The 115,343-nt window shown below is 60.4% G+C and carries 95 protein-coding genes, 3 tRNA genes and 1 other RNA gene (2 of these 99 running past the window's edge); 43 read left to right on the top strand and 56 right to left on the bottom strand.

Annotation, left to right across the window (positions count from 1 at the left end):
• The 5 genes from gatA to LOY67_RS04120 form a co-directional block, all read left to right on the top strand.
• A protein-coding gene (gene gatA, locus LOY67_RS04140; protein WP_265066065.1) for an Asp-tRNA(Asn)/Glu-tRNA(Gln) amidotransferase subunit GatA crosses the window boundary here: on the top strand, positions 1–42 show its 3' portion. It extends 1,410 nt beyond the left edge of the window; the window shows 42 of its 1,452 coding nt (coding positions 1,411–1,452); the start codon falls outside the window, past its left edge; it ends in the stop codon at positions 40–42.
• A 10-nt stretch (positions 43–52) separates the two neighbouring features.
• Positions 53–1,498, top strand: coding sequence for an Asp-tRNA(Asn)/Glu-tRNA(Gln) amidotransferase subunit GatB (gene gatB / locus LOY67_RS04135; RefSeq protein WP_265066064.1), 1,446 nt, complete (start codon positions 53–55; stop codon positions 1,496–1,498).
• A gap of 133 nt (positions 1,499–1,631) precedes the next feature.
• The gene (locus tag LOY67_RS04130; protein WP_265066063.1) at positions 1,632–2,009 is read left to right on the top strand and encodes a septal ring lytic transglycosylase RlpA family protein; all 378 of its coding nucleotides are present in this window, start codon (positions 1,632–1,634) and stop codon (positions 2,007–2,009) included.
• A 49-nt stretch (positions 2,010–2,058) separates the two neighbouring features.
• A complete protein-coding gene (locus LOY67_RS04125; RefSeq protein ID WP_265067697.1) occupies positions 2,059–3,120 on the top strand; it encodes a calcium/sodium antiporter in 1,062 nt (353 codons plus the stop codon).
• Positions 3,117–3,497, top strand: coding sequence for a carboxymuconolactone decarboxylase family protein (locus LOY67_RS04120; RefSeq protein WP_003177973.1), 381 nt, complete (start codon positions 3,117–3,119; stop codon positions 3,495–3,497). Before LOY67_RS04125 ends, LOY67_RS04120 begins: the two co-directional genes overlap by 4 nt.
• 125 nt (positions 3,498–3,622) lie before the next feature.
• Here the strand turns inward: LOY67_RS04120 and LOY67_RS04115 are convergent, their stop codons facing one another.
• From LOY67_RS04115 to kdgD, 5 genes are all read right to left on the bottom strand, one after another.
• A complete protein-coding gene (locus LOY67_RS04115) occupies positions 3,623–4,564 on the bottom strand; it encodes an AEC family transporter (RefSeq protein WP_265066062.1) in 942 nt (313 codons plus the stop codon).
• A 180-nt stretch (positions 4,565–4,744) separates the two neighbouring features.
• A complete protein-coding gene (gene garD, locus LOY67_RS04110) occupies positions 4,745–6,298 on the bottom strand; it encodes a galactarate dehydratase (protein WP_265066061.1) in 1,554 nt (517 codons plus the stop codon).
• Positions 6,299–6,311: 13 nt separating this feature from the next.
• Positions 6,312–7,673: an MFS transporter gene (locus LOY67_RS04105; protein WP_265066060.1), complete on the bottom strand. Its 1,362-nt coding sequence runs from the start codon at positions 7,671–7,673 to the stop codon at positions 6,312–6,314.
• A gap of 173 nt (positions 7,674–7,846) precedes the next feature.
• Positions 7,847–9,292: an aldehyde dehydrogenase family protein gene (locus LOY67_RS04100; RefSeq protein WP_265066059.1), complete on the bottom strand. Its 1,446-nt coding sequence runs from the start codon at positions 9,290–9,292 to the stop codon at positions 7,847–7,849.
• A gap of 175 nt (positions 9,293–9,467) precedes the next feature.
• Positions 9,468–10,379: a 5-dehydro-4-deoxyglucarate dehydratase gene (gene kdgD / locus LOY67_RS04095; RefSeq protein WP_265066058.1), complete on the bottom strand. Its 912-nt coding sequence runs from the start codon at positions 10,377–10,379 to the stop codon at positions 9,468–9,470.
• 230 nt (positions 10,380–10,609) lie between these two features.
• Here kdgD and LOY67_RS04090 point away from each other — a divergent pair, with 230 nt between their 5' ends.
• Positions 10,610–10,987, top strand: a complete 378-nt coding sequence (locus LOY67_RS04090; protein ID WP_265066057.1) for a hypothetical protein — start codon at positions 10,610–10,612, stop codon at positions 10,985–10,987.
• A gap of 198 nt (positions 10,988–11,185) precedes the next feature.
• Here the strand turns inward: LOY67_RS04090 and LOY67_RS04085 are convergent, their stop codons facing one another.
• From LOY67_RS04085 to LOY67_RS04070, 4 genes are all read right to left on the bottom strand, one after another.
• Positions 11,186–11,932: a FadR/GntR family transcriptional regulator gene (locus LOY67_RS04085; protein WP_041020795.1), complete on the bottom strand. Its 747-nt coding sequence runs from the start codon at positions 11,930–11,932 to the stop codon at positions 11,186–11,188.
• 247 nt (positions 11,933–12,179) lie between these two features.
• Positions 12,180–13,907 carry an ABC transporter ATP-binding protein/permease gene (locus LOY67_RS04080; RefSeq protein WP_265066056.1) on the bottom strand — a complete coding sequence of 576 codons (1,728 nt, stop codon included), beginning with the start codon at positions 13,905–13,907 and terminating at the stop codon, positions 12,180–12,182.
• A 94-nt stretch (positions 13,908–14,001) separates the two neighbouring features.
• Positions 14,002–14,562, bottom strand: a complete 561-nt coding sequence (locus LOY67_RS04075) for a response regulator transcription factor (RefSeq protein ID WP_003177957.1) — start codon at positions 14,560–14,562, stop codon at positions 14,002–14,004.
• On the bottom strand, positions 14,555–15,817 hold the full coding sequence (locus LOY67_RS04070; protein WP_265066055.1) for an ATP-binding protein: 1,263 nt from the start codon (positions 15,815–15,817) through the stop codon (positions 14,555–14,557). Before LOY67_RS04070 ends, LOY67_RS04075 begins: the two co-directional genes overlap by 8 nt.
• A gap of 360 nt (positions 15,818–16,177) precedes the next feature.
• On the opposite strand from LOY67_RS04070, the gene LOY67_RS04065 reads away from it, so the two are divergent.
• Entirely contained in the window at positions 16,178–16,894 is a 717-nt protein-coding gene (locus tag LOY67_RS04065; protein ID WP_265066054.1) for an SIMPL domain-containing protein, read from the top strand.
• A 225-nt stretch (positions 16,895–17,119) separates the two neighbouring features.
• Here LOY67_RS04065 and LOY67_RS04060 read toward each other — a convergent pair whose 3' ends face one another.
• Positions 17,120–17,506 (bottom strand): DUF6124 family protein, encoded by a 387-nt coding sequence (locus LOY67_RS04060; protein WP_265066053.1) that lies wholly within the window; start codon positions 17,504–17,506, stop codon positions 17,120–17,122.
• A gap of 515 nt (positions 17,507–18,021) precedes the next feature.
• Here LOY67_RS04060 and LOY67_RS04055 point away from each other — a divergent pair.
• The 12 genes from LOY67_RS04055 (at position 18,022) to LOY67_RS04000 (ending at position 33,069) form a co-directional block, all read left to right on the top strand.
• Positions 18,022–18,774 carry a MarR family transcriptional regulator gene (locus tag LOY67_RS04055; RefSeq protein WP_265066052.1) on the top strand — a complete coding sequence of 251 codons (753 nt, stop codon included), beginning with the start codon at positions 18,022–18,024 and terminating at the stop codon, positions 18,772–18,774.
• The gene (locus tag LOY67_RS04050; RefSeq protein ID WP_265066051.1) at positions 18,771–19,475 is read left to right on the top strand and encodes a hypothetical protein; all 705 of its coding nucleotides are present in this window, start codon (positions 18,771–18,773) and stop codon (positions 19,473–19,475) included. Before LOY67_RS04055 ends, LOY67_RS04050 begins: the two co-directional genes overlap by 4 nt.
• On the top strand, positions 19,472–20,152 hold the full coding sequence (locus LOY67_RS04045) for a serine/threonine protein phosphatase (RefSeq protein WP_265066050.1): 681 nt from the start codon (positions 19,472–19,474) through the stop codon (positions 20,150–20,152). Before LOY67_RS04050 ends, LOY67_RS04045 begins: the two co-directional genes overlap by 4 nt.
• Before the next feature lie 201 nt (positions 20,153–20,353).
• Entirely contained in the window at positions 20,354–21,955 is a 1,602-nt protein-coding gene (locus LOY67_RS04040; RefSeq protein ID WP_265066049.1) for an ABC transporter substrate-binding protein, read from the top strand.
• A gap of 255 nt (positions 21,956–22,210) precedes the next feature.
• A complete protein-coding gene (locus LOY67_RS04035; RefSeq protein WP_265066048.1) occupies positions 22,211–23,836 on the top strand; it encodes an ABC transporter substrate-binding protein in 1,626 nt (541 codons plus the stop codon).
• A gap of 446 nt (positions 23,837–24,282) precedes the next feature.
• Positions 24,283–25,887, top strand: coding sequence for an ABC transporter substrate-binding protein (locus LOY67_RS04030; protein WP_265066047.1), 1,605 nt, complete (start codon positions 24,283–24,285; stop codon positions 25,885–25,887).
• 170 nt (positions 25,888–26,057) lie between these two features.
• Complete coding sequence (locus tag LOY67_RS04025) at positions 26,058–27,431, top strand: OprD family porin (RefSeq protein ID WP_265066046.1); 1,374 nt, start codon at positions 26,058–26,060, stop codon at positions 27,429–27,431.
• A 75-nt stretch (positions 27,432–27,506) separates the two neighbouring features.
• Positions 27,507–29,102, top strand: a complete 1,596-nt coding sequence (locus LOY67_RS04020) for an ABC transporter substrate-binding protein (RefSeq protein ID WP_265066045.1) — start codon at positions 27,507–27,509, stop codon at positions 29,100–29,102.
• 75 nt (positions 29,103–29,177) lie between these two features.
• Positions 29,178–30,188: an ABC transporter permease subunit gene (locus LOY67_RS04015; RefSeq protein WP_265066044.1), complete on the top strand. Its 1,011-nt coding sequence runs from the start codon at positions 29,178–29,180 to the stop codon at positions 30,186–30,188.
• A 10-nt stretch (positions 30,189–30,198) separates the two neighbouring features.
• Complete coding sequence (locus tag LOY67_RS04010) at positions 30,199–31,110, top strand: ABC transporter permease subunit (protein WP_265066043.1); 912 nt, start codon at positions 30,199–30,201, stop codon at positions 31,108–31,110.
• A gap of 10 nt (positions 31,111–31,120) precedes the next feature.
• Positions 31,121–32,089, top strand: a complete 969-nt coding sequence (locus tag LOY67_RS04005) for an ABC transporter ATP-binding protein (RefSeq protein ID WP_265066042.1) — start codon at positions 31,121–31,123, stop codon at positions 32,087–32,089.
• On the top strand, positions 32,089–33,069 hold the full coding sequence (locus LOY67_RS04000) for a peptide ABC transporter ATP-binding protein (protein ID WP_041020612.1): 981 nt from the start codon (positions 32,089–32,091) through the stop codon (positions 33,067–33,069). Before LOY67_RS04005 ends, LOY67_RS04000 begins: the two co-directional genes overlap by 1 nt.
• A gap of 126 nt (positions 33,070–33,195) precedes the next feature.
• Here the strand turns inward: LOY67_RS04000 and LOY67_RS03995 are convergent, their stop codons facing one another.
• Together LOY67_RS03995 and LOY67_RS03990 are read right to left on the bottom strand one after the other, a co-directional pair.
• On the bottom strand, positions 33,196–33,438 hold the full coding sequence (locus LOY67_RS03995; RefSeq protein ID WP_265066041.1) for a hypothetical protein: 243 nt from the start codon (positions 33,436–33,438) through the stop codon (positions 33,196–33,198).
• Between the two features lie 327 nt (positions 33,439–33,765).
• On the bottom strand, positions 33,766–35,349 hold the full coding sequence (locus LOY67_RS03990) for a peptide chain release factor 3 (protein ID WP_265066040.1): 1,584 nt from the start codon (positions 35,347–35,349) through the stop codon (positions 33,766–33,768).
• Positions 35,350–35,678: 329 nt separating this feature from the next.
• Between LOY67_RS03990 and LOY67_RS03985 the strand changes: the two genes are divergently transcribed.
• From LOY67_RS03985 to LOY67_RS03965, 5 genes are all read left to right on the top strand, one after another.
• Positions 35,679–36,395, top strand: coding sequence for an ABC transporter permease (locus LOY67_RS03985; RefSeq protein ID WP_265066039.1), 717 nt, complete (start codon positions 35,679–35,681; stop codon positions 36,393–36,395).
• A gap of 24 nt (positions 36,396–36,419) precedes the next feature.
• Positions 36,420–37,313 (top strand): glycine betaine ABC transporter substrate-binding protein, encoded by an 894-nt coding sequence (locus LOY67_RS03980; RefSeq protein ID WP_265066038.1) that lies wholly within the window; start codon positions 36,420–36,422, stop codon positions 37,311–37,313.
• A 10-nt stretch (positions 37,314–37,323) separates the two neighbouring features.
• Positions 37,324–37,977, top strand: coding sequence for an ABC transporter permease (locus tag LOY67_RS03975; RefSeq protein WP_265066037.1), 654 nt, complete (start codon positions 37,324–37,326; stop codon positions 37,975–37,977).
• Positions 37,974–39,131 (top strand): betaine/proline/choline family ABC transporter ATP-binding protein, encoded by a 1,158-nt coding sequence (locus LOY67_RS03970; RefSeq protein WP_265066036.1) that lies wholly within the window; start codon positions 37,974–37,976, stop codon positions 39,129–39,131. The genes LOY67_RS03975 and LOY67_RS03970 overlap by 4 nt, the downstream gene beginning before the upstream one ends.
• A 480-nt stretch (positions 39,132–39,611) precedes the next feature.
• Entirely contained in the window at positions 39,612–40,775 is a 1,164-nt protein-coding gene (locus LOY67_RS03965; protein ID WP_144922662.1) for a type III PLP-dependent enzyme, read from the top strand.
• 50 nt (positions 40,776–40,825) lie between these two features.
• Here the strand turns inward: LOY67_RS03965 and LOY67_RS03960 are convergent, their stop codons facing one another.
• From LOY67_RS03960 to LOY67_RS03945, 4 genes are all read right to left on the bottom strand, one after another.
• Positions 40,826–41,734 (bottom strand): hypothetical protein, encoded by a 909-nt coding sequence (locus tag LOY67_RS03960; RefSeq protein WP_265066035.1) that lies wholly within the window; start codon positions 41,732–41,734, stop codon positions 40,826–40,828.
• A 117-nt stretch (positions 41,735–41,851) separates the two neighbouring features.
• Complete coding sequence (locus LOY67_RS03955; protein ID WP_265066034.1) at positions 41,852–44,131, bottom strand: alpha-xenorhabdolysin family binary toxin subunit A; 2,280 nt, start codon at positions 44,129–44,131, stop codon at positions 41,852–41,854.
• A 251-nt stretch (positions 44,132–44,382) separates the two neighbouring features.
• Positions 44,383–45,150, bottom strand: a complete 768-nt coding sequence (locus LOY67_RS03950) for a tetratricopeptide repeat protein (RefSeq protein ID WP_265066033.1) — start codon at positions 45,148–45,150, stop codon at positions 44,383–44,385.
• A complete protein-coding gene (locus tag LOY67_RS03945; RefSeq protein ID WP_265066032.1) occupies positions 45,151–45,831 on the bottom strand; it encodes a Fe2+-dependent dioxygenase in 681 nt (226 codons plus the stop codon).
• A 206-nt stretch (positions 45,832–46,037) separates the two neighbouring features.
• Here LOY67_RS03945 and LOY67_RS03940 point away from each other — a divergent pair, with 206 nt between their 5' ends.
• Positions 46,038–48,356: a TonB-dependent receptor gene (locus LOY67_RS03940; protein WP_265066031.1), complete on the top strand. Its 2,319-nt coding sequence runs from the start codon at positions 46,038–46,040 to the stop codon at positions 48,354–48,356.
• 302 nt (positions 48,357–48,658) lie between these two features.
• On the top strand, positions 48,659–51,184 hold the full coding sequence (locus LOY67_RS03935) for a sulfite reductase flavoprotein subunit alpha (protein ID WP_265067696.1): 2,526 nt from the start codon (positions 48,659–48,661) through the stop codon (positions 51,182–51,184).
• 131 nt (positions 51,185–51,315) lie between these two features.
• On the opposite strand, the gene LOY67_RS03930 is transcribed toward LOY67_RS03935, so the two are convergent.
• From LOY67_RS03930 to ptsP, 4 genes are all read right to left on the bottom strand, one after another.
• The gene (locus tag LOY67_RS03930) at positions 51,316–52,857 is read right to left on the bottom strand and encodes an alkaline phosphatase D family protein (protein ID WP_265066030.1); all 1,542 of its coding nucleotides are present in this window, start codon (positions 52,855–52,857) and stop codon (positions 51,316–51,318) included.
• A 188-nt stretch (positions 52,858–53,045) separates the two neighbouring features.
• Positions 53,046–54,788, bottom strand: a complete 1,743-nt coding sequence (locus tag LOY67_RS03925) for a PTS fructose-like transporter subunit IIB (protein WP_265066029.1) — start codon at positions 54,786–54,788, stop codon at positions 53,046–53,048.
• Between the two features lie 14 nt (positions 54,789–54,802).
• Complete coding sequence (pfkB, locus tag LOY67_RS03920) at positions 54,803–55,744, bottom strand: 1-phosphofructokinase (RefSeq protein ID WP_265066028.1); 942 nt, start codon at positions 55,742–55,744, stop codon at positions 54,803–54,805.
• The gene (gene ptsP, locus LOY67_RS03915; RefSeq protein ID WP_265066027.1) at positions 55,744–58,608 is read right to left on the bottom strand and encodes a phosphoenolpyruvate--protein phosphotransferase; all 2,865 of its coding nucleotides are present in this window, start codon (positions 58,606–58,608) and stop codon (positions 55,744–55,746) included. Before ptsP ends, pfkB begins: the two co-directional genes overlap by 1 nt.
• 288 nt (positions 58,609–58,896) lie before the next feature.
• Here ptsP and cra point away from each other — a divergent pair, with 288 nt between their 5' ends.
• On the top strand, positions 58,897–59,892 hold the full coding sequence (gene cra / locus LOY67_RS03910) for a catabolite repressor/activator (RefSeq protein ID WP_265066026.1): 996 nt from the start codon (positions 58,897–58,899) through the stop codon (positions 59,890–59,892).
• Positions 59,893–59,895: 3 nt separating this feature from the next.
• The gene (locus LOY67_RS03905; protein ID WP_265066025.1) at positions 59,896–60,672 is read left to right on the top strand and encodes a TatD family hydrolase; all 777 of its coding nucleotides are present in this window, start codon (positions 59,896–59,898) and stop codon (positions 60,670–60,672) included.
• Positions 60,673–61,199: 527 nt separating this feature from the next.
• On the opposite strand, the gene LOY67_RS28410 is transcribed toward LOY67_RS03905, so the two are convergent.
• From LOY67_RS28410 to LOY67_RS03885, 4 genes are all read right to left on the bottom strand, one after another.
• Positions 61,200–61,904, bottom strand: a complete 705-nt coding sequence (locus LOY67_RS28410) for a methyl-accepting chemotaxis protein (protein WP_413776196.1) — start codon at positions 61,902–61,904, stop codon at positions 61,200–61,202.
• Positions 61,905–63,522: 1,618 nt separating this feature from the next.
• Positions 63,523–64,359 (bottom strand): regulatory signaling modulator protein AmpE, encoded by an 837-nt coding sequence (ampE, locus tag LOY67_RS03895; protein WP_265066023.1) that lies wholly within the window; start codon positions 64,357–64,359, stop codon positions 63,523–63,525.
• Positions 64,356–64,916: a 1,6-anhydro-N-acetylmuramyl-L-alanine amidase AmpD gene (gene ampD, locus LOY67_RS03890; protein ID WP_265066022.1), complete on the bottom strand. Its 561-nt coding sequence runs from the start codon at positions 64,914–64,916 to the stop codon at positions 64,356–64,358. Before ampD ends, ampE begins: the two co-directional genes overlap by 4 nt.
• Positions 64,917–64,979: 63 nt before the next feature.
• The gene (locus LOY67_RS03885; protein ID WP_265066021.1) at positions 64,980–67,193 is read right to left on the bottom strand and encodes a DUF1631 domain-containing protein; all 2,214 of its coding nucleotides are present in this window, start codon (positions 67,191–67,193) and stop codon (positions 64,980–64,982) included.
• A 261-nt stretch (positions 67,194–67,454) separates the two neighbouring features.
• Between LOY67_RS03885 and nadC the strand changes: the two genes are divergently transcribed.
• The gene (gene nadC, locus LOY67_RS03880; protein WP_265066020.1) at positions 67,455–68,303 is read left to right on the top strand and encodes a carboxylating nicotinate-nucleotide diphosphorylase; all 849 of its coding nucleotides are present in this window, start codon (positions 67,455–67,457) and stop codon (positions 68,301–68,303) included.
• A gap of 38 nt (positions 68,304–68,341) precedes the next feature.
• Here the strand turns inward: nadC and LOY67_RS03875 are convergent, their stop codons facing one another.
• The gene (locus LOY67_RS03875) at positions 68,342–68,647 is read right to left on the bottom strand and encodes a DUF6388 family protein (RefSeq protein ID WP_265066019.1); all 306 of its coding nucleotides are present in this window, start codon (positions 68,645–68,647) and stop codon (positions 68,342–68,344) included.
• A 296-nt stretch (positions 68,648–68,943) separates the two neighbouring features.
• Here LOY67_RS03875 and LOY67_RS03870 point away from each other — a divergent pair, with 296 nt between their 5' ends.
• On the top strand, positions 68,944–69,489 hold the full coding sequence (locus LOY67_RS03870) for a hypothetical protein (RefSeq protein WP_265066018.1): 546 nt from the start codon (positions 68,944–68,946) through the stop codon (positions 69,487–69,489).
• 15 nt (positions 69,490–69,504) lie between these two features.
• Here the strand turns inward: LOY67_RS03870 and LOY67_RS03865 are convergent.
• The 16 genes from LOY67_RS03865 to rlmE form a co-directional block, all read right to left on the bottom strand.
• A tRNA-Thr gene (locus LOY67_RS03865) sits at positions 69,505–69,577 on the bottom strand.
• 124 nt (positions 69,578–69,701) lie between these two features.
• Positions 69,702–71,807, bottom strand: a complete 2,106-nt coding sequence (pnp, locus tag LOY67_RS03860) for a polyribonucleotide nucleotidyltransferase (protein WP_265066017.1) — start codon at positions 71,805–71,807, stop codon at positions 69,702–69,704.
• 175 nt (positions 71,808–71,982) lie between these two features.
• Positions 71,983–72,252, bottom strand: coding sequence for a 30S ribosomal protein S15 (rpsO, locus tag LOY67_RS03855; RefSeq protein ID WP_024684882.1), 270 nt, complete (start codon positions 72,250–72,252; stop codon positions 71,983–71,985).
• Between the two features lie 142 nt (positions 72,253–72,394).
• Entirely contained in the window at positions 72,395–73,312 is a 918-nt protein-coding gene (gene truB, locus LOY67_RS03850; RefSeq protein WP_024779941.1) for a tRNA pseudouridine(55) synthase TruB, read from the bottom strand.
• 3 nt (positions 73,313–73,315) lie between these two features.
• Complete coding sequence (rbfA, locus tag LOY67_RS03845; RefSeq protein WP_265066016.1) at positions 73,316–73,711, bottom strand: 30S ribosome-binding factor RbfA; 396 nt, start codon at positions 73,709–73,711, stop codon at positions 73,316–73,318.
• 159 nt (positions 73,712–73,870) lie between these two features.
• A complete protein-coding gene (infB, locus tag LOY67_RS03840; RefSeq protein WP_265066015.1) occupies positions 73,871–76,399 on the bottom strand; it encodes a translation initiation factor IF-2 in 2,529 nt (842 codons plus the stop codon).
• Positions 76,400–76,426: 27 nt separating this feature from the next.
• Complete coding sequence (gene nusA, locus LOY67_RS03835) at positions 76,427–77,908, bottom strand: transcription termination factor NusA (protein WP_024779944.1); 1,482 nt, start codon at positions 77,906–77,908, stop codon at positions 76,427–76,429.
• A gap of 59 nt (positions 77,909–77,967) precedes the next feature.
• On the bottom strand, positions 77,968–78,426 hold the full coding sequence (gene rimP / locus LOY67_RS03830) for a ribosome maturation factor RimP (RefSeq protein ID WP_024779945.1): 459 nt from the start codon (positions 78,424–78,426) through the stop codon (positions 77,968–77,970).
• Positions 78,427–78,565: 139 nt separating this feature from the next.
• Positions 78,566–78,642, bottom strand: a tRNA-Met gene (locus LOY67_RS03825).
• A 99-nt stretch (positions 78,643–78,741) separates the two neighbouring features.
• A tRNA-Leu gene (locus LOY67_RS03820) sits at positions 78,742–78,827 on the bottom strand.
• A gap of 22 nt (positions 78,828–78,849) precedes the next feature.
• Positions 78,850–79,233 carry a preprotein translocase subunit SecG gene (gene secG, locus LOY67_RS03815; protein ID WP_024779946.1) on the bottom strand — a complete coding sequence of 128 codons (384 nt, stop codon included), beginning with the start codon at positions 79,231–79,233 and terminating at the stop codon, positions 78,850–78,852.
• A 4-nt stretch (positions 79,234–79,237) separates the two neighbouring features.
• Complete coding sequence (tpiA, locus tag LOY67_RS03810; RefSeq protein ID WP_265066014.1) at positions 79,238–79,993, bottom strand: triose-phosphate isomerase; 756 nt, start codon at positions 79,991–79,993, stop codon at positions 79,238–79,240.
• Between the two features lie 66 nt (positions 79,994–80,059).
• Positions 80,060–81,397, bottom strand: a complete 1,338-nt coding sequence (glmM, locus tag LOY67_RS03805; protein ID WP_265066013.1) for a phosphoglucosamine mutase — start codon at positions 81,395–81,397, stop codon at positions 80,060–80,062.
• 16 nt (positions 81,398–81,413) lie between these two features.
• Positions 81,414–82,265 (bottom strand): dihydropteroate synthase, encoded by an 852-nt coding sequence (gene folP, locus LOY67_RS03800; protein ID WP_265066012.1) that lies wholly within the window; start codon positions 82,263–82,265, stop codon positions 81,414–81,416.
• Positions 82,266–82,273: 8 nt separating this feature from the next.
• Positions 82,274–84,184: an ATP-dependent zinc metalloprotease FtsH gene (ftsH, locus tag LOY67_RS03795; protein WP_265066011.1), complete on the bottom strand. Its 1,911-nt coding sequence runs from the start codon at positions 84,182–84,184 to the stop codon at positions 82,274–82,276.
• Positions 84,185–84,375: 191 nt separating this feature from the next.
• Positions 84,376–85,026: a 23S rRNA (uridine(2552)-2'-O)-methyltransferase RlmE gene (gene rlmE, locus LOY67_RS03790; protein WP_265066010.1), complete on the bottom strand. Its 651-nt coding sequence runs from the start codon at positions 85,024–85,026 to the stop codon at positions 84,376–84,378.
• Between the two features lie 105 nt (positions 85,027–85,131).
• Here rlmE and LOY67_RS03785 point away from each other — a divergent pair, with 105 nt between their 5' ends.
• A complete protein-coding gene (locus tag LOY67_RS03785) occupies positions 85,132–85,440 on the top strand; it encodes a YhbY family RNA-binding protein (RefSeq protein ID WP_265066009.1) in 309 nt (102 codons plus the stop codon).
• A gap of 10 nt (positions 85,441–85,450) precedes the next feature.
• Here the strand turns inward: LOY67_RS03785 and LOY67_RS03780 are convergent, their stop codons facing one another.
• The 8 genes from LOY67_RS03780 to grpE form a co-directional block, all read right to left on the bottom strand.
• Positions 85,451–85,855 (bottom strand): MFS transporter, encoded by a 405-nt coding sequence (locus LOY67_RS03780; RefSeq protein ID WP_265066008.1) that lies wholly within the window; start codon positions 85,853–85,855, stop codon positions 85,451–85,453.
• A 28-nt stretch (positions 85,856–85,883) separates the two neighbouring features.
• Entirely contained in the window at positions 85,884–86,360 is a 477-nt protein-coding gene (gene greA, locus LOY67_RS03775) for a transcription elongation factor GreA (RefSeq protein WP_024779954.1), read from the bottom strand.
• Positions 86,361–86,362: 2 nt separating this feature from the next.
• Positions 86,363–89,584: a carbamoyl-phosphate synthase large subunit gene (gene carB / locus LOY67_RS03770; RefSeq protein WP_265066007.1), complete on the bottom strand. Its 3,222-nt coding sequence runs from the start codon at positions 89,582–89,584 to the stop codon at positions 86,363–86,365.
• Positions 89,585–89,689: 105 nt separating this feature from the next.
• Complete coding sequence (gene carA / locus LOY67_RS03765; protein WP_265066006.1) at positions 89,690–90,826, bottom strand: glutamine-hydrolyzing carbamoyl-phosphate synthase small subunit; 1,137 nt, start codon at positions 90,824–90,826, stop codon at positions 89,690–89,692.
• A gap of 256 nt (positions 90,827–91,082) precedes the next feature.
• Positions 91,083–91,889: a 4-hydroxy-tetrahydrodipicolinate reductase gene (gene dapB, locus LOY67_RS03760; protein WP_265066005.1), complete on the bottom strand. Its 807-nt coding sequence runs from the start codon at positions 91,887–91,889 to the stop codon at positions 91,083–91,085.
• Between the two features lie 9 nt (positions 91,890–91,898).
• Positions 91,899–93,023, bottom strand: coding sequence for a molecular chaperone DnaJ (gene dnaJ, locus LOY67_RS03755; RefSeq protein ID WP_265066004.1), 1,125 nt, complete (start codon positions 93,021–93,023; stop codon positions 91,899–91,901).
• A gap of 287 nt (positions 93,024–93,310) precedes the next feature.
• Positions 93,311–95,263 (bottom strand): molecular chaperone DnaK, encoded by a 1,953-nt coding sequence (dnaK, locus tag LOY67_RS03750; RefSeq protein WP_265067695.1) that lies wholly within the window; start codon positions 95,261–95,263, stop codon positions 93,311–93,313.
• 65 nt (positions 95,264–95,328) lie between these two features.
• Positions 95,329–95,895, bottom strand: a complete 567-nt coding sequence (gene grpE / locus LOY67_RS03745) for a nucleotide exchange factor GrpE (protein ID WP_265066003.1) — start codon at positions 95,893–95,895, stop codon at positions 95,329–95,331.
• Between the two features lie 241 nt (positions 95,896–96,136).
• On the opposite strand from grpE, the gene recN reads away from it, so the two are divergent.
• The gene (gene recN, locus LOY67_RS03740; protein WP_265066002.1) at positions 96,137–97,810 is read left to right on the top strand and encodes a DNA repair protein RecN; all 1,674 of its coding nucleotides are present in this window, start codon (positions 96,137–96,139) and stop codon (positions 97,808–97,810) included.
• A 67-nt stretch (positions 97,811–97,877) separates the two neighbouring features.
• Here recN and fur read toward each other — a convergent pair whose 3' ends face one another.
• Positions 97,878–98,282 carry a ferric iron uptake transcriptional regulator gene (gene fur, locus LOY67_RS03735; RefSeq protein WP_265066001.1) on the bottom strand — a complete coding sequence of 135 codons (405 nt, stop codon included), beginning with the start codon at positions 98,280–98,282 and terminating at the stop codon, positions 97,878–97,880.
• A gap of 97 nt (positions 98,283–98,379) precedes the next feature.
• On the opposite strand from fur, the gene LOY67_RS03730 reads away from it, so the two are divergent.
• On the top strand, positions 98,380–98,904 hold the full coding sequence (locus LOY67_RS03730) for an outer membrane protein assembly factor BamE (protein ID WP_265066000.1): 525 nt from the start codon (positions 98,380–98,382) through the stop codon (positions 98,902–98,904).
• 60 nt (positions 98,905–98,964) lie between these two features.
• Here LOY67_RS03730 and LOY67_RS03725 read toward each other — a convergent pair whose 3' ends face one another.
• From LOY67_RS03725 to LOY67_RS03715, 3 genes are read right to left on the bottom strand one after another with little or no spacing between them, the layout of a single operon-like run.
• Positions 98,965–99,267: an RnfH family protein gene (locus tag LOY67_RS03725; protein WP_265065999.1), complete on the bottom strand. Its 303-nt coding sequence runs from the start codon at positions 99,265–99,267 to the stop codon at positions 98,965–98,967.
• Positions 99,264–99,707 (bottom strand): type II toxin-antitoxin system RatA family toxin, encoded by a 444-nt coding sequence (locus LOY67_RS03720; RefSeq protein ID WP_030139772.1) that lies wholly within the window; start codon positions 99,705–99,707, stop codon positions 99,264–99,266. The genes LOY67_RS03725 and LOY67_RS03720 overlap by 4 nt, the downstream gene beginning before the upstream one ends.
• A gap of 7 nt (positions 99,708–99,714) precedes the next feature.
• A complete protein-coding gene (locus tag LOY67_RS03715) occupies positions 99,715–101,118 on the bottom strand; it encodes a sodium-dependent transporter (RefSeq protein WP_265065998.1) in 1,404 nt (467 codons plus the stop codon).
• A gap of 118 nt (positions 101,119–101,236) precedes the next feature.
• Here LOY67_RS03715 and smpB point away from each other — a divergent pair, with 118 nt between their 5' ends.
• Positions 101,237–101,719 (top strand): SsrA-binding protein SmpB, encoded by a 483-nt coding sequence (gene smpB / locus LOY67_RS03710; RefSeq protein WP_024779966.1) that lies wholly within the window; start codon positions 101,237–101,239, stop codon positions 101,717–101,719.
• 128 nt (positions 101,720–101,847) lie between these two features.
• Here smpB and LOY67_RS03705 read toward each other — a convergent pair whose 3' ends face one another.
• Positions 101,848–102,615: an FCD domain-containing protein gene (locus LOY67_RS03705; protein ID WP_265065997.1), complete on the bottom strand. Its 768-nt coding sequence runs from the start codon at positions 102,613–102,615 to the stop codon at positions 101,848–101,850.
• A 255-nt stretch (positions 102,616–102,870) separates the two neighbouring features.
• Here LOY67_RS03705 and LOY67_RS03700 point away from each other — a divergent pair, with 255 nt between their 5' ends.
• The 8 genes from LOY67_RS03700 to LOY67_RS03665 all read left to right on the top strand — a co-directional run bounded on the left by LOY67_RS03700 (position 102,871) and on the right by LOY67_RS03665 (position 113,309).
• Complete coding sequence (locus tag LOY67_RS03700) at positions 102,871–104,565, top strand: lactate permease LctP family transporter (protein ID WP_265065996.1); 1,695 nt, start codon at positions 102,871–102,873, stop codon at positions 104,563–104,565.
• Positions 104,566–104,715: 150 nt separating this feature from the next.
• A complete protein-coding gene (locus LOY67_RS03695) occupies positions 104,716–105,540 on the top strand; it encodes a (Fe-S)-binding protein (RefSeq protein WP_265065995.1) in 825 nt (274 codons plus the stop codon).
• A complete protein-coding gene (locus tag LOY67_RS03690; RefSeq protein WP_265065994.1) occupies positions 105,537–106,994 on the top strand; it encodes a LutB/LldF family L-lactate oxidation iron-sulfur protein in 1,458 nt (485 codons plus the stop codon). Before LOY67_RS03695 ends, LOY67_RS03690 begins: the two co-directional genes overlap by 4 nt.
• Entirely contained in the window at positions 106,991–107,662 is a 672-nt protein-coding gene (locus LOY67_RS03685) for a LutC/YkgG family protein (protein WP_265065993.1), read from the top strand. The genes LOY67_RS03690 and LOY67_RS03685 overlap by 4 nt, the downstream gene beginning before the upstream one ends.
• Entirely contained in the window at positions 107,659–110,526 is a 2,868-nt protein-coding gene (locus tag LOY67_RS03680) for an FAD-binding and (Fe-S)-binding domain-containing protein (RefSeq protein WP_265065992.1), read from the top strand. Before LOY67_RS03685 ends, LOY67_RS03680 begins: the two co-directional genes overlap by 4 nt.
• A gap of 95 nt (positions 110,527–110,621) precedes the next feature.
• Positions 110,622–110,903, top strand: coding sequence for a hypothetical protein (locus LOY67_RS03675; protein ID WP_258630786.1), 282 nt, complete (start codon positions 110,622–110,624; stop codon positions 110,901–110,903).
• A gap of 84 nt (positions 110,904–110,987) precedes the next feature.
• Positions 110,988–111,381: a transfer-messenger RNA gene (ssrA, locus tag LOY67_RS03670) on the top strand.
• Positions 111,382–111,950: 569 nt separating this feature from the next.
• Positions 111,951–113,309: a DUF4041 domain-containing protein gene (locus LOY67_RS03665; protein WP_265065991.1), complete on the top strand. Its 1,359-nt coding sequence runs from the start codon at positions 111,951–111,953 to the stop codon at positions 113,307–113,309.
• A gap of 134 nt (positions 113,310–113,443) precedes the next feature.
• Here the strand turns inward: LOY67_RS03665 and LOY67_RS03660 are convergent, their stop codons facing one another.
• Positions 113,444–114,082, bottom strand: coding sequence for a hypothetical protein (locus LOY67_RS03660; RefSeq protein WP_265065990.1), 639 nt, complete (start codon positions 114,080–114,082; stop codon positions 113,444–113,446).
• 170 nt (positions 114,083–114,252) lie between these two features.
• Positions 114,253–115,164 carry a LysR substrate-binding domain-containing protein gene (locus LOY67_RS03655; RefSeq protein WP_265065989.1) on the bottom strand — a complete coding sequence of 304 codons (912 nt, stop codon included), beginning with the start codon at positions 115,162–115,164 and terminating at the stop codon, positions 114,253–114,255.
• 140 nt (positions 115,165–115,304) lie between these two features.
• Here LOY67_RS03655 and LOY67_RS03650 point away from each other — a divergent pair, with 140 nt between their 5' ends.
• Positions 115,305–115,343, top strand: the start of a protein-coding gene (locus tag LOY67_RS03650) for a tautomerase family protein (protein WP_265065988.1). The gene runs 375 nt beyond the window's last position; the window shows 39 of its 414 coding nt (coding positions 1–39); the start codon lies at positions 115,305–115,307; its stop codon lies off the right edge, out of view.

Here is a 115,343-nt window from a genome sequence, read left to right as displayed (position 1 = left end):
TTGAACACTGACTGGCACACCCGCACCCCAACCGGCTTCTGAGGAGAAACACATGCAATGGGAAGTCGTGATCGGGCTGGAGATTCATACCCAGCTCACCACCCGGTCGAAAATCTTTTCCGGCAGTTCCACCACGTTCGGCTCCGAGCCCAACACCCAGGCCAGCCTGGTTGACCTGGGCATGCCCGGGGTGTTGCCGGTGCTCAACGCCGAAGCGGTGCGCATGGCGGTGATGTTCGGCCTGGCGATTGACGCCGAGATCGGCCAGCACAACGTGTTCGCCCGCAAGAACTACTTCTACCCGGACCTGCCCAAGGGCTACCAGATCAGCCAGATGGAACTGCCGATTGTCGGCAAGGGCCACCTGGACATCGCCCTGGAAGACGGCACGGTCAAGCGCGTCGGCATCACCCGGGCGCACCTGGAAGAAGACGCCGGCAAGAGCCTGCACGAAGAATTCAACGGTGCCACCGGCATCGACCTGAACCGTGCCGGCACGCCGCTCCTGGAAATCGTCTCCGAACCGGACATGCGCAGCGCCAAGGAAGCCGTGGCCTACGTCAAGGCGATCCATGCACTGGTGCGCTACCTGGGCATCTGCGACGGCAACATGGCCGAAGGTTCGCTGCGCTGCGACTGCAACGTGTCGATCCGTCCCAAGGGCCAGGCCGAATTCGGCACCCGCTGCGAGATCAAGAACGTCAACTCGTTCCGCTTCATCGAGAAGGCGATCAACAGCGAGATCCAGCGCCAGATCGAACTGATCGAGGACGGCGGCAAGGTCATCCAGCAGACCCGCCTGTACGACCCGAACAAGGACGAAACCCGTCCGATGCGCAGCAAGGAAGAAGCCAACGACTACCGTTACTTCCCCGACCCGGACCTGCTGCCAGTCGTGATCGAAGACTCGTTCCTCGATGAAGTGCGCGCCACCCTGCCGGAACTGCCACCGCAGAAACGCGAGCGCTTCCAGGCGCAGTTCGGGCTGTCGAGCTACGACGCCAACGTCCTGGCCACCAGCCGCGAACAGGCCGATTACTTCGAAAAAGTCGTCGGTATCGGCGGCGACGCCAAGCTGGCGGCCAACTGGGTGATGGTCGAACTGGGCAGCCTGCTGAACAAGCAGGGGCTGGAAATCGACGAGTCGCCGGTGTCGGCCGAGCAACTGGGCGGCATGCTGTTGCGGATCAAGGACAACACCATCTCCGGCAAGATCGCCAAGATGGTCTTCGAAGCCATGGCCAATGGTGAAGGCAGCGCCGACGAGATCATCGAGAAGCGCGGCTTGAAGCAGGTCACCGACACCGGGGCGATCAGCGCCGTGCTCGATGAAATGCTCGCGGCCAACGCCGAACAGGTCGAGCAATACCGTGCGGCAGACGAAGCCAAGCGCGGCAAGATGTTCGGCTTCTTCGTCGGCCAGGCCATGAAAGCCTCCAAGGGCAAGGCCAACCCGCAACAGGTCAACGAACTGCTGAAAAGCAAGCTCGAGGGCTGACTTATAGACGGTGATCGTTCCCACGCTCTGCGTGGGAACGCCTCACTGGACGCTCCGCGTCCGCTTTTTGTGACGCAGAGCGTCACGGGCTGCATTCCCACGCAGAGCATGGGAACGATCATGGGGTCATAGAATGAAGCGTCTCCTCGGCGCCTGCGCCCTGCTGTCCCTGCTGGCCGGTTGCGCCAGCCAGAGCGGGACGGTCGATCCTCACGGCTACGACCAGACCGGCGTCGCCTCTTATTACGGTTCCAGGCACCACGGCAAGCGCACCGCCAGCGGCGAGCGTTTCGACCAGCACAGCCTGACCGCCGCCCATCGCCAGTTGCCATTCGGCACACGGGTGAAAATCACCAACCTGGGCAACAATGACAGTGTCGTGGTCCGTATCAACGACCGCGGCCCGTATACCCGAGGCCGTCTGATCGACGTGTCCCGCGAAGCCGCCGAGCAGTTGGGCATGTTGCGCAGCGGCACCGCCCGGGTGCGCGTGCAAGCCCTCGACGATTGACAGACGGAGCCCGGCCATTTCCCTACTCGCCGCTTTACCGCTTTTCAGCCTGATCGAATTGTTCGGCGGCCTGCTGTTGCTGATCGCCGGCGCCGAGTTGCTGGTGCGTGCGGCCGTCGGCCTGGCGGCGCGCTTGCAAGTGCGTCCACTGATCATCGGCCTGAGCATCGTCGCCTTCGGCAGCAGCGCGCCGCAGATGGCCGTCAGCCTGCAAGCGACCCTGGCGCAGAACGCCGACATCGCCGTCGGCAGCGTGATCGGCAGCGGCATCTTCAACATCCTCGTGACCCTCGGCCTGTCGGCGCTGATCATTCCGTTGCGGGTCTCGCGCCAACTGGTGCGCCTGGACATCCCGCTGATGATCGGCGCCAGCCTGCTGGTGTTCGTGCTGGCCTGGAACGAAGAGCTGACGCGGCTGGACGGCATGCTGCTGCTGATCGCCCTGGCGGTGTACCTGGGCCTGTTGCTGCGTCAGTCGCAACACTCCGGGCGCCCCCACGCCGTAGCGGTCGACGTGACGCCGACGTCCTGGCTCAAGAGCCTGTCGATGATCGCAGCCGGCCTGGCGATGCTGATTTTCGCCGGGCACCTGCTGCTGGGCGCGGCGGTGGAAGTGGCGACAGACCTGGGGCTGTCGGAGCGCATCATCGGCCTGACCATCGTCGCGGTCAGCACCTCGCTGCCGGAGCTCGCCACCTCACTGATCGCCGCGTTGCGGGGCCAGCGCGACATCGCGGTGGGCAACGTGATCGGCAGCAACCTGTTCAACCTGCTGGGCGTGCTGGGGGTGACCGCCCTCGCCGCCCCGACGCCGCTTTCGGTTTCGCCGAACGCCCTGGATTTCGACCTGCCGGTGATGCTCGGCGTCGCGGTGCTGTGCCTGCCGGTGTTCTATTCCGGTTATCGCGTCACCCGCGCCGAAGGCTTGCTGTTCCTCGGTTTGTACGTGGCCTACGGGTTGCACGTGGTGTCGTTCACCACCGGCATGCCCCTGGCCGGCCAACTGGAACGGCTGATGCTGTTCTACGTGCTGCCGGTCCTGCTCGCATTCTTGCTGTTCACCTCCGTGCGCGCCTGGCGCCGCCAACACCACAAGAGGGATTTGCCATGACCGACACTCCAAAGACCGGCCTGGACATGCGTCGCCAAGTGATGGGCGATGCGTTCGTCGACCGTGCGCTGGGCAACGCCACCGAATTCACCCAGCCCCTGCAGGACTTCGTCAACGAACATGCCTGGGGCAGCGTCTGGAGCCGTGAAGGCCTGCCGTTGAAAACCCGCAGCCTGATCACCCTCGCCGCCCTCACCGCCCTCAAATGCCCGCAGGAACTCAAAGGCCATGTGCGTGGCGCGCTGAACAATGGCTGTACGGTGGAAGAGATTCGCGAGGCGTTGCTGCATTGCGCGGTGTATGCCGGGGTGCCAGCAGCGATCGATGCGTTTCGGGCGGCGCAGGAAGTGATCGATAGCTACCAGAAGCCTGAGTGACAGGAAGATTGCTATCGCGAGCAGGCTCGCTCCCACAGTTGATGGGGTTTCTTCAGAAGGAACGCGGTCGAATGTGGGAGCGAGCCTGCTCGCGATTGGACCTCAAGAACACCAGAAACCCAAGCCTAGATCCACCCACCCCACTGCAACACAAAGATCCCCAGGTTTGTGGTGATCGCCGCCATCAAGGTGGTAATGACAATGATCGCCGCCGCCAGCTCATGGTTGCCATCGGCCGCGCGGGCCATGACGAAGCTGGCGGCGGCGGTGGGACTGCCGAAGTACAGGAACAGGATGCCCAGTTCCGCCCCGCGAAAACCCCAGAGCCAGGCCCCCAGGGTGGTCAGCACCGGCAGGCCGACCATCTTCACCAGGCTCGAACTCATGGCCATCCTGCCGCTCTTGCGCAACGCCGCCAGCGACAGCGTGCCGCCGATGCAGATCAGCGCCAGGGGCAAGGTCATCTGCGCGAGGTATTTGCCTGAGGTTTCAAACCAGTTCGGCAGGCCGATCTGCCAATAGGCGAACGGCGCGGCGACGATCACGCTGATGATCAGCGGGTTACTGAACACGCTTTTGCAGATGCTCCACGGGTCGGACTTGATCACCGGGCTGTAGACCGCCAGCACGATGGTCGACAAGGTGTTGTAGAACAGGATCACCAGCGCCGCGAGGATCGCTCCCAGGGAAATCCCGTAGTCACCGTACATGCTCGCCGCCAACGCCAGGCCGATGACCCCGTTGTTGCCACGAAACGCGCCTTGGGTGTAGATGCCGCGATCCTCCCGCGGGCAACGCCAGATCGCCCAACCCCAGGCCATGGCAAAGCTCACCAGGGTGGCGATGGAGAAATAGATCAGCAGGGCCGGCTGCAACGCCGCATGCAGGTCGGCGTGGAGGATGCCGAGGAACAACAGCGCCGGCATGGTGACGTTGAACACCAGGGACGAGGCGGTGTGAATGAAATTGTCGTTGATCCAGTTGACGCGCTTGAGCAGCACCCCCAGAAACAGCATGGCAAACACCGGCGCGGTGATGTTCAGGGTTTCGAGGAAAATTGCCAACATGCCGGGGACCTTGAGAGGGGTGTCGTTAGGTGGCTAATGATAAGCCACTTTCCCACTGATCGTTCCCACGCTCTGCGTGGAAATGCCTCAACGGACGCTCCGCGTTCGGCTCTCGGGACGCGGAGCGTCCCTGGCTGCATTCCCACGCAGAGCGTGGGAACGATCAACGACAACGTCAGATCAGGTAATCGGCGCCGGGTTGAACAAGGTGATGTCGTTGTAGATCTTGTGCTGCTCGGCCCAGGTCTGCTTCTTGCCGCTGGCTACATCCAGGTAGTAGTGGAACAGCTCCCAGCCCAACTCTTCGATCGTCGCCCGTCCAGTGGCGATCCGGCCGGCGTCGATGTCGATCAGGTCCGGCCAGCGCTGGGCCAGTTCGGTACGGGTCGAGACCTTCACCACCGGTGCCATCGCCAGACCATACGGCGTGCCACGACCGGTGGTGAACACGTGCAGGTTCATCCCCGCCGCCAGTTGCAGTGTGCCACAGACAAAATCGCTGGCCGGCGTGGCGCAGAAGATCAGGCCTTTTTCCTTGAAGCGCTCGCCCGGGCCAAGTACGCCGTTGATCGCGCTGCTGCCGGACTTGACGATCGAGCCCAGGGATTTTTCGACGATGTTCGACAGTCCGCCCTTCTTGTTGCCCGGCGTGGTGTTGGCACTGCGATCCGCCTCGCCCTTGGCCAGATAACGGTCGTACCAGTCCATCTCGCGCACCAGTTCCTGGGCGACTTCCCGGGTTTGCGCCCGGGAGGTCAGCAGGTAGATCGCATCGCGCACTTCGGTGACTTCGGAAAACATCACCGTCGCCCCGGCACGCAGCAACAGGTCCGAGGCATAGCCCAGGGCCGGGTTGGCGGTGATGCCGGAAAATGCATCGCTGCCGCCGCATTGCATGCCCAGGATCAACTCCGAAGCGGGCACGGTTTCACGGCGACGCTGGTCGAGCTTCTTCAGGCGGGTTTCGGCCAGCGCCATGATCTGCTCGATCATTTCGGTAAAGCCATGGCTGGAGTCCTGCAGGCGATACAACCACGGCTCGCTGAGGTCCACCGAGCTGTCGTTGTCGTGCATCACCTGCCCGGCCTGCAACTTCTCGCAACCCAGGCTGATCACCAGCGCCTCGCCACCCAGGTTCGGGTTGCGCGCCAGGTTGCGCACGGTGCGGATCGGGATGTACGCATCGGTGGCGGTGATCGCCACGCCACAACCGTAGCTGTGGGTCAGCGCCACCACGTCATCGACGTTCGGGTACTTGGGCAGCAATTCTTCCTTGATGCGCTTGACCGCATGGTCCAGCACCCCGGTCACGCACTGCACCGTGGTGGTGATGCCAAGGATATTGCGCGTGCCGACGGTACCGTCGGCATTGCGGTAGCCTTCGAAGGTGTAGCCCTCCAGCGGCGCATCGGCGGCCGGCACGTCAGTGGACAGCGGCAGGCTGTCCAGCGGCGGCGCGGTGGGCATGCGCAACTGGTCTTCCTTGACCCAACTGCCACGGGGGATCGGTTGCAGCGCATAGCCAATGACCTGGCCGTAGCGAATCACCTCGCCGCCCTCGGGAATGTCCAGCAGCGTGACCTTGTGGCTCTGTGGCACGAAGTCCACGGTGACCAGGCCGTCCGGGAATTCGGTCCCGGCCGGCACGCCCTGGTCATTGACGACGATCACCACATTGTCCCGCTCGTGCAGGCGGATGTAACGGGGCGAATCGGCATGTTCAATCAGTTGCATCGGTGCCGCTCCTTCAGGATTTGGCTTCAGACAGGCTGGAGAGGTCGGCATCCTTGGCCGCAGGTTCCTTGAGCACGACACGCTTGATCGGCCCGACGATGACCAGGTAACTGAACACCGCCATCAACGCATTGCAACCCACAAACACCAGGGCCCATTTGAACGAACCGGTGGAGCTGATGATGTAGCCGATGACGATTGGCGTGGTGATCGATGCCAGGTTGCCGAAGGTGTTGAACAAGCCACCGCTCAAACCGGCGATCTGTTTGGGCGACGTGTCGGACACCACCGCCCAGCCCAGCGCGCCTACACCTTTGCCGAAGAAGGCCAGGGCCATGAAGCCCACCACCATCCATTCGATTTCCACGTAGTTGCAGGCCACGATGCTGCTGGACACCAGCAGGCCGGCGATGATCGGTGCCTTGCGGGCGAAGGTCAGCGAGTGGCCCTTGCGCAGCAGGTAGTCGGAAATCACCCCGCCCAGCACGCCGCCGATAAAACCGCAGATCGCCGGCAAGGACGCGATGAAACCGGCCTTGAGGATGGTCATGCCGCGCTCCTGGACCAGGTACACCGGGAACCAGGTCAGGAAGAAGTAGGTGATGCCGTTGATGCAGTATTGGCCCAGGTACACGCCGAGCATCATACGGTTGGTGAGCAGTTGGCGGATGTAATCCCACTTCGGACCGTCGGCCTTCTTCTTGCCCTTGTCCTGGTCCATGTCGACCATCGCACCATTGGCGGCGATGTGGTTGAACTCGGCCTCGTTGATCATCGGGTGCTGACGCGGGCTATGGATCACTTTGAGCCAGATCAGCGAGAACACGATGCCGATCACGCCCATCACGATGAACACATGCTGCCAGCCGAAGCGGTAGACGATCCAGCCCATCAAAGGTGCGAACAACACGGTAGCGAAGTACTGCGCCGAGTTGAAAATCGCCGAAGCCGTGCCACGCTCTGCGGTAGGGAACCAGGCCGCGACAATGCGGGCGTTGCCCGGGAAGGACGGCGCTTCGGCCAGACCGACCAGAAAGCGCAGCATGAACAGCGCAACCACGGCCGTGGACATGCCGAATTCACCGACATAGCCTTGCAGCACGGTGAACAGCGACCAGGTGAAAATGCTCAGGGCATAGATTTTTTTCGAGCCGAAGCGGTCGAGCAGCCAGCCGCCAGGAATCTGCCCGGCCACGTAGGCCCAGCCGAAGGCGGAGAAGATATAACCGAGGGTCACGGCATCGATGCCGAGGTCTTTTTGCAGGCTGGAGCCTGCGATGGCGATGGTGGCACGGTCGGCATAGTTGATCGTCGTCACCACGAACAGCATGAGCAGGATCAAATAGCGGACGTGAGTCGGCTTGGTCGCTTGCATGTAACAGTACTCCCACTATTTATTTTTATGCGGGTCAATGTTGTGTCGCGGGTGTAGGAGCTGCCGCAGGCTGCGATCTTTTGATCTTGATCTTTTTCGCTTGGGACTCAAGCGACAGGACAAAGATCGCAGCCTCGTTGCACTCGGCAGCTCCTACAAGGTATTGCTGTGTTTCAGGAACCGATGTAGGAGGTCTTCACCACGGTGTAGAACTCTTGTGCGTAGCGACCTTGCTCACGCGAACCATAGGACGAACCTTTGCGTCCGCCGAACGGCACGTGGTAGTCCACGCCGGCGGTTGGCAGGTTGACCATCACCATGCCCGCCTGGGAATGGCGCTTGAAGTGGTTTGCGTACTTCAACGACGTGGTGGCGATACCGGCGGACAGACCGAACTCGGTGTCGTTGGCCATCGCCAGCGCCGCCTCGTAGTCGGCCACACGCACGACGTTGGCCACCGGGCCGAAAATTTCTTCACGGCTGATGCGCATGGCCGCTTCGCTGTCGGCGAACAGGGTCGGCGCCAGGAAATAGCCTTCGGTGTCGCACGTCACCAGGCCACCGCCGCTGACCAGCCGCGCGCCTTCGCTCTGGCCGATATCGATGTACTTCAGGTCCTGGTTGAGCTGGGCTTCGGAGACCACCGGGCCGATGTCCGTACCTGCCTTCAAGGCATGACCGACCTTGATCGATTGCATGCGCTCGGCCATGGCGTCGACGAACTTGTCGTGGATACCGGCGGTGACGATCAGGCGGCTGGAGGCCGTGCAACGTTGGCCGGTGGAGTAGAACGCACTCTGCACCGCCAGTTCGACCGCCTGCTTGAGGTCGGCGTCATCGAGGATGATCTGCGGGTTCTTGCCGCCCATTTCCAACTGCACCTTGGCCTGGCGCGACACGCAGTTGACGGCGATCTGCCGACCCACGCCCACGGAACCGGTGAAGCTGATACCGTCGACCTTAGGGCTGTTGACCAGCACTTCGCCAACCACGCGACCGCTGCCCATCACGAGGTTGAACACACCGGCCGGGAAACCGGCGCGGGAAATGATTTCCGCCAGGGCCCAGGCGCAACCCGGTACCAGCTCGGCAGGCTTGATCACCACGCAATTGCCGTAGGCCAGGGCCGGGGCGATTTTCCATGCGGGGATGGCGATGGGGAAGTTCCACGGCGTGATCAGGCCGACCACACCCAGGGCTTCACGGGTCACTTCGACATTGACGCCCGGACGCACCGACGGCACGTAGTCGCCGGACAGACGCAGGCATTCACCGGCGAAGAACTTGAAAATGTTGCCGGCGCGGGTCACTTCGCCGATAGCTTCGGGCAGGGTCTTGCCCTCTTCCCGAGCCAGCAGTTGGCCGAGCTCTTCACGGCGGGCGAGGATCTCGCTGCCCACCTTGTCCAGCGCATCGTGACGGGCCTGGATGCCCGAAGTCGACCAGCCCGGGAACGCGGCGCGGGCGGCTTCGATGGCGGTGTTGACTTGAGCTGCGTCAGCCTTGGCGTACTCGCCGATGACATCGGACAGGTCAGAGGGGTTGATATTGGTGCAATAGTCGGCACCGGCCACCCATTGACCGTTGATGTAGTTATCGAAACGCTTTGCATCTGCCACGGATGCTTCTCCTTACAAAATGCCTGTCTAGTTCCGATCGTTCCCACGCTCAGCGTGGAAACGCCTCAACGGACGCTCTGCGTTCGGCTTTTGGCGACGCAGAGCATCCCTGGGTGCATTCCCACGCGGAGCATGGGAACGAGCCGCTGATTGCTCAGTGGCTTTGTCGGGTCTGTTACTGCTTGCCTTGCTTGTCCATCAGCGCGGCCAGGGCTTCGTATTCTTCTGGCAGCAGATCGGTCAGCGGGGTGCGCACAGGGCCTGCGTCGTAGCCGGCGATCTTCGCGCCCGCCTTGACGATGCTCACGGCATAGCCAGCCTTGCGGTTGCGGATGTCCAGGTACGGCAGGAAGAAATCGTCGATGATCTTGCCGACGGTGGCGTGATCGTCACGGGCGATGGCGTGGTAGAAGTCCATCGCGGTCTTCGGAATGAAGTTGAACACCGCCGAGGAGTAGACCGGTACGCCCAGGGCCTTGTAGGCCGCGGCGTAGACTTCAGCGGTCGGCAGGCCGCCCAGGTAGCTGAAGCGATCGCCGAGGCGACGACGGATCGACACCATCAACTCGATATCGCCCAGGCCGTCCTTGTAGCCGATCAGGTTCGGGCAACGCTCGGCCAACTGCTCCAGTTGAGTGGCGTTCAGGCGGCAGACGTTGCGGTTGTACACCACCACACCGATCTTCACCGATTTGCACACCGCTTCAACGTGGGCGGCAACGCCGTCCTGGCTGGCTTCGGTCAGGTAGTGCGGCAGCAGCAACAGGCCCTTGGCACCCAGGCGCTCGGCTTCTTGAGCGTATTCGATGGCCTGGCGAGTCGCGCCGCCGACACCAGCGAGGATTGGCACGCTGGTGGCGCAGGTGTCGACAGCGGTCTTGATGACTTGGGAATACTCGCTGGCGGCCAGGGAGAAGAATTCACCGGTGCCGCCGGCTGCGAACAGGGCCGAAGCGCCGTAGGGGGCCAGCCACTCGAGACGCTTGATGTAGCTGTTGCGATTGAAATCGCCCTGTGCAGTGAAATCGGTGACCGGGAACGACAGCAGGCCAGACGAGAGGATGGACTTCAGTTCTTGTGGATTCATTATTCGAACACCCTGGGACGCAAAAATTGTGTTTGAGAGAGGTAAGCTTCGGCCAGAAGTTGTAGGTCATCGTACAACTTAAAATACGAACGTCAACTGCATTTCGTCATTGAAGGGGAAAAAGACCGGCGGACCGTTCATCCGCACTGTCGACTCTGACAGTTTCACCTCGTCAGGCGATGTCCTAAAACAGCCTGACCGACCCGCTCGATCCCTCAAGGAGTGACGCTATGAGCACTTATAAAAAGCCTGTCCTCACCCGGTACTCAGACACAGATCCCAACACAGACGTGGTCACCGTTCATTTGGCGGATCTGGAAGGCGGACTGAAATTCAGGATCCCGGACCTGGATAAAATCGGATACGAGTGGGAGGTCGCGCCGGTCCTCGGCTCGGAACCCGTTGAATGGGCCGACCGAAAGTCCCTGTCCAGCTATGACGATGAGGGCAACGCGCAGAAACTCACCGTACTGGAACTGACCGTGCCCAAGGCCAGGTTGGAAAAGTATCGCGGCCAGGTGGTTGAACTGCGTTACCGGTATTTCAGCGAGTCCGATGACTATGGCGATGACATGCTTTCGGCGCCGGTGCGCTTGAAGGTTGAGTAAGGTTCTTCGGCTCATGCCGCGTGCAGGCACATAGGTATTGAGGTAGACCATCCTGTGGCGAGGGGATTTATCCCCGCTGGGCTGCGCAGCGGCCCCAAAACAATCAACTCAATCTGCCTGATGCACCGGGTAGTCTGGCTTTAGGGCCGCTTCGCAGCCCAGCGGGGATAAATCCCCTCGCCACAGGGTTCTCGCGGATCAGCCCTGCGCTTGCGCTTCTTCATGGGCCTGGCGCAACCGCTCGCGGCTGTTGGTCAGGTGCAGGCGCATGGCGGCACGGGCAGCGTCCGAATCCTGGCGGGCGATAGCCTCGTAGATTTCCTCGTGCTCGCGGCTCAGGCGGTCCATGTAGTGTTGCTGGTCGTCATGGGCCAGGCGTGCCGAGTTCACCCGGGTACGCGGGATGATGCTGGTACCCAGGTGGGTCATGATGTCGGTGAAATAGCGGTTGCCTGTGGACAGGGCGATTTCCAGGTGGAAGGCGAAGTCCGAGGCCACTGCATCGGTGGCGTGGGCTGCGCTTTCGTTCAGTGCATCGAGGGCGGCGCGCATCGTCGCCAGTTGCTCGTCGCTACGACGCTGGGCCGCAAGCCCGGCGGACTCCACTTCCAGGCTGATGCGCAATTCCAGGATTGCCAGCACATCACGCAAGGTCACCACCGTGGCCGGGTCGATCCGAAAACCGCTCGGGCTTGGGGTGTCCAGCACGAAGGTGCCGATGCCATGGCGGGTTTCCACTTGCCCTGCGGCCTGCAAGCGGGAAATCGCTTCGCGCACCACGGTGCGGCTGACGCCATGGGCTTCCATGATCGCCGACTCGGTGGGCAACTTGTCGCCACGCTTGAGCAGGCCGTCACGGATCTGCTCGGTCAGCACCGTCACCAACTCCTGCGCCAGGCTGCGGCGCTTACGGGGAAAGCGCGGTACGTCGATCGGGTTTTCCATGGGTCTGTGTCTCGGCAAGCGGTTGAATGCGCATCATCATAGCGTAACGTGGTTGTATGATCACCGTGTTCCCTGGCGGCCTTTTCATGGATTGCCGGTTGTGGCGAGGGGATTTATCCCCGTTGGGCGCGGAGCGCCCCATCAAATCAAACGCCAATCGACATCGCCTTTTGCTGATAGGACAAGGGCTGCTCCGCAGCCCAGCGGGGATAAATCCCCTCGCCACAACAATGATCGACACAGGCAATCAGGTGACTTCAGCGCGCTCCAGCAGTTGGCCATTTTCGATACGCACATGTCGCGGATGGAAACGTTTCAAACTGCTTCGGTGGCCGACGCTGACGATGCTCAACCCTGGCAACTGATCGATCAACGCCTGATACAGCGTCGCCTCGTCCTCTTCGTCCATCGCCGAGGTGGCTTCGTCCATGTACAACCACTGCGGTGCGTAGAGCAGTGCTCGGGCAAAGGCCAGGCGTTGCTGCTCGCCGGGCGAGAGCATGCGCTGCCAGTGGTTGCTTTCGTCCAGCCGCGCGATCAGGTGCGGCAGGCGGCAGGTTTCCAGCACCTGTGCATAACGTTCGTTGGGGTAGACGTCGCCAGGCTGTGGATAACTCAACACTTCACGCAGGCTGCCGATGGGCAGATAGGGCTTTTGCGGCAGGAACAGGTAACGCGCCGTCGGCAGCAAAATACGACCATGCCCGGTGGGCCACAGATGTCCCATCGCCCGGAACAGCGTGGATTTACCGCTGCCGGAGCGGCCGCTGAGCATCACCCGCTCACCGGCCCCGACGGTCATGTCGGCGTCGTTGAGCAGATGACGTCCGTCATTCAGATCCAACCCCAGGTTGTGCACCTTCAGTTGGTTGCCCTGGCTTTGCACATCGATGGCCGGCACACGCTCTTCGTTGTCGCTCATGGCCTGGCGGAAACTCAGCAGACGATCACAGGTGGCGCGCCACGCGGCGAGGTCGGTATAGGCGCTGATGAACCAGCTGAAACTCTCCTGCACGTTGCCGAACGCCGAGTTGATCTGCATGAGTTCGCCCAGCTGGATCTTGCCGGCGAAGTAGCGCGGCGCCGCCACCATGAACGGGAAGATGATCGCGATCTGGCCGTAGCCGGAGGTGAAGAATGTCAGGCGCTTGGACACCCGCATGATGTCCCAGAAGTTCTGCCAGACCAGCCCGAAACGCCCGCTCAGGCGACGGTTCTCGTTGGGTTCGCCGTTGTACAGCGCAATGCTTTCGGCATTTTCGCGCACCCGTACCATGGAAAAACGCAGGTCGGCTTCGAAGCGCTGCTGGTTGTTGTTCAGGCCGATCAGGCGACGGCCGATCAGGTGCGTCAGCCAACTGCCCACCGCCGCGTACACCAGTGCGCACCAGAACATGTAGCCGGGAATGGTGTAGCCGAACACCTCGATGCTGCCCGACACACCCCACAGGATGATCGAGAACGACACCAGGCTGACCACGTTGCGCAGCAAGCCCAACCCCAGACCCAGGGTATTGCTGGTGAAGCTGTTGAGGTCTTCGGAAATCCGCTGGTCCGGGTTGTCGGTGTAGCCGCCCTGCTCCAACTGGTAGTAGTTCTTGTTGCCGAGCCAGCGGGCAAAATGCTGCTCGGTCAACCAGGCCCGCCAGCGAATGGTGAGCATCTGCGTGAGGTACAAGCGGTACACCGCGCCCAGTATCGCCACCGCGGCGATGCCGCAGAAATACAGGATCAACTGCCAGAACGCCTCACTGTTTTTCTCTTGCAGGGCGTTGTAGAAATCCTTGTACCAACTGTTGATCCACACCGAGATCGCCACACTGAACAGCGACAGCGCGATGACGGCGATCAACAGCGTCCAGGCCTTGCCCTTCTCCTCACTGCGCCAGTACGGCGTGGTCATTTGCCAGACACGGCGGAAGAACTGCCCGCGCACTGCGTCATTGACCGCGGAATATTCAGCGTTCTGATTCATGGTTAAAACTCAATAAAGAGAAAGAGTCGGGCCGATCATAGAGCAACGGCCCGATGTGTCGCGAGGGGGTGGACACTATCCATTCAGCACAGGTTCAGCGACGCACGGGCCGCTTCTGCAATTTGCGCTGCAAGGTACGCCGGTGCATGCCCAGGGCGCGGGCGGTGGCGGAGATGTTGCCTTCGTGCTCGGTCAGCACCCGCTGGATGTGCTCCCATTGCAGGCGATCCACCGACATGGGGTTTTCCGGCACCAGGGTATCAAGGTCGGCATGCTCGGACAGCAGCGCGGCCAGCACGTCATCGGCGTCCGCCGGTTTGCACAGGTAATTGCAGGCGCCGCGCTTGATGGCTTCGACCGCCGTGGCAATGCTCGAATAACCGGTGAGGATCACCACGCGCATCTCCGGGTCCAGCTCCAGCAGCTTGGGCAACAGCACCAGGCCCGAGTCGCCGTCCATCTTCAGGTCCAGGGCGGCATAGTCCGGCAGGTCGGCCTGGGCGATGGTCAAGCCCTCCTCGGCGGAACCGGCGGTGCTCACGCGAAAACCGCGACGGGACATCGCCCGGGCCATGACCCGGGTAAAGGTGGCGTCATCATCCACCAGCAACAGGTGCGGCAGTTCTTCGCCGTCGACTTGGATCTCGTCACTCATGTTCGTCTCCTCGGTCGGCATGGGGCAGGCGCAGCTCGGTGAGCGTGCCGCCGCTCTCATGGGGGTAGAGTTTCACCGAGCCGCCGGCGCGTGTCACGCTGGCCTTGCTCAAAAACAGGCCCAGGCCGAGGCCTTTGCCCTTGGTGGTGTAGAACGGTTTGCCGATCTGCTCGGCGATGGCCAACGGCACACCGGCACCGCGGTCGCGAATGCTGATAATCAGCTCAAAGGCATTCCAGTCCAGCGTCACCTCCATGCCTTCGGGGCAAGCATCGGCGGCGTTGTTCAACAGATTCAGCAGCGCCTGGGTCAAGTCCGGTGGCGGCGCCATGCGCGGCACTGGGCCATATCCCAGGCACTGGAAGCGGTAACTGGCTTCCGGGCGCATCAGGTGCCAGCGATTGAGGGCCTCGTCGAGCCAGTCGGTGACGTCCTGCATGTCGATCGCCAGCCGGCGGTTGGCCTCGGCGGCGCGCACCAGGTATTGCAGGGTTTCCTTGCAGAGCTTGACCTGATCCTGCAGCACACTGAGGTCGTCCTGCAACAGCGGGTCGGGATGATCCTGTTGCATCTCCTTGAGCAGCACACTCATGGTTGCCAGCGGCGTGCCCAACTCATGGGCGGCGCCGGCGGCCTGGGTCGCCACGGCCAGCAATTGCTCGTCCCGAAGGCCTTCTTCACGACGGATGGCCCGTAGTTCTTCCTGACGACGCAGCTCCTCGGCCATCCGTGCGGCAAAAAACGTGATGACGGACGCGGCCAGGGCGAAACTCAGCCACATGCCGTAGATCTGCAGGTTCTCCCGGGCGATGGGGAAGGTTTCCAGAGGATAGAAGCGCGCCAGCAACAAGGTGTACAGCGCCAGGGCGATGCCGGACAGGATCAGCGAAAAGCGCCACGGCAACGTCACAGCGGCGATGGTCAGGGGCACCAGGTAATAGGACACGAAAGGGTTGGTGGAACCGCCGGAGAAATACAGCAGCGCACTGTGGATAAACAGGTCGCAGGCCAGTTGCACGGCGTATTCCAGCTCCGTCACCGGCCATGAGGCGCGCAGGCGAATCGCCGTCAGCGCACACAGCACCGAAGCGCACACCAGGGTAATCGCCAGTTGCAGCCAGGGCAGCGGCAACAGGTCGAACCAATAGGCGAGCCCCACGGACCCGGCCTGGGCCGCAAGGACCAGGATACGGATGAACGTCAGCCGCCAGAGGTTCTGGCGCGAGGCGGAAGTCATTTGCAAAGGGGCGAGCATGAGCTCTCCTGATGAGCGCTCCAGGCGAATCGCACGGAGTATAACCAAGGCGCGGCTTGCGCAGGCAGCTGTGCGGCAAAGCGCCACAGCCGCTCAATGCTACACATCTCCCCTGTGGCGAGGGGATTTATCCCCGCTGGGTTGCGAAGCACCCCCAAGACAAGCAACTCGGTCCATCTGACATAGCGCAGGGGGCTGCTGCGCAGCCCAACGGGGATAAATCCCCTCGCCACAGGGGATCGGCATTGGCCTTACATCTGTATAGAAGTTGTAACTGTGCGAACCGAGCTGCAAACGCTAGAGTCTTATCGTTCACGCAGGCCCGGACCTTACCCCTGCACATCATCCCAAGGAGCTTTCATGCACACGTTCAGTCGCCCCGCCGCCCTCCTCGCCCTCAGTCTCGGCACCGTCGCCAGCCTGCCGGCCCTGGCCGCCGATGAACTGCATTACAACCAGATATCCCTGCGCGCCGAAGCCAGCCAGGAAGTGGCCCGCGACCTGATGATCGTCACGCTCTACACCGAAGAGCAAAACACCGACCCGGCCAAGCTCGCCGCCGCCGTCAGCACCACGCTGAACAAGGCCATCGGCCAGGCCAAGCAAGTCAAGGAGATCACCCTGCGCCAGGGCAGCCGCAACAGCTACCCGATCTACGACGGCAAGGGCCAGAAAATCACCGGCTGGCGCGAACGCGCCGAACTGCGCCTGGAAAGCGCCGACTTCGCCGCCCTGTCCAAACTCACCGGCGAATTGCTGACCGATATGAAAATGGGCGGCATGGACTTCGCCATCTCCACCGCCACCCGCCAGAGCAGCGAAGACGCCCTGCTCAAGGACGCCGTCAACGCGTTCAAGGCCCGCGCCCAACTGGCTACCGAAGCCCTGGGTGGCAAGGGTTACAAAATCGTCAACCTGAACCTCAACACCAACGGCTATCCACAACCCTACATGCGGGCGCCGATGATGATGAAGGCCGGGGCCATGGATGCCGAGTCCGTTACGCCAGAAGTGGAAGCGGGCACCAGCAAGGTGAGCATGACGGCGGATGGGGCGATTGAGGTGTTGATGCAGTGAGAGTGGGCTGACAGAAATATCCAGCCCAGTGACATGCCTTTGTGGCGAGGGGATTTAGCGAAACGTCGCACCGCCCCGCTGGGCTGCGAAGCAGACCCAAAAGCAGCGACCTCAACTAATCTGACACACCGAGGTATCAGGTTGGGGGCTGCTGCGCAGCCCAGCGGGGATAAATCCCCTCGCCACAGGACAGTGCCCGCCCTTTACCAGGTGGGCACTTCCTCGCTACACCTTAACCGGACGGGCCGGCACCTCAAGCTGATCCAACGCCTTGTCCACCAGCAACTGACACAACTCCACCAACTGATGAATCCCCAACGCCACGCTACGGCGCGTGCCATCCACCTCGAAGGCCAGATCCTCGGCCATGGCTTTGACCGAGGCCAGGGTTTCGCAGGTGCTGGTCAATAGCGTGTCGGCGTCCGCTTTGGCGGTGACGGAGAACAGGCTGTCGATGCGCGGATCGGTGCTGGGCGCTGGAGGCTTTGGGTTGAGGTAATGATCGAGTACCCGCTCGGCAGCGGCGCGGTCTTTGAGGAGTTCTTCGACGGTTTCGAAACTGGAAAGAGGGTTGGTTCTGTTGAACGGTGGATCGGGAATCAACTTGTCCATATTCAATGCTCCTACTTGAAAATTGGAGCCATCCCTGTGTCGTTTCCACACGACAATAAGGTGGCAGCGGTACGCGGGGTGGAAATACCGGTTAGTAGGACCCGGCCAGACCGAAGCCTGCCCACGCACAGCTGCCAGGACGCAGTTTGCAGACGAAACAGGACGTCGGCAACACCATGTCAGCCATGACACTACTAAAAGGTTCAGGTTTCCACACCCGGTCGCTGAATGGCAGCGACGTTCAAAGGTTAGAGAGCGCACTTCCGAGGGACAACCTTAAAAAGCCGTGGGATGTTTCCCTTCGGCCCTGGGGATCCTTCCGATGCACCTGAATGATTCGCGCCGCGTCCAGCCCTACCATCCCCTGTGGTGAGGGAGCAAGCTCCTCGCCAAAAGGACGCATTCCAGCCAAATCAGTACACCCAAAACCGCAAAAAGCTTTTGACATTGACAAAAATAGCGTGCGAACGTTGTCCACGTTTTATGGAACGTGGACAACCAGAGAACAGCCTGCGATGAAAGGTCAAGATATTTTACTGATGTACAAAATGGCCAGCCTTCATGCGCAGGAGGAAATGTCGCCAACTGGCAACCCAACGGTGGCATGGGGCGGCCTTTCCTCAATTGACTTACTACCGGATGACTACACCCAGGAATTTCAATTCATTACCTCGGCGTCGCCAGAAAAATCCTGGGACAACTTGGAGGTCGCCATAAAAGGCCTCATCGATGCAGACTCATTCCCTTGGGAGGGGTGGGATGCCAACGATCTCTCCCAAAAAAGTCCGGCCACCAAATGGGAAGACCGCTACACCCTGAGAGCCTTGGCAGAGTCCCTGGGCTTGAGCAAAAGTGAGATATCAAATTCAATCGTCCGATGCCGGGAGGCAGGACTCGTGACAAACGATTATGAAACGTCCTTGCCCAAAGTGAATCGTCCAGCGCTTTTGAAGATCACCGAGCATGCACTCAAGTACTTTTTCCCAGTCAAGCCTGGCGCCCTGGCGAGAGGGATTCCAACAGGATTTGCATCGCCAGTACTTTCCAAGCACCTGAAAAGTGCAGGGGAAAATATTCACGTCTGGCCGGACCCACATGGGACAGAGCGCGGCCAGACCATCGACCCCCTCTATAAGACTGTGCCTGAAGCAGTGAAGAACGACCGAACCCTCTACCACTACTTAGCGCTGGTGGACTCCATTCGCCTGGGCGGACCTCGCGAGACAAGCGTCGCCATTAAGCTTCTAAAAAAAGGGATGGGCCTTTGAGCAGTGCTTCGGATCACAACTACGAGATGCTGAACGCCGTCGCGCAAGGGTTGGGCGATGAGCTTTTAAAGGAAGTCGCTTTCGTCGGCGGCTCTACCACCTGGCTCCTGTGCACTGACGACGTGGTCCTGGACGATATCCGCAGCACTGACGACGTTGACCTGGTCATTGAACTAGGTGGCATTGCTGACTGGCAAAGGTTGACAGAGCGCCTGGCCGATAATGGCTTCAAGATTACCGCCGAACATAGCGATGTAACGTGTCGATTCAAATTCAACGATGTGATTGTCGACGTAATGCCGTCTGTGAAGGAGATTCTCGGATATGAAAATCGCTGGTTTGTAGATGGCCTGGCGAACGCAGACACCCGCATTCTCCCCAGTGGGATAGCAATCAAAATCTTCAAACCAGCCTATTTTGTCGCCACGAAACTCGAAGCATTCAAAGGTCGCGGAAAAGACGACGCATTTCACAAAGACGTTGAAGATATCCTTCTTATCGTCGATGGCCGCACCGAGTTGCTTGAGGAGGTCAGGCAAGCTGATCAGGTGTTGCGAACGTACATTGCAACCGGTGTTACCAGGTTACTGGCTCTGAACTCAATCGACTACGTGATCGAAAGCTCCCATTCAGTCAGCGCGAACCCCGGCCGAGGCAAACTGATTTACCAGCGCCTGAAACAACTGAGCGACATCAAATGATCTACGCAACCAGGTCCGTGAAAGGGCAGGGTAGAGGCGAGAACCGAGACTGTGCAGGAGCAATATTCGACGGAACACGAGGGTTATTTGTCGTCGTCGACGGCACATCCAAACCAGGCAGCGGCCCGCTCGCACAGGCTCTGCTCAACCAGATACTCACGGGATATGTTGAGAAGATCGCGGATGGCTGCTCGGATAATAGCCATGAAAAGGCAGCAGCCCTGCTTAACGATGTCCTGAATGACGCGCATCACAGACTCTTCTCAAGTCTCCTCACAGGGTCGGCGAGCTATCTGGTCGGCGTAGCCACCGAAGGACTGCTCACAATTGCCTACGAAGGCGATTGCTGCGCTGGGGTAGCTTGTTCAGACACTTCGATCACATGGCTTACAACACCTCACTGTCTCGCCAATTGGAGGCGCAATCGCAACCATAGGCAACTGGCAGCAGATCCAGGCAGGCACCGGATAAGCCGGAGTTTCAAAGCACGGAAAAAACCAGACCCAGAGATAGTCACGAGAGCGACCCTTGAAGGTGAGAAACTGGTTTTTGCAACCGATGGCTTTTGGGCTGACTTGGACGACGCGACACAAGCGAGGTTGCTTGACGGTGAGATGTTCGATCCCGTAAGCGTCGAGGACGACGTCTCTTGGATAGTCGTTCAGATTCCGACTTGAATCAGCCGCAGCCATTGCTGATGAACGTACATAGGTACTCAGGCCAGAAGATATGACTTGGCTGTCAGGCCACCTCATCACAACCCAAGGCAATAGAGGTATATCCAAACCCAACGGTCCTCCTCACTTTTGGATATTTCCCCCTCTCCCGCCCACAACGCTAATCTCCATGAAAACCGTCACCACGCCCCAAGGGATTTCATGGACAGAACCACTTTCCAACCATTGCTGCTCACTCTCGCCCTGATCAGCTGCGCCCCCCTGGCCCAGGCCGCCACCACCCTGGTCTACTGCTCCGAAGCCAGCCCCGCCGGGTTCGACCCCAGCCAATACACCAGCGGCACCGACTTCGATGCTTCGGCCGAAACCGTCTTCAACCGTCTCACTCAGTTCAAGCGCGGTGGCACCGAGGTCGAGCCGGGGTTGGCGACGAGCTGGGATGTCTCCGCCGATGGCCTGATCTACACCTTCCACCTGCGCGACGGCGTGAAATTCCATACCACCGACTACTTCAGCCCCACCCGCGACTTCAACGCCGACGACGTGGTGTTCACCTTCCAGCGCCTGCTCGATCCGCAACAGCCGTTCCGCCAGGCCTACCCGACCGAGTCGCCCTACTTCACCGACATGGGCCTGAACACCACGATCAAGAGCGTCGAGAAAGTCGACGAGCACACCGTGCGCTTCAACCTGAACAACGTCGATGCCGCGTTCGTGCAGAACCTGGCAATGAGTTTCGCTTCCGTACAGTCCGCCGAATACGCGGCGCAGTTGCTCAAGGAAGGCAAGGCCGGCGACCTCAACCAGAAGCCCGTCGGCACCGGTCCGTTCGTGTTCAAGCGCTACCAGAAGGACTCGCAGATCCGCTACGCCGCCAATACGGCCTACTGGAAACCCGAGGACGTGAGGGTCGATAACCTGATCTTCTCCATCACCCCCGACGCCGCCGTGCGCCTGCAAAAGCTCAAGCGCAACGAATGCCAGGTCAGCGGCTACCCGCGCCCGGCGGACATCGAGGTGATGGAACAGGACCCGAACCTGCAAGTGCTCAGGCAGCCCGGCTTCAACCTGGGTTTCCTGGCCTACAACGTCACGCACCCGCCCCTGGACCAACTCAAGGTGCGCCAGGCGTTGGACATGGCCATCGATAAGCCGGCGATCATCAAGGCGGTGTACCAGAGCGCCGGGCAACTGGCGCAGAATGCCCTGCCGCCGGCCCAGTGGTCATTCGACCCGGCGATCAAGGACGCACCCCATGACGTGACCAAGGCCAAGGCGCTACTCAAGGAAGCCGGGGTTGCGCCCGGTACCACCATCAATTTGTGGGCGATGACGGTGCAACGCGCGTCCAACCCCAACGCACGGATGTCGGCGCAGATGATCCAGCAGGATTGGGCGAAAATCGGCATCAAGGCCAACATCGTCAGCTACGAATGGGGCGAGTACATCAAGCGCGCCAAGAATGGTGAACACGACGCGATGATCTATGGTTGGACCGGCGACAACGGCGACCCGGACAACTGGCTCGGCGTGCTCTACAGCTGCGCGGCGGTCAAGGGCAGCAACTACGCCAAGTGGTGCGACCCGGCCTACGACAAGCTGATCCAGCAAGCCAAGGTCTCCACCGACCGCCAGCAACGGATCGACCTGTACCGACAGGCGCAGCAAATCCTCAAGCAACAGGTGCCGATTACACCGATTGCCAACTCCACGGTGTTCCAGCCGATAAACAGGCATGTGGTGGATTTCAAGCTCAGCCCGTTTGGCCTCACACCCTTCTACGGCGTGGGTTTGCAACAGTAGAGCCCGCCCCAATCCGGTGCGCGAAAGCCCTATCGCGCACCGATTAAAGGCAATACATGCACCAAAAAAAACGGCGCAAACGATCAACTGTGCCAGAACTTACACAGATGCGACATTAAGGTACGTTCGTGCCACTGATTCAGATTTGGACCCGCTCTGGATCTTGCATTGGGTATGGGGCCTGCATAAGTATCCGCAGGACGACTCACGAGGTCGCCCTCAAATCCAAAAATGACAACAAATCATGAGGCCAACATGCTTAAACACGCGGTCATTCCGTTTTTAGTCGGCGCCAGCCTATTAGCCAGCGCACCCTTCGCCTCTGCGGCGACTAACCTGGTGTTCTGCTCCGAAGGCAGCCCGGCTGGCTTCGACCCGGGTCAATACACCACCGGAACCGACTTCGACGCCTCTGCTGAAACCATCTTCAACCGCCTCACCCAGTTCGAACGCGGCGGCACCGCCGTGATCCCGGGCCTGGCGACCAAGTGGGACATTTCCGAAGACGGCCTCACCTACACCTTCCATCTGCGCGATGGCGTCAAGTTCCATACCACCCCGTACTTCAAGCCGACCCGTGAGTTCAACGCCGACGACGTGCTGTTCACGTTCAACCGCATGATCAACAAGGACGATCCGTTCCGTAAGGCGTACCCGACCGAGTTCCCGTACTTCACCGACATGGGCATGGACACCAACATCGCCAAGGTCGAGAAGCTCGACGACAAGACCGTCAAGTTCACCCTCAACGCCGTCGATGCCGCGTTCATCCAGAACATGGCGATGCACTTCGCATCGATCCAGTCCGCCGAATACGCCGCCCAGTTGCTCAAGGAAGGCAAGCCTTCGGATATCAACCAGAAGCCGATCGGCACTGGTCCGTTCGTGTTCAAGAGCTACCAGAAAGACTCGAACATCCGCTTCACCGGCAACAAGGACTACTGGCTTCCGGAAGACGTGAAGATCGACAACCTGATCTTCGCCATCACTACCGACCCGTCGGTACGTATCCAGAAGCTGAAGAAAAACGAATGCCAGGTCACCCTCTTCCCGCGCCCTGCCGACCTGCAGGCCATCCGTGAAGACAAGAACCTGAAGATGCCGGACCAGCCGGGCTTCAACCTGGGCTACATCGCCTACAACGTGATGGACAAGATCAAGGGCAGCGACCAGCCCAACCCGATGGCCCAACTGAAAGTGCGCCAGGCACTGGACATGGCCGTCAACAAGCAGCAGATCATCGACTCGGTGTACCAGGGCGCAGGCCAACTGGCGGTCAACGCCATGCCGCCGACCCAGTGGTCCTACGACACCACCATCAAGGATGCAGGCTACAACCCTGAGAAAGCCAAGCAGCTGCTCAAGGAAGCGGGCATCAAGGAAGGTACCGAAATCAACCTGTGGGCGATGCCGGTCCAGCGCCCGTACAACCCCAACGCCAAGCTGATGGCTGAAATGCTGCAGTCCGACTGGGCCAAGATCGGCATCAAGGCCAAGATCGTCACCTACGAGTGGGGCGAGTACATCAAGCGTTCCAAGGGCGGCGAGAACGGCGCGATGCTGATCGGCTGGAGCGGCGACAACGGTGACCCGGACAACTGGCTCAACGTGCTGTTCGGTTGCGACTCGCTGCAGGGCAACAACTTCTCCAAGTGGTGCGACAAGAAGTTTGACGACATCGTCAAGCAGGCCAAGCGCACATCGGATCAGGCCAAGCGCACCGAGTTGTACAAGCAGGCGCAACACATCCTCAAGGATGCTGTGCCGATGACACCTATCGCTCACTCGACGGTGTTCCAACCCATGCGCACCAACGTGCAGGATTTCAAGATCAGCCCATTCGGCTTGAACTCCTTCTACGGTGTCAGCGTCAGCAAATAAGGTGCGGGCCAGTTAAACAACTAGCTGCATAGAACTCTTGTGGCGAGGGGATTTATCCCCGTTGGGGCGCGAAGCGGCCCTAAAGAGCCGACCCCGCTGTGTCAGGCATATAAAGGTGCCAGCCATTGGGGCCGCTTCGCAGTCCAGTGGGGCGGTGCGACGCTTCGCTAAATCCCCTCGCCACAAGAGCGGCATGCAGCTTGGTTTTTCTTGACTGACTGGCATGACTGCAACAGCGCTTTTAAACGCGCCATTGCCTTACCTGCCGAGCCCCCGGAAATCGCCTACATCCCGAAGCCTCTGCATACCCGACAGTGGATCGAGGCTCCACGGCTTTTCTCACCTGCAACATCGCTGCACGCAATGGAATGAGCTCAGTGTCCCGGACCTGTCCCCGGATGGACGCCGGTTCACTGTTAAACACCCCGAACGAAAGAGGGAGCGTCATGCGCCATACCCTGGTTTTATCTGCATTGCTGAGTACCGGCCTGATGGCCGCGACATCCGTGGCCCAGGCCGCTGCCGGCGGCAGCCTGGTGTTCTGCTCCGAAGGCAGCCCCGCTGGTTTCGACACCGCGCAGTACACCACCGCCACCGACAACGATGCCGCCGAACCGCTGTACAACCGCCTGGCCGAGTTTGAAAAGGGCGCGACCAATGTCGTACCGGGCCTTGCGACGAGCTGGGATATTTCCGAAGACGGCCTGAAATACACCTTCCATTTGCGCGAAGGGGTGAAATTCCATAGCACCGACTACTTCACGCCGACCCGGGACTTCAACGCCGACGACGTGCTGTTCACCTTCAACCGCATGCTCGATCCGCAGCATCCGTTCCGCAAGGCCTACCCCACCGAGTTCCCGTACTTCAACGGCATGAGCCTGAACAAGAACATCGCCAAGGTGGAGAAGACCGGGCCATTGACCGTGGTCATGACCCTCAACAGCGTCGACGCCGCGTTCATCCAGAACATCGCCATGAGCTTCGCCGCGATCCTGTCGGCCGAGTACGCCGACCAGCTACTGAAGAATGGCAAGCCGAGCGACATCAACCAGAAACCCATCGGTACCGGCCCATACGAGTTCAAGAGCTACCAGAAAGACTCCAACATCCGCTACGTCGCCAACACCCAGTACTGGGCACCGGAACGGGTCAAGCTGAAAAACCTGATCTTCTCCATCAACACCGACGCCTCGGTACGGGTGCAGAAGCTCAAGGCCAACGAATGCCAGGTCACCCTGCATCCGCGTCCAGCCGATGTGCCGGCCCTGAAGAACGATCCCAAGCTGCAGTTGATCGAGAAGCCCGGCTTCAACCTTGGCTACATCGCCTATAACACCCGCCACAAACCGTTCGACCAGGTCGAAGTGCGCCGTGCGCTGGACATGGCGGTGAACAAGCAGGGCATCCTCAACGCCGTGTACCAGGGCGCGGGGCAACTGGCGGTCAACGCCATGCCACCGACCCAGTGGTCCTACGACGACACGATCAAGGACGCGGCCTACAACCCGGAAAAAGCCAAGGAATTGCTCAAGGCCGCCGGGGTCAAGGAAGGTACCGAAATCACCCTCTGGGCCATGCCCGTGCAACGCCCGTACAACCCCAACGCCAAGTTGATGGCCGAGATGCTCCAGGCCGACTGGGCGAAAATCGGCCTGAAGGTGAAGATCGTCAGCTACGAATGGGGCGAGTACATCAAGCGCACCAAGAATGGTGAGCACGACATCAGCCTGATCGGCTGGACCGGTGACAACGGTGACCCGGACAACTGGCTGGGCACGCTGTATAGCTGCGACGCCATTGGCGGCAACAACTACTCCATGTGGTGCGACCAGGATTACGACAAGCTGATCAAGCAGGCCAAGGTCGTCACCGACCGCGACCAACGCACCGTGCTCTACAAACAGGCCCAGCAGTTGCTCAAGCAGCAAGTGCCGATCACCCCGGTTGCCCACTCGACGGTCAACCAGCCGCTGAGTGCCAAAGTCGAGGGGTTCAAGGTCAGCCCCTTCGGTCGCAACGTGTTCTCGGGCGTCAGCCTGAACCCATAACCGATCAGTCCTACAGCGAGGGCCCCTTGGGGCTCTCACGCAGATGTCTTGCCGTAATTCGCCGATCAGGCCTACTGCAAACGTTTGCGATCTGTAGTCAGCAGCAAAACCGACAGCCGTATCACCCAAAAAGACCGGCATTGATAAAGAAAGAAAAAGGAGCGTTACCCATGAAACTGAGCAGCACCGCGTTACTGGCCCTGGCCATCAGCAGCGTTACCGCCACGGCGTACGCAGAGCAGCAAAGCCAGGCATTCGTGCCGACCGAACTGGCGAGTACCAGCGCCCAATCCGAAGCCAAGGGCTTCATCGACGGCCAAAGCCTGTCGGGCACTACGCGCAACTGGTATGCCAATGAGTTATTGAAACGCGGAAACTTCAGCTATCAGAAACACGGTGAGACACGCCCCACCGATCGTCGTATCAACTGGGTCCAGGGCACCATCCTCAACTACACCTCGGGCTTCACTCAGGGCACCGTGGGTTTCAGTACCGAAGTCGCGGCCTACAACGCAGTGGTCCTGGATCGCAGCCGCAAGGACATTGCCAACGGTGGTAACCGCACCCTGGCCGAGAACAACGGCGATGCCGTGGACCAGTGGAGCAAGCTGGGCCTGGCCAACGTAAAGGCCCGGATTTCCAACACCACCCTGACCGCGGGTCGCCAGAACTTCAGCACCCCGATCGTCGACGTGATCGGCAACCGTCCGCTGCCTTCGAGTTTCGAGGGTGTGAGCTTGCACAGCGAAGAGTTCAGCAACCTGTCGTTCGATGCCGGCGTATTTGACCGCGTCTCGCCGCGTACAGAACAGAGCCTGTCGAAATTCCGCTCCGAGTACACCAACAACGGCGCAGAAACCGACAAGGTCAGCGTCGTCGGCCTGAACTATCAGCCGCTCAAGAGCTTGAAGACCAGCCTGTACGCCTCCCAGGTCGAAGACTTCTGGAACCAGTACTACTTCGGTGCCACCCACGAACTGGGCGACGCCTCGGTCCTGGCATTGACCACCGGCCTGAACTACTACAAGACCGTGGACGAAGGTAAAAAGGAGATGGGTGAGATCGACAACGACACCTACTCCCTGTCGCTGGGCCTGACCCATCAAGCTCACAGCCTGACCTTCTCCTACCAGGAAGTGAACGGTAACGAGTACTTCGACTACCTGCACGAAACCAACGGCATCTACCTGGCCAACTCCCTGCTGTCGGACTTCAACGGCCCGAACGAGAAATCCTTCCAGATTGCCTATGGCATCAACATGGCCGAATACGGCGTGCCAGGCCTGAAGTTCAACGTCTACCGCGCTCGCGGCTGGGGCATCGACGGCACCCACTACACCGGTACCGCGTATGACGTACGTGGCATGGATGACGAGAACCACTATGAAACCGGCGTCGGCGCGTCCTATGCCGTACAGAGCGGCCCTCTGAAAGCCACGGCCATTCGTGCTACCTACACTGAACACCGTTCCAGCCGCAACCAGGCCGACGGCAGCATCAACGAGTTCCGCCTGGTCACCACCGTCCCGTTCAACATTCTCTAAACCCATCGCCGCACGACAGACCCACAAGGTCGGTCGTGCGGTTTTTTGCGTTCTACCGATTGCAGAGGATTGCCGATGAACATGATCCCCCTACGCGCAGCCATCGCCGCTGCGTTGCTGAGTGTCGCCGTTGGCGCCACGGCCAAACCCCTCGTGGTTTGTACAGAAGCCAGCCCGGAAGGCTTCGACATGGTCCAGTACACGACTGCAGTCACTGCCGACGCCGTGGCGGAAACCATTTTCAATCGCCTGGCCGACTTCAAGCCCGGCACCACCGAAGTGATTCCGGCCCTGGCCGAATCCTGGGACATCAGTGACGATGGCCTGACGTACACCTTCCACCTGCGCAAAGGCGTCAAGTTCCACACCACCGAATACTTCAAGCCGACCCGCGACATGAACGCCGACGATGTGGTCTGGAGCTTTCAGCGCCAGCTGGACCCGAATCATCCGTGGCACAAACTGTCGAGCGTGGGCTTCCCCTACTTTGAAAGCATGGGCTTCAAAGAACTGTTGAAAAGTGTCGAGAAAGTCGACGAGCACACGGTCAAGTTCACCCTGACCCGCCGCGAAGCGCCGTTCCTGGCCGACATCGCCATGGCCTTCTCCTCGATCTACCCGGCCGAATACGCCGACCAGTTGCTCAAGGCCAACAAGGCCGGCGACCTCAACAGCAAGCCGGTCGGCACCGGGCCGTTCATCTTCCAGCGCTACAACAAGGACGCCCAGGTTCGCTTCAAGGCCAACCCGGACTACTTCCGCGGCAAGCCGCCGGCCGATGCGCTGGTACTGGCCATCGCCACCGACAACAACGTGCGCCTGCAAAAGCTCAAGGCCAATGAATGCCAGGTCGCGCTGTACCCCAAGCCCGATGACATCCCGAGCATCAAGAAAGACGCCAACCTGAAAGTCGACGAACTGGACGCCATGACCGTGTCCTACGTCGCCCTGAACACCCAGCACAAATACATGAGCGATGTGCGGGTGCGCAAAGCCATCGACATCGCTTTCGACAAGGAAGCCTACGTCAACGCGCTGTTCGGCAAGGGCAACGCCACCGTGGCGGTCAACCCCTACCCACCGACGCTGCTGGGCTTCAATCACGAGCTGAAGAACCCGCCCCGGGACCTGGACAAAGCCCGTCAGTTGCTCAAGGAAGCCGGCGTGCCGGAAGGCACCGTGTTCACCCTGTTCACCCGCAACGGCGGCGGCCCGACCAACCCCAACCCGATGCTCGGCGCGCAGATGATGCAGGCGGACCTGGCAAAAGTCGGGATCAAGGTCGACATCCGTGTGATGGAATGGGGCGAAATGCTCAAGCGCGCGAAAAATGGCGAGCACGACATGGTGTCCGCCGGATGGGCGGGCGATAACGGCGACCCGGATAACTTCCTGACGCCTATGCTCAGTTGCGAGGCGGCCAAGAACGGCGAAAACTATGCGCGCTGGTGCAACGAGAGGTTCCAGGCGCTGATCGACCAGGCCCGCGCCACAGTGAACCCAGAAGAGCGGATCAAGCTCTATGAACAGGCCCAGGTGATTTTCAACCAGGACCAGCCGTGGATCAGCATGGCCCACACGCGCATGTTCACGGCCATGCGCAAGAACGTAGAGGGCTATTCCATTAGCCCGCTGACCACCAACAACTTCGCCACTACCCAGGTGAAGTAGATAAGAAAGCGTCCGGCATCCCTTGACCCAAGGGCTGCCGGACATGCCTAACCGGCTGATGAGGTACACCTGAAGATGTTTAGTTTTATTGCCCGCCGACTGGGATTACTGATCCCCACGTTCTTCGGCATCACCTTGCTGACCTTCGCGTTGATTCGCATGATCCCCGGCGACCCCGTGGAAGTGATGATGGGCGAACGTCGGGTCGATCCCGAAATGCATGCTCAGGCAATGGAACGCCTTGGCCTCAACAAGCCGCTGTATGCCCAGTACCTGGACTACATCGGCAAACTGGCCCACGGTGATCTCGGCGAATCGCTGCGCACCCGCGAAAGCGTCTGGACCGAGTTCAGCTCCCTGTTTCCCGCGACCCTGGAACTGTCCATGGCCGCCCTGTTGTTCGCCGGTATCCTGGGCCTGCTGGCCGGGGTGATCGCGGCACTCAAGCGAGGGTCCCTGTTCGACCATGGGGTGATGGGCATCTCCCTGGCGGGGTATTCGATGCCGATCTTCTGGTGGGGCCTGATCCTGATCATGTTCTTCTCGGTGTCCCTGGGCTGGACCCCGGTGTCGGGGCGCATCGACCTGCTGTACGACATCGAGCCAAGAACCGGCTTCATGCTGATCGACACCCTGCTCGCCGATGAGCCGGGCGCGTTCCTCGATGCGCTGCACCACCTGATCCTGCCGGCCATCGTGCTGGGCACCATTCCGCTGGCGGTGATCGCCCGCATGACCCGTTCTTCGATGCTCGAAGTGCTGCGCGAAGACTACATCCGCACCGCCCGTGCCAAAGGCCTGTCGCCGGCGCGCGTGGTGTTCGTCCACGGCCTGCGCAACGCGCTGATCCCGGTGCTGACCGTGGTCGGCCTGCAGGTCGGCACATTGCTGGCCGGTGCGGTCCTGACCGAAACGATCTTCTCCTGGCCGGGTATCGGCAAGTGGCTGATCGAAGCCATCGGCGCCCGGGACTACCCCGTGGTGCAGAACGGCATCCTGTTAATCGCCTGCCTGGTGATTCTGGTCAACTTCGTCGTGGACATCCTCTACGGCTTTGCCAACCCACGCATCCGTCACCAGCGCTGAGATCAAATCCATGAGTACTCCAACTCCTTCGGTAGCAGTCGATCAAAGCCTGCTGTACCCGTCCCTGTACAAAGAATTCTGGCAAGCGTTTTCCCGTAACAAGGGCGCCGTGGCCGGGCTGATGTTCATGATCCTGGTGGTGTTCTGCGCGCTCTTCGCCCCGTGGGTCGCGCCTCACGACCCGAGCGAGCAGTACCGCGACTTCCTGCTGACGCCGCCGGCCTGGCTCGAAGGCGGGCAACTGCAGTTCCTGCTGGGCACCGACGAACTGGGCCGCGATTTGCTGTCCCGGCTGATCCAGGGTTCGCGCCTGTCGCTGCTGATCGGCTTGTCGTCGGTGGTGATGTCGCTGATCCCGGGCATCCTGCTGGGCCTGTTCGCCGGGTTCTTCCCGCGCATCCTCGGCCCGACCATCATGCGCCTGATGGACATCATGCTGGCCCTGCCCTCGCTGCTGCTGGCCGTGGCGATCGTCGCCATCCTCGGCCCAGGCCTGATCAACACCGTGATCGCCATCGCCATCGTGTCCCTGCCGTCCTACGTGCGCCTGACCCGCGCCGCCGTCATGGGCGAACTGAACCGCGACTACGTGACCGCCGCCCGCCTGGCCGGTGCCGGCCTGCCGCGCTTGATGTTCATCACCGTGCTGCCCAACTGCATGGCACCGCTGATCGTCCAGGCCACGCTGAGCTTTTCCTCGGCAATCCTCGACGCCGCCGCCCTGGGCTTCCTCGGCCTGGGTGTCCAGCCGCCGACCCCGGAATGGGGCACCATGCTGGCCTCGGCCCGCGACTACATCGAACGTGCCTGGTGGGTCGTGAGCCTGCCTGGCCTGACCATTTTGCTCAGCGTGCTGGCAATCAACCTGATGGGCGACGGGCTGCGCGATGCGCTGGACCCGAAACTCAAGAATGCCGCCTGAGGAGATTCCCATGTCACTGCTAGAAATCAAGAATCTCAACGTCCGCTTTGGCGACGCCACCGCCGTGCCGGTGGTCGACGGCCTGGACCTGAGCGTGGAAAAAGGCGAAGTACTGGCGATTGTCGGCGAATCGGGTTCGGGCAAATCCGTGACCATGATGGCGCTGATGGGGCTGATCGAGCACCCCGGCATCGTCACCGCCGATGCGCTGAACTTCGACGGCAAGAACATGCTCAAGCTCAGCGCCCGCCAGCGCCGGCAGATCGTCGGCAAGGACCTGGCAATGGTGTTCCAAGACCCGATGACCGCGCTCAACCCCAGCTACACCGTGGGTTTCCAGATCGAAGAAGTACTGCGCCTGCACTTGAAGATGTCCGGCAAGGCCGCCCGCAAGCGTGCCATCGAACTGCTGGAAAAAGTCGAGATCCCGGGAGCCGCCAGCCGCATGGAGGCTTATCCTCATCAACTGTCCGGCGGCATGAGCCAGCGCGTGGCGATTGCCATGGCGATTGCCGGCGAGCCGAAACTGCTGATCGCCGACGAACCGACCACCGCCCTGGACGTGACCATCCAGGCGCAGATCATGGACCTGTTGCTGGCGCTGCAAAAAGAGCAGGAGATGGGCCTGGTGTTGATCACCCACGACCTCGCCGTCGTGGCGGAAACCGCCCAGCGCGTCTGTGTGATGTACGCCGGTCAAGCCGTGGAAGTGGGCAAGGTGCCGCAGCTGTTCGACATTCCGGCCCACCCGTACAGCGAAGCCTTGCTGGCGGCGATTCCGGAACACAGCATGGGTGCCGAGCGCCTGGCGACGCTGCCGGGCATCGTCCCCGGTCGCTACGACCGTCCGCAAGGTTGCCTGCTGTCGCCACGCTGCCCCTACGTGCAGGACAACTGCCGCCAACAACGCCCTGCCCTTGACCCGAAAACCAACAGCCTCGCCCGCTGCTTCTACCCGTTGAACCAGGAGGTGGCGTGATGGCCGTCGTACTTACCGCCCGTGACCTGACCCGTCACTACGAAGTGTCCCGTGGCATGTTCAAGGGCCATGCGACCGTGCGCGCCCTCAACGGCGTGTCGTTCGAACTCGAGGCCGGCAAGACCCTGGCCGTGGTGGGCGAATCCGGTTGCGGCAAATCCACCCTCGCCCGGGCGCTGACTCTGATCGAAGAGCCGTCCTCGGGCTCGTTGAAAATCGCCGGGCAGGAAGTGGCCGGCGCCAACAAGGCCGAGCGCAAGCAGTTGCGCAAAGACGTGCAGATGGTGTTCCAGAGCCCTTACGCGTCCCTCAACCCGCGGCAGAAGATCGGCGATCAACTGGCCGAACCGCTGCTGATCAACACCAACCTGTCGGCCACCGAGCGGCGGGAAAAAGTCCAGGCGATGATGAAGCAGGTGGGCTTGCGCCCCGAGCACTATCAGCGCTACCCGCACATGTTCTCCGGCGGCCAGCGCCAACGCATCGCCCTGGCCCGCGCCATGATGCTGCAACCCAAGGTGCTGGTGGCGGACGAACCGACGTCGGCGCTGGACGTGTCGATCCAGGCCCAGGTACTCAACCTGTTCATGGATCTGCAGCAGGAGTTCAACACCGCCTACGTGTTCATTTCCCACAACCTGGCGGTGGTGCAACACGTCGCCGACGATGTGATGGTGATGTACCTCGGCCGCCCGGTAGAAATGGGCCCCAACGAGTCGATCTACAGCCGCCCGTTGCATCCGTACACCCAGGCGCTGCTGTCGGCCACCCCGACCATCCACCCGGACCCGAACAAGCCGAAGATCAAGATCGTCGGCGAGCTACCCAACCCGCTCAACCCACCGTCCGGCTGTGCCTTCCACAAGCGCTGCCCATACGCCACCGAGCGCTGCAAGACCGAAGAGCCGGCCCTGCGCCCACTCGATAATCGGTTGGTAGCGTGCCATTACGCCGAGCAGTTCCTCGACGGCGCGGCGTAATACCCACCGAAACCGTGGCGAGGGAGCTTGCTCCCGCTGGGTCGCGAAGCGGCCCCTTTTCGGGGACTGCTGCGCAGTCCAGCGGGAGCAAGCTCCCTCGCCACGGTCTTCTGCTTGTCGGGGAGGCTACGTCTGGCTATCGCCTTCGTCACTTTCATCCCCATCGTCCGGCTCATCAATCGTCGAGTCATCGTTGTCCTGATCCCCCGGCTGGGTTTCGGACGCCGCCACCATCATTCCCCCCTGCACCACTTGCCCACTCGAGGCATGTTGCCCGTGGTCGACGCACTCCGCCCATACGGCGCTGGAGCCCAGGGACAGCATCACCAAAACCTTCAGTAACAACAGCACACGCAGAAACCTGTTCATAACCGATTCCTCTTTCCTGGATAAAGCCGGGACCCCACGGCGTTCAGGAAATCTAGTCCCGAACAGGCTGGCTCGTAAGACTAGGACGCAGAACCGGGGGCAGAATGCCGCTGGGGGACAGATCACTTTCGAATAGAGTCAATTCCAAACCGCTATGAACTGTGGGAGCGAGCCTGCTCGCGATAGCGGTCTGTCAGCTGCATCAATATCGAATGGTCTGTCGCCATCGCGAGCAAGCTCGCTCCCACAGGGTCAGCGCCGTAACGAGCAGGTATAAAAAAGCCCCGCAGCTTTCGCAACGGGGCTTTGGGTCTTGCGGCTCAGCGCTTAGTGATGCTCACGGGTCGCGCGGAATTTCACGTCCGGCCAGCGCTCTTCCATCAGCGCCAGGTTGACCCGGGTCGGGGCCAGGTAGGTCAGGTGACCGCCGCCGTCCAGCGCCAGGTTCTCCACAGCCTTGTTGGTGAATTCCTCAAGTTTTTTCTTGTCGGCGCAATCGACCCAACGGGCCGAGTACACGGTGATCGGCTCATAGGAGCATTCGACCTTGTATTCCTCTTTCAAGCGGCTGGCGACCACATCGAACTGCAGCACGCCGACCGCACCGAGGATGATGTCGTTGCTGCGCTCCGGGAAGAACACCTGGGTGGCGCCCTCTTCGGCCAGTTGCTGCAGGCCCTGGCGCAGTTGCTTGGACTTGAGCGGGTCTTTCAGGCGGACGCGGCGGAACAGTTCCGGGGCGAAGTGCGGGATGCCGGTGAACCCCAGGGCTTCACCTTCGGTGAAGGTATCGCCGATCTGGATGGTGCCATGGTTGTGCAGACCGATGATGTCACCGGCGAAGGCTTCTTCCAGTTGCTCGCGTTCCGAGGAGAAGAAGGTCAGGGCGTCGCCGATGCGCACGTCCTTGCCGGTGCGCACGTGGCGCATCTTCATGCCTTTTTCGTATTTGCCGGAGCAGATGCGCATGAACGCGATGCGGTCGCGGTGCTTGGGGTCCATGTTCGCCTGGATCTTGAAGATGAAGCCCGAGAACTTCTCTTCCACCGGCTCCACGGTGCGCTCGTTGGCGACCCGCGGCAGCGGACGCGGGGCCCAGTCGACCACGGCATCGAGCACATGATCCACACCGAAGTTGCCCAGCGCGGTCCCGAAGAACACCGGGGTCATCTGGCCATCGATGAACGCCTGTTGGTCGAACTCATGGCAGGCGCCCTGCACCAGCTCCAGTTGCTCGACGAAGCGCTCGTACTCGTCGCCCAGGTGGGCGCGGGCTTCGTCCGAGTCGAGCTTTTCGATGATCCTGGTTTCGGTGCGCTCATGCCCGTGGCCGGCGGTGTAGACGATGATGTAATCATCGGCCAGGTGGTACACGCCTTTGAAGTCGCGGTAGCAACCGATCGGCCAGGTGATCGGCGCGGCCTTGATCTTCAGGACCGCTTCGATCTCGTCGAGCAGTTCGATCGGGTCGCGGATGTCGCGGTCGAGTTTGTTGATGAAGCTGACAATCGGCGTGTCCCGCAGCCGGCAGACTTCCATCAGCGCGATGGTCCGTGGCTCGACGCCTTTACCACCGTCAAGCACCATCAGCGCCGAGTCCACCGCGGTCAGGGTGCGGTAGGTGTCTTCGGAGAAGTCTTCGTGGCCCGGGGTGTCGAGCAGGTTGATCATGTGCTCGCGATACGGGAACTGCATGACCGACGTGGTAATGGAAATACCCCGCTGCTTTTCCATCTCCATCCAGTCGGAGGTGGCATGGCGGTCGGACTTGCGCGATTTCACCGTGCCGGCAACCGCAATCGCCTTGCCCATCAGCAGGAGCTTCTCGGTGATGGTGGTCTTACCGGCATCGGGGTGGGAAATAATGGCGAAAGTGCGGCGTTTCGCGACTTCGGCGGCCTGTTTGGTCATGGGAAATCGCCTGGCAGGTGATTCAAAAAAGGGCGGCGATTATAGCTCAACTTGTGCCAGGAACCGAACCGTTGAGCACATCGAAGGTGGCCGGATGCTTCCCGGCATGGGAACCTTTTGTCCCGTGGAGACGTCCACCCCCCTGCTGCATCTGTTCGTCAGGGGCTGAAAAATCAGCAAGTTAGCCTGACGAGGCTGCGCTCATGGCTCGATCTGCATGCCGTTTACCGGCATTGAAAAGAGCTGCTTCTCGCGAACGTTTTCCCGGCAACCCTACGGTCTGCCGCCCGGGGAAGCGCGCGCCGACTGAAAGACAAAGGAGTCCGCCTGTGGCTATCCGCTATGGCAAAGGGCTGACAGGGGGTGTCGTCGTCGCCACCCTCCTGGCCCTGCTGGTCCATTGGATCGGTATCGATACGATCCAGCATTATCGCGACGACCTGCTGTTCTACCTGCAAGCCCACCTGATGCTGGTACTGGTTTCCATGCTGGCGGCCCTGATCGTGGGCATCCCCGCCGGCATCGTCCTCAGCCGGCCCGGCATGGTCGGACGCGCCGAGCGCTTCATGCAAGTCTTCAACATCGGCAACACCGTGCCGCCCCTGGCCGTGCTGGCCATCGCCCTCGGCGTGTTGGGGATCGGCAGCGGGCCGGCCATCTTCGCCCTGTTCCTCGCCTCGCTGCTGCCCATCGTGCGCAACACCTATGAAGGCCTGAAAAACGTCCAGGGTTCTCTCAAGGAAGCCGCCACCGGCATCGGCATGACCCCGCGCCAGGTGCTGTGGAAAGTCGAGTTGCCCAACGCCGTGCCGATCATCGTCGGCGGCGTGCGCGTTGCCCTGGCGATCAATGTCGGCACCGCGCCGCTGGCGTTCCTGATCGGTGCCAACAGCCTGGGCAGCCTGATCTTCCCCGGCATTGCCTTGAACAATCAGCCGCAACTGTTGCTCGGCGCCGCCTGCACCGCCCTGCTGGCGTTGTTGCTCGACGGCCTGGTGACACTGGCCAGCCGCCTCTGGCTGGAACGTGGTCTGCGACCGTCCTAAAGCCGGCTGGATAAAGGAATCATCATGAAGAAGTTGAGCTTGATACTGGGCTGCGTCCTGCTGTTTGCAGGATTTGCCCAAGCGGCGGACAAACCTGTGATCCGCCTCGGCGCCCGGGTCTTCACCGAGCAGACGCTGCTGGCGGAAATCACCGCGCAATACCTGCGCAGCAAAGGCTACGACGCGCAGATCACTGGAGGACTGGGCAGCAACCTGGCCCGCAGCGCCCATGAAACCGGACAGCTGGACCTGCTCTGGGAATACACCGGCGTGTCACTGGTGGCCTACAACCATGTCACGGAGAAACTCGACAGCGCCCAGTCCTATGCCCGAGTAAAGGAACTTGACGCGAAAAAGGGCCTGGCCTGGCTGGCACCGTCGAAGTTCAGCAACACCTACGCCCTGGCCCTGCCGGAAAAAGTCGCCCGCCAATACCCGCAGATCAACAACATCAGCCAGTTGACCAGCGTACTGCAGGCCGAAGCGGACGAGAATCACTTGGTGGCCCTCGACACCGAGTTCGCCAATCGTTCCGACGGCCTGGCCGGCATGGTCGAGCAATACGGCATGACCCTGACCCGCGAGAATATCCGCCAGATGGACGCAGGGCTGGTCTACACCGCCCTGCGCAACGGCCAGGTTTTCGCCGGCCTGGTGTACACCACCGATGGCCGGCTGAACGCCTTCAAGTTGAAATTGCTCGAGGACGACAAGCACTACTTCCCCGACTACACCGCCGCGCCGGTGGTGCGCCAGGCGTTCCTCGACGCACATCCGCAACTGGCCGCGCAACTCAAGCCCCTGGCCGAGCTGTTCGACGATGAAACCATGCGCCAGCTCAATGCCCGTGTGGACGTCAACCATGAGAGCCCTTCTGTGGTGGCCGCCGATTTCCTGCGCCAGCACCCCATCAACTGAGGAAAAAGCCATGGAATTGTTGAACGCCTTTTCCCATCTCGACTGGCAGCAGGTGATGCACCTGACCTGGCAGCACATCACGCTGGTGGGCATTGCCGTGAGCCTGGCGATTCTCATCGGCGTGCCGCTGGGTATTTTCATGACCCGCTTCCCGGCACTGGCCGGGCCGTTGCAGGCCAGCGCCACGGTGCTGCTGACGATCCCGTCGATTGCGCTGTTCGGTCTGTTGTTGCCGTTCTATTCCAAATTCGGCCAGGGCCTGGGGCCAATGCCGGCGATCACCGCCGTGTTCCTGTATTCCCTGCTGCCGATCATGCGCAACACCTACCTGGCCCTCACCGGCGTTGAACCGGGCATCCGTGAAGCCGCCCGCGGCATCGGCATGACCTTCGGCCAGCGCCTGCGCATGGTCGAGCTGCCCATCGCCGTGCCGGTGATCCTCGCCGGCGTGCGCACCGCCGTGGTCATGAACATCGGCGTCATGACCATCGCCGCCACCATCGGCGCCGGCGGTCTCGGCGTATTGATCCTGGCCTCCATCAGCCGCAGCGACATGTCGATGCTGATCGTCGGCGCCGTGCTGGTCAGCCTCCTGGCCATCGTCGCCGACCTGCTTCTGCAATGGCTGCAACGCTCGCTGACTCCAAAAGGACTCCTCAAATGATCGAACTTCAAAACCTCAGCAAAACCTTCAAGAGCAACGGCAAGGACGTGAAAGCCGTGGACTCGGTGAACCTGACCGTCAATGAAGGCGAGATCTGCGTATTCCTCGGGCCGTCGGGCTGTGGCAAGAGCACCACGCTGAAGATGATCAATCGCCTGATCAAGCCGACCTCGGGCAAGATCCTGATCAACGGCGAAGACACCACCGATCTCGACGAAGTGACCCTGCGCCGCAACATCGGCTACGTGATCCAGCAGATCGGCCTGTTCCCGAACATGACCATCGAGGAGAACATCGTGGTGGTGCCGAAACTGCTCGGCTGGGACAAGCAGCGATGCCACGACCGCGCCCGCGAGTTGATGAGCATGATCAAGCTCGAACCCAAACAGTACCTGCATCGCTATCCCCGTGAACTGTCGGGCGGCCAGCAACAACGGATCGGCGTGATCCGCGCCCTGGCAGCCGACGCGCCGTTGCTGCTGATGGACGAACCCTTCGGCGCGGTGGACCCGATCAACCGCGAGATGATCCAGAACGAGTTCTTCGACATGCAGCGGGCGCTGAACAAGACCGTGATCATGGTCAGCCACGACATCGACGAAGCCATCAAGCTGGGGGACAGGATCGCGATTTTCCGCGCCGGCAAGTTGGTCCAGTGTGATCATCCGGACACGCTGCTGGCGCACCCGGTCGACGAGTTCGTCAGCAACTTCGTCGGCCAGGACAGCACGCTCAAGCGACTGCTGCTGGTCAAGGCCGAGGACGCGGCCGACAACGCGCCGTCGGTCAGCCCGGAAACCCCGGTGGCCGAGGCGCTGGAATTGATGGATGAACATGACCGTCGCTACGTGGTGGTCACCTGTGCCGAGAACAAGGCGCTGGGCTATGTGCGCCGTCGCGACCTGCACCGCCAGACCGGCACCTGCGCGCAATTCCTGCGGGAGTTCAACGCCACGGCGGCCTATGACGAGCACTTGCGGATCCTGCTGTCGCGCATGTACGAGTTCAACCGCTCGTGGCTGCCGGTGATGAATGCCGAACGGGTATTCCTCGGCGAGGTGACCCAGGAATCGATTGCCGAGTACCTGAGTTCCGGCAGGTCTCGTGGCGGTAAGACCAGCATCGTGTCGCCGGCCGAAACCGCGCAAGCCTGATACCCACCCACTGATGGTTCCCACGCTCCGCGTGGGGCCCCCTCAACGGACGCTCCGCGTTCGGCTTTGGGGACGCAGAGCGTCCCGGGCTGCATGCCCACGCAGAGCGTGGGAACGATCAGCAAACAACCCGATGACTCATCCATCGGGAACATCAATCCGTCACACAGGTCGGTTACATCAAGAGCTGTCGCGGGCCGCACGACGGATGTGTGCAAAAACGCGACATTTTTAGTTGATCTCAGGCCCCTCACGCCCTAAAGTTCGCGCCGAACGTCCATGCTGGAAACGATCCATCCGGCTCAAGTACTGACGACGAGACAGCAAGGCCAAGGGATGCACGCAACCCATGGCCTTTTTGCTTTCGGCGACATGCCTTGGGAAGTAGGCGAACCAAAGTGGGGATACGGAGGACGTTCACGAGGGCAGCTTGCCCTCAAACCCATTGATCCTGATGTTTGCCAGTAGGAGTCCCAACGTATGTCGATCCAGGTCGAAGATTATTTCGCGCGCGAAACCTTTCAGAAAATGAAGGCATTCGCCGACAAGCAGGAAACCCCGTTCGTGGTGATCGACACCGCGATGATCTCCCAGGCCTACGATGACCTGCGCGCAGGTTTCGAGTTCGCCAAGGTCTACTACGCCGTCAAGGCCAACCCGGCGGTGGAAATCATCGACCTGCTCAAGGAAAAGGGCTCGAACTTCGACATCGCCTCGATCTATGAGCTGGACAAGGTCCTGAGCCGGGGCGTAACCCCCGACCAGATCAGCTACGGCAACACCATCAAGAAGTCCCGGGACATCCGCTACTTCTACGACAAGGGCGTGCGCCTGTACGCCACCGACTCCGAAGCCGACCTGCGCAACATCGCCAAGGCCGCTCCAGGTTCGAAAGTCTACGTACGCATCCTGACCGAAGGTTCGACCACCGCCGACTGGCCCCTGTCGCGCAAGTTCGGCTGCCAGACCGACATGGCCATGGACCTGCTGATCCTGGCCCGCGACCTGGGCCTGGTGCCGTACGGCATCTCGTTCCACGTCGGCTCGCAACAGCGCGACATCAGCGTCTGGGATGCGGCCATCGCCAAGGTCAAGGTGATCTTCGAACGTCTTAAAGAAGAAGACGGCATCGAGCTGAAGCTGATCAACATGGGCGGCGGCTTCCCGGCCAACTACATCACCCGCACCAACAGCCTGGAAACCTACGCCGAGGAAATCATCCGTTTCCTCAAGGAAGACTTCGGCGACGACCTGCCGGAAATCATCCTCGAGCCGGGCCGTTCGCTGATTGCCAACGCCGGTATCCTGGTCAGCGAAGTGGTGCTGGTCGCCCGTAAATCCCGTACCGCCGTCGAGCGTTGGGTCTACACGGACGTGGGCAAGTTCTCCGGCCTGATCGAAACCATGGACGAAGCCATCAAGTTCCCGATCTGGACCGAGAAGAAAGGCGAGATGGAAGAAGTGGTCATCGCCGGCCCGACCTGCGACAGCGCCGACATCATGTACGAGAACTACAAGTACGGCCTGCCGCTGAACCTGGCCATCGGTGATCGCCTGTACTGGCTGTCGACCGGTGCCTACACCACCAGCTACAGCGCTGTGGAATTCAATGGCTTTCCGCCGCTGAAGTCGTTCTACGTGTAATTTGTTGATTGCTTGAGGCCGAAAGCCCGTGACCATGTCACGGGCTTTTTTCATGGTTTCAATCGCAAAGACATCCTGGCCAAGGCGTCAGCCATCCTGCCCAGTTCTTCCAGTGAATGAGCGATCTGGAGAAAGGAACTCCTGGCCCGCCTCAAACTTTGGTGACGATCGTTGGCTTGAAGCTCGCGCTTCACCTGGGTCAGGAAATAATTCAGGCGATGACAAAAATCCGAAAGGTTGTTGCTCGCCGAAATAGCATTCGCATAGAGGCCGTCCAATACCCTCAAGTGCTCCCGGGCTTTTTCCCGACGCTGTTCCTGGGTGTAATGGCCGGCGGGGTTGTATTGCATATTTGGCAAGCCTATCCGCCCCATCACGTAATAGGCCTCGATCTTCGAAACAGGTGCATCGCAGGCACATAATCTCAGCGCCAATGTCTCGATGAAACGGGCAAAAACACGATGGATCGTCTGTGAAACTTCAACGATCCTTGCTTTGAAGTACATGGCCTTTTTCGCATATAGATCCAACTGCAGACAAAGGCGGGTAATCAGGTACAGAACATCGGGCGGGCGATTAGTCCCCTGCGAACCGACGTTGATCGGCGTGAAATGCAGCGGATCAACATCTCCGATCAACTGACGCCTTGCCGGCCCGGAAGCTTCCCGGGCCACCTGTTCGAACTCCCTCAAGAAGAGAGAAATCTGCCCGACCAACTGACGTCCCATGTTGCCCAATGCCGGAACAACCCTGACGATTTCCCGCCACCGAGACTCATTGGCGACGGCAGTCCAGGTCAATGTCTGCGCATCCGGCGGAGAAACCAATACATGGCCCGTTCGTTGGATGGAATCCGAAAAGCGCTTGATCTCCGTCAAGGCATCCGGAAGATCACTCAAAAAATCGATGTACCTTCTCAAGGAAGAGAAATTTTTTTCTTCCAGTAAAAAGTCAAACATGACGGGTCACCAGAATTGAACAACTGCCAGGCACCAGCGCGAAGGCTCGTGCAGGCGTCCGGCAGTCGTTTTCGTTATAGATTGACGGCCTGGACAGCCATCAAGGAGTGTTGAAACTCAGCTCAATCGTAACGGCAACGACAGCGGAGCCAGGAACTCGATGAACGTACGGGCCAGCTGGACAAAATCTCTGCTGCGCTCTCCAGGTTCGGCATACTTGCCGGCCTCGATCTGGGCAGCAATTGCCTGGTAGGCGCGAACAACACCTCGGTATTCGCCCACATAGCGCTGGCGCTGGTCGTCGATGGAATGAATGACCTGAAGGAATTGCACCTTACCCTTGAGCGAGGCAAGTTCGTTGTTCTTCATGTCCAGCTCAAGGTCCAGTGACTTGATCTGCCCTGCCAGCCGTTCTCGCTCGCGCACCAAGTCCAGGAACTTGATACTTTCGCCGATCTGCCCAAGGGTCTTTTTCAGTTGTTCGATGGCCAGCATGACCAACTGCATCTCGGGGGGCGCCATACCGAGCTGTGTGACCTGTTCCAATGTCAGTACCAGATCTTTACCGATCTTCTCGACACCGCTTTTTTCAAGAAGAGCAATTGCTTCGCTGATAGCTTTGCGTTCGCCTAGGCGCTCGACCCGTGCTGCCTTCAACTGGTCAACGGCGACGTCGATTGTCCGCTGGTCCTTTTCAAGGTCTTCGATGAAACCCAGGCTCAAGCGTCGATCGTAGATATCATCGATAGCCGAGAGCTGTTCCTCCATTCGACGGAGGGGTTGCTTCATCAAGGCTTCGTTTTTTTTCAATGCTTTAGTTCGCTCCCCCTCGATATCTTCAATATCTTCCTGATCGTCTGCGGCCAGTGCCTTCGCCCAATCATTATCCAGGGTCTCCAGGCGATCAATCTGGCTTTCGAGTGCCATCTTCGTCCTTAATGCCGTCTCGCTCAGCGCACTGGCACTTTTGCTGACGTTGAGCACCACATCATGGAACCGATCATGCAGCTGCGGCAGATACTTCCACTGGATGAAAAGTGCACGGGACTTGACCGCGCCGTCCCTCATCAGGGTCCCGCTCTGGGACATGGCCTTGAGATCGATACTCGGGTAGTCGACGGGGGCCGCCATGAGCATCCGCGCGGAGCGCAACCTGATGCCGTAATTGCGCTCGTACTCTTGATCCGCTTCCTTGAAAACCGCGATCAACGCATCGGCATCAGTCTCGATATATTTCCACGGACTGACCACTTCCTGGAATGCCGACATGAATAGCCTCAATTTCAAGGCATCATCGATTTCGTCGATCTCATCCTGGGAACTCTTTATGTACAGATGCATGACATTCCACACGTGCATCAGGTTCTGCGTAGCGATATCCGCATCGACTGCGACCAATTCGAGTCCTTGCAGGTCGTGTTTTACACGGCTCAAGGAACCCAGGGTCTGGTTCTTGTTCCTGAGTGTCTCAATCGCCGCCTCCTGTTCCTTGTACAGTTGATTCCTTGCGGCGCGAATGCTCTCCGCTTCGACACCCAGGTAGATCGCCATTGCCAGCCCGATCAGATTCATCCCGGCCGCCACGGTAACCGACTGTTCGACCGCTTTCTTGTACTCCTCATTCTTCTCATTGATGTGCACGGCGCGCTTATCGATCTGCACCTTGAGCGCTTCGACTTCGGACGGTAATGAACTGCCGCCAATCAGACTGACACGCAATTTGATACTTGGAAGGACATGTTCACGCAAGTCATAACCAAACTGATCCAATCTTGCCTTGATCGTTTCAACGCTCTTCAGGTTTGCGTTGACCTTTTCGAAAATTTTATTCAGGTAATAACCCAAGTCACTGACCGTATCCTCATCCAGTTCAATACCGGGAAACCGATCACCCATTTCCAGCTGCAATTTTCTCAACTGCGCCAGCGTTGTGATGTTATGTTTTTTCAGCAGACCAGACGCCTTCGCGTCGTCATACACCTCCTCCATGCCCTTGGCATAACCGCGGATGCTGACGGCAAACTGCTTAAGTTGGCTGCCCGTCAACATGATCGATTCACGTAATGGCGACCAGCGTTGCGCGTGGCTCCGGGTAAGGCTGAACGTCCTCAGGAAGTCTTCGGCCCTGAGGCCGGCGCCGCCCCCGGCATCGTCACCGAAGTTAAGATAGTCGCGCACATCCGCCAGGGTAAAAGGCAGTGCCAGGGCGGCCGCCTCATACTTTCGCAGGTCAATGATCTGTTTCTTGGTCAGCAACAGTCCCTTGCCACGGGACTGGGCTTCCTGGTCCGGTGTCGAAGCATTGGCAAGTGTTTTGGGAGCAAGTTGAGCAAAACGGGTTATTTCTGCAGGAGTTGCACCTTCAAGTGCTTTATCCCAAACGGCGTGAGTATTCATAATTAATCCTTTAATTATTTGTTTCTGACCACTGCGCTATTCACTTACTTTCCAAGGAGAGAAATCAATTAAATGGCAGTGACCGCACCCTAGACGATCAAGATGAATGAAGTCAAAGACGGAAAACAATGCAAACATTAACGAATACTACAAATACGGGAAGGGTTTGGTATCAGACGCAACCATTAACCGGTGTCCCCCAATAATAAACGGATCGACACCGAAGCATTAATGACGGGATGCCACTTAGATCAGGAAGGAACGGAAGTTTCCAATACGGCCGTACGCGCTTGATAAGCCGCTACCAACGGCTCCAGACCAGGGAGCCGGACGTGCCGTAATGTGTCAGTCGCGACGCGGAGAAAGTTGGGATTGCCAGCCTCCAGGGCTTGGCGCAACCATGATAGCCCCTCTTCGATGCGTGCTTCGGCCAGCAACACGCAGCCATAACTGAACTGCCCCCGAAAATCGCCACCTTCGGCCGAACGTCGATACCACTCAACCGCCGTCACCGGGTCCGCCGGGCAGTAACGTCCGTCTTCCAGGTACCGCCCCAGCAGGTTCATCGACTTTGCGTGGCCCGACTCGGCGGCGCGACGATAGAGACTCAAGGCCTGCGCCTGGTCCTCGGCCACACCGCGCCCGGTCGCCAGCAGGTTGGCGTAGTTGTACATCCCCCAGTCCAATCCCGCCTCGGCGGCCAGACGGTAATGCCGGGCGGCAACGCGGGCATCGGCGACACAACCCCAACCGTGCTCATGGCAGCGCCCCAGCATGTTGCGCGCCATCGGATGCCCTCGCCGCGCAGCAATATCGAACCAGCGTAGGGCCAGGAGCGGATCCCGGGCGATGCCCTGGCCATCGAGCAGGATCTGCCCCAGCAACGCCTGGGCATCGAGCACGCCTTCGCCCGCTGCGAGCAGAATCGCCTGGGCCGCCCGCGCCGGGCTTTCGTCGAGCATGGCCTTGAGACGCTCGCCGTCGAGCACTTCCTCGCGGCGCAGACGGAAATCCGCCATCTAGACCTCGACCCAGCGGCGCAGCAGGTTGTGGTAGGTGCCGGTCAGGCGAATCAACGAAGGGTGCTCCGGCAGATCGCGGGTCAGGGCCTGGATCGCCCCGTCCATCTCGAACAGCAGTGCTCGCTGGCTGTCTTCGCGCACCAGGCTCTGGACCCAGAAGAACGACGCATAACGGGCGCCACGGGTAACCGGGTTGACCTTGTGCAGGCTGGTGCCCGGGTACAACACCATGTCCCCGGCCGGCAGCTTGACCCGTTGGGTGCCGTAGGTGTCCTGGATCTCCAGCTCACCGCCGTCGTAGTCCTGGGGATCGCTGAAGAACAGAGTGGCCGACAGATCGGTGCGCACCCGCTCGGCGCTGCCCTTGGGTTGGCGCACGGCGTTATCGATGTGGAAATCGAAACTGCCGCCGGCGGTATAGCAGTTCAGCAGCGGCGGGAACACTTTGTGCGGTATCGCGGCGGACATGAACAACGGGTTGTTCCACAACCGTTCGAGCATCGCGGCACCGATTTCCTTGGCCAGGGGATGGCCCTCGGGCAGTTGCAGATTGTGCTTGGCCTTGGCCGACTGGTAACCGGCCGTGATCTTCCCGTCCGCCCACTCGGTCTGCTCCAGCGCCTCGCGAATGCGCTGCACTTCTTCAGGAGAAAACACACCGGGGATGTGCAGCAACATGGGTTAAGGCCTGTGGATAAAACGGGCGCCAATGGTAGTGATTCTTATTGGCTGTGCACAACCCCTGTAACCGTATCAGCCGTCCAAAACCGTAAGACAAATTGTAAAGAACGTAAATTCCTCTCAAATAGCAATATTTCGCAATTGATACAAATACACGTTTACCCTATATTCCGCGGCCTCGAAACCCTGGGGAGGGGATATCCATGTCGCGTCAACCATTACAATTACAAGCCAACTCACCGCGTTTGCTGGCGTCCGCCATCGGCGTCGCCCTCACTGCCACGTCCGCTGCGCAGCTGGCCCAGGCGGCGCAGGAAAGCGCTGAAAAGGCCCCAAGCGAGGCCATTTCCCTGGATGCCACCAGCATCACCGGTGAAGCCCAGGACACGACGTCCTATCAGGTCGAAAAAGCCTCTTCCCCGAAATACACCGCACCGCTGGTGGATACCCCACGCTCGGTGACCGTCATCCCCCAGCAAGTGCTCAAGGACACCGGCGCGCTCAATATGCAGGATGCCCTGCGCACCGTGCCGGGCATTACCTTCGGCGCCGGAGAAGGCGGCAACCCCCAGGGGGACCGTCCATTCATCCGCGGCTTCGATGCCCAGGGCGACACCTACCTGGATGGCATGCGCGACACCGGTTCGCAAAGCCGCGAAATCTTCGCCATTGAATCCATTGAAGTCAGCAAAGGCCCGAACTCGGCCATCGGTGGTCGTGGCGCAGCAGGCGGCACCATCAACCTGGTGAGCAAGAAGGCACACCTGGGCGACACCCTCGACGGTGGCTTCACCTGGGGCTCGGACCAGACCCAGCGCTACACCCTGGATGGCAATTATCAGTTCAGCGACAGCGCCGCCGGCCGTCTCAACCTGATGAGCCACGAAAACAACGTCGCCGGTCGCGACAAGGTCAATAACGACCGTTGGGGCATCGCGCCATCGCTGGCGTTCGGCCTCGGCACGGACACCCGGGTCAACCTCGATTACTACCATCTCGAAAGCAACGACCTGCCGGACTCGGGCATCCCTTACAGCATGCCAGCCTCGGGCCTTACCGCCGACCGTACCAAGTCCAACCCGGGCAAGCCCAACGACGGCGGCGACAGCAGCAACTTCTATGGCCTCACCGACCGCGACTTCCGCAAGACCCGTGTCGACACGGCGACCTTCGCCATCGAGCACGATCTGAGCGATGCGCTGACCGTCAAGAACACCCTGCGCCACGGCTCCAGCATGCAGGACTACATCCTGACCCAACCCGATGACAGCAAGGGCAACGTCAACAACGGTTCCGTCTGGCGCCGGGTCAATACCCGGGTCAGTAACGTCGACACCACCACCAACCAGACCGACCTGTTCGGTGATTTCTACGTCGCCGGGTTCAAGAACAGCTTCTCCACCGGCATCGAGCTGAGCCGCGAGAAAGGTGAAAAATCCTCCTACTCCGTCAACACCGACACCGTACCGGGCACCGCCGCCGCGAACACCAACTGCACCCCGTCGATGATCGGCGCGTCGAGTGGCTTCAACTGCACCTCGCTGTCCAACCCGAACCCGGATGATCCGTGGAGCGGCACCATCGCCCGCAACTACGCCGGCACCGACACCACCAGCGTCACCCGTGCGCTCTATGCGTTCGACACCCTGGAGCTGACGCCGCAGTGGCTGGTGAACATGGGCCTGCGCTACGATCATTTCGACACGCAGTACAAAACCTACAACGCCGCCGGCACCACCACGTCCAAGGGCGACGATGTCAGCGAATTCATCACCGGCCAGTTGGGCCTGGTCTGGAAACCGGCCGACAACGGCAGCATCTACGCGTCCTATGCCACTTCGGCCACACCGCCCGGCAACATGGTCGGCGAAGGCCAGGAAGGCAATCCGCTGGGCGGCACGCCGGACCGTAACGGCAACCTGCTGGCAAGCGACATGGAGCCGGAAACCACCAAGAACTACGAGATCGGCACCAAGTGGGACCTGCTCGACAACCGCCTCTCGCTGACCGCGGCGGTCTTTCGCACCGAAAAAGAGAACGCCCGGGTCCAGGTCGATACCACGACTTATGAGAATGCCGGCAAGACCCGTGTCGACGGCCTCGAACTGTCGGCCAGCGGCAAGATCACCGAGAAATGGCAAGTGTTCGCCGGCTACAGCTACCTGGACAGCGAACAGGTCGATGGCGGCCCGTTGAGCGTCACCAATGGCAACCAGTTGCCGAACACGCCGAAGAACAGCGCGAGTGTCTGGACCACCTACGCACTCACGTCGAAGCTGAGTATTGGCGGCGGCGCCTTCTATGTCGACGACGTGTTCGGCAACGTCGCCAACACCACCATGGTCGACTCCTACGTGCGCTACGACGCCATGGCCGCCTACAAGGTCAGCAAGCACCTGGACCTGCAACTCAACGTACAGAACCTGACCGACGAAACTTATTACGACAAGGCGCTCGGAAACCACTTCGCCAACCAGGCGGCGGGACGTACCGCGTTGTTGAGTACCAACTTCCATTTCTGATCGGAAACTGACCCGCCCCTGTGGCGAGGGGATTTATCCCCGCTGGGCTGCGAAGCAGACCTGAAACCAGGCAACTCGGTGTGTCAGGAAAATTGAGTTGCTGCTTTGGGACTGCTTCGCAGCCCAGCGGGGATAAATCCCCTCGCCACAAGTAATGTGCTCGACACCCAGTTGTCGGGACATTGAAAAGCCTCGCTCATCTTCATGAGCGGGGCTTTTATGTGTGTTTATGAATGCTTCTCGATAACACACGGCATAATGCACGCCGTGATGAACAGTAATGAATGAACAAGGCGGGCGACGTGTTGAAGAAAACCCTGTTCCAGTTGCACTGGTTTTTCGGCATCAGTGCCGGGCTGGTCCTGGCATTTATGGGCATTACCGGTACCGCGGTGTCGTTCCAGGACGAGATCCTGCGGGCGCTGAACCCGCAGGTGCTGAGGGTGGAGAAACAACCGGCCGGCGTCCTGCCGCCCGCCGAACTGGTAGAACAGATCGAGGCCGCCGCCGGCAAGACCGTCGCCATGCTCTGGGTCGAGACCGACAGCGGCAACGCCGCACGGGCGATCTTCGCCGCGCCCCCCGGGGAAAAGCGCGGGGCCATGCGCTATTTCAACCCGTACAACGCTCAGTTCATGGGCGATGTGGTGGGCCAGGACTTCTTCGGCCTGATGCTCAAGCTGCACCGTATCCTGGCCCTGGAGGACGTGGGCCGGCAGATCACCGGGGCCTGCACATTGATCCTGGTGTTTTTCTGCCTGTCCGGGCTGTACCTGCGTTGGCCACGCCAGTGGAGGAACTGGCGTGCCTGGCTGACCCTCGACTGGAGGAAGAAAGGCCGCAGTTTCAATTGGGACCTGCATTCGGTGGCCGGTACCTGGTGCCTGGCGTTCTACCTGCTGGCAGCCCTGACCGGGCTGACCTGGTCCTACGACTGGTACAACAAAGGCGTGACCCGCCTGCTCTCCGACTCACCAAAGGAAGAACGGGTGCGCAACCGCGGCCCCGTGCCTGACGGCCCGCCGCCAGTGGCCGACTATCGGGCCATGTGGAGCAGCATCTACAGCGCCGCCGGCCCGGACCTGGCCTCCTACAATGTGCGTATGCCGCCGGTGGCCGGGCAACCGGCGACCGTGTTCTACCTGCTGAAGAATTCGCCCCATGACCGGGCGCTGAACCAGATCATCCTCGACCCGGCCACCGGCGTCGTCAGCCGCCACAGCCGCTACAGCGACAAGAGCCTCAAGGCGCAACTGCTGACCAGTGTCTACGCCCTGCACGTCGGCAGCTATTTCGGCCTGATCGGGCGGATCCTGGTGACGATCGCTGCACTGACCATGCCGCTGTTCTTCATCACCGGCTGGCTGCTGTACCTGGACCGTCGTCGCAAGAAGCGTCAGGTCCGGCAGGCGCGGCAGGAACTGGCCGCCAACCACGGCGACGCACCGGCATGGCTGATCGGTTTTGCCAGCCAGAGCGGCTTTGCCGAACAACTGGCGTGGCAGACCGCCGGCCAGCTCCAGGCCGCAGGGCTGCCGGTGAACGTCCGGCCACTGGCCGGCGTCAGCGAGCAGGACCTGAGCAATTCCACCCACGCCTTGTTTGTGGTCAGCACCTTTGGCGACGGCGAAGGGCCGGACAGCGCCCGGGGTTTCGAACGCAAAGTACTGGGTCGCCCCTTGGGCCTGGAGCGCTTGCAGTACTCGGTGCTGGGGCTGGGGGACCGCCAGTACGAGAACTTCTGCGGTTTCGCCCGGCGCCTGCACGCCTGGCTGGCGGAGCACGGCGGCAAGACCCTGTTCGCCCCGGTGGAAGTCGACAGTGGCGATCCTTACGCCTTGCGTCATTGGCAACAGCAACTGGCCGAACTGACTGGCCAGGCGCCGGTGGACACCTGGAAGGCCCCTGATTTCGAACACTGGACGCTGGACCGGCGCACCTTGCTCAACCCCGACAGCAGCGGCTCGGGCGTCTACCTGCTCGGCCTCAGCGCCCCGGGCCCGAGCAGTTGGCTGGCCGGCGATCTGGTGGAAGTGTTGCCGCGTAATGACCTGTGGGCCATCGAGCATTTCCTCGATGGCCTGGGCATCGCCGGCAACGCTCGCGTACAGGTCGATGGTTTGCCTCAGGACCTCTATCAGGCTCTGGCTACCCGTCAGTTGCCAGAAAACCGTGCCCATCTGGTGGGCCTGCATGCCCAGGCGTTGCTGGACGCTCTGGCGCCGCTGGCGATGCGCGAATATTCCATCGCCTCGATCCCGGCCGACGGCGTGCTGGAACTGATCGTGCGCCAGGAACGCCACGCCGACGGCAGCCTGGGCATCGGCTCCGGCTGGCTCACCGAACATGCCCCGCCGGGCAGCGCCATCAGCCTGCGGGTGCGGCGCAACAGCGGCTTTCACCTGCCGCCCCAGGGCGTGCCGATGGTCCTGCTCGGCAACGGCACCGGCCTGGCGGGCCTGCGCAGCCTGCTCAAGGCCCGTGTCGCCGAAGGCCCGCAGCGTAATTGGCTGCTGTTTGGCGAGCGTCAGCGCGAACACGATTTCCACTGCCGCGATGAGCTGCAGGAATGGGTGACCTCCGGCGACCTGGAACGCCTGGACCTGGCGTTCTCCCGGGACCAGGATCAGAAAATCTACGTCCAGGACCGTCTGCGCGAATCCGCCGCGCTGCTCAAGCAATGGCTGGCCGACGGGGCGGCGATCTATGTCTGCGGCAGCTTGCAGGGCATGGCGTCGGGGGTGGACCGGGTGCTCAACGACGTGCTGGGGGCCGAGGAAGTGGAGCGGTTGATCGAGCAGGGGCGGTATCGGCGGGACGTTTACTGACCAACCACACCATGTCCCCCTGTGGGAGCGAGCCTGCTCGCGATAGCGGTGTATCAGACACCATGTTTGTCGACTGACACTCCGCATCGCGAGCAGGCTCGCTCCCACAGGGGATGTTGTGCAGCTGGAATTCAGATCGGCTGCAGCTTCTTCTCAAACACCGCCACACCCTCCAGATCCCGCAACACCACACCCATCTCCCCGCTCTGCCCGTCGATGTTCACCTCGCCAAAGAACTGGTAGCCGGCAAACGGCGAGGTGTTCTGGGCCGGAGGTGCCTTCTGGAACACCACTTCCGGGCCGAAGGTCTTGTCCAGGACATTGGGCCCGAAGCTGCCGGCGTTCAGCGGTCCGGCGACAAACTCCCAGAACGGCTCGAAATCCTGGAACGCGGCCTGTTCCGGGTGGTAGTGGTGAGCAGCGCAATAGTGGACGTCAGCGGTAAGCCAGACGTAGTTGCGCACCTGATGCTTGCGCAGGTAGCCGAGCAGTTCAGCGATCTCTACTTCTCGCCCCTGGGCCTGGCCCGGGTCACCGTTGGCGACCGCTTCCCAGCGCGGCACACCGGGGCTGACTTCGCCGTCGGGCACGCCCAGGCCGATGGGCATGTCGGCGGCGATGATTTTCCATTGGGCACGGGATTGCTTGAGCTCGCGCTTGAGCCAATCCAATTGCTCCCGACCGAGGAACGGTTTGGCCGCGCCGAGGTTGGCGTCATTGGCTTCGCGGTAGCTGCGCATGTCGAGCACGAATACATCGAGCATCGGCCCATAACTCAGCTTGCGGTAGATCCGCCCGCCCTGGTCGGCCTTCTGCAAGCGCATCGGCGCGTACTCCAGCCAGGCCTGCCGCGCACGGCCCACCAGGGTGCCGATATCCTTGGTCTGGTAGCGCTCGTCCAGTTGCTTGCCCGGCGACCAGTTGTTGACCACCTCGTGGTCGTCCCATTGCCAGATCTGCGGCACTTCGGCGTTGAAGCGTCGCACGTTCTCGTCCATCAGGTTGTAGCGGTAGTTGCCGCGATACTCCTCCAGCGTCTCGGCCACCTTGCTCTTGGCTTCGGTGGTGAGGTTGCGCCAGATGCGCCCGCCTTCCGTGGTGATCTGTGCCGGCACCGGGCCGTCGGCGTAGATGGTGTCGCCGCTGTGGATGAAAAAATCCGGTAGGCGCAGACGCATGGCTTCATAGATGCGCATGCCGCCGATGTCCGGGTTGATCCCGAAGCCCTGGCCGACGGTGTCGCCGCTCCAGACAAAACGGATGTTGCGCTTGATCTGCGGCGCGCTGCGCAAATGGCCCAACCAGGGCTCACTGGCAACGCCGCTCTGGGCGTCTTCTAAATGTACGCGGTAGAAAATCGCCTGGTCAGGCGGCAGGCCGGTGAGTTCGACCCGGGCGGTGAAGTCGCTGCGGCTGTCGGCCACTGGCGAGACAAAGCGCCGGGGGTTGTGGAAACGACTGCGGGTGTCCCATTCCACCACCATCCGCGCCGGACGGTCGCTGCGACTCCAGACCATCACCCGATCACCCTGCAAGTCACCGGACTGCACACCGTCAGTCAGTACAGGGCGGTCCTTGACCGAGGCAATCACCGACGGCGCCAACCCCGGCAACAACAACCCCGCCCCCACGGCTTGCATCACTCGGCGACGGCCCAGGTCGAATTCGCTCATGGTGTTCCTCCCAAATGGGGAAACTAGAGCATGCTCGTGTTAATCGTTTATGAACGCCGCAGAAACCATTGTGGGAGCGAGCCTGCTCGCGATTGCAGAGTGTCAGATAACAGAGTTGTTGGCTGATACACCGCTATCGCGAGCAGGCTCGCTCCCACAGGGGGACTTCATTGTCTTAAGGAAATGGATCAGGCCTTGGCGGGCTCCAGCGCCATTTCCACTTCCTCCGGTCGCTTGAGCAGCGCATACGCCACCGCCGTCAGCAGGCTGCCCGCCACAATCGCCAGCAAATACAGCAACGCATGGTTGATGGCATTGGGGATCAGCATCACGAACAGCCCGCCATGGGGTGCCATGAGTTTGCAGCCGAAGTACATCGACAGCGCACCGGTCAGCGCACCGCCGGCGATGCTGGCCGGGATCACCCGCAGCGGATCCTTCGCCGCGAACGGAATCGCGCCTTCGGAAATGAAGCACAACCCCAGCACCAGCGCCGCCTTACCGGCCTCGCGCTCGGTCTGGGCGAACTTGCGACGGGCGATGAAGGTGGCGATGCCCAGGCCAATCGGCGGCACCATACCGGCGGCCATGGTCGCGGCCATCGGTGCGTAGCTCTGCGAGGCCAGCAGCCCCACCGAAAATGCATAGGCGGCCTTGTTGATCGGCCCGCCGAGGTCGACGCACATCATCGCCCCCAGCAGCACGCCCAGCAGAATCGCATTGGTGGTGCCCATGCTGTCGAGGAAATGAGTCAGGCTTTCGAGCATCCCCGCCACCGGCTTGCCCACCACGTAGATCATCACCAGCCCGGTGAACAGGCTCGCCAGCAACGGGATGATCAGGATCGGCTTGAGCGCTTCCAGGCTCTGGGGCAGACGCACGTAGCGGTTGATCGCTTTGGCCGCATAACCGGCCAGGAAGCCGGCGATGATCCCGCCGATGAACCCGGCGCCCAGGGTGCTCGCCAGCATCCCGCCGATCATTCCCGGCGCCAGGCCCGGACGGTCGGCGATGGAATAAGCGATGTAACCGGCCAGCAGCGGCACCATCAATTTGAAAGCGCTTTCGCCACCGATCTGCATCAGCGCAGCCGCCAAGGTGCCGGGTTCCTTGAACGCCGTGATGCCGAACACGAACGACAACGCGATCAACAAACCACCGGCCACCACCATCGGCAGCATGAACGACACGCCGGTCAGCAGATGCTTGTAAACGCCGGTCTTCTCCGCCTTGGCCGGCGTCGCGCTGCTGTTCGAGGCACTTTCCTGCCGGCCTTCGACCAACGCCTTGTTCAGCGTGGCTTCGGCCTGCTTCAAGGCAATGCCCGTGCCGCAGCGATAGATCTTCTTGCCGGCAAAGCGCTCGGTGGCGACTTCGATGTCGGTCGCCAGCAGCACCACGTCCGCCTCTGCGATGGCCTGGGCGCTCAACGGATTGCGGGCGCCAACCGAGCCTTGGGTTTCCACTTGCAAGTGGTAACCCAGTTTCGTCGCAGCCTGCTGCAACGCCTCGGCGGCCATGAAGGTGTGAGCCACGCCCGTCGGACAAGCGGTGATCGCAACCAGTCGCGGGACGCGCTCGGACGATACCGCAGGCGGCGCCTCTGGAGCCTGCACCTCGACAAACACCTCGGCCTCTTCGGCGCCACGCCGCAGCAGCGCGTCGACATCCTGCAGAGCCTGGGCCGGGGTGCTGCGGAACAGGCGCTTGCCGACGAACCGCGACAGGTCCACCGGGCCGCTGGCAACCAGCAACACCCATTCGGCCGCCTCAAGGGTGGCCGCTGACAACTGGCGCTCCGGATGGGCCGCGTCATGCACCTCGACGCTGGTGCTCCATCCCTGGCGCTGGGCCGCCGCGTCCAGCAGGCGGGCGCACAACACACTGGTGACCATGCCGTTCGGGCAGGCCGTCACAATGGCTAATTTCATTCTCGCGAACCCTCTTATTGTTCTGTCAGGGGGCGCACGCGCACGCCCTGTTCAAGCGACGCCAGCAACGCGCTGTCATGGATGCCGAAACCGATCTGGGTGACCGCCATCGCGGCGATGGCCGTGGCGGTGCGCAGGGTCTGTTCCGGGGCATGTGCACCGAGCAGGCCGTGCAGCATGCCCGCCAACAGCGAATCACCGGCACCCACGGTGCTGGCGACGGTGACCTTGGGGGGAGACGCGTGCAGCGCCGAGCCGACGCTGAACCAGTTCACTCCCTCGGCGCCGTGGGAAATCACCACATGCTCGACGCCCTGGCCGTGCAAGCGTTGCGCCGCCTGGGCCTGGGCCTGTTCGGTCACTACATCGCAGCCCAGTGCATCGGCCAGTTCCTCGGTGTTCGGCTTGATCAGCCACGGCCCGGCCGCCAGCGCGACGCGCAAGGCTTCGCCGCTGGTGTCGAGGGCCACCCTCAGGCCGAGGGTTTTCAGACGCGTGATCAACGCCTGCAACCACTGCGGGCTGACACCTCGGGGCAAACTGCCCGCCACCACCACGACATCGTGAGCGGGGGCGATCTGCTCCAGTCGCGCCAGCAACGCTTGCTGCGCCGCGTCATCGACCCTCGGGCCGGGGCCGTTGAGGTCGGTGATGCGTCCATCCTGCTCGGCCAGCTTGATGTTGCTGCGGGTTTCCCCGGGCACACGGATAAAGGCGTCGACAAACCCGCGCTGAGCGAACAACGTCTCGAACGCCTGGGCGTTGTCTTCACCCAGAAAGCCACTGACGGTCAGCGTATGCCCGAGGTCGGCCAATACCTGGGCCACGTTCACGCCCTTGCCGGCGGCGTGGCTGTGCATGGCATCGCTGCGGTTGACCTGGCCCGGTTCCAGGCGCGCCAGTTCCACCGTGAGGTCGAGCGCCGGGTTGAGGGTCAGGGTAAGAATCTTCGCCATTACAGCGCCTCCACTAATGCGCGCACGTCATTGGCGCTGCCCACGGCCAACGCCTCGCGGGCCAGGTTTTGTGCCTGTTCGAGGCTCAGTTCGCGTACCCGCGCCTTGACCTCGGCAATGCTGCGGGCCGACACGCTCAGTTCATCCACGCCCAGGCCCACCAGCACCGGCACCGCCAGCGGGTCGGCCGCCAGCTCACCGCACACGCCGACCCATTTACCATGGGCATGGGCAGCGCGCACGGTGATGTCGATCAGTTGCAGTACCGCCGGGTGCAAGCCGTCGGCCTGGGCCGAAAGACTCGGGTGACCACGGTCGATGGCCAGGGTGTACTGGGTCAGGTCGTTGGTACCCACACTGAAGAAGTCGACCTCCTTGGCGAGCACCGGTGCCAGCAGCGCGGCGGACGGCACTTCGATCATGATCCCCAGTTGCAGGTCCGCCACCGGGATTTCCAGGCGCAGGCGCTCGGTCATGTCCCGGGCCTGGCGCCACTCTTCGACGCTGCCGACCATCGGGAACATGATCCGCAACGGACGGTTGTCCGCCGAACGCAGCAAGGCACGCAGTTGCGCTTCCATGATCTGCGGGCGCTGCAAGGTCAGGCGAATGCCACGCACGCCGAGGAACGGGTTTTCTTCTTTCGCGATCGGCCAGTACGGCAGCGGCTTGTCGCCGCCGACATCGAGGGTGCGCACCACCAGCGGCCGCCCCGCCAGGCCATCGAGCACCTTGCGATATTCGGCTTCCTGGGTCGCTTCATCCGGTGCCTGGGTGTGGGCCATGAAAATCAGTTCGGTGCGCAACAGGCCGATGCCTTCGGCGCCCTGCTCCACCGCGCTGGCGACCCCGGCGCTTTCGCCGATGTTGGCGAACACTTCCACCGGATGGCCGTCGCGGGTCAGCGCCGGTTGATGACGCTGTTCGGCGGCAGCCTTGAGGCGCTGCTCGCGGGTGTCACGCTCCTCGACGGCGCGTTGCAGGGTGGCGGCATCAGGCGCCACATGCAGGCGGCCGCGCTGGCCGTCCAGCAACAATGAAGTGCCCGGCGCCAGCAGCAACACCGAGGCCCCGGCCCCGACCAGCGCCGGAATGCCCAAGGCCCGGGCGACAATCGCGCTATGGGCGGTGGCGCCACCGCGTGCGGTGAGAATCCCCGCCACCCGGCTCGGGTCCAGGCGTGCCACGTCGGACGGACCGACCTCGTCCATCACCAGGATGTACGGTTGCTCGGGTTCGCTCGGGGTTTCGACGCCACATAACTGCGCCAGCACCCGACGGCCTACGTCCCGCAGGTCGGCAGCACGCTCGGCGAGCAGTGCATCCTGCAAGGCTTCCTGTTCTTTCGCGGCGGCCTCGATCACGCCCATCCACGCCGCTTGCGCACTTTCACCGAGCTTCAAACGGGTGTCGACTTCGTCAGTCAGCTCCGGGTCATCGAGCATTTCCTGGTGGGTAATGAAGATTTCGCGGATGGCCTTGGCCTTGGCGCGCTCGATCAGGCCTTCGATATCGCGGCGCACCTGATTCAAGGCGTTTTGCAGGCGCTCGCGCTCGATGGCGGCCGACTCGCCACGCAGCGGATAGTCGATGGCTTGCAGCACCTGGACATGGGCCGGGCCGATGGCGATACCCGGCGCGGCAGGCACCGCCTGGATCAGGCTGCCGGATGCGGGGGCCAGCATCACGGTCGCGACTTCGGCCATTGGGCTTTCCTGCGGCGCACTCGGCGGCGGCAGCGGTTCGACTTCTTCACCGAGGCCTTCTTCGATGGCCGCCAACAATGCCGGCAGCGCATCGGCGGCGATGCTCGGTTCAGCGATGAATTCCAGGATCTGCCCGCGACGGGCACCCAGGCTCAGCAGTTTGCTCAGGCTCTTGGCCGACACGGCGCTGTCCTGGCCGTCGACGATGCGCACGCGGATCTCGCCTTCAAAGCTTTTCGCCAGTTGCGCGAGGATCTTCGCCGGACGCGCATGCAAGCCGTGGGCGTTGGCCAGGCCAATACGGGCACTGGGCCAGTCGGCGGGCAGTTCACCGCCCAGCACTTCCAGCACCTTGCGGCTGCTGGTGGCACGGCCCAGCTCGTGGCCGCGACCTTCGATCAACAACGCGCAGAGTCGCTCGAGCAACGCCTGGTGAGCTTCACCGAGGCTGGCGAGACAGAACAGGCCACTCAAGGGTTGGCCCAGATAACGGATGGGCTTGTCCGGTGTGACGAAGGCCAGGCCCGGGCGCTTGACGGTCTGTTCGCTGTGCAGCCACCACAGGCCATCACCCAGGGGCAGCGCGTCGACCTGCTGCAACACCCCGGCAAAGCCATTACTCACGCAATCGGCCTGGCGCAGCAGACGGGCGCCGCGCCATACCAGTTCTTCGAAATCGTCGGCCGACACGCCGAGCCCGATCATCTGCGCATCCAGGGCCAGTTCCTGCGGCGCACCCTGCAGCAATTTCAGCAAGGCTTCAGCGGAACCGGCACGACGCAGCGCCTGGCCCAGGTCGGTCTCGCCCAGGGCGCGGGTCAACAGTTGCAGCAGGCGCAGGTGCTCATCGGACTTGGCCGCGATACCGATCGCCAGGTAGACGATCTGACCGTCGCCCCAGTCCACGCCGTCGGGGAATTGCAGCAAACGCACGCCGGTCGAATGCACCAGGTCGCGGGTTTGCGGCGTACCGTGGGGGATGGCGATACCTTGGCCAAGAAAGGTCGAACCCTGGGCTTCGCGGGCCTGCAAGCCGGCGAGATAACCTTCGGCTACCAGGCCATCGGCCACCAGTTTGTCAGCGAGCAATTGCAGCGCGGCGGCTTTATCCACGGCCGTCTGGGCCATGGATATCTGCTCTGGATTGAGCTCGAGCATGCTTTCTCCTTTTTGGCGTCGGGTTAGCGCCAGGTATTGTTTTGAATGACAGGTTAGCGTCCCAGGACAGCTTTTGGCGGTATCGCGGCAGAACGGCCAAAAAATCCTGCTAACCTTGAAAATACGCTTGCTGAAACGTTTAATCTAGAAAGATTGGCACGTTACTCGATAATCTCTCATCCTTGAAGTGCAACTTGTCGCCAGCGTTTGGACAATGACCGTCGGGCTGAATCGGGTAGGATGGACGCTCATTGTCGGGGCAAACTCGAAAAAACAAGGAAAAACGGGTTGAAACTCAGTGATATCGCCCAACTGGCCGGTGTGTCCGTCACCACCGCCAGCTATGTCATCAATGGCAAGGCCGAACAACAACGCATCAGCAATGCGACCGTCGAACGGGTGCGTGCGGTGGTCGAAGAACATGGCTTCACGCCTAACCCCCAGGCCGCCGGATTGCGCAGTCGGCATACCCGTACCCTGGGCTTCATCCTGCCGGACCTGGAAAACCCCAGTTACGCCCGCATCGCCAAGCTGCTGGAACAGGGTGCCCGGGCGCAGGGCTACCAGCTGCTGATCGCCAGTTCCGATGACGCGCCGGACAGCGAGCGGCAGCTGTTGCAGCTGTTCCGCGCCCGGCGCTGCGATGCGCTGATCGTCGCCAGTTGCCTGCCGGCCGGGGATGACAGCTACCGCCAGTTGCAGGCCAAGGGCATTCCGATCATCGCCATCGACCGGGTGATGGAGCCTGAGCACTTCTGCTCGGTGATCAGCGACGACCGCCAGGCCAGCCTGCAACTGACCCGCAGCCTGCTGGAGACACAACCCCGGCAAATCGTGCTGGTCGGCGCTCGCCCCGAGCTGAGTATCAGCCAGGAGCGCGCCGCGGGCTTTCGCGAAGCACTGAGCGGGTTCGAAGGCCAAGTACTGATCGAACACGGCGAGTCGTTCAGCCGCGAATGCGGCCGCCAGTTGATGGACGACTTGCTCAAACGCCTGGGGCACCTGCCCGATGCGCTGATCACCACCTCCTATGTGCTGCTGCAAGGGGTGTTCGACGCCCTGCACGACTTCCCGCTCAAGTCGCGCCCGTTGCGCCTGGGTACCTTCGGTGACACGCAATTGCTGGATTTCCTGCCATTGCCGGTCAATGCCATGTCCCAGCAACATCAACTGATTGCCGACAAGGCGTTGGAGCTGGCCCTGGCGGCCATCGAGAACGATGACTACCAGCCTGGCGTGCAGGCCATTGCGCGGACCTTCAAGCAGCGTATTCACCAGGGCTGAATCGTGGAGCTGATCGACACCCACACCCACCTGGACTTTGCCGATTTCGACGCGGATCGCCCGGCGCTGCTGGCCGCAAGCCGCGCCCTGGGGGTCCGGCAGATGGTGGTGCTGGGGGTGTATCGGGAGAACTGGCAGCGGGTCTGGGACCTGGTGCAGAGCGATTCGGACCTGCACGCCGCGCTAGGCCTGCACCCGGTGTATCTCGACCAGCATCGCCCCGACGACGTGACGCAACTGCGCGACTGGTTGGTCCGCCTGGCCGGGCATCGGCAGTTGTGCGCGGTGGGGGAAATCGGCCTGGATTACTACGTCGAGGGCCTGGACCGCGAGCGTCAGCAGACGCTGTTCGAAGCGCAACTGCAATTGGCGGCGGAGTTCGAACTGCCGGCACTCATCCACGTGCGTCGCAGCCACGCGGCGGTGATCGCCACCCTCAAGCGCTTTGCCCTGAAGCGTGCGGGGATCATCCACGCCTTCGCCGGCAGTTTTGAAGAAGCCCGCGAATACATCAAGCTCGGCTACAAACTCGGCCTCGGCGGCGCCGCCACCTGGCCCCAGGCCCTGCGCATGCACCGAGTGCTGGCGAAACTGCCGCTGGATGCCGTGGTGCTGGAAACCGACTCCCCGGACATGGCCCCGGCGATGTTCCCCGGCCAGCGCAACAGCCCGGCGCACCTGCCGGCGATTTGCGAGGCATTGGCCGGGATCATGGCGATCGATCCGGAGCAATTGGCCGAGGCCAGTACGGCGAATGCCCGGCAATTGTTCAACTGGTGACCGTACTCCCCTGAGAGGGCGGGGTTGCTCGCGAAAGCGGTCTGCCTGAGCAGGTGATGTTGCCTGTGCGGGCGCCATCGCGAGCAGGCTCGCTCCCACAATGAGACTGGCGTACACCCGAAAGAGCCAGGTCGGCTGTAAGGCCGCCTCGCGGTAGACGTTGATCTCGGCGCCCCGTTAACCACGCTGGCCGAACGCAGGTATTGCGTAGTGGGCATCCCGGCATGGATGCCGGGATAGCCGCGCTGGGCCATGGATGGCCCTTCGCGGCGGGCCCACGGAGCAATGCCTGCGTTCGGGCATGCCGAGCCTAGGCGAGGCACCTAGTGGTGGGGCATGAGCGCTTTGGTTACTTTCGCCTGGGCCGGCATTCCGGCTTTTCGAAAGTGACTCGGCGTAAGGCCGAAACCCTAAGTGGCCGTTACCGCAGCAACGGATATGTACCCGGTCAACAAAGCCCCGGCCGGCTATCAGGCCGCCTCGCGAGCAGGCTCGCTCCCACAGAGGGTTCAACGATGAACCCGTAGCTATACCCGAAACGCACTGATCAACAACTTGAGCTGCCCCACCTGCACCGACAACTCACGGCTCGCGTCCTCCGTCTGATGCGCCCCCTCGGCAGTGCGTTCACCCGCACGATTGATCTCGACAATGTTCTGGTCAATGTCATGAGCCACCGCCGTCTGCTGCTCCACCGCGGCAGCGATCTGCTGGTTCTGGTCGACGATCATCCCAACCGCACCGAGAATATTCTCCAGCGCCTGCTGGACCTTTTCCGACTGACCGACCGTGCCGCTGGCCATTTCATGACTGGTGCCCATGGCCTTGACCGCCGCCCCCACACCGCCGTGCAAACGGCTGATCATCGCTTCAATTTCCTCAGTCGACTGCTGCGTCCGCTTGGCCAGGGTCCGCACCTCATCGGCCACTACCGCAAAACCGCGTCCCTGTTCCCCGGCCCGAGCCGCCTCAATCGCGGCATTGAGCGCCAGCAGGTTGGTCTGCTCGGCAATGCTCTTGATCACATCCAGCACACGACTGATGGCCTGGCTGTCGGTCGCCAACTGGTTGATCACCTGCACCGATTGATCGATCTCGCTGGCCAGGCGGGCGATGCTGCCCTGTTGGGACTCCACCAGCCCACGGCCACTCAACGTTTCATCGTTCACACTGTGAGCGCTGCTGACCGCCGCGGCGGCACTGCGGGCCACCTCCTGGGCCGTGGCCGACATCTGGTTCATCGCCGTGGCGACCAGTTCGATCTGGCTGCGCTGCCCGGCCACCGCCTGGTTGCTTTGGGCCGATACCGATTCCACCTGTCCGGCCTGACGTTCCACCTCGGCGACGGTCTGGCCGACCCGTTCGATCAGGTCGTGGATCTTCGCTACCGTGCCGTTGAACACCTCACCCAACTCGCCCAGCTCGTCCTTGCTGCGGGCCACGAAATTGACCGTCATGTCCCCCGCCGCCACTTTGTCCATCATCCGGCCCAGGTAATGGAGGGTGGTACGGGTCGAGGCATAGAAGCCGGCGTACAGATAGAAAATCAGCAGGAACACCGCCACCAGCGCCACGGCCTGCAGCACCATGTGGCTGCGGTTCTGTTCCAGGCGATGCTGCAACTGGACACCGAGGAAACCCAGCGCTGCGTCGTTCAGCCGGTAGGTCTGCTCCATCAGGCCGCTGACCTGATCATAGAAGGCCGGCCAAGGCGCATCGAGGGTGTCGGCCATCACCACCTGTTCCTCGATCAGCTCAGCGACCTTCTTCAAAGTGCCCTTGCTAGCGTCAGCCGGGCCGGCAAGGGCTTGTCCAGCCACTTGACTGGAGGTCAACGCGTCGTGCAGCTTCAAGCCATATTCACCCTGGACTTTTTCGATCTGCGCCAGCAGCTCATCGAACCGGGTACTGGACGCGGAATTGAGAAAGCCCAGGCCCAACGCCGAAGCACCCAGTGCACGGCCTTCACCGAGGATCTGGGTGACATTGGGGGTCACGCCGGTCATCAGTTCGCTGAGCTGGCGGATGTCGCTCTGACTGTCGCGGCTCAGCCCCGCCTGGCTGGCGATGATCTGGCTGAATATCTGCGAACTGTTGAGCAGCTTGCCGATCAGCGCACTTTTGCTTTGCAGGGAATTTTCGGCTTGCTGGGCCTTGAACCCGGTGATCATTTCGTCGCGCTTGGCGTTGAAAATACTCACCTGTTCGGGCTCCACGGCCATGGCGGTCATGCCCTGCAGACGCGCAAGGATCTGCTGCTCAAGGGTGGCTATTTTCGCGTCCACATCGCCGGCCTTGCCGGACTGACCGAGGCTGGCATTGATCTGCACCAGGTTGTTCAAGGTTTCCAGGTCGCGGCGCAAGGTCAGGCTGCTGCCCAACAGGTCGAGGCTTTGCAGCTCCACTTGCGTCCCCTGGAATTCACGGTAGGAATCGCGCACCAGAAAGAAGTTGGTCACCAGCATCGGCAGCAGGAACATCACGCTGATCAGGCTGAACTTCATGCCGAAACTCAGGCGATTCATCAGGGCGACGGCGGGCCAGAGCAAACTCTTCACAAGGAAGTCTCCCGGTAGTGTTTTTATTGTTATGGGGCGTGCGCGCAGAGACAGCAGAAAGCCACTATCGGGCGCTGTCCCTGTATAGCCTAAATCAGAGGGGAGATTTGTAACTTAAGGTTAACGGTGTAGGAGCTGTCGAGTGCAACGAGGCTGCGATCTTTTCCCTAGGCACTTGAGTCCCAAGCGAAAGATCAAGAGATCGCAGGCTTCGCCAGCTCCTACAGAGCCGAGCGGGAGCAAGCTCCCTCGCCACAACAAATTGCATTAACAAAAAGGGAATCGAGTGGGATCAGGCCAACACCGTCCACAACGCAAACCCGGCATACCAGAGCACCGCCGCACGCAGCAGCAGTTCCCAGAGCCGGTCGAGGCTGTTGATGCCGTCCGGCCCCGCCAAGGGCTCAGGAATTTCGCCGGCCACCAGGCCGACCTTGTCGACCAGTTGAGCGGCGCTGATGTTCCAGTTCAGCAGTTCGTGCAGCATCACCCGGCTGACCGCCACGAAGTTGCCCACCAGGGCAAAACTCGCCGCCAGCAGCCGCACCGGCACCCAGTCGAAAGCATGGCGCAGTTGCGCTGCCCGCTCGGCCACGCCAGGGTTCTGGCTATGCTCGGCGGCCAGCGCCAGCAGGCGATAACTCAGGGCCGCCACCGGACCGAGCAGGAAGTACCAGAAGATCACCGCGAAAAAGCTCTGGTAGGCCTGCCACAACAGATGGCCCTGGACCCGTCCCAACAACTGCGCGCCACTGTCGGCTTCAATCCCCAGGTCGCGCTTGGCCACATGGGTAGCGGCTTGCAGGTCTTCGCGCCGCCACGCATCGCGAAATGGTCCCAGCCCAGCCAACAGATCACCACGCCCCAGGCTGTAGATCACCACCAGCAGGTGCACCGGCAGCACCAGCAATCCATAGGCCAGCGGCTCCAGCATCCACAGCAACAACGCCAGCAGCGCCACGGGCAGCAGGACCATGGCCACCAGCACCAGCCAGGGCCGGTTGACCCAACGCGGGCTCACCTCGATTCTGTTCAGCTCGCCCAGCCACGCGCCATCACGCTGGACCCGCTGGCGCAGGGCCGAGAACTTCTCGATCCAGACCGCCAGCAGCAACACCAGAAAACTCATTGCCCTTCCCCTTCTGTCAGGGCCGCTCGATAGCGTACCCAGTCAAATGCCGGTCCCGGATCGGTCTTGCGCCCCGGAGCGATGTCGCTGTGCCCGCAGATACGCTGCACGGTGATCGCCGCGAAGGCCGCTTGCAACTGCCGCGTCAGATCCACCAGGGCGGCATACTGCGGGTCGGTGAACGGCAGATCATCGGTGCCCTCGAGCTCGATGCCAATGGAAAAATCGTTGCAGGTTTCCCGGCCCTCGAAGCACGAAACGCCCGCATGCCATGCACGCTCCAGACAAGAGACAAACTGGGTAACGGCGCCGTCACGCTCGATCAGAAAATGCGCGGAGACACGCAGGTCGGCGATACCGGCAAAGTAAGGATGTTCCGTGACATCCAGACGATTCTGGAAGAATTCCTGCACCTTGCCGGTGGCGAACTGGGCGGGCGGCAGGCTGATGTTGTGGATCACCAGCAGGGAAATTTCGCCCTCGGGGCGCGCATTGAAGTTGGGCGATGGGCAATGACGCACGCCATCGCACCAACCGCTCGCGGGGTCCAGCTGCATACAGGTTCCTTCGAAGACGACGGTGATACCGCCAGTATGCCGTGATCGACCCGGACTGTGCGATCACTTGCCGCGATTGAGTTGACGCAGATTGCCGAGCACGGATTCCAGCGCCCGGTCGAACAGCAGGGTGTCGTCCAGCAGGCGCGCGGCCCCCCGCCGAAACTCCAGGGCCAGGCTGGTGCGGCTGTGCTCCTGGACCTTGAGGCCGGTACGGTTGACGAAGATATATTTGCCGGTGCTCTGGATGATCGCCGCCAGCTTGCAGCGCAGGCTGTTGTCGTCATCCTCCTGGAACTCGACCCAGCTACCCAGGCGCAATTGGTCGACCTGAAGCAGGCCCACGTCATCGGCCGGCAAGCGTACCGTCGCGTTGTCCGCCGGCGCTTTGTAGGCGGGGCGCAGGACAATTTTCTCCACCACCTCGATCATCACCGGCGCATCCGCCGACTGGACCTGATCCGTTGCCTGGCCCATGCGCTGCAACGCCTGCACGTGCAGGACTTCCAGTTCGCTGAAGAATTCACTGGTGGCGAACGGGTCGAATGCCGAACGGCTCAGACCTTCGCGCAAAGCCTTGAGCAGCTCCGGCACCATCGCCAGCAAGCGCAGGCCGGCATCCGGCTCGTCGTGATACTGGACGCTCCAGATCAGTTGCTCCAGGGTCAGGACATCGGCTTGCCATTCGGCTGACCGCTCGCCATGCTTGAAGCCGGTCAGCAACAGCACCTGGCTCCAGGCCTGCTGCACGAATTCCACCACGGCCTGAGGCAGCAGCTTGCCGAGCATGACCTGATTCAACGCGCCCTCGACTCGCAGACGTGCCAGTTCAGCCTTGGCCCGCCCTTCTTCGGCATCACGGATACGCTGTTCAAGCAGTTCGCTGCGACGCCGCTCATCGCTGGTGAAGGCGAGGAATTCGGCCAGCACCTCGGAGAAAATCGCCGGGTCATCGACGAAGTCGTTCAACAGGCGCTGTACCACTTGCTCGATGCGCAGATAAAGGCTGTCGCGCTGATGATCGTCGCATTCGCCCCAGCCCATGGCTGCGGCAGCAATTTCGTTGAGCAGCCGGCGGGCGGGATGATTGCCGCGGCTGAAGAAACTCTTGTCCTGAACTGCGACCTTGAGCATCGGGATCTGCAGGCGACCAATCAGTGCCTTGAGGGTCTCCGGCAGGTTCTGGTCGTCGAGAATGAACTCGAACATCATCGCGATCAGGTTGATCACGTCCTCATCGGCGCCTTCGACCACGCGCGACTTGCCGCTCTTGACGCTGACCCGGGTGAGCAGTTGTTCGAGCTGGCTGCGCAGATCGAACTCGTCCTGAAGGGTGGGTGCCGGCACGTATTGCTGCAGATGGGAGAGCAGGCGCAGCAGGTCACGGGTCGAGATCGGCTGCTCCGGTGCGCTGGGCTCCAGGGTCGGCGCCACGCTGCCACGCACCTGCATCACCAGTTTCTGTAATGCAGCGAACACTTCCTGCACGCTGTCATCGACTTCGGCGGCCCGGGGCTTGGCTGTACGCTCTGATGTGGGGCGTGGCGCATCATCGACACGATCCGACGCACGCCGGGACGGTGAAACCTTGAGGTCCGGCAGGATGCCCGTGGCCGCCAGCAACTGATTGGCCTCGACATAAAACTGGTCGCATTCGCTGAGCACATAGCGCTCGAACAGCTTGAGCAGGATCAGCTTGACCTTGATCTCCACCCCAAGGTTGCGTCCGGCCTGCAGAAAGGTTTCGCACAACAGCGCCGGGCTCATGGGATTCTGTGGGGTTGCCATTGGCCGGGCCAGCAGCACGCTGAGCCGGGCCGTCAATTGATCGAGGGAGGCCCCATCGCGACTGAGCACCCGGGTGACCATGGCTTCTACGGCCAGATGGCGCTCAAGATCGTCATGGGACGACTGGGCCGGAGCAGCGGGAACGATGGCGGGGCTCAGGGAAGCGTGAGTGAGGTCGTACTGGGCGAGGCTGACGAACGCCTCGAAGAACTGCTCGATGAATTCGCGTTCGATACTTTTGCGCTTCAGACGCAGGTCGCGCATGGCTTCGAAGAACAGATTCTGTTCGACATCGTTGCGCGCCCGGTCGGCCATCTCGAACAAAGTGTCGTCGGCGTTATCGAACAGCCTCTGCAAACCCAGGCGCAGCTGTTGCGCAGCCTTGTCGCGAACCTGGAGCAGAATCACAGGCAAACGGGCGAGTGGCGAGCGATTCGCCTGATCGGTAGGCACCTTATGCAAAGGCACTACATTCCCGTCGTTGTGCATCCTGGCCTCCTGAAACGGTGTTCTTCGGTTGGCAACGTCAAAGCCATGACGTCAATCGAAAGGCGGATTATCAGATAAAAGAACCCCGTCGCACCAGAGCACTCTGTGACCCAGCTTGAAATACGTCGCAATAAGTGACCGGGAAATCAGGGAAACGTTGCGAGGAGCCGACCAAATGCAGGTCCTTGGCCCGACAAACTGAATGTTTGTGCAACAGGACACTGGCTCTATAATCGGCCCACTTTGCCTGTGGAGCCCGTTATGCCGAACCTACGTCTCGCCGACCTGACCGCCGAAATCGAAGCCAACGTGCGCCGCGCGTTGCTCGAAGACATCGGCAGCGGCGACATCACCGCGCAACTGATCCCCGCCGAACGCCTGGCCAAGGCCACCATCATTACCCGCGAAGCCGCGATCATCAGCGGCACGGCCTGGGTCGACGCCGTGTTCCGGCAACTGGACCCACGCGTTGCAGTGCACTGGCAAGTACGCGACGGCGACCAGGTCAACCCCGACCAGGCGTTGTTCCATCTGGAAGGCCCGGCCCGCTCATTGCTGACCGGCGAGCGCAGCGCGCTGAACTTCTTGCAGATGCTCTCCGGCGTCGCCACCCGCGCCCGCTACCTGGCCGACTTCGTCGCCGACACCCAGGTCAAGCTGCTGGACACCCGCAAGACCCTGCCCGGGCTGCGTCTGGCGCAGAAGTACGCCGTCACCTGCGGCGGCTGCCATAACCACCGCATCGGTCTGTACGATGCCTTCCTGATCAAGGAAAACCACATCGCCGCCTGCGGCGGGATCGCCCAGGCCATCGCGGCCGCCCACAAGATCGCACCGGGCAAACCGGTGGAAGTCGAAGTGGAAAGCCTGGCGGAATTGAAGGAAGCCCTGGCGGCCAACGCCGACATCATCATGCTCGACGAACTGAGCCTGGACGACATGCGTGAAGCCGTGCGCCTGAACGGCGGCAAGGCGAAGCTGGAAGCCAGCGGTGGGATCAACGAAAGCACCTTGCGGCCGATTGCCGAGACCGGGGTGGACTACATCTCGATCGGAGCGATGACCAAGGATGTGAAGGCGGTGGATCTGTCGATGCGCTTGAGTCTCTGAGCCTAAAAAAACGCCAGCCCTGAAGGCTGGCGTTTTTTTCAGACCACCAGATTATTCATCTCGCAGTACTCATCCCAATCCACACCCAGCACCTCGGCAGCCTCCTTGTGCAAGGCAAGGCGCTGCGCCTCGAACTCTTCAGGCGTGCTGGTGTACTTGAGCGTCAACTCCCAAGGCTGCAAGCCCTGGGCTTCGGCCTCGTCTTCGAAAGCCCACTGAATCTGGTCCTTCTGCTCGTCGGCGCTCAGGTTACTGATTTCTTCCAGTAACTGAGGCGTGTCCAGGGCGTATTTGCGCAGCGCTTCTTCGTGTCTGGCTTCTTGGGTCAGTTCTTTAGCCGTCATGTCGTTCTCGCTGATCGAAGGAATGGAAGATGGGACTGGATCATCAAGGATCTCTCTGAAACAGAACCGCTGGCAGCGCGGTTTTCCTGGTCCTTGGAACCATTCGGGGATCATTTGAAAACTGCTGGGCAATGCTCAAGCAGGCAACGAATATAGGACGTTTTGTCGATGATTTACACGGCTCTTTACATCTGTCCCACAAAAATCTAGGCCCTGTCAGCAGGAGGCCAAGGAACATATACCAGAATCCCCAGTCATAGCGATGTGCCACATCGGCACTTCATAAGGATTCTGTGATGCGCAGCTTTCCAAGGTTAACGTCTATTCGGCTTGTTACCGCGACCCTGCTGCTCGGCAGCCTAGCATTGGCCAGTGCCGCGCAAGCGGCTGTTGAAATCTCGTCCAGTTTTCCAGAGCCATCCGATGAGATTCCGGCCCTGCGCAGCTCATTCGGTAACGACGTGTTCTACAAAACCGGCATCAGCATCGATAACTTGAAGGACACGCGGCAAACCGCCAAGGCCAACGCCACTGAACTTGAAAGCCAGAAGCGTACCCTCGCCGAGCAGGGCCGTCAGATCGAAGAGCTCAAACGCAACGGCGGTTCAAGCGCCAATTCCAGCAGTCGGGAAATAGAAGACCTCAAACGCACGATCAAGGAACAGGAACGCGACCTGAACGACCTAGGCAAGCAAGTGGAAGAGCTCAAGCGTAATAGCGGTTCCAGCTCGAGTTCGAGCAACAGCGAGATATCGACGCTGAAGGGGAAGATCAGCGATCAGGATCGCGAGATGGATCAGCTCAAGCGTACCGTCGAGGAGTTGAGCAGGAAGGTGAAATGAGGAGAGAGGAGATCTTGCCCGAGACAGGAATCGAACCTGCGACCTTCGCGTTACGAGTGCGCTGCTCTACCGACTGAGCTACACGGGCGGTGAGCTAACCTAGCATCCAGTCCGTAACCAGGCAACCTGTGCCGCAGGGATTTTCCCCACACAGCAAAACGCCCCGAACCAGTCGGGGCGTTTGCTTGTTCAGCGGTCAGCCGCGGGGGTGATTAAACGCCCGATGCCTTGGCTGCCGCCACGTCCTTGATGGACAGCTTGATACGGCCGCGGTTGTCCACGTCCAGTACCAGCACTTCCACTTCCTGGCCTTCTTTCAGGATGTCGGTCACTTTCTCGACGCGAGCATCGCTCAGCATGGAGATGTGAACCAGACCGTCCTTGCCTGGCAGGATGTTGACGAAGGCGCCGAAGTCGACGATGCGCTCGACCTTGCCCACGTAGATCTTGCCGATCTCGGCTTCGGCGGTGATGCCCAGGACGCGCTGGCGTGCTGCTTCTGCCGCTTCCTTGGTTTCGCCGAAGATCTTGATCGAACCGTCGTCTTCGATGTCGATCGAAGCCTTGGTTTCTTCGCAGATCGCACGAATGGTCGCGCCGCCTTTACCGATGACATCACGGATCTTGTCGGTGTCGATCTTCATCGCGATCATGGTCGGAGCGTTTTCCGACAGTTCGGTACGGGACTGACCGATCACCTGGTTCATCTGGCCGAGGATGTTCAGGCGCGCTTCCAGGGCCTGGCCCAGGGCGATTTCCATGATCTCTTCGGTGATGCCCTTGATCTTGATGTCCATCTGCAGTGCGGTCACGCCTTTGGCGGTACCGGCCACTTTGAAGTCCATGTCGCCCAGGTGGTCTTCGTCACCGAGGATGTCGGTCAGGACGGCAAATTTCTCACCTTCCTTCACCAGGCCCATGGCGATACCGGCAACCGGTGCCTTCATCGGCACACCGGCGTCCATCAAAGCCAGGGAAGCGCCGCAGACCGAAGCCATCGAGCTCGAACCGTTGGACTCGGTGATTTCCGATACCACGCGAATGGTGTACGGGAACACGTCGGCGTCCGGCAGCATGGCCTGGACCGAACGACGGGCCAGACGGCCGTGACCGATTTCGCGGCGACCAGCGCCACCCATGCGACCACACTCACCGACCGAGAACGGCGGGAAGTTGTAATGCAGCATGAACGGGTCTTTCTTTTCGCCTTCCAGGGTGTCCAGCAGTTGCGCGTCACGGGCGGTGCCCAGTGTTGCAACGACCAGGGCCTGGGTTTCACCACGGGTGAACAGGGCCGAGCCGTGGGTCTTCGGCAGAACGCCGACTTCGATGTTCAGCGGACGTACGGTGCGGGTGTCGCGACCGTCGATGCGTGGCTTGCCGTTGACGATGTTCTCGCGAACGGTACGGTATTCGATTTCACCGAAAGCCGCTTTGACTTCAGCGGAAGACGGCTGGCCTTCTTCGCCGGACAGCTTGGCGACGACCTGGTCCTTCAACTCGCCCAGGCGCGCGTAACGGTCGGCCTTGACGGTGATGGTGTAGGCCTGGGAGATCGCTTCGCCGAACTCGGCACGGATCGCACCCAGCAGTTCGGTGGCTTCGGCTTGCGGAGCCCAGGTCCAGGTTGGCTTGGCGGCTTCGGCGGCCAGTTCCTTGACGGCGTTGATCACCACCTGGAACTCGTCATGGGCGAACAGTACGGCGCCCAGCATCTGGTCTTCGGTCAGCTCTTTGGCTTCGGATTCAACCATCAGCACGGCTTCGGAAGTACCGGCAACGACCATGTCCAGGCTCGAAGCCTTCAGTTGCTCGTAGGTCGGGTTCAGCAGGTAGCCAGTGCTTTCATGGAACGCAACGCGGGCAGCGCCGATCGGGCCATCGAAAGGAATACCGGAGATGGCCAGCGCGGCCGAGGTACCGATCATCGCAGCGATGTCCGGATCGGTCTTCTTGCTGGTGGAAACGACGGTGCAGACAACCTGCACTTCGTTCATGAAGCCTTCTGGGAACAGCGGACGGATCGGACGGTCGATCAGTCGGGAAGTCAGGGTTTCTTTCTCGGAAGGACGGCCTTCGCGCTTGAAGAAACCGCCAGGGATCTTACCGGCGGCGTAAGTCTTTTCCTGGTAGTGGACAGACAGAGGGAAGAAGCCCTTGCCTGGATCGGCTTGCTTGGCACCGACGACGGTCACCAATACGCTGACGTCGTCGTCAACGGTGACCAGCACTGCGCCGGAGGCCTGACGGGCGATACGGCCAGTCTCGAGGGTAACGGTCGACTGACCGAACTGGAATTTTTTGATTACCGGGTTCACGGTGTCCTACCTTCTTTGTGGCTCTTGGGGAACTTGTCTTCTTGCGAAATTCTTGGGCAGTGCGGGGAATCGGCCCAACGACTGTCCAGATAAAACTTGAGGCTGGGAGCCTGCCGGTTGCCGACGCAAAGCGCCGGCAACAGACAGACCACCAACCTCATAGCGCAATCGCTGATTAGCGACGCAGGCCCAGGCGGCCGATCAAGGTGCTGTAACGACTAACGTCCTTGCCCTTGAGGTAGTCCAGCAGCTTACGACGCTGGTTTACCATGCGGATCAGACCACGACGGGAGTGGTGATCTTTACCGTTGGCCTTGAAGTGACCTTGCAGTTTGTTGATGTTGGCGGTCAGCAGTGCAACTTGCACTTCTGGCGAACCAGTATCACCAACAGCTTGCTGGTAGTCGGTCACGATCTGAGCTTTTTCTTCAACGCTGAGTGCCATGTGGCTTTCCTCTCATAGGGTACGGTTTCCGAGAAAACCGCACCAACAGGCCAGGGACAGATCCCTGTATCTATAAATGAGTAGTGACCGTGCCTGTTGACAGCCACACTCGCCCGCCTGCTGTTACACAGACGGGTTCCGGTCATTCCGACCGAATCAGTCGACGCGGCGCAATGCGCCCGTCTTCGCTCACTTCACCGATACCGATGAAGCGACCATTGTGATCCTGTACCCGGACCATACCGAACTTCGGTGCATCCGGGGCACGCACCGGCTGGCCGTTGAGCCAGTAGAACGCGCTGTGTTCCGAGAACTGCAACAGCGGCCAATCCAGCAGCCCACTGTCCGATGGCATCAGGAAGCGGTCGACCGCTTCGTTGCCGCCTTCGGCATGTACGGCTTCGAGCTCTTCCAGCGTGACCGTCTGGGCCAGGGTGAAAGGTCCGGCCTGGGTCCGTCGCAACTCCGCCACGTACGCACCACAGCCCAGCTGCTCACCAATATCCTCCACCAGGGTGCGGATATAGGTGCCTTTGCTGCAATCCACGGCAAGCCGCGCAGTATTACCGTCAAAGGCCAGCAATTCCAAGCGCGCAATAGTAACAGAACGTGGTTCACGCTCCACTACTTCGCCTGCACGGGCCAGTTTATACAACGGTTGTCCATCACGCTTCAGGGCGGAGTACATCGGCGGTATCTGACTGATTTGCCCACGAAATCCTGGCAGCACCGCTTCGATATCAGCCTGACCAACGGTCACCGGACGTTCGCGCAGAACCTCACCTTCGGCGTCCGCCGTAGTGGTGGTCTTGCCCAGTTGCGCCAGGGTTTCATAACCCTTGTCGGAGTCGAGCAGGTATTGGGAGAACTTGGTCGCCTCGCCGAAACACAGCGGCAACACGCCGGTGGCCAGCGGATCGAGGCTGCCGGTGTGCCCGGCCTTCTCGGCATTGAGCAGCCAGCGAACCTTCTGCAAGGCTGCGTTGGAGGTGAACCCCAACGGCTTGTCGAGCAGGATGATGCCGCTGACGTTACGGCGGATACGTTTGACCTGAGCCACCGGTTACTCCTTGGTGTCTTCGGGTTCAGCCGTGTGCTGACTGTCTTCAGCCACGGCGCGCTCGATCAAGGCCGACAGATGCGCGCCCCGGGCGACGCTTTCGTCGTAGTGGAAATGCAGCTGTGGAACACTGCGCAGCTTCATTTCCCGGGCCAACTGCATGCGCAGGAAGCCGGCGGCCGAGTTGAGCACCTTGATGCTCTGGGCGACGTCATCGGCACCGTCCTGGCCCATCACCGTGATGAAGATCTTTGCATGACCGACGTCACGACTGACTTCCACAGCGGTAATGGTGACCAGGCCGACGCGCGGGTCCTTGACTTCGCGGCGGATCAGTTGGGCCAGCTCGCGCTGCATCTGATCGCCAATTCGTTGGGTACGGCTATATTCTTTTGCCATGTCTTGCTACCTGTTACTGCCCCACGGTGAAACCCGTGAGGTCTGAAAGCGGCAAACGCCCGGCCTGACAAAAGCCAGACCGGGCGTTGCGTTTAGAGTCCGCCAGCGAAGCAGCGCATGTTCATGCGGCTACCCGATGCGGCTCTTGAAGTGCGCGAGTCAGAGGCTGCGGGCAACCTGGACCTTCTCGAAGACTTCGATCTTGTCGCCGACCTTGACGTCGTTGTAGCTCTTGACGCCAATACCGCATTCCATGCCGGCACGGACTTCGGAAGCGTCATCCTTGAAGCGACGCAGGGATTCCAGCTCGCCTTCGAAGATCACGATGTCTTCACGCAGTACACGGATCGGACGGTTACGGTGAACGACACCTTCGATCACCATGCAACCGGCGATGGCACCGAATTTCGGCGAACGGAACACGTCGCGAACTTCGGCCACGCCCAGGATGTTCTCCCGCACGTCGCTGCCCAGCATACCGGTCAGGGCTTTCTTGACGTCTTCGATGATGTCGTAGATCACGTTGTAGTAACGCATATCCAGACCTTCCTGCTCGACAATCTTGCGCGCACCGGCATCGGCACGCACGTTGAAGCCGAACAGAACAGCGTTGGAAGCCAGTGCCAGGTTGGCGTCGCTTTCGGTGATACCACCGACACCGCCGCCGACCACACGTACTTGCACTTCGTCGTTGCCCAGGCCGTTCAAAGCGCCCTGCAAGGCTTCCAGCGAACCACGGACGTCGGATTTGAGGACGATGTTGAGCGTCTTCTTCTCTTCCTGGCCCATGTTCTCGAAGATGTTTTCCAGCTTGCCGGCGTGAGCGCGAGCCAATTTGACTTCGCGGAACTTGCCTTGACGGAACAGAGCCACTTCGCGAGCTTTCTTCTCGTCAGCCACAACGCTCATCTCGTCGCCAGCGTCCGGAGTACCGTCCAGGCCGAGGATCTCGACCGGGATAGCCGGACCGGCTTCCTTGATGGGCTTGCCGTTCTCGTCGAGCATGGCGCGAACGCGACCATAGTTCGAACCGACCAGCACCATGTCGCCCTGACGCAGCGTACCGTCCTGAACCAGGACCGTGGCCACCGGACCGCGGCCCTTGTCCAGGCGCGATTCAACCACGACACCACGACCTGGGGCGGATGGAGTGGCGGTCAGCTCAAGCACTTCGGCCTGCAGCAATACGGCTTCGAGCAACTCGTCGACGCCAGTACCCATCTTCGCGGAAACCGGAACGAATGGTGTGTCGCCACCCCAATCTTCCGAGGTCACGCCATGCACCGACAGCTCGCTGCGGATGCGATCGAGATCGGCGCCCGGCTTGTCGATCTTGTTCACCGCAACCACCAGCGGCACGCCAGCTGCCTGGGCATGCTGAACGGCTTCGATGGTCTGTGGCATCACGCCGTCGTCCGCCGCAACTACCAGGATCACGATGTCGGTCGCCTTGGCACCACGAGCACGCATGGCGGTAAACGCGGCGTGACCCGGGGTGTCGAGGAAGGTGACCATGCCGCGATCGGTTTCAACGTGGTACGCGCCGATGTGCTGGGTGATACCGCCGGCTTCGCCAGCAGCTACCTTGGCGCGACGGATGTAGTCGAGCAGCGAGGTCTTACCGTGGTCAACGTGGCCCATGACGGTCACGACCGGCGCACGAGGAACCGCTTCACCTTCGAACTTCAGGGACTCGGCCAGGGAATCTTCCAGGGCGGTGTCGCTGATCAGGGTCACCTTGTGGCCCAGTTCTTCAGCAACCAGTTGGGCAGTTTCCTGATCCAGTACCTGGTTGATGGTGGCCGGCGTACCGAGCTTGAACATGAACTTGATGATCTCGGCAGCCTTGACCGACATCTGCTGGGCCAGATCGCCCACAGTGATGGTCTCGCCGATCTTCACTTCACGCACGACAGGGCCGGTCGGGCTCTGGAAACCGTGGGCGTTGCGTTTCTTCAGCTTGGCCTTGCCGCGACCACCACGACGGAAGCCATCGCTTTCTTCGTCGGTAGTGCGTGGTGCAACGCGTGGCGCTGGCGCCTTTTCCTTGACCGAAGCACGATGCGGAGTGTTCTTGCGCTCGCCATCGCCACCGCCACGACGGTTTTCGTCGGCACGTGGCTTGTCCGGACGACGCTGCTCATCACGCTTGCGAGCGTCGACCGCAGGCGCAGGAGCTGCCTCCAGGACCGGGGCGCTTTCGCGTACAGGTTCAGCCACCGGGGCAGGCGCCGCGACGGCTTCCACCGGAGCGGGTTGCGCAGCGGCTGCGGCAGGCTGACGACGCGCTTCTTCTTCGGCGCGACGCTTGGCTTCTTCTTCAGCCTTCTGGCGCGCGGCGTTTTCTACTGCGCGACGCTCGTCCAGCTCGCGCTTGCGCTCGGCTTCGATTTCTTCCGGGCTGCGCTGCACGAAGACTTTCTTCTTGCGTACTTCTACGCTGATGCTTTTGCTACCGGCAACACGCAGGGTGCTGGTGGTTTTACGCTGCAGAGTGATCTTGCGCGGTTCTTCCACTTTCGCCTTGTGACTGCTCTTCAAGTGGGTCAGCAGGGACTGCTTCTCACTGTCGGTCACATGTTCCTCGGCGGCGGTGTGCGGCAGACCTGCCTCACGCATCTGCTGCAACAGGCGCTCTACCGGTGTTTTGACCTCATCGGCCAGTTGTTTCACCGTGACTTGCGTCATGCACTTCTCTCCTCAGGCCGCGCCTAATTACTCGAACCAGTGGGCTCGGGCGGCCATGATCAACTTGCCGGCACGATCATCGTCAATGCCGTCGATGTCGAGCAGGTCGTCAATAGACTGCTCGGCCAGGTCTTCGCGGGTAATGACGCCGCGCACCGCCAGTTCCATCGCCAAATCCTTGTCCATGCCCTCAAGCGAGAGCAGGTCTTCGGCCGGATGGGCGTCTGCCAGCTTTTCCTCAGTAGCGATGGCTTTGGTCAACAAACGATCCTTGGCCCGAGCGCGAAGCTCGTTGACGATGTCTTCGTCAAAGCCGTCGATGTTGAGCATTTCCTCCACCGGCACGTAGGCAATCTCTTCCAGGCTGGTAAAGCCCTCATCCACCAGTACCTGCGCCAGCTCTTCATCGACTTCGAGCTCTTCGATGAAGTTGCGCAGGATGTCACCGGTTTCAGCTTGCTGCTTGGCCTGGATGTCCGATTCGGTCATCACGTTCAGGGTCCAGCCCGTCAACTGGCTGGCCAGACGCACGTTCTGACCACCACGACCGATGGCCTGAGCCAGATTGTCTGCGCCAACGGCGATGTCCATGGCATGGGCATCTTCGTCAACGATAATGGCCGCCACTTCTGCTGGCGACATCGCGTTGATCACGAACTGAGCCGGGTTATCGTCCCACAGAACGATGTCCACACGCTCACCGCCCAGCTCGCCGGATACGGCCTGCACACGCGAGCCGCGCATGCCGATGCAGGCACCTTGCGGGTCGATGCGCTTGTCCTTGGAGCGGACCGCGATCTTGGCACGCGATCCCGGATCACGGGAGGCAGCCATGACTTCGATCAGGCCTTCGGCGATTTCCGGCACTTCGATGCGGAACAACTCGATCAGCATTTCCGGCGCGGTACGCGACAGAATCAGCTGCGGGCCGCGGTTCTCGGTGCGGATTTCCTTGAGCAGCGCACGCAGGCGCACGCCCACCCGGAAGGTTTCGCGAGAAATGATGTCTTCGCGTGCCAGCAGTGCCTCGGCGTTGTTGCCCAGGTCAACGATCACGTTGTCGCGGGTGACCTTTTTCACGGTACCGGAGATGATCTCACCCAGCTTCTCGCGATAAGCGTCAACCACTTGCGCACGCTCGGCTTCGCGAACTTTCTGCACGATGACCTGCTTGGCCGTCTGTGCAGCGATGCGACCAAATTCGATGGACTCGATCTTTTCTTCGACTACGTCACCTACCTTGGCGCCAGGATGCGTTTCTGCAACCTTGCTTGGCCAGGTTTCGATAGCCGGATCATCCAGGTCGGCTTCCTCGACCACCGTCCAGCGACGGAAAGTTTCATAGGAACCGGTGTGGCGGTTGATCTCCACACGCAAATCAACTTCGTCTTCAAACCGCTTCTTGGTAGCAGTGGCCAGGGCCAGCTCCAGCGCTTCAAAAATAACGTTAGCCGGTACGCCCTTTTCATTGGATACCGACTCAACAACCAGCAGTACTTCTTTGCTCATCGTACGCCTCGCCTTTCGCAAGCCATTGGATCCGCGGGATCCGCAGTATCTGGCACGTATCAGTCAAAACTGGGAATAATGTTGGCCTTGTCGATCATATCGATCGGCAACAGGAACTCATGGTCATCTACCTGCACCACGACGTCCTGCTCTTCTACACCGCGCAGAAGGCCTTGAAAGTTGCGTCGACCTTCGAAGGGCGAGCGCAGCTTGATCTTCACTTGTTCACCGGCAAACGAAGCGAACTGTTCAAGACTGAACAGAGGGCGTTCCATGCCGGGCGAGGAAACTTCAAGGGTGTATTCGGTGCTGATTGGATCTTCAACATCCAGTACACCACTGATCTGACGGCTGACGATGGCGCAGTCATCCACCAACACGCCGCCTTCCTTATCGATATAAACGCGCAACAGTGAGTGGCGACCTTGAGCCGAAAACTCAATACCCCAGCATTCATAGCCAAGGGCCACGACCACCGGGGCCAACAAGGCCTGCAACTGTTCTAGCTTGCTCGACACCTGAACCCCCTCGTGCATGTTTGTGCATGCTGTGCAAATAAAAAAAAATGGGCGAATCGCCCATCCCTGAAACGCCGTTGAACAGCGGCGTTATAAAGTGTCCAGCTAACAAAAAGCCCCTTGGAAGGGGCCCTGAAACTGGTTGCGGGAGCCGGATTTGAACCGACGACCTTCGGGTTATGAGCCCGACGAGCTACCAGGCTGCTCCATCCCGCGACAAAGCTGGGGCGGAAGTATACGACCGATCCCCTACAGGGTCAATGTAACCCTTCCACCTACAAGAAAGCCCGCTATTGCGGGCTCTCCTGATTCAATTGGTACCGAGAAGGGGACTCGAACCCCTACACCCTATGGGCACAACCACCTCAAGGTTGCGTGTCTACCAATTCCACCACCTCGGCAAATACAGCGCTTGAAACCTTCTTACTTCTGCTCTTGAGCTGGAGGTACGTCAGTCGCCGGGTTGGCCGACTTTTGCTCTTGAAGCACCGGGACATCATCAGAAGCCGGTTTTTGCTTTGGCGCTTCCAATACCGCTGGGCTTGGCAAACCTACTTGAGTCAGCTCATGAGCTTTCTCTTTAGCAAAGTAACCTAACCCTAAGCTGGTCATGAAGAAACCGGCGGCAAGTATAGCAGTAAACTTACTAAGAAAGGTAGAGGAACCTTGGCTTCCGAACACAGTATTTGAAGCACCTGCACCGAAAGACGCACCAGCATCCGCACCTTTACCCTGCTGCAGCAATACCAGAGCAACTACGCCCAATGCACCCAGCAGATGAAAAACGACTACGACTGTTTCCAGCATTTTTTCAGTTTCCCGCGGCGCGACAGATCGCACCGAACTCATCTGCATTCAGGGACGCCCCACCAATGAGCCCCCCATCGATATCCGGCATGCCGAACAGTTCGACCGCATTGGCCGCCTTCACGCTGCCGCCGTATAGAAGTCGCACACCTCGTGCCACTTCAGAATTCTCTGCCGCCAACTGGGCGCGGATGGCGGCGTGCACATCCTGCGCTTGTTGCGGCGAAGCAGTCAGCCCGGTGCCAATGGCCCAGACCGGCTCGTAAGCAATGACTGCCTTTGCAAAAGCACCGACACCCAGGTCCTCGATGATGCTGCCCAGCTGACGCCCGACAACCTCAAGGGTCTTGCCGGCTTCACGCTGCTCGAGGGTTTCCCCTACGCACAACACCGGAGTCAGACCGCAGGCCTGAGCCGCTGCAAACTTGCGGATCAGGGCCTTGTCCTGCTCACCCATGATCAGGCGACGCTCGGAGTGCCCGACAAGCACCAGGGAACAACCTGCATCCACCAGCTGACTTGGCGCAATTTCACCGGTCAGCGCACCTTGCATGGATTCCACCGCAGAGTTCTGCGCGCCGACCGAGATCGACTTGCCTTTCAAGCCATCAATCACTTGATTGATATACAAGCAAGGCGGGAATACCGCGACGTCAACACCGCTTGGCAAGGCCAGATGACGAAGGCCATTGATCAGCTCAGCGACGCTGGCGCGGGTACCGTGCATCTTCCAGTTACCAGCTACCATAGGGCGACGCATGCTGTACCTCGTCGGTCAAAGTGGGCGCAGATGTTACCCAACCGTTTCATGACTGGCAAGCCGAATTCAGGCAGAAACTTCAGTAACAAGCTTCGCCAGTTCTTCGGCATAACCGCGAACCTGCGCTTCGTCCTCGCCTTCGACCATGACACGGACCAGGGGCTCCGTGCCGGACTTGCGCAACAGCACCCGTCCACGACCCGCCATCGCCTGCGTCACGCGCTCACTGGCCTGCTGGACCGTGGCATGCTCGATGGGATTCGCACCGCCACCGAAACGCACGTTGATCAACACCTGCGGACATTTGCGCAACGCCTGGCGTGACAGCGCAAGGCTCTCGTTGCGCGCCCGAAGCGCCATCAGCACCTGCAAGGCGGCGATGATCGCATCACCGGTAGTGGTGTGATCGAAGCAGACGATGTGACCAGAGTTCTCACCACCAATGACCCAGTTACGCTCCAGCAGCTCCGAGATGACATAGCGGTCGCCCACGTTGGCTCGCACGAATGGAATATCCAGATCCGCCAGCGCCAGCTCGAGCCCGAGGTTGCTCATCAGCGTACCGACCACCCCGCCCTGCAGCTTGCCGCGCTCATGCAGGTCGCGCGCGATGATGAACAGCAGCTCATCGCCATCGACGACAGTCCCGGTGTGATCCACCATCAGGACCCGATCACCGTCGCCATCGAAGGCGATCCCGAGATCAGCCTGTTCGGCCAGGACCGCTGCCTGCAATGAGTCGGTATGGGTGGAACCACAGTTGTGGTTGATATTCAGCCCGTTAGGCTGGGCGGCCAGCACCACCACCTCGGCGCCCAACTCGCGAAACACACTCGGGGCGACTTTATAGGTCGCACCGTGGGCGCAATCGACGACGATTTTCAGACCCTCGAAGCTGGTACCGGTAGGGACGCTGCCCTTGCAGAATTCGATATAGCGACCCGAGGCATCATTGATCCGCGAGACCTTGCCGATCTTGCTCGACTCAACCACCGTCATCGGCGTATCCAGCAGCTCTTCGATCATCAGCTCGACTTCATCCGGCAACTTGGTGCCCTTGCCGGAGAAAAACTTGATGCCGTTGTCATCATGGGGGTTGTGGGAAGCACTGATCACGATCCCCGCCTGGGCATGGAATGTGCGCGTCAGGTAGGCAATTGCCGGTGTCGGCATAGGCCCCAACAACATCACATCGGCACCCGCCGAGGTCAGGCCGGCTTCGAGAGCCGATTCGAACATATAGCCGGAAATTCGCGTGTCCTTGCCAACCAACACCTTGCAGGCGCCCATCTTGCGGAACGCCATGCCGGCAGCCCAGCCGAGCTTGAGCATGAAATCAGGGGTAATAGGGTATTCGCCGACCCGACCACGAATGCCGTCGGTGCCAAAATATTTCTTGCTCATAAGTGCTCCGTCATTCTTATTCGGCTGAATCCACTGCTGCGATCATCCGCACCACGTCCATCGTTTCGGCCACATCGTGCACCCGCAATATCTGCGCACCTTTTGTAATGGCCAGGGCCGCGAGAGCAAGACCGCCATACAACCGCTCGCCTACCGGACGCCCCAGGGCATTGCCTATCATGCTTTTTCGCGAGACCCCGACCAACAGCGGCCGACCCAAGGCATGCAAGGCTTCCATATGCTTGAACAGGCTCAGGTTATGATCCAGGGTCTTGGCAAAGCCGAAACCGGGATCCAGCAGCAGCCGCTCAGCGGGAATACCGGCCAGCGCGCACTGGCTCATGCGCTCCGCCAGGAACTCGCCGACCTCCCTGGTCACATCACGATAGTGAGGGTCGTTCTGCATGGTTCCCGGCTCACCGAGCATATGCATCAGGCACACCGGCAACCCGGTAGCCGCAGCAGCATCCAGGGCACCATCTCGCTGCAGGGAGCGGACATCGTTGATCAAACCCGCGCCCAACCGAGCCGTCTCCCGCATGACCGCAGGCGTGGACGTGTCGACCGAGATTATGACATCCAGCTCGCGGTGTATACGCTCGACAACGGGCGCCACCCTTTCCAGCTCCTCGAGAGGCGAAACAGCCCGCGCGCCCGGCCGGGTCGACTCGCCACCGACATCGATCAGCGTCGCACCGGCCACCACCATGGCTTCTGCATGCCGCAGCGCAGCATCGAGCTGACCAAATCGGCCACCGTCGGAAAAGGAGTCGGGAGTGACATTGAGAATACCCATGACATGCACATGGGCCAAATCAAGAACCCGGCTGCCACAAGGCAACCGGGTCGAGGACTGAACAGAAGTCATTTCAAGCCTTAGACATCAGCAGCCGGACCACCAATCGGTGTTTCCGGACGCTCACCCTGTACCGCCGGCGGCGTACCTGGAGTACCTGTGCCACCGGACCAGTCACGCGGCTCACGCGGCGGACGACCCGCCATGATGTCATCGATCTGTTCGGCATCGATGGTTTCATACTTCATCAGGGCATCCGCCATGGCGTCGAGCTTGTCGCGATTGTCCGTGAGGATCTGCTTCGCGGTGCCGTAGCACTGGTCGATGATGCTGCGCACTTCAGAGTCGATCAGCTTGGCCGTCTCGCCGGAGAAGCTTGCATGCTGCCCGCCGCCGCCACGACCGAGGAACACTTCGCCCTCTTCTTCGGCATACATCAATGGGCCGAGCTTCTCGGAAAGACCCCACTTGGTGACCATGTTCCGCGCAATCTGGCTGGCGCGCATGATGTCGTTCGACGCTCCGGTGGTTACACCGTCGAAGCCCAAGGTCATCTCTTCAGCGATACGGCCACCGTAGAGCGAACAGATCTGGCTGATCAGCGCCCGCTTGGACAAGCTGTAACGATCTTCTTCCGGCAGGAACATGGTCACACCCAGCGCACGACCGCGCGGGATGATCGAGACCTTATAGACCGGATCATGCTCAGGCACGACGCGACCGACGATGGCGTGACCCGCCTCGTGGTAAGCCGTGTTCTGCTTTTCTTTCTCCGACATGACCATGGACTTGCGCTCGGCGCCCATCATGATCTTGTCTTTAGCCAGTTCGAATTCCTTCATTTCCACGACGCGCTTGCCGGCACGCGCAGCGAACAGCGACGCTTCGTTGACCAGGTTCGCCAGGTCGGCGCCGGAGAAACCCGGCGTGCCGCGAGCGATGACCGCTGGTGCAACATCGTCACCCATCGGAACTTTACGCATGTGGACCTTGAGGATCTGCTCACGACCGCGGATATCCGGCAGCCCCACCACGACCTGACGGTCGAAGCGGCCTGGACGCAGCAGCGCAGGATCGAGCACGTCCGGACGGTTGGTGGCGGCAATGACGATGATGCCGTCATTCATTTCGAAACCGTCCATCTCCACCAGCAATTGGTTGAGGGTCTGTTCACGCTCGTCGTGACCGCCGCCCATGCCGGCGCCACGGTGGCGACCGACGGCGTCGATTTCGTCGATGAAGATGATGCATGGCGCGTGTTTCTTGGCCTGTTCGAACATGTCACGAACACGGCTGGCGCCCACGCCCACGAACATTTCAACGAAGTCGGAACCGGAAATCGTGAAGAACGGCACCTTGGCTTCGCCAGCAATAGCCTTGGCCAGCAGGGTCTTACCGGTACCCGGCGGGCCGACCATCAGCACGCCACGGGGGATTCGGCCGCCCAGGCGCTGGAATTTACCCGGGTCGCGCAGGAATTCGACCAGCTCGCCCACTTCTTCCTTGGCTTCGTCACAACCTGCAACGTCGGCCAGGGTGGTCTTCACCTGGTCTTCGGAAAGCAGCCTTGCCTTGCTCTTGCCGAAACTCATCGGCCCGCCCTTGCCACCGGCGCCGCCCTGCATCTGGCGCATGAAGAACATGAACACCGCGATGATCACCAGGATCGGGAAGCTGGCCACGAGAAGCTGGGTCCAGATGCTTTGTTGCTCAGGCTGCTTGCCTTCGACCACGACATGGTTGTCCACCAGGTCGCCGATCAGGCCATTGTCCTGGATAGCCGGACGAATGGTCTTGAAGTTGTCGCCATCGGTACGCTTGCCGGTGATGACATAGCCATCGACGGCAACGCGCTCGACCTTGCCATCCTTGACCTGCTGAATGAAGTCGGAATAGTTGAGGGTCTGCGGCTCGTTAGGGCTGGAGAAGTTGTTCATCACGGTCACAAGGACAGCGGCGATGATCAACCACAGGATCAGATTCTTTGCCATATCGTTCAATTAACTACCCTCTGAAGCTGGCTCTGCTATCGGCGCGAGCTTCGCATGATATTCACCGGCCTAACTTACTACATTACCTACGACTCTGGCAGGCGCCGTCTGTAACCCTTTGTGAAACCTGGCCGCATCATTTTCGTTACACGGCGTGTGCAAGGCGAAACAAAAAAAACTATCGAGGCCCTTCAAAGACGCTCATCACTGCCCGAACCTTCTCCTCCGCGAAAGCCACGCGCCAACAGATACTGTTCGCGGGAGCGGTCACGGGACGACAACGGCTTGCGCATCTGCACCTTGTCGAACAGCTTGCGGATGCCCTTGTGGTATTCGTCGAAGCCTTCACCCTGGAAGACCTTGATCAGAAAATCACCGCCCGGACGCAGAACCCGCCCGGCAAGATCCAGGGCCAATTCGCTGAGGAACATCGCACGAGGCATGTCGACAGCCGCTAATCCACTCATATTGGGGGCCATATCGGAAATCACAAGGTCAACCTGCGTATTTCCGACGGCCTCCAGGATATTTGCCAGGACGGCGTCTTCCGTGAAGTCGCCCTGGATGAAGGTCACATCAGGGATGCTGTCCATCTCCAGGATGTCGGAAGCGATCAATCGTCCTTGACCACCGATCAGACGACTGGTCACCTGGGACCACCCGCCCGGCGCAGCGCCGAGGTCAATCACGGTCATGCCGGGACGGATCAATCGATCCTTTTCCTGGATCTCCAGCAATTTATAGCTGGCACGAGAGCGATAGCCGTCCTTCTGCGCCATTTTGACGTACGGATCGTTGAAATGCTCTTTGAGCCAGTTCTGGCTAGTCTTGGAACGGGCCACAGGCCACCTCTACATAAAACGGGTCGTGATTAAGTGGGCGGTCCCGGACTCGCTCGGGTAAACTGGCCGCCGCTTTTTTACAAGATCAGACGCAGGGGTCAGATTATGCCGCTCACTCAAGAGCAGAAGAAACAATACAAATCCATTGGCCACCACCTGAAACCGGTTCTGACTGTGGCGGACAACGGCTTGACTGAAGGTGTACTGGCCGAGCTGGAGCGCGCATTGAGCGATCACGAGCTGATCAAGATCAAGCTCAACATCCTCGACCGCGAAGCCCGTCTGGCCACCATTGCAGAACTGTGCAAGACCGGCAAGGCGGACCTGGTACAGGTCATTGGTAAGATGGCATTGCTTTATCGCAAGAATTTCAGCGTCAACAAGCAGCTGTCGAACGTTCACCGCTTCAAGTAATGCCAAAGGGTCAAGGGTGCGCTTCGCGTACCCTGCCGCTCCATCCAGGCACCGGCTGCAACACCAGCACCAATCCGGAAAGCCCCAGCACCACGTAGCTGAACACCCGCCACTGGCTCGCGTCCGGCCAGCCGAGACTCACCGCCAGAAACATCCCACAGGCATACAACGACATGAGCAGCAATTGCCCACGAATGTCACGCCATAGGCTTGCACGACCCTCGGCCTGAACCAGCACCAACGCCTGAAATATCACACAGACCGCTGAAAATGCCACCATCAGCGCCGTCAGCATGCCGACAATTTCGTCGATCAGCAGCGGTGCCAGGCCGACTCGCCCCAGCACCGGCAGCAGACCGATGTGCAGCAGCCAAAGGCCGCCCACCCACAACATCTGGGCAAGCTGCCAGAGCATGGCGCCCGCACGCAGCGGGCGCCTTCGTTCAGACGTGGCGGACTTCGACAATCTCATACTCGATAACGCCACCCGGCGTCTTCACCGCCACCACATCGCCCTCTTCCTTGGCAATCAAGGCGCGCGCAATCGGTGAGCCGACGGAAATCTTGCCCAGCTTGATGTCGGCTTCATCCTCACCCACGATCTGGTAAGTGACGCTTTCATCCGTCTCGACGTTGGCGATTTCCACGGTGGTGCCGAAAATCACCTTGCCGGTGTGAGGGATGGTGGTGACGTCAATGATCACAGCGTTCTGCATGCGACCTTCGATGTCACGCACCCGCGCCTCGACCATGCCCTGCTCTTCACGAGCGGCATGGTACTCGGCGTTTTCCTTGAGATCGCCCAGTTCACGCGCTTCACCAATGGCCTGGCTCAAGCGCGGACGCTCGACCTTGGTCAGGAAAGCGTGCTCTTCTTCCAGGGCCTTCGCGCCCTGAACAGTCATGGGGTACTTGGTTATGCTCATGCCTTCAATCCTGCATGTAGATCCTGCAAGCGACGGACGGTCTTCTCGGGACCGAACTTAAGCGCTTCGCAGATCGCTTCGCCCGCAGCAATGGTGGTGGTGCAGTAGATCTTGTGCTGCAGCGCATTGCGACGAATGGAGTAGGAATCGGCGATCGACTGACGGCCTTCGGTGGTGTTGATGATCAGCGTGACTTCGTCATTCTTGATCATGTCGACCACATGCGGACGCCCTTCGGTCACCTTGTTCACGCGGCGCACTTTCAGGCCCGCCGCTTCGATCAGCCTAGCGGTACCGGCAGTGGCGACCACTTCGAAGCCCAAGTTGATCAGATCACGGGCCACGCCCGCAACCAGTGGCTTGTCGTCATCACGCACACTGATGAACGCCGTGCCGCCTGTCGGCAGGACTTCGCTGGCACCCATCTGGGCCTTGGCGAACGCTTCGCCAAAGGTATCGCCAACGCCCATCACTTCACCGGTGGATTTCATTTCCGGACCGAGGATCGGGTCGACACCAGGGAACTTGGCGAACGGGAACACCGCCTCTTTCACGCTGTAGAAGTTCGGAATGATCTCCTTGGTGAAGCCCAGCTCCGCCAAGGTTTTGCCGGCCATTACACGAGCAGCGATCATCGCCAGGGAAACACCGATACACTTGGAGACGAACGGCACGGTACGGGACGCGCGCGGGTTCACTTCGATGACGTAGATGTCTTCGCCCTGAAGTGCCAGTTGCACGTTCATCAGGCCGACTACACCCAGTTCCAGGGCCATTTTCTTGACCTGCTCACGCATCTCGTCCTGGATGTGCGCCGGCAGCGAGTAAGGCGGCAGCGAGCATGCGGAGTCACCGGAGTGAACGCCGGCTTGCTCGATGTGCTGCATGATCGCGCCGATCACTACATCCTTGCCGTCGCAGACCGCATCCACGTCCATTTCGATGGCGCAGTTGAGGAAGTGGTCCAGCAGTACCGGGCTGTCGTTGGACACCTGGACCGCTTCGCGCAGGTAACGCTTGAGTTCTTCTTCCTGGTAAACGATTTCCATCGCACGGCCGCCCAGTACATAGGACGGGCGCACGACCAGCGGATAACCGATCTTCGCGGCGGCACGAATCGCTTCGTCTTCGCTGCGCACAGTGGCGTTTGGCGGCTGACGCAGGTTCAGGCGCTCGACCATCTGCTGGAAGCGCTCACGGTCTTCGGCGCGGTCGATGGCATCCGGGCTGGTACCGATGATCGGTACACCAGCGGCTTCCAGGGCACGCGCCAGTTTCAGCGGAGTCTGGCCACCGTATTGGACGATCACGCCCTTCGGCTTCTCGACACGGACGATTTCCAGCACGTCTTCCAGGGTCACTGGTTCGAAGTACAGGCGATCGGAGGTGTCGTAGTCGGTGGACACGGTTTCCGGGTTGCAGTTGACCATGATGGTCTCGTACCCGTCGTCGCGCAGGGCCAGTGCGGCGTGTACGCAGCAGTAGTCGAATTCGATGCCCTGGCCGATGCGGTTAGGACCGCCACCCAGGATCATGATCTTGTCGCGCGTCGATGGCGCGGCTTCGCACTCTTCCTCGTACGTGGAGTACAGGTAGGCGGTGTCGGTGGCGAACTCGGCCGCGCAGGTGTCGACGCGCTTGTAGACCGGGAACACTTCCAGCTTGTGACGATGAGTGCGCAGGCTCTTCTCGGTCACACCCAGCAACTTGGCCAGGCGCTGGTCCGAGAAACCTTTGCGCTTGAGGCGGAACATCATGTCGCGGTCGATGCTGGACATGCCCAGGGTCTTGACCTTCTCCTCTTCCTTGATCAGATCTTCGATCTGTACCAGGAACCAAGGGTCGATCATGTTCATGCCGAAGATCTGCTCGACGGTCATGCCGGCGCGGAAGGCATCAGCCACGTACCAGATACGCTCGGCGCCCGGCACGGTCAGCTCGCGCTTGAGCTCGCTCATGCTTTCCGGGTTGCTCAGGTCCAGCTTCGGATCGAGGCCGCAGACGCCCACTTCCAGGCCGCGAAGGGCTTTCTGCAGGGACTCCTGGAAGGTCCGGCCGATGGCCATGACTTCACCGACCGACTTCATCTGGGTGGTCAGGCGGGCGTCGGCCTTGGCGAATTTTTCGAAGGCAAAGCGTGGCAGCTTGGTGACCACGTAGTCGATGGACGGCTCGAAGGACGCCGGGGTCTTGCCGCCGGTGATGTCGTTCGACAGTTCGTCCAGGGTGTAGCCCACGGCCAGCTTGGCGGCGACCTTGGCAATCGGGAAACCGGTCGCTTTCGAAGCCAGGGCCGACGAACGGGAAACCCGCGGGTTCATCTCGATGACCACCATGCGACCGGTGTCCGGGCAGATGCCGAACTGGACGTTGGAGCCGCCGGTTTCCACGCCGATCTCGCGCAGTACCGCCAGGGAGGCGTTACGCAGGATCTGGTATTCCTTGTCGGTCAGGGTCTGGGCCGGTGCGACGGTGATCGAGTCGCCAGTGTGCACGCCCATCGGGTCGAAGTTTTCGATGGAGCAGACGATGATGCAGTTGTCCTTTTTGTCGCGGACAACCTCCATCTCGTATTCTTTCCAGCCGATCAGGGATTCGTCGATCAGCAGTTCCTTGGTCGGCGACAAGTCCAGGCCACGGGCGCAGATTTCTTCGAATTCTTCGCGGTTGTAGGCGATACCGCCACCGGTGCCGCCCATGGTGAAGGACGGGCGGATGATGCACGGGAAGCCAAGCTTCTCGAGGACCGCGTTGGCCTCTTCCATGCTGTGGGCGATGCCCGAGCGCGGGCATTCCAGGCCGATGGCCTTCATTGCCTTGTCAAAACGCGAACGGTCTTCGGCCTTGTCGATGGTGTCGGCATTGGCGCCGATCATTTCCACACCGAATTTTTCCAGGACGCCTTCGCGCTCCAGGTCCAGGGCGCAGTTCAGCGCCGTCTGGCCGCCCATGGTCGGCAACAGTGCATCAGGGCGTTCTTTCTCGATGATCTTGGCAACGGTCTGCCACTTGATCGGCTCGATGTAGGTGGCGTCGGCCATGGCCGGGTCGGTCATGATGGTGGCCGGGTTGGAGTTCACCAGGATGACGCGATAGCCCTCTTCGCGCAGGGCCTTGCAAGCCTGGGCGCCGGAGTAGTCGAATTCGCAGGCCTGGCCGATCACGATCGGGCCAGCGCCGAGAATCAGGATGCTTTTTATGTCTGTACGTTTTGGCATGGGTTTGTCACTCAAATCCGCAGGTCAGTCGGCTAGGCCGTCGAACAATCTTTGAAGCGCCCGAGGGGGCCGCCGCATTCGGGGCCGCCCTCGGGCTTCACGCGGTCAGCGTCGCTTGGCCATCTCGTTGATGAAGCGATCGAACAGCGGCGCCACATCGTTCGGGCCCGGGCTCGCTTCAGGGTGGCCCTGGAAGCTGAACGCGCTCTTGTCGGTACGCTCGATGCCTTGCAGCGTGCCGTCGAACAACGATTTGTGGATCGCCCGCACGTTGGCTGGCAGAGTCGCCTCGTCCACCGCAAAACCGTGGTTCTGGCTGGTGATCATGACGACGCCGGTGTCCAGGTCCTGCACCGGGTGGTTGGCACCATGGTGACCGTGCCCCATCTTCAGGGTCTTGGCGCCCGAAGCGAGGGCCAGCAGTTGGTGGCCGAGGCAGATGCCGAACACCGGGATCTCGGTTTCCAGCACGTCCTTGATCGCCTGGATCGCGTAGTCGCAAGGCTCAGGGTCGCCCGGGCCGTTGGACAGGAACACGCCATCGGGGTTGAGGGCCAGGACATCAGCCGCCGGGGTTTGCGCCGGCACCACGGTCACGCGGCAACCGCGCTCGACCAGCATGCGCAGGATGTTCACTTTGACGCCGTAGTCGTAGGCAACCACATGGTACGGCAGCTCAGACGCTTCGATCATCGGGTGGCTGTCGGTTTTCAGGTTCCAGACCGAGGAACGCCACTCGTACTGCTTCTGGGTGCTGACGACTTTCGCCAGGTCCATGCCCTTGAGGCCCGGGAAACCCTGGGCGGCGGCGATGGCGGCGGCTTCGGAGATGTTGTCACCGGCCATGATGCAGCCGTTTTGCGCGCCCTTTTCCCGGAGGATGCGGGTCAGACGACGGGTGTCGATACCTGCGATCGCCACGACGTTGTTGGCTTTCAGGTAATCCGACAGGGACATCGTGTTACGCCAGTTGCTCGCTACCAGTGGCAGGTCACGGATGACCAGGCCGGCGGACCAGACGCGGTTGGACTCGGCATCTTCCGGCGTGGTGCCGGTGTTGCCGATGTGCGGGTAAGTCAGGGTAACGATTTGCTGGGCGTAGGAAGGATCGGTAAGAATTTCCTGATAGCCGGTCATTGCGGTGTTAAACACCACCTCACCAACGGTCTGACCGTCGGCTCCAATGGCTTCGCCGCGAAAAATGCTGCCATCAGCAAGGGCGAGTATGGCTGGCTTAGTCAAGAAGACCTCCCGTAAATAAAGCCTGAAAGGGCGATCGCAGGTTGTAAAAAAGCGGAGTGACGTATGGACACGTCACCCCGCTTTTTTCACTGAATTATTCTGCGCGCTTTTAGTGGACACACTAAAGCTGTAGCTTACAGAAAAAGGCTTTTTTGGTCCACCGCTAATGAGCCTTAAAGGCAGGGGAATGCGACAGGGCGTCGCGAAGCGGTGTAAAACGGGGCGCAGTATAACCTGAACCCCGCCTTCAAGGGCATCAACGCAGGTCGAGAACGTCCTGCATGTCGTACAAACCAGGCTCACGACCATCCAGCCACAGCGCAGCCCGGACAGCACCCTTGGCGAAAGTCATCCGACTGGAAGCCTTATGGGTGATTTCCAGGCGCTCGCCCTCAGTAGCGAACAGCACCGTATGGTCCCCCACCACATCACCACCGCGCACGGTAGCGAAACCAATGGTTTCCCGCTCACGGGCACCGGTATACCCCTCGCGCCCATACACGGCCACGGCCTGAAGGTCGCGCCCCAGCGCATCGGCAATCACTTCACCCATGCGCAAGGCTGTTCCCGAAGGTGCGTCGATCTTGTGCCGGTGATGCGCCTCGATGATCTCGATATCGGCGTCATCTCCCAGGACCCGCGCGGTCAGGTCCAGCAACTTCAGCGACAGGTTCACGCCAACGCTGAAGTTCGCCGCGAACACGATCGCAATGTCCTTGCCCGCCTCGGCCAGCAACTGCTTTTGCGCAGCGTCCAGCCCCGTGGTACCGATGACCATCGCCTTGCCGTGCTTGCGGCAGATGGCGAGGTTTTTCAGCATCACCTCCGGCAAGGTGAAATCGATCAGCACATCGAACTCGTCGAGCACTTTTTCCAGGCCACCCGACATCGGAACGCCAATGCGCCCCAACGACGCCAGCTCACCCGCATCGGCGCCGACCAGCGTACTGTCAGGCCGAACGATGGCCGCCGTCAGGCCGGAGAGCGGCGAACGCTGCTGCACCGCCTCCACCAGCGCCTTACCCATGCGCCCTGCGGCGCCCATCACTGCTATACGTCGCATGCGACCTCCTTACAGATCGCCGAAGAAGCGCTTCACGCCTTCGAACCAACCGGTGGTTTTCGGAGAGTGGCTGTTGTCGTCCGCCAGCGAACTGCGGAACTCTTCCAGCAATTCGCGCTGGCGCCGACTCAGATTGACCGGCGTCTCGACCGCAACGCGGCACATCAGGTCACCGGCACCACCACCGCGCACGGGCGCAACGCCCTTGCCGCGGATGCGGAACTGCTTGCCGGTTTGCGTGCCCTCAGGGATTTTCAGCTTCACGCGACCGTCGAGAGTAGGAATCTCGAGCTCACCACCCAACGCGGCGTCGACGAAACCGATCGGCACTTCACAGAAAAGATGCTTGCCGTCGCGCTGGAAAATCGAGTGCTCACGCACATTGATGACCACATACAGGTCACCGGTCGGGCCGCCCTGGGCACCCGCCTCGCCTTCGCCGGACAGGCGAATGCGGTCACCGGTATCGACGCCGGCCGGCACTTTCACCGACAGGGTCTTGTATTCCTCGACACGCCCTTCGCCGTGGCAGGAGTCGCACGGATCGGAAATGATCTTGCCCTGGCCATGGCAACGCGGGCAGGTCTGCTGCACCGAGAAGAAGCCCTGCTGCATGCGCACCTGGCCGATACCGCCGCAGGTCGGGCAAGTGACAGGCGAAGAGCCTTTCTTGGCACCCGAACCATCGCATGGCTTGCAATTGACCAGCGTCGGCACGCGGATATTTACGGTGGTGCCACGCACCGCCTCTTCCAGGTTCAGCTCCAGCGTGTAGCGCAGGTCGCTGCCACGCTGGGCACCACCACGGGCACCGCCGCGACCGCCACCGAAGAAGTCACTGAACACATCGCCGAAGATATCGGAGAAATTCTGGCCGCCGAAACCGGCACCGCCGCCACCCATGCTCGGGTCGACACCGGCATGCCCGTACTGATCGTAAGCTGCGCGCTTGCTGGAATCGGACAGTACTTCGTAAGCCTCGTTGGCTTCCTTGAACATATCTTCCGACGCTTTATCGCCAGGATTACGGTCCGGGTGGTGCTTCATCGCCAGGCGACGATAGGCCTTTTTCAGATCCGCCTCGCTGGCCCCCCGCTCGACACCCAATACTTCGTAGAAATCACGCTTTGCCATTAGTCTTTGCACTCTTATAGGACGTCCGGCAAAGCTCTCCTGAGCCTCGCCCAACTCGTTGAGCCCCTATACAGGCCCGGACCCAACCACGTCGATTCAACGATCCTGGTCTAAGGCGCTACACGAAAAAGCAGGAGCTTTCCCGATCACGCCACCAGCACCCGAACGCTGTCGCATGCTGTAAAAATTCGTGGATTCCAGACACGCCAACGCGGGAGCTAGCTCCCGCGCGGCGACATCCTACCAGCCACCGCACAAACGCAGTCAACCGGTCGACCAACAAGCGATTACTTGTGGTCTTTCACTTCTTCGAACTCAGCGTCGACGACGTCGTCGGCTTTTTCAGCCGATTCGCCTTGTTGCGCGGCGCCTTCAGCTGGCTGAGCCTGTTCGGCATACATCTTCTGAGCCACTGGCGCGGAGACCTTGGACAACTCTTCGATCTTCGCTTCGATGGCAGCCTTGTCGTCGCCTTTGACGGCAGCTTCCAGGGCAACCACAGCCGCTTCGATGGCAGCTTTCTCTTCAGCAGTCACTTTTTCGCCGGCATCAGCGATCATCTTGCGAGTCGAGTGCACCAGGGCATCGCCCTGGTTGCGGGCACTGGCCAGCTCCTCGAACTTGCGATCTTCCTCGGCGTTGACTTCAGCATCGCGAACCATCTGCTGAATTTCTTCCTCGGACAGGCCGGAGTTGGCCTTGATCACGATCGACTGGGTCTTGCCGGTGGCCTTGTCTTTCGCGCCGACGTGCAGGATGCCGTTGGCGTCGATGTCGAAGGTCACTTCGATTTGTGGCACGCCACGTGGTGCTGGTGGAATCTCGGCCAGGTCGAACTTGCCCAGGGATTTGTTCTGGGCCGCTTGCTTGCGCTCGCCTTGCAGCACGTGGATGGTCACGGCGCCCTGGTTGTCGTCGGCCGTCGAGAACACCTGGGATTTCTTGGTAGGAATCGTGGTGTTCTTCTCGATCAGCGCAGTCATCACGCCGCCCATGGTTTCGATACCCAGGGTCAGCGGGCTGACGTCGAGCAGCAGAACGTCCTTCACGTCACCGGCCAGTACGGCGCCCTGGATGGCAGCACCCATGGCAACGGCTTCGTCCGGGTTCACGTCTTTACGGGCTTCTTTGCCGAAGAAATCGGTCACCAGCTTCTGAACCAGTGGCATACGGGTCTGACCGCCCACCAGGATCACGTCGTTGATCGAACCAACGTCGATACCGGCATCTTTCATCGCGATGCGGCAAGGTTCGATGGTGCGCTGAACCAGGTCCTCCACCAGCGCTTCGAGCTTGGCGCGGGAGATCTTCACGTTCAGGTGCTTAGGACCGGTAGCGTCTGCGGTGATATACGGCAGGTTCACGTCGGTCGACTGGCTCGAGGACAGTTCGATCTTGGCTTTTTCAGCGGCTTCTTTCAGGCGCTGCATGGCCAGCGGGTCACCCTTGAGGTTCATGCCGCTTTCTTTCTTGAATTCGTCGACGAGGTAGTCGATCAGGCGGATGTCGAAGTCTTCACCACCAAGGAATGTGTCACCGTTGGTTGCCAGTACTTCGAACTGATGCTCGCCATCGACTTCAGCGATCTCGATCACGGAAACGTCGAAAGTACCGCCACCCAGGTCATAGACGATCACGGTGTGATCGCCCTTGGCCTTGTCCATACCGTAGGCCAGAGCAGCCGCGGTCGGTTCGTTGATGATGCGTTTTACGTCCAGGCCCGCGATGCGGCCGGCGTCTTTGGTCGCCTGGCGCTGGCTGTCGTTGAAATAGGCAGGAACGGTAATAACGGCTTCAGTCACCGCTTCGCCGAGGTAGTCTTCGGCGGTTTTCTTCATTTTCTTCAGGATTTCAGCCGAGATCTGTGGCGGTGCCATTTTCTGGCCGTTCACTTCAACCCAGGCGTCGCCGTTATCAGCCTTGGCGATTTTGTACGGCACCATCTTGATGTCTTTCTGAACGACTTCTTCGTCGAACTTGCGACCGATCAGACGCTTCACCGCGTACAGGGTGTTATGCGGATTGGTCACTGCCTGACGCTTGGCCGACTGGCCAACCAGAATCTCGCCATCGTTGGCGTACGCGATGATCGACGGCGTGGTGCGCGCGCCTTCGGCGTTTTCAATCACTTTGGCCTTGCCGTTTTCCAGCACGGAGACGCACGAGTTGGTGGTCCCCAGGTCGATACCGATAATCTTGCCCATGTTAACTCTCCCGGAACTTGGATTTGGTTGCCGCAGCAGTGGTGGCTAACTGCGGTAGCACTTAAACGCTTGACTTATAAATGGGGCCGCTGCGACCGATTTCAAGCCTGCTCGTCAATAGAAGGCGAAACCGGTACTGGTGCCTTGCTGACCACGACCATGGCCGGGCGCAGCAGGCGGCCGTGAAGCAGATAACCCTTCTGGAAAACCTTCAGGACACTGTTCGGCTCGACATCGCCACTTTCCTGCATCGCCATGGCCTGGTGATGCTCGGCGTTGAAGGGCTCGCCGTGGGGATCGATGGCTTCGAGCTGATAGCGCTTGAGGGTGTCCTGGAACATTTTCAGGGTCAGCTCGATGCCTTCACGCATCGGACGGATGTTCTCGTCATCCGGATTGGACAGCTCCAGGCCACGCTCCAGGCTGTCGATGATCGGCAGCAGGTCGCCGGCGAAACGCTCCAGAGCGAATTTATGAGCCTTTTCCACATCCTGCTCGGCGCGACGGCGGACGTTCTGCAGATCGGCTGCTACACGCAACGCCTGATCCTGCGCACCGGCCAGTTGCTCTTCGAGCACTTGTACACGGGCCGCCAGATCACCACCCGAATCCTGGGAGGTCTGAGTGGCCTCTTGGTTTTGCGTATCCTGCGTCTGTTCGTCAGCCATAGTTTTCTCCTCTCAATTTCGTCCGCGAGCTCGACTCGCGCTTCTGCCCCCGTATATGGGGCCGGGTTTTCCAGCTTCAAGGGGCGCGCGACGAATTGACCTTACAAAAAGCAATTGCATATCTATTACCTGTCGCACTAAGAAACGTACCACTCCAAGCGAATCGAGCTAAGCGAGGGCATTGTCAGCCCGAAACAAAACACTGTATAAATAACCAGACCTAAAGCCTGGGAGCGGCCTTATGCTGGTGCACCTGTCCGTACACAACTACGCCATCGTCGAACACCTCGACCTCGAACTTGATCGAGGCATGAGCGTAATTACCGGCGAGACCGGCGCCGGCAAGTCGATCATGCTCGACGCCCTGGGCCTGACGCTGGGCGATCGCGCCGACAGCGGCGTCGTACGCCCCGGGGCAGACAAGGCCGACATCCTGGCAACCTTCGACCTGGTCGATATCCCCGAAGCCAGCGCCTGGCTGGCCGAACGCGACCTGGACACCGATGGCCTGTGCATCCTGCGCCGGGTCATCACCGCCGAAGGCCGCTCCCGAGGCTATATCAACGGCACCCCCTGCCCCCTGGGTGACCTCAAGGCCCTCGGGGAACTGCTGATCGACATCCACAGCCAGCATGAACACCAGTCCCTGCTCAAGACCGACACCCATCGCCGCCTGCTCGATGAATATGCCGGCGCCACCGACCTGGCCCGCCAGGTCCAACTGGCAGCCCAGCGCTGGCGCCAGACCCGCCAGGAGCTGGACCGGCTCTCCAACTCCGGCGACGAACAGCGTGCCCGCCACCAATTGCTGAGCTACCAGCTCGAAGAACTGGAAAACCTGGCATTGGGGGAAAATGAACTGGAGGAGCTGGAGCAGGAACACAAGAACCTGACCAATGCCGAAACCCTGCTGGGCATTTGCCGGCAAGTCGTCGAGCAATGCAGCGAAAGTGATTCGGGCAACGTACTCAACGCACTGACAGCGAGCCTGAACCGACTTTCCAGCGTGAACAACTCCGTCGGCGCCCTGAGCGAGGCCACCAACCTGCTGACCAGCGCACAGATCCAGGTCGAGGAAGCCGTGGGGGAACTGAACCGGTTCCTCGATCATTTCGATGCCGACCCGGCGCGCCTGCAGTACCTGGAAGAGCGCCTGGACACTATTTATACGCTGGCCCGCAAGCACCGCATCCAGCCCACCGACGTCATCGAGCTGCAGCAGCGCCTGCTGGAAGAGCTGGAAACCCTGAATGCCAATGACGAGTCCATCGAGCGCCTGGGCGACGAACTGGCCTCCTATGCCCGCCATTACCAGGAGAAGGCCAAGGAACTTAGCGAGCTGCGCGGCATAGCCGCAACCGGGCTGGCCAGCGCCGTGGAGCAGGAAATCCAGCGCCTGGGCATGCCGGGAGGACGCTTCACCATCGAACTGCGCCCCAACACAGACGACGAACTTCAGCCCAACGGGCTGGAGCAGGTGGAACTGCTGGTCAGTGCCAACCCAGGGCAACCCCTCAAGGCGCTGGCAAAAGTCGCGTCCGGTGGCGAACTGTCGCGAATCAGCCTGGCCATCCAGGTCATCACCGCGCAAACCTCACGGGTGCCGACGCTGGTATTCGACGAAGTGGATGTGGGTATCGGCGGGCCGACGGCAGAAATTGTCGGCCAGTTGCTGCGCAGACTGGGGGAACGCGGCCAAGTGCTGACGGTCACTCACCTGCCCCAGGTCGCCGCACAAGGGCATCAACATCTGTTTGTCCATAAAGTGCGTGGCGAGGACGCCACCCGTACCGCGGTGTCCAAGCTGAGCAAGAACGAGCGTGTTGAGGAAGTGGCAAGGATGCTGGGAGGGATCGATCTCACCAAGGAATCCCTGGCCCACGCGAAAAAAATGGTCGTCGCGGCGAAATCCTGAAGAAGCTGGGACGATCCCCCAAATGAAAGAAGGCGACCCTGAGGTCGCCTTCTTTCATTAGCCACGCTTACTTTTTCTTGCGTACATGCAAGACGAGATGGTGATCGATCAGCTCGAAACCATGCTCTTCAGCAATTGCCTTTTGCAGCTTCTCGATTTCCGGGCTGACGAATTCGATGACCTCACGGGTTTCCACGTTCACCATGTGATCGTGATGCTCCCCGTCAGCCAATTCAAAGACAGCATGACCGCCATCGAAATTGTGACGAGCCACAAGACCCGCTGCCTCGAACTGAGTCAGGACACGGTAGACCGTGGCCAGACCAACGTCCTCGCCAGCTTCCATAAGCGCCTTGTAGACGTCTTCGGCACTCATGTGGCGTTGCTCGGCAGAATCGAGCATTTGTAGAATCTTGACCCGTGGCAGTGTCACCTTGAGGCCGGCTTTGCGTAGTTCGCTATTTTCAACCATGGTCAGCTTTCTCGCGATGCTGCTTCGCAGCTTCTCTTAATGCGGGTATGATCGGCGTTTATGTTGTCCCAGCCAAGATAGTGGAAGTCGCCCACCGATGCAAAACACCAAGCTCTTGCTAACCAGTTTCACCTTCGTGGGACTGCTCGCACTCGCCGGTTGTTCATTCCCCGGGGTTTACAAAATCGACATCCAGCAGGGCAATGTCGTGACGCAGGACATGATAGACCAGTTACGCCCGGGAATGACCCGCCGGCAAGTACGGTTTATCATGGGCAACCCTCTGCTGACCGACACGTTCCATGCCGATCGCTGGGATTATCTCTACAGCTTGCAGCCTGGCGGCGGTGAGCGCCAACAGGAACGCATGAGCGTTATCTTCAACGCCAACGACCAACTCGTCAGCCTGTCCGGCGATTTCATGCCCGGCGTGAGTCGCGACGAGGCCATCATGGGCAAGGACAGCGGTACGACGGTCACCCCGACCGAGAACGCCGAGAAGCCGAAACCGGAAAAACCGGTCAAGCCAGGTTCGTTGCTGGATCAGATCCAGAAGGATGTGGACAACGTCGAGACAGTACCCGTCCCGACACCAGAGCCACTGGACACCACGCCGCAATAAACCGCGGCATGAAAAAAACCCGGCATGCCGGGTTTTTTAATGCCTGCGTTTCAGATTCGATTATTCGTTCGGCTTACGGGCCTGGGCAGCCTTGGCCGCGCGCAGGCGACGGATCTCCTTCGGATCCGCCAGCAACGACCGGTAGATCTCCAGCCGATCACCCGCCTCGACCGTTTGGCGCTCTGGATCGGCAATCACCTTGCTGAAAATCCCCACCGGACAAGTGGCCAGATCCAGCTCCGGGAACTCTTGCGCGATGCCCGAAGCCGCCAGCGCGGCGCGAACTGTCGTGCCCTGCGGCACTGTAAATGTCCGCAGGACCTGACGCTCGACAGCGGCATACACCACTTCGATCTCAATCAACGCTTGAGCTCTGCATTTTGCTTGGCGCGCTGGCAGAACGCGTCGACCAGGGTATTGGCCGCCTGATTGAACAACGGCCCCAGCGTGGCCCGAACCAGTGGACCTGCGTAGTCGAACGACAGGTCCAGGCTGATCTTGCAGGCCTTCTCACCCAACGGCTTGAACACCCAGACGCCGTGGAGCTGGTTGAAAGGCCCCTCTTCCAGGTTCATTTCGATGGATTGACCCGGCACCAGGGTATTGCGCGTCACGAAGTGCTGGCTCAATCCGCCCTTGGCGACGTTGAGACTGGCGCGCATGTGGGTCTCGGAGCTCTCGAGCACCTCGGCCGACGAGCACCAGGGCAGGAACTGCGGATAACTCGCCACATCGTTGACCAGGTCGTACAGCGCCTGCGCCGGATAAGGCAGCAAGGCCGAGCGTTGAATATGTGTCGTCATGTAAGCGTCACTTCCACAGCTGGGCGGCAAATACCACGAGGATGCCGATCGGGGCCACGTAGCGCATCAGAAACAGGCTCAAGGCGAACAATACAGGACTGCGCAGCGACAACTCATCGCGTACGGCCTCACGTCCCATCACCCACCCTGCAAATACCACGAAACACAAACCACCCAGTGGCAGCATGATCCGTGATGTAAAGAAATCAATCACGCCGAAGAAATCCAGCCCTCCGGTTGCTCCCCATTGGTAGAGGCGGAACAGGCCGTCTTCGTTCACGAAAAACTTCGCCTGCTTCCATATATTGAAAGAAAACACCGTCCCCAACCCCACAAACCAGCAGGTAAAGGCCAGCCAGAACGTCACCCAGGCGCGACTGATCCGGGTCCGCTCAACCAGGTAGGCCACCATGGGCTCCAGCAGGGAAATCGCCGAGCTCCAGGCCGCGATGGCGACCAGGACGAAAAAAATCACGCCCATCACCTGGCCGAACGCCATGCTGCCGAAGGCGAAGGGCAAGCTGACAAACATCAGGCCCGGTCCCTCGCTGGGGTTCAGGCCGGCCGCGAACACAATCGGAAACAATGCCACGCCCGCCATCAGCGACACGAAGGTGTCCAGCAGCGCGACACCGAACACCGTCCTGGTCATGGAAGCATTCTGGGGCATGTAGGCACCGTAGATCATGATCGAACCGACGCCCACGCTCAGGGAGAAAAATGCATGCCCCATGGCCGGCAGCAGGCCATCCATGACATTTTCCGGCTTGAAATCGAACATGAAGTGCAGGCCTTCCATGAAGTGCCCGGTAGTCATGCTGTACCCCAGCAGCACCACGATCATCACGAACAGCAGCGGCATCATGACCCGCAGACTGCGCTCAAGCCCCTCAACCACGCCCTTGGCGATCACGACTGCGGAAAGCAGCATGAAAACGGTGTGCCAGAGCGTCAATCTCAAGGGATCCGAGATCACATCGCCAAAGTAGGCGCCCACCTGATCGGGCGCCATGCCTTGAAAGTCGCCGCGCCCCATGTCGATGATGTAATCCAGCGACCAACCGCCGACCACGCTGTAGAACGACAGGATCAGCAGCGCCGTGATCATCCCGGCAAAGGCGCCCCACGACCACTTGGGCGAGTGCCCCGCCTCCAAGGCCAGCACCTTCAAGGCGTTGGCCGGGCTTTGCCGGGCGCGACGACCGATCAGAGTCTCGGCCAGCATCACCGGCGCGCCGATGAGTGCGATGCACGCCAGGAACATCAATACGAAGGCACCGCCACCGTAGACGCCGACCATGTAGGGGAATTTCCATATACTACCCAGCCCCACGGCCGAACCGGTCGCCGCGAGTATGAAGACCCAGCGGCTAGCCCAACTGCCGTGGACAGAAACCTTGTCTGTCGACATCGTGATCACGCCCAAGCGTTCAAAAAAGAGGCCGCATTGTCCGGGATTCACTCAACGTGCTCAAGCATGCTGCTTCACCGTAGCCGACACGCACGCAACTGCCTATAATGCCGCCCCTATGGCTAAACAGAAGAAACACCCCACAGGGACCATCGCGCAAAATAAAAAGGCGCGACACGATTACTTCATCGAACAGCGTTTCGAGGCTGGCATGGTCCTGGCCGGCTGGGAAGTAAAGAGCCTGCGTGCAGGCAAGGCGCAACTGGTCGACAGCTACGTGCTGCTCAAGGATGGCGAAGCCTGGCTGCTGGGCAGTCACATCACGCCGCTGACCACCGCCAGCACCCACGTAATTGCCGACCCGGTGCGCTCGCGCAAGCTGCTGCTGAACAAGCGTGAACTGGAAAAACTCTTCGCTGCCGTGCAGCAGAAGGGCTACGCCTGTGTCTGCACATCGCTGTACTGGAGCAAGCACCTGATCAAGTGCGAAATTGCGCTGGGCAAGGGCAAGAAGGAATACGACAAGCGCGATACCGAACGCGAGCGCGATGCCGGTCGCGAACTGCAGCGTGCGGTGCGTAACAAGGGCAAGGAAGAGTAAGCCCGCGCACAATCCAATGTGGGAGCGAGCCTGCTCGCGATAGCGTATCGTTAGTCGACATCGATGTTGACTGACCCATCGCCATCGCGAGCAGGCTCGCTCCCACAGGGTTAACGAAACCCGACTGGCTACATCCCCTTGCGCCGCTCCGCCCGCGCCACCCGCTGCACTTCCTGGCGCACCTCTTCCAACACTTCCTGCACATACAAGATATGGCGGCTGGACACTTCCCGCGCCAGCTCGGCGTGTCCGTCCATGATTGCCTGGTACAGTTCCCGATGCTGACTGATCAGCATGTCGCGGGTTTCGCTGCGCTGCTTGTACATGCCGCCGATGTTGGTCACCACGTTGCGCTTGAGCAAGTCGAACAACCCACGGATGGTGTGCAGCAAGACCGCGTTATGACTGGCCTCGGCAATTGCCAGATGGAACCGGGCATCCGCCGCGCCCTCTTCCGCCCGACTCACTTCGTCGTGGCGCGCATAGCAATCCTGCAACTCTTCGAATGCCGCCGTCAGCCGTTCGCGATCCACTTCCGTGGCCCGCAGCGCCGCGTAATAGGCACAGGATGCTTCCAGCGTATGGCGGAACTCCAGCAAGTCACGCTGTGCTTCAGGATTGCTTTCCAATAGCTGCAACAGCGGATCGCTGAACGTCGAGCCCAGCGACTCCACCACGTAGTTGCCACCGCCCTGACGGCTGACCAGCAAGCCTTTGGCCGTCAGCTTCTGGATCGCTTCGCGTAATGACGGGCGTGAAACGCCGAACTGTTCGGCCAGGGTCCGCTCGGCCGGCAACCGCTCGCCGGATTTCAGCGTGCCTTCAAGGATCATTCCTTCAAGCCGCTCGACAATATCGTCAGACAAACGGCGCTGACGAATCTGATCAAACCCCATAACTCGACTCTCCACGATCCCGACCGCTCGCCGGGCTCTCTATTCTGGCCCATCCGGGCCCTGCCCACACCTACCAAAAGCCATTCGCGCAAACACGGTCTGCTGCGCTTATTCGACGAAAGTTTCAGGACGGCAAATTGACACACGGCAACCAAGGCTTTTACCCTAGCCGACAGCGCTTGTAAATTGGTATTACCAATTAACCAAAATCGCTGACCAGTGCCTGACCAACAACAATTAAGGGGCTCACCCACCATGCAAACCTGGCAACAGCTTTACAGCCCACTCGGCAGCCTCGGCTTGTCCGCATTTGCGGCCGTTATTCCTATCGTATTTTTCTTCCTGGCCCTGGCGGTGTTTCGCCTCAAGGGCCATGTGGCGGGAAGCATCACCCTGGCCCTGGCGATAGCCGTGGCGATCTTTGCGTTCAACATGCCTGCCGACATGGCCTTTGCCGCCGCCGGCTACGGTTTTGCCTATGGCCTGTGGCCCATCGCCTGGATCATCGTCGCCGCCGTTTTCCTCTACAAACTGACGGTCAAGAGCGGCCAGTTCGAGGTGATCCGCAGCTCGGTGCTGTCAATTACCGATGACCAGCGCCTGCAAGTGCTGTTGATTGGTTTCTGCTTCGGCGCCTTTCTGGAAGGTGCCGCCGGCTTCGGTGCACCGGTGGCGATTACTGCCGCGCTGCTGGTCGGCCTGGGTTTCAACCCCCTGTACGCCGCCGGCCTGTGCCTGATTGCCAACACCGCACCGGTGGCGTTCGGCGCCCTGGGCATCCCGATTATCGTGGCCGGCCAAGTCACCGGGATCGACGCCGTCAAGATTGGCGCCATGACCGGACGCCAGTTGCCGTTGCTGTCGCTGTTCGTACCGTTCTGGCTGGTGTTCATGATGGACGGCCTGCGCGGCGTACGGGAAACCTGGCCGGCCGCGCTGGTGGCAGGTTTGAGCTTCGCCATCACCCAGTACTTCACTTCCAACTTCATCGGCCCGGAGCTGCCGGACATCACCTCGGCCCTCGCCAGCCTGATCTCCCTGACGCTGTTCCTGAAAGTCTGGCAACCCAAACGCAGCGCAGGCGCTCAGATTGCCGGCGCCACATCTGGCGCAACGGTGACCGCCAGCGTCGGCGGTTTCGGCCAACCGCGCAGCACCGTGGCTTCGCCCTACAGCCTGGGGGAAATCATCAAGGCCTGGTCGCCCTTCCTGATCCTCACCGTGCTGGTCACGATCTGGACCTTGAAACCGTTCAAGGCCATGTTCGCCGCCGGCGGCTCGATGTACGCCTGGGTATTCAACTTCGCCATTCCGCACCTGGACCAGATGGTGATCAAGGTCGCACCCATCGTGATCAACCCCACCGCCATCCCGGCCGTGTTCAAGCTTGATCCGATTTCCGCCACCGGCACGGCGATTTTCTTCTCCGCGCTGATCTCTATGTGGGTGCTGAAAATCAATCTCAGAACTGGTCTTACCACTTTCAAAGAAACCTTTTTTGAGCTGCGCTGGCCGATCCTGTCGATCGGCATGGTGCTGGCGTTCGCCTTCGTCACCAACTACTCCGGCATGTCGTCGACCATGGCCCTGGTGCTGGCCGGCACGGGCGCAGCGTTTCCGTTCTTCTCGCCGTTCCTGGGTTGGCTGGGGGTGTTCCTGACCGGGTCCGATACCTCGTCCAACGCACTGTTCAGTTCGCTGCAAGCCACCACCGCGCACCAGATCGGCGTCAACGACACGTTGCTCGTGGCGGCCAATACCAGCGGCGGGGTGACCGGCAAGATGATTTCGCCGCAATCGATCGCCGTAGCCTGCGCGGCGACCGGGCTGGTGGGCAAAGAGTCGGATCTGTTCCGTTTTACCCTGAAACACAGCCTATTCTTTGCAACGATCGTCGGCTTGATCACCTTGGCCCAGGCCTACTGGTTCACCGGCATGCTGGTGCACTGAGTCCTACAAGCTGCATGGAAAAAACCGACGCCGGAACCTCCCTCGGCGTCCGCTATCGATAACCGGGTCTGCAAGGCTGCTGAAAGATTTGATCTCTATATTCAGCAGCCTCAGCGGACGGATAACCGGGACCACCCGGAGACACGCCTGATGAGCGAGCTTTTTTACAACGCCGTGCCGAACGCGACCCGTGTCGCCCCGCCATTGCCCGAGCCTCGGCAGTACCCCAGCGAAAAACCGCAACGGGTCTACCTGTTCGGCACTTGCGTGGTGGACCTGTTCTACCCCGAAGCCGGGATGGACGCGATTCATCTGCTGGAGCGCGAAGGAATCCGGGTGGAGTACCCGCAAGGACAAACCTGTTGCGGGCAACCGGCGTACACCTCCGGTTATACCGAGCAGGCCCGGACGGTGGCGCGGGCGCAACTGGCGTTGTTCGCCGAAGACTATCCGGTGGTGGTGCCTTCGGGCTCCTGCGCCGGCATGCTGCGCGAGCACTACGCCGACCTGTTCAAGGACGAGCCCGAGACGCTCAAGCAGATCCAGGCCCTGGCTGCCCGGACCTTTGAGCTGGCCGAGTTCCTGTTGTTTGTCTGCAAGGTACAGCTTCAGGACAGCGGCACACCGGTAAAGATTGCGCTGCACACGTCCTGCTCGGCACGACGTGAAATGAATACCCACCTGCACGGCCGCGCGTTGTTGGCGCAGTTGCGCAATGTGGAACGAGTCGAACACAGCCACGAAAGTGAATGCTGTGGTTTCGGTGGGACATTCAGCGTTCGCATGCCGGACATTTCCGGCGCGATGGTGGCCGACAAGACCCGGGCGCTGAAGGAATCCGGCGCGCACAAGGTGATCAGCGCCGATTGTGGCTGCCTGATGAACATCAACGGCGCACTGGAAAAACAGCAGGAGACGCTGCGCGGCCAGCATCTGGCGAGCTTCCTCTGGCAGCGTACCGGAGGTGTTGCATGAGCACGCCGACGCTGATCCCGACCGTTGAACTGCAGGAAGATTTTCGTGCCCGCGCCCACAAGGCCCTGGGCGACACGCAATTGCGAAACAACTTTCGCACTGCGATGGATTCACTGATGACCAAACGGGCAACGTCCTTCAGCGATGCCCATGAAAGAGAACATCTGCGAGTGCTCGGCAATGCCGTCCGCGCCCGTGCGTTATCGAAGCTGCCCGAGTTGCTCGAGCAACTTGAAACCAACCTGACCCGCAACGGTGTGACTGTGCACTGGGCGGAGACGGTGGACGAAGCCAACGGCATCGTCCTCTCGATCATCCGCGCTCACGAGGCGCGGCAAGTGATCAAGGGCAAATCGATGGTCAGCGAAGAGATGGAGATGAACCATTTCCTCGAGGCTCGGGACATTGAATGTCTCGAATCCGACATGGGGGAATACATCGTCCAGCTCGACCACGAGAAGCCTTCACACATCATTATGCCGGCGATCCACAAGAATGCCGGTCAGGTCGCGTCCTTGTTCCACGACAAACTCGGCGTGGAGTACACCAAGGACGTCGACCAACTCATTCAGATCGGTCGCAAGGTCTTGCGGCAGAAATTCTTCGAAGCCGACGTCGGCGTGTCGGGCGTCAATTTCGCCGTTGCCGAAACCGGCACCCTGCTGCTGGTGGAAAACGAAGGCAACGGACGGATGTCTACCACCGTGCCACCGGTGCACATCGCCGTGACTGGCATCGAAAAAGTCGTGGAGAATCTGCGCGATGTCGTGCCGCTGCTCTCGCTGCTGACCCGCTCGGCCCTCGGCCAACCGATCACCACCTACGTCAACATGATCTCCGGCCCACGCAAGGCCGACGAACTGGACGGCCCACAGGAAGTGCACCTGGTGCTGCTGGACAACGGTCGCAGCCAGGCGTTTGCCGACAGCGAATTGCGCCAGACCCTGAACTGCATCCGCTGCGGCGCCTGTATGAATCATTGCCCGGTCTACACCCGAATCGGCGGTCACGCCTACGGCGAGGTTTACCCGGGGCCTATCGGAAAAATCATCACGCCGCACATGGTCGGCCTCGCCAAAGTGCCGGACCACCCGAGCGCGTCCTCACTGTGTGGCGCCTGCGGTGAAGTGTGCCCGGTGAAGATCCCGATTCCAGCCCTGCTGCGGCGCCTGCGGGAAGAAAACGTCAAGGCTCCGGACAGCCCGAATCAAGTGATGCGCGGCCAGGGCAGCAAATACTCGCCCAGGGAACGCTTCATCTGGAATGCCTGGGCCCGACTCAACAGTTCGCCGCGGCTGTATCGACTGTTCGGCTTTCTGGCCACGCGCCTGCGCGCCCTGACGCCCAGCAACGTCGGCCCCTGGACCCAGAACCACAGCGCCCCCAAACCCGCCGCCCGCTCGCTGCATGACCTGGCCCGCGAACACCTGAAAACCCAGGGAGACCGCCGATGAGCGCCAGGGACAATATCCTCGCCAAGCTGCGTAAAAGCCTGACCGGCACCACGCCGGTTGCCGACCATTTCGATGTCGACCTGGTGACGAAAACCTACCGCTACGCGCCCGAAGAGCGCATCCCGCAATTGCGCAAATTGATGGAGGCGGTGCACACCGAAATCCACCTGACGTCCGGCGAAGGCTGGCCGACGCTGCTGGCGCAGTTGCTGCGCGACCGGCAGTTGCCGAGCCTGCTGATCGCCCCGACCACGGCTCACGGGCAAAAAATCATACAGTTCTGGGCGAATAATCCAGACCTGCCAACCCTCAAGGCCTACGACCGGCCGGTAGAGGAATGGAAAGCCGAACTGTTCAACGATACCCCCGCCAGCCTGACCGGAACCCTTGGCGCCATCGCCGCGACCGGCAGCCTGATCCTGTGGCCGACGCGAGCAGAACCCCGGCTGATGAGCCTGGTACCGCCGGTGCATTTCGCCCTGCTCAAGGCCAGCGAGATCCGCGACAACTTCTATGAAGTGCAGCAGGAATTCGAATGGGCCCAAGGCATGCCCACCAACGCCCTGCTGGTGTCCGGCCCGTCGAAAACCGCCGACATCGAACAAGTGCTGGCCTACGGCGCCCACGGCCCGAAGGACCTGGTGGTGTTGATTCTGGAGGACCAATGACCCTTCCGGCCCCTTTCCTACAGGACGTACAGCAACTGATCCCACAAAAGCGTCGTTTCGACGATCCCCTGTCGACCCTGGCCTTCGGCACCGACGCCAGTTTCTACCGGCTGATTCCGAAACTGGTGGTACGGGTCGAAAGCGAAGACGAAATAGTCGCCTTGCTGAAACTGGCCCAGCGCGACCATGTCCCCGTCACCTTCCGCGCAGCCGGCACCAGCCTGTCCGGACAGGCCATCAGCGACTCGGTGCTGATTGTGCTGGGGGATAACTGGAACGGCCGCGAGATTCGCCAACAGGGCACACAGATCCGTTTACAACCGGGTGTGATCGGCGCCCAGGCCAATGCCTGGCTGGCACCGTTCGGACGCAAGATCGGCCCGGATCCGGCGTCGATCAACGCCTGCAAGATCGGCGGCATCGTCGCCAACAACGCCAGCGGCATGTGCTGCGGCACGGCGCAGAACACCTATCACACGTTGGCAGGCATCCGTCTGGTGCTGGCCGATGGCACCCGTCTCGACACCGAAGATGGGGCCAGCGTGGCCGCGTTCCGCGCCAGTCACAGCGAATTGCTGGACCGCCTCGCCACCCTTGGCCGCGAAACCCGCGCCAACACCGAATTGGCCGCACGAATTCGCCACAAATACCGTCTGAAAAATACCACCGGCCTGTCACTCAACGCCCTGGTGGATTTCGACGAGCCTGTGGATATCTTGAGCCACTTGCTAGTGGGCTCGGAAGGCACCCTCGGCTTCATCAGCGCGGTGACCTACAACACAGTGATCGACCATCCAAACAAGGCCTCGGCGCTGATCGTCTTCCCAAACGTGGAAACCTGCTGCAACGCCGTCACCGTGCTGAAGAGCCAGCCGGTATCGGCCGTAGAGCTGCTGGACCGTCGCAGCCTGCGCTCAGTCCAGAACAAGCCAGGCATGCCGGATTTCGTACAACACCTGTCGATCAATGCCTGCGCCCTGCTGATCGAATCCCGCGCCGCGTCCTCGTCCCTGCTGCAAGAGCAACTCACCCGGATCATGGCTTCACTGGCCGATTTCCCGGTGGAAAAGCAGGTCGACTTTACCGAAGACCCGAAGGAAAACTCCCGACTCTGGGCCATCCGCAAGGACACCTTTCCGGCGGTGGGCGCGGTGCGCAAAACCGGGACCACGGTGATCATCGAAGACGTGACCTTTCCGGTGGAACAACTGGCTGCCGGCGTGAACCGCCTGATCGGGCTGTTTGACAAACATCACTACGACGAGGCGATCCTTTTCGGACACGCGCTGGAAGGCAATCTGCACTTTGTCTTCACCCAAGGCTTCAACAACCCTGAAGAAGTCGCACGCTACCAGGCGTTCATGGATGACGTGGCACAGTTGGTCGCGGTGGAGTTCGGCGGTTCGCTGAAGGCCGAGCACGGCACCGGACGCAACATGGCGCCCTTCGTCGAGCTGGAATGGGGCAGCGATGCCTACCAGTTGATGTGGCAACTCAAGCGCCTGCTCGATCCCAACGGCATCCTCAACCCGGATGTGGTGCTCAGCGAAGACCCGCAGATCCACCTCAAACACCTCAAACCGCTGCCGGCCGCCGACGAAATCGTCGACAAGTGCATCGAGTGTGGTTTCTGCGAACCGGTGTGCCCCTCCAAGGACCTGACCCTGAGCCCGCGCCAGCGCATTGTGATCTGGCGGGACATCCAGGCGAAAAAGCGCGCCGGCATCGACACTTCCGAACTGGAAACGGCCTATCAATATCAGGGCATCGACACCTGCGCCGCCACCGGGCTGTGTGCACAACGTTGTCCGGTAGGCATCAATACCGGCGACCTGGTGAAAAAGCTCCGCGGCCGCACCGCAACGCGTACGAAAACTGCCGACTGGTTCGCGAGCAACTTCGCCCTGGCCCTGCAAGGAGCGCGCTTTACCCTGCACGTCGCCAACGGGGCGCGCATGTTGCTGGGAGCGCCTCGCCTGGCCCGGCTGTCCGGCAAGCTAAGCCGATTGTCCAAGGGACAGGTTCCACAATGGACCAACGCCATGCCACAACCGGAGCGCCCTATCCGCTTCAGCCCCGCCACGGCGGACAAACGCCCGCGAGTGGTGTATCTGGCAGCTTGCGTATCACGGGTCATGGGCCCGGCCGCTGGGGATAAGGAGCAAACGTCCCTGTACGAAAAAACCCGACATCTGCTGGAAAAAGCCGGTTACCAAGTGGTCTTTCCCGACAACGTGGACAGTCTTTGCTGCGGCCAGCCTTTCGCCTCAAAAGGTTATGCCGAACAAGCCGAGCACAAACGCCAGGAACTGATCGGGGCACTGTTACACGCCAGTCGCGGCGGCCTCGATCCGATCTACTGTGACACCAGCCCTTGCACGTTGCGACTGGCCCAGGACCTCGGCGAAGTACGCCTCGACCTGTACGACCCCGTGCGCTTCATCCGCACACATCTGATGGAGCGCCTCGAATTCAGCCCCCAGGATGAACCGATTGCCGTGCATGTCACGTGCAGCACCCAGCACCTTGGCGAGAGCCAGGCCCTGATCGAACTGGCGCGCAAGTGCAGCAAACACGTCGTCATCCCGGAAGGCATCCACTGCTGCGGTTTCGCCGGCGACAAAGGCTTTACCACGCCTGAACTCAATGCCCACGCACTGCGCACACTCAAGGATGCGGTTCAGGACTGCACCGAGGGCATTTCCACCAGCCGCACCTGTGAGATTGGTCTGACGCAACACGGTGCAATTGATTACCACGGGCTGGTGTATCTGGTAGACCGCGTCACCCGGGCCAAACCCGCCAGCGGTAAAGGTTCTTCTGCAGGGTTCGACGAAAAATCGAATTCCTGCGCTTCGCTGTAGTCACTTGAATAGGCCCGGCTCTGTCGGGCCCTTCGACAACGACTCGGCCTGACCGTGACCGGCAGCACCGAGACCATACGTTCAAGGAGATACACATGAAGCACACCGCATTTGCTGGCTTGTTCATTTCCGCTGCACTGTTGGCCTCTCCGGTGTTTGCAGCCGACCTCTGCGAGACCAATCTGACCAAGATTCGAAATGACATGGTCAGCACGAAGCAATTGAGCGAAAGCTTGAAGACCGAGCTGGACACCGACATAAGAAATGCCGAGCAGGCTCACCAAAAAGGTACCGAGGAAGGCACCAAGGATTGCATTGCAATCACCACCCAGGCCATGCAGAAGCTGGATAACAACGCCAAAGGCGATCCTCAGTAACATCGCCCTCGGGTTGGCCTCCGCCAAGTATTGGCGTACACTGCACATGCCTGTCACTCAACAGCTCGACCGAGTGACAGGTTCGGGGCCGTTCAGGATTCGACGCCGGTTGCGAAACTTTAGGTGCATGCCGAGTTGGTAACAGAACTCGTAAATCCACTGTTGCAACTTCCTATAGTTGCCAATGACGAAACCTACGGGGAATACGCTCTCGCTGCGTAAGCAGCCTTAGCCCTTCCCTTCTGGTACCTTCGGGTCCAGCAATCACCAGGGGATGTCTGTAAACCCAAAGTGATTGTCATATAGAACAGAATCGCCGTGCAGTACGTTGTGGACGAAGCGGCTAAAACTTACACAACTCGCCCAAAGCACCCTGCCCGTCGGGTCGCTGAGGGTTAACTTAATAGACACGGCTACGCATGTAGTACCGACAGCGGAGTACTGGCGGACGGGGGTTCAAATCCCCCCGGCTCCACCACTTCATCATCTAAAGACGTCCACGGACGTCTTTTTTTGTGCCTGAAATCCAGTAAATACGGGGGTTTCAGCGCCATTGGGCTCCCCCAGATCCATTCTGAAATGTATTCCAAGCGGTATTCCAAGCATTCGGCTGGTAAATTTTGGAATACACAAACAGCGTTGGAGTACCTATGGGCGCCCAAGCCACACGCCTTTCAAGAAACGGGTCAACATAGGATTGGGTACGTTCTCTGAGCAACGTTGCCAGTCGGGAGTCAGCCTGAAAGTTTGCTCGCTGCATCTCGCATTCCATCAGGGGGAGGGTTGCTGGCCCCAGCACATCAACGATTTGCACGAATGGCTATTTCAGCTCATTCTACACAGTAATGGCCTAACAATGGCTCGGCGCACAAGGAAAGAAGGCCGTGCAATTTCCCCTTCCTGACGAGCCCCACCCCAACCCGATGCATATCAACGCTGAAATCGATTGAATTACTACGCGACCGGCCTCCAGGCTTTGCGCTGTGAAGGCGTCTGCGTTGGTTCGGAACTGAACGACCAATTGATTCAGAAACGAGGAAGGAACCTATGTCCCTTAGCGACTATTGGAAAGGCCCCGTACACCGGCAACGCGCGGATGATTTGCAAGCTCAGCTTACGGATCTCCAAACGCAATATGCGCAGCTCCAAGCGTTCACTACCAAGATTGGTGCCATGGACGTCTTGGAGGTTCAAAGGCTGATCGAGCAAGAGAAAGAGAAACTTACTGCCGTCCGCCAAGAAACTCAGCGCGCTGAGCGCGAGGTGGCTTCGCTAGCGCAGCGCTCAGCTGATTTGCAGGGGCAGATACTCGTGTGGGAGGAGACGTTACTGCTAGAAAGCTTTGCGCTCTATGAACCCAAGTTCAAGCTAGTCACCAGCCAAGAATACAAGTCCCGACTGGACAGTGTCCGCGAACGTCAGAAAACAATGATTAAGGGTGGGGAGGCAGCAACCGGGAACATGGACTGGACGGTCAACAACAGCAAGGCCCAAGGTCGGAAGCTTGTGAACGACATGATCAAGCTGGTGATTCGCTCGTTCAACAACGAAGCCGATGTCTGTGTGGACAACGTGAAATTTGACAACGTTGAACTGGGCGAGAAACGAATTCTCAAATCGTTCGAAACCTGCAACCGCCTTGGCAAGATTATGAGCGTAGAAATATCGCGTACTTATCTGAGCCTCAAGCTTGATGAACTGCACCTTGCCCAAGAGTTTCAGATCAAGAAGCAAGAGGAAAAGGAAGAAGCGAAGCGTGCCCGAGAAGAGTTGCGGGAACAGCAGAAGCTGGAGCAGGAGATTCGCGCAGCGCGGGAGAAAATCGCCAAGGAGCGCAAACACTTTACCACCGCCATGCGTGACCTCCAGGCTCGCCTGGACAAAGTAGAATCCGAAGAAGAGCGGGCCGCCCTGCTGGCGAAGCTAGCCGAGGTTGAAGCGGGCCGGGCCGAGCTAGAGAGCGAAGAGAAGCTCATTGACTATCGCGAACAGAATGCCAAAGCCGGCTATGTGTACGTGATCTCCAACCTAGGGGCATTCGGGGAAGGGATTTACAAGATCGGTATGACCCGCCGCCTGGAGCCCATGGATCGGGTTGATGAGCTCGGTGATGCGTCAGTGCCATTCTGGTTTGACGTGCACGCGATGGTCTTCTCGAATAACGCTCCGGCATTGGAAGCAAAACTGCATGAACGCTTCGCCGCAGGTCGCCTCAACAAAGTTAATGGGCGCAAGGAGTTCTTCCGTGCGGACATTGTTGAGATTGAGTCGGTCATTCGAGAAAACTACGATGCTGTTGTCGAGGTCATCCACGAAGCCCCGGCGGAACAGTATCGCGAAAGCCTGCGCATGGCATTGCCAAAACCCACAATCCAGCAATCAGAACGACTTGCGGCACAAAGCTGAAATTACCGATTGCAAAACATGTTAGATGGCCTCGAGTTGCCAGGGGCCATCCAACAAGCACAAAGGCGGAAACGTTCCCTTTCGGCCGATTACAAGTAGCCTATATCTATACCTCTATTGTTTGACATTCATAATCAAACAACTTCACGCCCCCGTCCAATCCATTCCTTAATGGCGCCAATGACCAAAGCTGCGAGAAAAGCAATGAGCGTGGTGCCAAGTAAAATTTTATACATTTTGCCGCTGTAAGAAAGCTCAGCGGTCGTGATCTCTGACGAGTGGGTCATTGAAGAGTGAGATGCATTCTGCAACAGACTTAAAATTTGCATTTCTTTCGCACCTGCAACCTCCAACAAACCTAAATACTTAATAAATTTACTCTCCTGCTCCTGATAAATATGATTCTGCGTCGTAACCAGCTCATTTACAACGAACGAGAGCTTTTTAACTGAGTCTTCGCGACTCGCAGCAACAACCGAGACCTCAACTATATTGGTTTTCGTTATAGGCTTTATTGTCGCGACTTGAGAATATTTATAAATTATCGTTTCCGGACTCTCGAGTTGATTGGACTCGCTCGAATCCACGTTTAAACTATCACCTATCGTTACCTTCGCAACACTGATGTACACCGTAGGTCTGGTGATCGCATAGCCCAGGCCTATGGAAAAAATCACAACAAAAACTAATACAATGGTCCGTATCTGCCGAGCAAAAAACAAAAAAATCTCACTCAATGCAATTTCGTCTTTTGAAAAACTTGCCGCCGTCATCTCTTAACTCTCTCCAAAAAATATAAAAAATCAGTAGCTATCAGCAACAGGACCTGGTTGTTGCTCATCGCTGCGTTGATTGTAAGCGGTTTCGATACCGTATCCATCAACTTCAATAAAATATCGGCACGCCCTGTCTTGTCCCAAAACACGTACCAGCAGTCTGAAGGCTACGCGGATGGTGGACCATAGATTGAGCTTGGCAAGCTATCCCGCTCTGCCTGAGCCACCAACCACCCAGAGAACAACTCCAATTTTTTACTGCGTTGCGAACTCTGCTTCGCAACATAGGAATAACTGCTCTGATGAAATCCAAACGGTGCCAGCAGCCGGCCAAGACGAATGTCGTCAGCCACCAGGTGCCAGGGAGCAACGCAGATCCCCAGGCCGGCAATCGCAGCCTCCAACGTAAAATAGTAATGCTCGTACTCCAACCCCGCCGGTGCGGTGGCCTGATAGCCAATCGCATCACCCCAGCTGGCCCAGGCATTCGGGCGCGTTTTGGTGTGCAGTAACGGATGCTGGAAAATCGAACTGAGTTCAGTCAGCTGGATACCCGCGGATAACGCCGGTGACAGTACGATGCCCAATCTTTCGGGGAATAGCAGAAGGGTGTTTTCCTGAGCCTCGAGCCTTCCCTGTTCAGCCGTGATCATCACGTCATACCGATCACGCCCCGGATCGCTAGTGTCGCCTGAGGAGCTCAAGCGAACCTTGATATCCGGGTACTTCATATTGAAATCGAACAGTCGGGGTATCAACCATTTGACCGTGAAGGTGCTGAAACAGGACACGTCCAGAATACCCGTCGCGGTATCTCTGACTCTGCCTACCGCCGCCTCGATCTGATCCAGCGCAGCCGTCAGGTCCGGCAGGAGTTCTTTGCCGGCAGCGGTGAGTTGCGGTTTGTTCTTTGTCCCTTCGAACAGGTCCACCCCCAGACTCAGTTCCAACTGGCGTACCTGGCGACTCACGGCGCCAGGTGTGACCGAAAGTTCATCGGCGGCAGACGTCATCCTTCCCAGCCGGGCGGCGGCTTCGAAGGAGCGCAGAGCATTGAGTGGAGGAAGGCGACGTTTCATTAAGTGACTTTAACTCAATTACTTCGGGCCCATAAATCGTTTTCCTGCGCCGCCCTGGCTCTGGAAAATCCTGCTGTACCTCTACGCCCTGTTAGCCAGAGCCGTAGGTACAAATCCCAAAGCAATTGAGAGAGTCTCACATGCCATTCGTCCGTACCGCCGTCATCAAAGGTACCAGC

Source organism: Pseudomonas sp. B21-056, assembly GCF_026016325.1.
GTDB lineage: Bacteria > Pseudomonadota > Gammaproteobacteria > Pseudomonadales > Pseudomonadaceae > Aquipseudomonas.
The sequence above is the reverse complement of the archived record's forward strand: the minus strand, read 5'-3'. Positions and strand labels throughout refer to the sequence as shown.

Bases quoted from the DNA above. Each gene is read 5' to 3' on its own strand.
- glmM (WP_265066013.1), bottom strand. From the start codon at position 81,397: ATGAGCAAGAAATATTTTGGCACCGACGGCATTCGTGGTCGGGTCGGC.
- LOY67_RS03885 (WP_265066021.1), bottom strand. From the start codon at position 67,193: ATGCACAACGACGGGAATGTAGTGCCTTTGCATAAGGTGCCTACCGAT.
- LOY67_RS03655 (WP_265065989.1), bottom strand. From the start codon at position 115,164: ATGAAACGTCGCCTTCCTCCACTCAATGCTCTGCGCTCCTTCGAAGCC.
- LOY67_RS03680 (WP_265065992.1), top strand. From the start codon at position 107,659: ATGACCCTTCCGGCCCCTTTCCTACAGGACGTACAGCAACTGATCCCA.
- fur (WP_265066001.1), bottom strand. From the start codon at position 98,282: ATGGTTGAAAATAGCGAACTACGCAAAGCCGGCCTCAAGGTGACACTG.
- LOY67_RS03995 (WP_265066041.1), bottom strand. From the start codon at position 33,438: ATGAACAGGTTTCTGCGTGTGCTGTTGTTACTGAAGGTTTTGGTGATG.
- dnaJ (WP_265066004.1), bottom strand. From the start codon at position 93,023: ATGGCAAAGCGTGATTTCTACGAAGTATTGGGTGTCGAGCGGGGGGCC.
- LOY67_RS04115 (WP_265066062.1), bottom strand. From the start codon at position 4,564: ATGTTGGCAATTTTCCTCGAAACCCTGAACATCACCGCGCCGGTGTTT.
- LOY67_RS04045 (WP_265066050.1), top strand. From the start codon at position 19,472: ATGATCTACGCAACCAGGTCCGTGAAAGGGCAGGGTAGAGGCGAGAAC.
- LOY67_RS04065 (WP_265066054.1), top strand. From the start codon at position 16,178: ATGCACACGTTCAGTCGCCCCGCCGCCCTCCTCGCCCTCAGTCTCGGC.
- LOY67_RS03660 (WP_265065990.1), bottom strand. From the start codon at position 114,082: ATGACGGCGGCAAGTTTTTCAAAAGACGAAATTGCATTGAGTGAGATT.
- LOY67_RS03965 (WP_144922662.1), top strand. From the start codon at position 39,612: ATGTCGATCCAGGTCGAAGATTATTTCGCGCGCGAAACCTTTCAGAAA.
- rbfA (WP_265066016.1), bottom strand. From the start codon at position 73,711: ATGGCAAAAGAATATAGCCGTACCCAACGAATTGGCGATCAGATGCAG.
- LOY67_RS04120 (WP_003177973.1), top strand. From the start codon at position 3,117: ATGACCGACACTCCAAAGACCGGCCTGGACATGCGTCGCCAAGTGATG.
- LOY67_RS03675 (WP_258630786.1), top strand. From the start codon at position 110,622: ATGAAGCACACCGCATTTGCTGGCTTGTTCATTTCCGCTGCACTGTTG.
- LOY67_RS04075 (WP_003177957.1), bottom strand. From the start codon at position 14,562: ATGAGTGACGAGATCCAAGTCGACGGCGAAGAACTGCCGCACCTGTTG.
- ptsP (WP_265066027.1), bottom strand. From the start codon at position 58,608: ATGCTCGAGCTCAATCCAGAGCAGATATCCATGGCCCAGACGGCCGTG.
- LOY67_RS03785 (WP_265066009.1), top strand. From the start codon at position 85,132: ATGCCGCTCACTCAAGAGCAGAAGAAACAATACAAATCCATTGGCCAC.
- ftsH (WP_265066011.1), bottom strand. From the start codon at position 84,184: ATGGCAAAGAATCTGATCCTGTGGTTGATCATCGCCGCTGTCCTTGTG.
- LOY67_RS03730 (WP_265066000.1), top strand. From the start codon at position 98,380: ATGCAAAACACCAAGCTCTTGCTAACCAGTTTCACCTTCGTGGGACTG.
- pfkB (WP_265066028.1), bottom strand. From the start codon at position 55,744: ATGGCGAAGATTCTTACCCTGACCCTCAACCCGGCGCTCGACCTCACG.
- gatB (WP_265066064.1), top strand. From the start codon at position 53: ATGCAATGGGAAGTCGTGATCGGGCTGGAGATTCATACCCAGCTCACC.
- carB (WP_265066007.1), bottom strand. From the start codon at position 89,584: ATGCCAAAACGTACAGACATAAAAAGCATCCTGATTCTCGGCGCTGGC.
- LOY67_RS04105 (WP_265066060.1), bottom strand. From the start codon at position 7,673: ATGCAAGCGACCAAGCCGACTCACGTCCGCTATTTGATCCTGCTCATG.
- ampE (WP_265066023.1), bottom strand. From the start codon at position 64,359: ATGAGTTTTCTGGTGTTGCTGCTGGCGGTCTGGATCGAGAAGTTCTCG.
- LOY67_RS03970 (WP_265066036.1), top strand. From the start codon at position 37,974: ATGATCGAACTTCAAAACCTCAGCAAAACCTTCAAGAGCAACGGCAAG.
- LOY67_RS04000 (WP_041020612.1), top strand. From the start codon at position 32,089: ATGGCCGTCGTACTTACCGCCCGTGACCTGACCCGTCACTACGAAGTG.
- LOY67_RS03950 (WP_265066033.1), bottom strand. From the start codon at position 45,150: ATGGCGGATTTCCGTCTGCGCCGCGAGGAAGTGCTCGACGGCGAGCGT.
- LOY67_RS03955 (WP_265066034.1), bottom strand. From the start codon at position 44,131: ATGAATACTCACGCCGTTTGGGATAAAGCACTTGAAGGTGCAACTCCT.
- rpsO (WP_024684882.1), bottom strand. From the start codon at position 72,252: ATGGCACTCAGCGTTGAAGAAAAAGCTCAGATCGTGACCGACTACCAG.
- LOY67_RS03875 (WP_265066019.1), bottom strand. From the start codon at position 68,647: ATGACGGCTAAAGAACTGACCCAAGAAGCCAGACACGAAGAAGCGCTG.
- LOY67_RS04030 (WP_265066047.1), top strand. From the start codon at position 24,283: ATGCGCCATACCCTGGTTTTATCTGCATTGCTGAGTACCGGCCTGATG.
- LOY67_RS03945 (WP_265066032.1), bottom strand. From the start codon at position 45,831: ATGTTGCTGCACATCCCCGGTGTGTTTTCTCCTGAAGAAGTGCAGCGC.
- recN (WP_265066002.1), top strand. From the start codon at position 96,137: ATGCTGGTGCACCTGTCCGTACACAACTACGCCATCGTCGAACACCTC.
- LOY67_RS04060 (WP_265066053.1), bottom strand. From the start codon at position 17,506: ATGGACAAGTTGATTCCCGATCCACCGTTCAACAGAACCAACCCTCTT.
- secG (WP_024779946.1), bottom strand. From the start codon at position 79,233: ATGCTGGAAACAGTCGTAGTCGTTTTTCATCTGCTGGGTGCATTGGGC.
- LOY67_RS03780 (WP_265066008.1), bottom strand. From the start codon at position 85,855: ATGCTCTGGCAGCTTGCCCAGATGTTGTGGGTGGGCGGCCTTTGGCTG.
- LOY67_RS03690 (WP_265065994.1), top strand. From the start codon at position 105,537: ATGAGCACGCCGACGCTGATCCCGACCGTTGAACTGCAGGAAGATTTT.
- garD (WP_265066061.1), bottom strand. From the start codon at position 6,298: ATGCAACTGATTGAACATGCCGATTCGCCCCGTTACATCCGCCTGCAC.
- LOY67_RS04035 (WP_265066048.1), top strand. From the start codon at position 22,211: ATGCTTAAACACGCGGTCATTCCGTTTTTAGTCGGCGCCAGCCTATTA.
- nusA (WP_024779944.1), bottom strand. From the start codon at position 77,908: ATGAGCAAAGAAGTACTGCTGGTTGTTGAGTCGGTATCCAATGAAAAG.
- nadC (WP_265066020.1), top strand. From the start codon at position 67,455: ATGCCGAACCTACGTCTCGCCGACCTGACCGCCGAAATCGAAGCCAAC.
- LOY67_RS03975 (WP_265066037.1), top strand. From the start codon at position 37,324: ATGGAATTGTTGAACGCCTTTTCCCATCTCGACTGGCAGCAGGTGATG.
- LOY67_RS03705 (WP_265065997.1), bottom strand. From the start codon at position 102,615: ATGGGGTTTGATCAGATTCGTCAGCGCCGTTTGTCTGACGATATTGTC.
- LOY67_RS04130 (WP_265066063.1), top strand. From the start codon at position 1,632: ATGAAGCGTCTCCTCGGCGCCTGCGCCCTGCTGTCCCTGCTGGCCGGT.
- LOY67_RS03960 (WP_265066035.1), bottom strand. From the start codon at position 41,734: ATGTTTGACTTTTTACTGGAAGAAAAAAATTTCTCTTCCTTGAGAAGG.
- LOY67_RS03870 (WP_265066018.1), top strand. From the start codon at position 68,944: ATGCGCAGCTTTCCAAGGTTAACGTCTATTCGGCTTGTTACCGCGACC.
- smpB (WP_024779966.1), top strand. From the start codon at position 101,237: ATGGCTAAACAGAAGAAACACCCCACAGGGACCATCGCGCAAAATAAA.
- LOY67_RS04005 (WP_265066042.1), top strand. From the start codon at position 31,121: ATGTCACTGCTAGAAATCAAGAATCTCAACGTCCGCTTTGGCGACGCC.
- LOY67_RS03930 (WP_265066030.1), bottom strand. From the start codon at position 52,857: ATGAGCGAATTCGACCTGGGCCGTCGCCGAGTGATGCAAGCCGTGGGG.
- LOY67_RS04025 (WP_265066046.1), top strand. From the start codon at position 26,058: ATGAAACTGAGCAGCACCGCGTTACTGGCCCTGGCCATCAGCAGCGTT.
- LOY67_RS04080 (WP_265066056.1), bottom strand. From the start codon at position 13,907: ATGAATCAGAACGCTGAATATTCCGCGGTCAATGACGCAGTGCGCGGG.
- LOY67_RS03715 (WP_265065998.1), bottom strand. From the start codon at position 101,118: ATGTCGACAGACAAGGTTTCTGTCCACGGCAGTTGGGCTAGCCGCTGG.
- LOY67_RS04090 (WP_265066057.1), top strand. From the start codon at position 10,610: ATGAGCACTTATAAAAAGCCTGTCCTCACCCGGTACTCAGACACAGAT.
- LOY67_RS03695 (WP_265065995.1), top strand. From the start codon at position 104,716: ATGAGCGAGCTTTTTTACAACGCCGTGCCGAACGCGACCCGTGTCGCC.
- tpiA (WP_265066014.1), bottom strand. From the start codon at position 79,993: ATGCGTCGCCCTATGGTAGCTGGTAACTGGAAGATGCACGGTACCCGC.
- dapB (WP_265066005.1), bottom strand. From the start codon at position 91,889: ATGCGACGTATAGCAGTGATGGGCGCCGCAGGGCGCATGGGTAAGGCG.
- LOY67_RS03990 (WP_265066040.1), bottom strand. From the start codon at position 35,349: ATGACCAAACAGGCCGCCGAAGTCGCGAAACGCCGCACTTTCGCCATT.
- LOY67_RS03980 (WP_265066038.1), top strand. From the start codon at position 36,420: ATGAAGAAGTTGAGCTTGATACTGGGCTGCGTCCTGCTGTTTGCAGGA.
- grpE (WP_265066003.1), bottom strand. From the start codon at position 95,895: ATGGCTGACGAACAGACGCAGGATACGCAAAACCAAGAGGCCACTCAG.
- LOY67_RS28410 (WP_413776196.1), bottom strand. From the start codon at position 61,904: ATGTCGGCCACGGCCCAGGAGGTGGCCCGCAGTGCCGCCGCGGCGGTC.
- LOY67_RS04070 (WP_265066055.1), bottom strand. From the start codon at position 15,817: ATGCTCGCCCCTTTGCAAATGACTTCCGCCTCGCGCCAGAACCTCTGG.
- LOY67_RS03700 (WP_265065996.1), top strand. From the start codon at position 102,871: ATGCAAACCTGGCAACAGCTTTACAGCCCACTCGGCAGCCTCGGCTTG.
- LOY67_RS03940 (WP_265066031.1), top strand. From the start codon at position 46,038: ATGTCGCGTCAACCATTACAATTACAAGCCAACTCACCGCGTTTGCTG.
- LOY67_RS03665 (WP_265065991.1), top strand. From the start codon at position 111,951: ATGTCCCTTAGCGACTATTGGAAAGGCCCCGTACACCGGCAACGCGCG.
- LOY67_RS04015 (WP_265066044.1), top strand. From the start codon at position 29,178: ATGTTTAGTTTTATTGCCCGCCGACTGGGATTACTGATCCCCACGTTC.
- LOY67_RS04020 (WP_265066045.1), top strand. From the start codon at position 27,507: ATGAACATGATCCCCCTACGCGCAGCCATCGCCGCTGCGTTGCTGAGT.
- folP (WP_265066012.1), bottom strand. From the start codon at position 82,265: ATGACTTCTGTTCAGTCCTCGACCCGGTTGCCTTGTGGCAGCCGGGTT.
- LOY67_RS04040 (WP_265066049.1), top strand. From the start codon at position 20,354: ATGGACAGAACCACTTTCCAACCATTGCTGCTCACTCTCGCCCTGATC.
- LOY67_RS04010 (WP_265066043.1), top strand. From the start codon at position 30,199: ATGAGTACTCCAACTCCTTCGGTAGCAGTCGATCAAAGCCTGCTGTAC.
- ampD (WP_265066022.1), bottom strand. From the start codon at position 64,916: ATGCAGCTGGACCCCGCGAGCGGTTGGTGCGATGGCGTGCGTCATTGC.
- LOY67_RS03720 (WP_030139772.1), bottom strand. From the start codon at position 99,707: ATGACGACACATATTCAACGCTCGGCCTTGCTGCCTTATCCGGCGCAG.
- kdgD (WP_265066058.1), bottom strand. From the start codon at position 10,379: ATGAATCCACAAGAACTGAAGTCCATCCTCTCGTCTGGCCTGCTGTCG.
- LOY67_RS04085 (WP_041020795.1), bottom strand. From the start codon at position 11,932: ATGGAAAACCCGATCGACGTACCGCGCTTTCCCCGTAAGCGCCGCAGC.
- LOY67_RS03925 (WP_265066029.1), bottom strand. From the start codon at position 54,788: ATGAAATTAGCCATTGTGACGGCCTGCCCGAACGGCATGGTCACCAGT.
- LOY67_RS03685 (WP_265065993.1), top strand. From the start codon at position 106,991: ATGAGCGCCAGGGACAATATCCTCGCCAAGCTGCGTAAAAGCCTGACC.
- LOY67_RS04055 (WP_265066052.1), top strand. From the start codon at position 18,022: ATGAAAGGTCAAGATATTTTACTGATGTACAAAATGGCCAGCCTTCAT.
- infB (WP_265066015.1), bottom strand. From the start codon at position 76,399: ATGACGCAAGTCACGGTGAAACAACTGGCCGATGAGGTCAAAACACCG.